Genomic DNA, 113,779 nt, shown 5'->3' with positions numbered 1-113,779 from the left:
GGCCTCGCCCCGAAGCAGGTGGCGCGGGTGTTGCGCTTCGAACGGGCCGGTCGACTGTTGCGGGCGGGTTCACCGGACCTGGCCTCGGTGGCCGTCGAGGCCGGCTACTACGACCAGGCGCACCTGTCGAACGAATGGCGGGCGTTGGCGGGGTGCTCACCGCGGACGTGGATCGCCGAGGAGCTCCCGTTCCTCCAAGACGACTCGGTGGCCCCGGAACCAGACTCGGGGGCATGACACCTCAACCGACAGTCTGGCCCGCCCTCCGCTACGACGACGCCCCCGCGGCCGTGCGCTTCCTCGTCGACGTCCTCGGCTTCGAGGAGACGCTGGTGGTTCCCGGCGGCGCCGAGCGCGCCATCGCCCACGCCGAGCTCCGCTGGCCCGAAGGTGGCGCCGTGATGCTCGGCAGCACCGGCGGCCCCGCCGACGACGTCCATGACGCCATGAAACCGGGCACCGGCGCGGTGTACCTGGTTTCGGATCGGGTGGACGCGATTCAGGCGCGGGTTGTCGCCGCCGGGGGTGAGGTGACATTGGGGCTGCACGACACGGACTACGGCTCGCACACGTTCAGCCTGCGTGACCCGGAGGGCAACAGCTGGACGATCGGCACTTACCGAGGTGCGTGACTGCTGGATCGGCTGTGGTTCTGCTTGCTTGCCTGAGTGTTTTCGGTCTGGTTGCTCGGTGCGGCTGCGCTGGGTCTGGCTGATTTCGGTCTGGTTGCTCTCGGCCCGGGTCGCTCGACCGGGCCCTCGACCGGGCCCTCGACCGGGCCCTCGACCGGGCCGAGTGGCGTGCCGCATTCGCGTCGGACCGAGGCTGCAGGCGTCGAGCGCGGCCGGAGTTGTCCACACCGCCGCCGAGTTGTGGACAACTCGGCCGGTTCGAGTCCAGGCCAGGGGTTTTGTCGGGGGCGGGCGATAGAATGGACGAGGGACGCCCCCTGGGGAGGGCGGGGGTTTGTCTGGCCGGCCCCGACTGGTTCGACAAGGATCCCCACCCCGCACCCACCGCAGCCGAGCCTGCGAGGTCTCGAGTGCGAGGCGCCCGTAGCCCCAACCTCGGCACCTAGCCACGGCCGGCCGCGCAAGCGCTTCCCCTCACCGCGGAAGGCCTACTGGACCGGTCGTTCGAACGTCACCAACAGCCCGTCCACCCCTCCAGGCCCCACCCGTCCCTTCACCTCCGCCGAGGTGATCGCCTTCAGCTGCCACCCATCCCGAGCCTCGTCGTTGAGAAGACGCTCCAGCTTGTCTCCGGACATTTTTCCGCCGAGCATCTTCTCGCGGAGTTCGACCACCTTGTAGGTGTAGCGCTGCATGTGTCCGATTGTGCCGTTCATCTGAGCGTGTCGGTGGGCTTGCGTTCCGTTCATCCGCGTCATCTGGCACCCTGGACACTGTGTTGCGGCTTGCAGGTGCACGGCTGCTCGACGATCGGGACTATCCAGCGGTGCGCGCCGCGCTGGCCGCCGACCCGGTGAGCAGCTGCATGGTCAGCGCCAGGGTCGAGGCCGCGGGCCTCGACCCTTGGCGGCTCGGTGGCGAGCTCTGGGCCGCCGACGGCCGCCCGGGGCGGTCCACGCGGTTCCAGGGGTTGTGCTTCGCCGGCCCGAACCTGATTCCGTTGCGCGGCAACGCTTCGGCGTTGCGGTCGTTCGCGGACCGGGCGTTGCGCAGGCAGCGCACGTGCTCGTCGCTCGTCGGGCCCGCCGAGCAGGTGCTGGGGCTGTGGGACGAGCTTTCGAGCGAGTGGGGGCCCGCGCGCGAAGTGCGGGGTGACCAGCCGCTGATGGCGCTCGACGGCAGCCCGCACGTCAAAGCCGACCCGCTCGTGCGCGCGGTGCGGCCCGACGAGCTGGACCGCTATCTGCCCGCCGCCGTCGCGATGTTCATCGAGGAGGTGGGCGTCGACCCGCGCAGTGGCGACGGCGGCGCGAGCTATCGCGCCCGCGTGAGCGAGCTGATCGCCACCGGACGGGCGTTCGCCCGGTTCGAAGACGGCGAGGTCGTGTTCAAGGCCGAGATCGGCGCGATGTCGGCCGGTGTCGGCCAGATCCAGGGCGTGTGGGTGCACCCGGCGCGCCGCAGCGGCGGCCTCGGCACCGCGGGCACGGCCGCGGTCGTCAACCGGCTCGTGCACGGCCTCGGCCGCACCGCGAGCCTCTACGTGAACGCGTTCAACACACCCGCGCTCGCCGCGTACCGCCGGATCGGGTTCCAGCAGGTCGGCCAGTACGCGACCGTCCTGTTCTGAACCCGATTCGCCCTTCCGGGTCGGCGTTTCGGCCCGGAACCCGCCCGCCGGGCTGGTTCGATCCGACGCATGGCACCTGGTCGGCACCCGCACCGTCGACACCGCGCAGCGGCCCTGACCGCCGCCGTCGCGACCGTCCTGCCGCTCGCCGGCTGCGGCCTGTTCTCCTCCGAAGGCCCGGAAGACACGCTCGCCGCCTTCCTCACTGCCGTCAGCTCCGGTGACGTCGCCGCGGCCGCCGCGCGCACCGACTCGCCCGACGCCGCGAAGATCCTGCTCACCCAAGTCCGCGCCGCGCTCAAGCCCGAGTCGATCGAGGCGACCGAGGAGACCGTGAAGCAGTCGGGCGACAACGCGACCGGCGGCTACCGCCTCACCTGGCACCTCCCCAAGGGCCGCAGCTGGACCTACACCTCCGACGCGCAGCTGCGCTCGGCCGAGGACGGCTGGCAGGTGCATTGGCAGCCCACCGTCGTGCACCCGCAGCTGGCACCGTCGCAGAGCATCGCGATCGTGGCCGATCCGGCCGAGCCCGCGCCGGTGCTCGACCGCGACGGTTTCCCCCTGCTGCGCCCGCAGACTGTGATCGGCGTCGTCGTGGACCCGGCGAAGACGGGCAACACCACGGCCGTCGCGAGCAAGCTCGGCTCGGCGCTGCACCGCTTCGAGCCGACGGTGACCGGCCGCTCCGTGCTCGATGGCATCAAGGCCACCAAACCCGGCTCCGCCTACCCCGTGCTTTCCTTGCGCGACACCGACTACGAGCAAGTCAAGCCCACCATCTACGACCTGCCCGGTGTCCGCTTCACGAGCCAGGAACGCCTCCTACCCGACGACCGCGACACCGGCCGCCAGATCCTGCCCGCCCTGCGCTCGATGGTCGAGCAGCAGGCCGCGGGCGGCGCGGGCTGGCGGATCGTCTCGCTCGACGTCACCGGCAGCGAAGCCAGCGAGCTCTACGCCGTGCCGCCCAAGGAGCCGCCTGCCGTCACGAGCACGCTCAGCACTCACGTCCAGAAGGCCGCCGAGCAGGCCCTCGCGCCGGTGAAGACCGCCGCCGCGATCGTGGCGCTGCAGCCGTCGACCGGGCAACTGCTGGCAGTCGCCCAGAACGAGCCCGCGGACGAGCAGGGACCGCTCGCGCTCACCGGCCGCTTCCCGCCGGGGTCGACGTTCAAGATCGTCACCGCGACGGCCGCGCTCACGGCCGGCCGCGTGAAAGTCGACACACCCGTCGCCTGCCCGGGTACGGTGACGTTCGCCGGCCGCGTGGTGCCCAACGAAGGCCGGTTCGACCTGGGCACGGTGCCGCTGGCGAAGGCGTTCGCGCAGTCGTGCAACACGACGTTCGCCCAGCTTTCGGCCGACCTCTCGCCGACTGCGCTCACCGACGCCGCGCGCTCGCTCGGCATCGGCGCCGACTTCGTGATCCCCGGCCTCACGACCGTCACCGGGTCTGCCCCGCAGGCCGATTCCGTGGTGCAGCGCGCGGAGAACGGGTTCGGGCAGGGGACCGTGGTCACGAGCCCCTTCGGGATGGCGCTCGCCGCGGCGGCCGTGCAGTCGGGAAAGGTCCCCTCGCCGTCGCTGGTGCGCGGCCGGGCCGCCAAGGTGAGCGGCCTCGGCCCGGCGCCGCGGCCGGACGTGCTCGACGCCGTGCGCTCGATGATGCGTGACGTCGTCACCACCGGCACGGCCACCGCCCTGCGCGACCTGCCCGACGTGCGCGGGAAGACCGGCACGGCCCAGTTCGGCGACGGCACGCACTCCCACGGCTGGTTCGTCGGCTACCAGGGCGACCTGGCGTTCGCGGTACTGCTCACCGACGCAGGCTCGTCGAAACCGGCCGTCGACGCCGCTCACCGGTTCCTCGCGGGCGTGACCGCGAAGTGACGTCGTAGTCTGGAGGGCATGTCCGTTCGTGCCCCGTTGAAGCCCGGCGTCCAGACTCCGCGCCGCGCCGTTCCCGCAGACATCGCCCGCCCCGAGTACGTCGACCGGCCGGCGCCGAAGCGGGACACCGGCAACGGCGTGCGCACGCCCGAGGTGATCGAGGCCATGCGCGTGGCGTCGAGGATCGCCGCGCAGGCGCTCGAGGAGGGCGGCAAGGCCGTCAAGCCCGGCGCGAGCACCGACGACATCGACAAGGTCGTGCACGAGTTCCTGCTCGACCACCACGCCTACCCGTCGACGCTGGGCTACCGCGCCTTCCCGAAGTCGTGCTGCACCTCGCTCAACGAGGTGATCTGCCACGGCATCCCCGACTCGACCGTGATCGAGGACGGCGACATCTGCAACATCGACGTCACCGCCTTCATCGGCGGCGTCCACGGCGACTGCAACGCCACCTTCCTCGCCGGCGACGTCTCCGAGGAGGCGAAGCTGCTCGTCGAGCGCACGCGCGAAGCCACGGCGCGCGCGATCAAGGCGGTGCGCCCCGGACGGCAGCTGAACGTGATCGGCCGCGTGATCGAGGCGTACGCCAAGCGCTTCGGCTACGGCGTGGTCCGCGACTTCACCGGCCACGGCGTCGGCCCGGCGTTCCACACCGCGCCGACGGTGCTGCACTACGAGGAGCCCTCGGTCCACACGCTGATCGAGGAGGGCATGACCTTCACGATCGAGCCGATGATCACCCTCGGCACCATCGACTACGACGTGTGGGACGACAACTGGACCGTCACCACGAAGGACAAGAAGTGGACGGCCCAGTTCGAGCACACCCTCGTGGTCACGGCCGACGGCGCGGAGATCCTCACGCTCCCGTGAGGTGCGCGGTCCGGGCCAGCTGAGCCGGGTCGGCCTTGCTGCGCGGAGCCGGTGCCTTGGTGTTCTTCGCGGCCACGCCGAGCGCCTGGGCGATCAGCTTCGCCTCGGCCTCCATCCCGGCGCGGAACGGGTGGTAGGCCACGGCTTCGAAGAGGTTCGTGCTCTGGCCGTTGACCCACGCTTTGCCGCCGGCGCACGCGTCGTGGCCGAGGCTGGGGCCGTAGGTGTCGACGAAGTGCACGCCTTCGCGCTGCGCGGCTCCTTCGACGGCGGCGTTGAGCTTCTGCTCGATGCTGTCCGCCCACGCGTAGTCGCCGTCGGCGAAGGGGATCACGCTCGGGCACGTGCCCGTGGGCGGCAGCAGGCGCGGGTAGCCGACGAGCACGATCGTCGCGGCGGGCGCGCGGTCCTTCACGCCTTGCACGACCTTCGCGACGTTGCGGCCGGTCGCCTGCACCGCGGCGGCCATGGTGTCCACGCCGTTCACGGTGTAGTGCGCCTGGCAGGGCGCGCCGGTCGGATCGTCGGCGCGAAGCGTCGGGCAGGTGCCGGTCAGGTCGCCGAAGACGCTGTCGTCGTTGCCGCCGATGCCGATGGTGACCAGGTCGGTGTCGGCGTGCAGCGCGTCGAACTGCGGCTGCTGCGTGGACAGCGGAACGCTCGGCGACGGCGTGACCTGCGGCTGCGTCATGTTCGACGTGTCGGCCGACGAGCAGCTGACATCGGTGAACGCGCCGTCCGTGTCGTAGATCCCCAGCCGCGTCGCGAGCCAGGACGGATAGTTGTTGTTCGACCGGAAGCACCAGCTGGCCTGCTGCCAGGGGATCAGCGGCCCGGCGGTGTACGAGTCGCCGAGCGCGACGTACTTGCGGAACGACGGAGCACTGGCGGCCGCGGCGGTGGCACCGGCGACGAGACTCACGATCACGAACAGCGCGGCGAGCGGGAAACGGCGCACGGGCCTGACCTCTCCGTCCGACGGGATGGTGATCAGACTTTCGCGTGGTCCGGACAAGTCCGCAACTTATGTGAGTAACTTTCACGTTCAAGAGTCTCGCGGGCGGGGGAGGCCCCTCGGCCGGGCCGTGAACCAGAGGTGACGCGGCGGTGACATCGGGGGAGCGGTGTCGAGAAATCCCTAGTCTGCCGTTTGTCCGCTTTCCTCGGCCCGCGCCAGGATTTCGTCGAGGAAGTCGCCGGCCGCCTGGGCCGCGCGGGCCGGGTCGCGGGCCTCGATGGCGTCGACGATGGCGCGGTGCTGGGCGATCTCGGCGTGGTCCGGGTGGTCGTAGGTGGACGCGACACTGGCGGTGATCGCCTCCATCAGGCCGCGGTAGAGCTCGAACAGCAGGCCGTTGTGTCCACATCGGACGATTTCGAGGTGGAACTCCGCGTCGGTGCGGGCGAAGTCGTCGACGCGGCCGTCGAGCTGGTCGGTGTCGCGCTGGTGCAGCAGCACGCGCAGACTCTCGACCTCGGTGTCGGTGCGGGCGGTGGCCGCCAGGCGCGCGCCTTCGACCTCCAGGGTGCGGCGGACCTGCAGCACCTCGCGCAGCTCGGTGCCGCACAGGCGCCTCAGGGCGCCGGAGACCTCACTGGTGGCGCGGACGTACGTGCCGTCGCCCTGGCGGACTTCGAGGATGCCGGTGTGCGCGAGCGCGCGGACGGCCTCGCGCACGGTGTTGCGCCCGACGCCGAGCTGGGCGACCAGCGCGGGCTCGGTGGGGATGCGCTGTCCGACCGGCCATTCCCCCTGTGCGATCGCGTCGCGCAGCTGGTCGATGACCTGGTCGACCAGGCCCGCGCGCCGGGTGGTGGCGAGAGGCACAGGATTAATCCCTTCATCCAATCATCCTACGTATGCGATAGTAGCGGACGTGCCCGTCAATTCCTGGGATCCCACCCCGCGCCCCGCCTCTTACTCCGACCGCCTCGAGCTCGAACTCGAAGGCGGCATCGAGGAAGAGACGCCCCGCGGCGTGCGCCGGCCCGGGGTGATCGCGGGTGGCGTGCTGCTCGCCGTCGCCGTGGTGCTCACGGCGCTGAACCTGCGCCCGGCCATCACGAGCGTCGGCCCGCTGCTCGCGGAGATGCGCGGCAGCCTCGGCGCGTCGGCGATCTGGGCGAGCGTGCTGACGACGTTGCCCGGCCTGTGTTTCGCCGGTGCGGGCCTCGCGGCGCCCCTGCTTTCGCGCCGGTTCGGCATCGGCTCGGCGATCGGGTTCGCGCTGGCGGTGCTCACGGCCGGGCTGGTGCTGCGCGTCGTCGACGGTCAGCTCGTGGTCCTCGGCGGCACCCTCGTCGCGACAGCCGGCATCGCGCTGATCAACGTCCTCATCCCCGTGGTGATCAAGGACTCCTTCCCGGCGCGCGTCGGCATGATGACCGGCGTCTACACGGCCGCGCTGCAAGGCGGCGGCGCTGCCGGGTCCGCCGGGAGCCCACCCCTGGAGACGGCGTTCGGCGGCTGGCGCCTGTCGCTCGGCTCGTGGGCGGTGCTGGCGGCCGCCGCGCTCGTCGTGTGGTTGATCGCCTCACGTGGCACCGGCCGGGCGCCGAAACCGGCCGCCAACGCCGCCGGCGCAAGGTCCCTGATGCGCAGCCCGCTCGCGTGGATCGTCACGATCTTCTTCGGCCTGCAGTCGTTCATCGCGTACGTGGTCATGGGCTGGCTCCCGCAGGTTTTCATCGACTCCGGCGTCAGCAAGGGCGACGCCGGCCTGCTGCTGGGCCTGATCTCCGTAATCGCCGTGCCGATCAGCCTCGTGATCCCGCCCGTCGCCGCGCGCCAAGGCAGCCAGAGCTGGTGGATCTTCGGCATGGGGGTGTGCGGCGTGGCCGGCATGCTCGGTCTGCTCGTGGCACCGGCGTTCTCGCCGCTGCTGTGGAGCGTGCTGATCGGCATCGGCATGAGCGTGTTCTCGCTCGCCCTCACCGTGATCGCCCTGCGCGCCCGCACCGGCGCCGAGACGGCCCGGCTTTCCGGCATGGCCCAGGGCTTCGGCTACCTGCTCGCCGCTGTGGGGCCCTTCGTCTTCGGCCTCCTCCACGACGCCACGGGCAGCTGGTCCGTCTCGCTGATCGTCCTCATCGCCGTGACCTGCGCGCAGATGGCCGTCGGTTTCCTCGCCGGGCGGCCGCGCTTCGTCTGAGCCGACACGACAAAGGGCCTCCCGCGGCGGGGAGGCCCTTTGTCGTCACCGGCTCAGTCCAGCGGCAGGTTCAGCAGTGCGTTCTCGATCAGCTCCGGCATCGCCGGGTGGATCCAGTACTGGCCGCGCGCCATCGTGCGGGCGTCGAGGCCGAAGCTCATGGCCTGGATGAGCGGCTGGATGACCGACGAGGCCTGCGGGCCGATGATGTGCGCGCCCAGCAGCCGGCCGGTGGCGGGGTCGGCGAGGAGCTTCGCAAAGCCCGTCGTGTCCTCCATGGCCCAGCCGTAGGCGATGCCGGAGTAGTCCTGTTTGGACACGACGTAGGACACGCCGCGAGCGCGCGCGTCCTGTTCGGTCAGGCCCACCGAGGCGATCTGCGGCGAGGTGAAGATCGCGTGCGGCACGAAGCGGTGGTCGGCCTTGATGCGGTCGTCCGGGTGCAGCAGGTTGTGTTGCACCACACGGCTTTCGTGGTTCGCGACGTGCTTGAGCTCGTACGGCGACGACATGTCCCCGAGCGCGTAGATGCCCGGCACCACCGTCTCCTGGTAGTCGTCCACGGCCACGTGGCCACTGGCCTTCGTGGTGACGCCGGTGGCCGCGACGTCGAGCACGTCGGAGTTCGGCGTGCGGCCGATGGCGACCAGGATGAGGTCGCTCTCCAGCGTCTCGGCGCCCTGCGGGCCTTCGAGCTCCAGCACGGCACCGGTGGCTTCGCGGTGCGCGCCCAGGATCTTGCGGTCACGGCGCAGGTCGAAGCGTTCCGCGGCCAGTTCGGTGAAGCGGGCGCTCACGTCCTCGTCCTCGCCGCGCAGCATCGCGCCCGAGCGAAGGACCACGCTCACGTCCACGCCGAACGAGGCGAACACGTGCGCGAACTCCGCCGCGATGTAGCCGCCGCCGAGGATGGTGATGCGGCGGGGCAGGGCGTCGAGCCGCATGATCGTGTCGGAGGTGTGGTAGCCGGTCTCGGCGAGGCCCGGGACGTCCGGCACGACCGGGCGCCCGCCCGCGGCGAGCACGAACCGGTCGGCCGTCAGCACCTCGTCGAGCCGCCCGTCGGTGAAGCTGACGCGCAGCTCCTTCATGCCGGTGAAGCGGCCTTCGCCCTGGTAGACGTCGACGTTCTTGTTGTCCTCGTGGTTCTTCCGGTACTCCGCGCCGCCAGCGGCGATCGGGTCGATGCGCCCGAAGACGCGGTCGCGGATCTCGGGCCAGCGCACGCCCTTGAGCTCCTCGTCCACGCCGTAGCGGGAGCTGTGCGAAGGCGTCGCGGCCACGTCCGCGGCGTAGACGAACATCTTGGTCGGGATGCAGCCCACGTTGAGGCAGGTGCCGCCGAACGTCCCCTTCTCGACGATCGCCGTCTTCAGGTCGGCGAAGCGCGGGTCGAGGATCGAGTTCCCCGATCCGGTCCCGACGATCACCAGGTCGTAGTGCGGCACAGTCTTCCTCCGAAAGCCGTAGAACGAGCGTTCCCAGTCTAGTGAACCGAAGCCCGGGACGCGGTGTTCCCGCGATCAGTGCCCCGTGGCTGTGAAGTGCATCCGGTCGACCGGCGAGGTCCACGCGCCGCCCCAGCTCCAGCCGACGGCGGCGAAGTCGCGCACGACCGGTCCGCCCGCGACGACCATGCCGGGCCGCACGCGCGAGCGGTCCAGATACGCCGACGCCAGCTCCGGCAGTACCAGCGGTCCCTTGGTGTACGGGTTGCAGAACGGGTTCACGTCCACGGCCAGCCCGTACGCGTGGGCGGACCAGTTCGTCGCGCCGCGGACGGGCCGGCAGACGAAGGCGCTCGTGTCGTTGCCGTCGCCGGTGGGTGGCGCGTCGAGCTCCCCGGGACTGGTCACGCGCATCTCTTCGAGGGGGAACCGCTCCGCGAAGAGCTTGCCGAACACGGTGGCGACGGCCTGCGCGCCGGTGCGGTTCACGAGCAGCTCGCCGGTGTGGGCGCGGCCGTCGAAGCCCCAGAAGGAGAGCGTGACGTAGCGCAGGTCCGTCGACCTCACCGGGCACGCGGCCTGCCAGGTGCTGCGGGCGAGCACGTCGGCGGGGACGGGGACGATCTTCGACGCGTAGGTGGTGCCGTCCGGCGGCGGCAGGAAGTCGCGCGTCGGCAGGGCGCGGTTCACCAGTTCGGGTGGAGTCGGGAGGATCTCGCCGAAGCCGTCGGAACGGCGGGGGAGCGGGCGTGCACCCACCTGCCAGGTGACGGGCGGAGTGCTCGTCGCTGTCCGGGTTGTCGGGAGTGCCGCGCTCGTCCGGCTCGTCGCGCTCGGTGACGGCGTTCCGGGCGGGACCGAGGGCGCCGACGGGGCCGGCGTGCTGCAGCCGACCAGCAGGAACGTGATCAGGGTGCCGGCTGCGGCCGTCGCTCTCCGTCGCATGGAACCAGCCAATCAGACGCGCTCCGTGAGCACTGAGTCCACCCGTTCCAGTGACACCATTTCGGGCCTGCTCCGTTTAGGGTAATCGCGGCTGCTCGTTCACGCGCCGCGATCCCGCTGCTCGCTCTTGCCGAATGTCCTTGCTTTTGCCGAATGTCTAGTTCGAGTGCTCTGCCGAAGGGGAATCCCATGCCCGCCAAGTTCCGCCGTCCGCTCCTTCTCGCGGCCGGGGCCCTGCTCGTGACCGCGGTGACGGTGCCGATCGCGGTCAGCACGGCGTCGGCACAGGACGCGCCGGCGCCGCCCTCCGGCGCGCAGCCGCGGATCGTCGGCGGAGACGAGGCGAGGCTGTCCGACCACCCGTACGCGGTGTACCTCGCCGACCAGAACGGGAACCAGTTCTGCGGCGCCGTGATCGTGAGCTCCACGGCGGTCGCGACGGCCGCACACTGCGCGAAAGCCTTGCCGCGCACCGATGTTCGCGTCGTCGCGGGCCGCCAGGACAAGCGCACGAGCGACGGCGTGGTGCTCACGGTGTCGCGCGAGTGGGTCGATCCGGACTTCTCCGACCCGACGAAGGGCGCCGACGTCGCTGTGCTGAGCGTGCGGGGCCAGCTGCCCTACCGGCCGGCGAAGATCGCGTCGGCGAGCGACCGCGCGGCCTACGACACGGGCACGCAGGCCACCGTCCTCGGCTGGGGCCGCGTCGCCGACGGCGGCGACCGCTCCGACTACCTGCGCAGCGCCGTCGTGCCGCTCGTCAGCGACTCCACGTGCAAGTCGGCGTACGACACGTACGACCCGTCGAGCATGGTCTGCGCCGGCTACCCGGACGGCGGCATCGACGCCTGCCAGGGTGACTCGGGCGGCCCCCTCGTGGTCGGCGACACCCTCATCGGCATCGTCTCCTTCGGCGACGGCTGCGCGAAGGCAGGCAAGCCTGGCGTGTACACCCGCGTGTCGACGTACGCGGACGACATCGCGGCGCAGTCGCAGGCGCGGATCCTGGGCTGAGCTGTGCCGTCCCCGCCGCGGGTCCTCGGCTGAGCTGTGTTAAGCAGGGGTCGTGACGACCCCGCACCACGCGACCGGCCCCGAACTCACCGCCGTTCAGCTCTACGCCATCCTCCGCCTGCGTGCCGACGTGTTCGTCGTCGAGCAGGAATGCGCCTACGGCGATGTTGACGGGCGTGACCTGCTCCCGTCGACGCGGCACCTGTGGTTCACGGACTCCGCCGGCGAGGTCACGGCGTACCTGCGCGTCCTCGCCGACCCGGATGGCGTCTCCCGCATCGGCCGCGTCGTCACGGCCGCTTCAGCCCGCGGTCGTGGCCTCGCGGCGTCGCTGATGGAGGCCGCGCTGGCCGGCGCGACGGGCGAGTTCGTCCTGGACGCGCAGACGTACGCTCAACGCCTGTACGCGCGCTTCGGCTTCGTGGCCGAAGGCGACGAATTCCTCGACGACGGCATCCCGCACATCACCATGCGCCGTGTCGCGAAGGACCCTGCCGACTCCTAAGAAGCCGCCCCTCGCGGTGCCGTCGCGGTGATGACCTTCACGGCGCGGTCCACGTCCGCCTCGGTGAGGTCGGCGCGGACGGTGAGGCGCAGGCGCGAGATGCCGTCCGGGACGGACGGCGGGCGGAAGCAGCCAACGCGGATGCCCTGGTCGGCACAGGACTCGGCCCACGTGACGGCGGCCTCGGCGGACGGGGCCTGCACCGAGATCACCGCGGCGTCCGGGAGGCTGGCGCGCAGGCCGGCCGCCTTGAGCTGCATGGCGATGTTCCCCGCGTTGTCGGTCACCTTCGCGGGCAGCGATGGGTCGGCCTTCAGCACGTTCAGCGCCGTCAGCGCGGCGGCGACGCTGGCAGGCGCGAGGGCGGTGTCGAAGATGAAGCTCCGCGCCGTGTCCACGAGGTGCTTGATCACGCGCCGCGGGCCGACGACGGCGCCGCCCTGGGCGCCGAGGGACTTGGACAGCGTCAGGGTGGTGACGACGTCCGGTGAGGCGGACAGGCCGGCCGCGTGGACCGCGCCGCGGCCGCCTTCGCCGAGGACGCCGAAGCCGTGGGCGTCGTCGACGAGCAGGGCGGCACCCGCGCCGCGGCAGATTTCCGCGAGCTCGCCGAGCGGCGCGAGGTCGCCGTCGACGGAGAACACCGAATCCGTGACCACGAGGGCGCGCGGCTTGCGGCGCGTGGACAGCGCGTGCTGGATCGCCGACGGCGTCGCGTGGGCCACGGCCGCCACGTCGGCGCGCGACAGGCGGCAGCCTTCGATGAGCGACGCGTGGATGTACTTGTCGGTCACGATCGCCGACTCGGCGCCGGACAGCGCCGTCACCGCGCCGAGGTTCGCGGCGAAGCCCGAGGAGAACACGAGCGCCGCCTGGGCGCCGCAGAAGCGCGCCAGCTCGAGCTCCAGCTCGGCGTGCAGCTCGGTCGAGCCCGTGACGAGCCGCGAGCCCGTGGCGCCCGCGCCCCAGCGCATGGCGGCGGCCGCGGCGGCGCCGACGACGCGCTTGTCGCGGGCCAGGCCGAGGTAGTCGTTGCCGGCCAGGTCGAGCTCGTCCGCCTGCGCGGGCCGCGCCCGCAGCCGCCGCACCAATCCCGCTTCCGCGCGCTTCTCGGCCTCGGTGTCGAGCCAGTCGAAGACGTTCTCGGGCGGCAGCTGCGGGATGGCATTCACGTCCCGCAGTGTCCCACCCGCGTCACACGCGAAACCGTGGGCCCTGCCACACAAAGAAAAAGCCCCGCACGAAGGCGGGGCTTTTTCTTCAACGGAAACTCAGCTGTCGTAACCACGGCGCTGCGGACGACCCGGGCGCTGCGGGCGGCCCGCACCGTTGCCGGACCGCTGCTGACGCCCACGGCCACCGAAGCTCGGGCGGCCTTCGCGCGAACCGTAACCACCGCGGTCGCGGTTCTCGCCGTAGCTGCGCTCACCGCGCTCGCGGCCACCGCCGAAGCCACGGCCACCACTGCGGCGCGGCGACTCGCGGCGACGCTCGATCACCGGCTCGCCGCTCGGCTCCTGCGCACCCGTGATGCGCGAGAGCTCCGCGTCGCCCGGGCGGACGACCGTGGTCTCGGCGCGCACGCCGGCCCGGTCGGTCATCCGGCGGACGGTGCGCTTCTGGTCGTGCGTGACCAGCGTGACGACGACACCCGACGCACCGGCGCGCGCCGTGCGGCCCGCGCGGTGCAGGTAGTCCTTGTGGTCCGCGGCCGGGTCCACGTGCAGCACCAGGGAGATGTCGTCCACGTGGATGCCGCGCGCGGCGACGTCCGTGGCGACCAGCACCGGGGTGTGGCCTTCCTTGAAGTCGGCCAGCACGCGGTTGCGCTGCCCCTGGGTCTTGCCGCCGTGCAGCGCCGCCGCGTGCACACCCTGCTCACGCAGCCGCTCGGTGAGGCGGTCGACGTGGTGCTTGGTGCGCACGAACATGATCGTGCGGCCCTCGCGGGCACCGATCTGCGTGACGATGTCCTGCTTGTCCTGGTGCGACACCTGGAGCACGTGGTGGTCCATGGTGTCCACGCTCGCGGTCGACGGCGCGACCGAGTGCGTGACCGGGTCGGCGAGGTACTGCTTCACCAGCTTGTTGACGTCACCGTCGAGCGTCGCCGAGAACAGCAGCCGCTGGCCGCGCGGCGGGGTGAGGTCGAGGATCTCCCGCACCTGCGGCATGAAGCCCATGTCGGCCATCTGGTCGGCCTCGTCGAGCGCGATGAAATTGCAGTCGCTCAGCGACGCGGTGCCCTGCCGGACGTGGTCCGACAACCGGCCCGGAGTGGCGATGAGCAGGTCGACACCACGCGAGAGCGCGTCGGCCTGACGGGTGAAGGCCATGCCGCCGACGGCCGTGCGGCACCACAGGCCGAGCGACTTGGCGAGCGGGGTCAGCGAGTCGGCCACCTGCATGGCCAGCTCGCGGGTCGGCACCAGCACGAGCGCGCGGGGGTGCTTCGGGCGGGCCTTGCCGCCGTTGAGCCGGGCCAGGATGGCCAGGCCGAACGCCAGCGTCTTGCCGGAACCGGTCTGGGCGCGGCCCAGCACGTCGCGGCCCGCGAGCGCGTCGGGAATCGTCGCCGACTGGATCGGGAACGGCGAGTTGATGCCCGCCTCCGCCAGCGCGCGCAGCAGCTCGTCGGGCAGGCCGAGCTGAGCGAAGGTCTTGGTGGCCACCGTCTCGACGGTGTCGTCGCGCAGGAAGTCCTCGCGAGCCGGGCGCTGCCGCGGCTTGCGGTCGGGACGGTCCCCGCGGCCCGGCCCCGAGTGGGACGACGCAGCGGAATGGCCGGAGTTGAACGTGACTGTCACTTATGCCTCTCGGACGCGGCACGTCGCAAGGAGGCCCGGGCTGCCCGCTCGCAGGCAGGGCAAGATGGTGTGCAATGGGCTTTCACAGGGACGGACCCGGCGCGCTCAGGAGTTCCCACCATCGAGCGCCGATGGAAATGCTTCGGATTTCACCGCGAGCCCGTCAGTGGGCTTTGGAGGCGACGGACACCAACTCATCCACGCCGCCGGTTGCGGTCTGTGTTGACTGTACCGGAGTCAGGGCTTCTGCTTCACACCCAGGTGTCCGGTTGTGGGCGGCGTCGCAGTCGTGTCCTGTGCCACATCCGAATGGCCCAGCGCCGCGACGCCACCCACCGCACAGCCGGCGGATCAGCCCACGCCTCCGGCGTAGGCCAGTTCCGCCACGAGATCCTCGACGTTCGTCACGCGTTGCGGCAGGCCACGGGCCTGGAACCAGCTCGCCAGGTTGCGCACGTCGCGCTCCAGGAACTCGCGGCCACGGGGGTTCGCGACGAGGTCGACGACCTGCGGGAGGTCGATCACCATCAGATGCCCTTCGTGCACCAGGAGGTTGTACGCGGACAAGTCGCCGTGCACGAGCCCTTGCGTGGCGAGCAGTTCCAGCGCCGACACGGCCTGTTCCCACAGTTCGGTCAGCTCGTCGTGCTCCGGGCGCTGCTGTGCCAGCCGCGGCGCTGCCGTGCCGTCGGGCTCGCCGAGGAACTCGAGCAGTAGCTCGGTCCCGTGGCGCTGCACGGGGTAGGGCACGGGTGCCCCGATCGTCCACAAGCGACTCAGCGCCGCGAACTCGGCGACCGCCCACTGCTCGGCGATCAGGTTGCGCCCGAAGGAGGTGCGGCCCGCCATGGCCCGAATCTCGCGTGAGCGCCGCATGCGCCGGCCTTCGAGGTACCCGGCGTCACGGTGGAACAGCCGGTGCTCATCGCTGCGGTAGCGCTTGGCGGCCAGCAGTACCCCGTCGGTGCCGGGCAGGTTGCGGCGAAGGAGGTGGACGTCGGCCTCCTTGCCCGTTTTGAGCACCCCGAGGTCGGTGTCGACTGCGGCGAGCTCCGTGACCACCCAGTCGGGCCTCGGGTGGGGGCCTTGGTCGGCGTCGTCCCAGGTGGTCCAGCGGTCGGCGCCGTCCGGGAGGTCGGTCTCGGTGTAGGCGTCGTCGCGCGCCTGGGCGAGGCGGAGACGGCGCCCTCGGTGAGCCGGCCCCGGCGGGTCGGCTCGGGTTCGTCGCTGAATCGCCGCCCACGACGGGGACGCTCGAAATCGGACGCGTGAAGGTCTTCGTAGTCGTGCTCGCGCACTGGTGGGTCTCCTCGATCGGGGTGCCCCACCGGGCGAGCGCGGAGGCTCTAGCCGCGAGGGGCGGACGGAAGTGACAAAGGCCAGGTCAGCGCCCGGACATTCGCCACAGCGTTGTTCTCCATCGGACACCTCCTTCGCTTCCGTCGGCCACCGGCACCCCGCCGGTTCGCGAGCAGCATGCCGGGGCCCGAGTGGCTCGCGCAACCGAATTAACGGGCTCCGCGAAATACCCCTAGCCTCGGCGGCATGAACGGTGGCGGGAATTACGACGCGGTGATCGCGGGCGGCGGCCACAACGGCCTGGTCGCGGCGGCCTACCTGGCCCGGGCCGGGTGCTCGGTGCTGGTGCTGGAACGGCGCGGCGAGATCGGGGGAGCGGCGGTGTCGTTCCGCGCATTCGACGGCGTTGACGTGCGCCTGTCGCGCTACTCCTACTTGGTGAGCCTGCTGCCGCGGAAGATCGCGGCCGACCTCGGCCTGGGCGTCGAGCTGCGCCGGCGCCGGATGTCGTCCTACACGCCGTCCGGCGACACGGGTCTCCTTGTCGACACGGCGGACGACGCGCGCACCGCGGCGGCCTTCCGCGCTGTCACCGGGTCCACAAAGGACTTCGACGCGTGGCGCGAGTTCTACGCGCAGGCCGGACGCGTGGCAGCGGCGACGTTCGACACGCTCACCGAACCGTTGCCCGGCCGAGAAGAGCTCAAAGCCCGCATCGGCGACGACGAAGCGTGGGCCACGTTGTTCGAGCGCCCGATCGCCGAGACGCTCACCGGGCTGTTCGGCGACGACACCGTGCGCGGCGTGGTGCTCACCGACGCGCTCATCGGCACCTTCGCCGGCGCCGGCGACGAGGACCTGCGCCAGAACCGATGCCTGCTCTACCACCTGATCGGCAACGGCACGGGCGACTGGGACGTGCCCGTCGGCGGGATGGGCGCGGTCACCCGCGCGCTCGCCGACGCCGCCCGCGGCGCCGGGGCCACGCTCGTGACCGGCGCCGAGGTGCTGTCTGTGTCGCCCGAGGGGGAGGTCCGCTACACGCTCGGCGGCACCGAACGCGTGGCCGCCGGCTCTCACGTACTGGCCAACGTCGCGCCCGACACGCTCGCGCGGCTGCTCGGCGAGGAACCCGGCCCGCGCCCGGAAGGCGCGCAGCTCAAGGTGAACATGGTCCTGTCGCGGCTGCCCCGCCTGCGCGACGCGGCCGTGGACCCACGCGACGCGTTCGGCGGCACCTTCCACGTCAACGAGACCTACTCGCAGCTCGAAACCGCGTACGCCGAGGCCGCGGCGGGCAAGATCCCGACGCTGCCGCCGTGCGAGATCTACTGCCACTCGCTCACCGACCCGTCGATCCTCGGCCCGGCCGAGCGCGCGGCGGGCGTGCAGACGCTGACGTTGTTCGGCCTGCACATGCCGGCGCGGCTGTTCGAGTCCGACAACGATCGCGCGCGGGCCGAAGCCCTGCGCGCCACGATCGCGTCGCTGGACAGCGTGCTCGCCGAGCCGATCGAGAGCTGCCTGCTGCGCGACGCGGCGGGCAACCCGTGCGTGGAGGCGAAGACGCCGCTGGACCTGGAGGCCGAGCTCGGGCTGCCGCGCGGGCACATCTTCCACCGCGACCTGTCCTGGCCCTACGCCGAAGATCAGGCCGACGTCGGGAAGTGGGGCGTCGAGACCGCGCACGAGCGCGTGTTGCTCTGTGGCGCCGGTGCCGTGCGCGGGGGTGGCGTGAGCGGGATCCCCGGGCACAACGCGGCGATGGCGGTGCTCGCTCGACGGCGCGGCGAGGAGCGGGCAGGGTGAAGACATGCGCGTGATCGTGATCGGCGGCGGGATCGCCGGAGCAGCCACGGCCTACCACCTCGTGAGCAGCGGGGCCGACGTCGTGGTGGTGGACGCCGGGCTGCCCGGCGTCGCGACGGAGGCCGGCGCGGGGATCGTGAGCTCCTGGACCTCGCGGTGGGACAGCGCGATCTACCCGCTCGCGGCCGCCGCCGGGGCGTACTACCCGGAGCTGGCGGCGGCGTTGCGCGAGCAGGGGCACGACGCGTCGTTCGAGGTCGTCGGCGGGATGGTCGTCTCGGCGGACCGGGCCGAGCTCGACGAGGCCTACGCGCGGCTGGTCGAGCGGGTCGCGGACGCTCCCGATGCGGGCGAGGTGCGGCGGCTGGATCCGGCGCAGGCACGCGAGCTGTTCCCGCCGCTGGCGCCCGAGCTGTCCGCCGTGCACTTGTCGGGCGCGGGCCGCGTCGACGGCCGGGTGATGCGGGCGGCGCTCGTGGCCGCCGCGGAGCAGCGGGGCGCGCGGTTCGTGTCGGCGGAGGCTTCGCTGCTGCCCGGCTCCCGCGTGCGCGCGGGCGACGAGGAGCTGACCGGCGACGCCGTGGTGCTCGCCGCGGGCGCGTGGTCGGCCGCGCTGGCCGCGCCGCTCGGGATCGTGGTGCCGGTGGCGCCGCAACGCGGGCAGATCAGCCACTTCGACCTGCCGGACACCGACACGTCGGCCTGGCCCGTGGTGCTGCCGCGGTCGAGCCACTACCTGCTGTCGTTCGCGGGCGGCCGCGTCGTGGCGGGCGCGACGCGCGAGACGGACTCCGGCTTCGACTACCGCGTCACAGCCGCCGGCCAGCGCGAAGTGCTCGACCAGGCGCTCGCCGTCGCACCGGGCCTGGCCGACGCGACGCTCGCCGAGACCCGCGTCGGCTTCCGGCCCGCGACGCCGGACACGCTGCCGCTGCTGGGCCAGGCCGCGCCGGGGTTGTTCCTGGCCACGGGCTTCGGGCCGGCCGGGCTGACGCTGGCGCCGTACGCGGGCAAGCTCATCGCCGCGCTCGTCCTCGGCGAAGACCTGCCGGCGGACCTGCTGACGGCGTGCTCGCCTTCGCGGTTCAGCTGAGGCTGCCGTACTCAGGCTCAGTACTCAGGCTCAGTCGTCGGTCAGCAGTTCCAAGGCGTGGTCGCCGGTGCGCTCCACCGTGAGGCCGGCCTTGGTGATCACCTTCACCAATTCGTCCACAGTGGACGGTTCGGTGCGCGTGGTCGCGAGCACCGCGGCGAGCCGGCCCTTGTAGGCCTTGTTGAAGTGGCTCACGGTGGTGCGGTTGCCGGCGGCGTCCTCCGTGACCACGCGCACGGTCACCGCGCCGGGGCGCAGCTTCGCGAACGCGGAGTACGTGCCCGAGCGCAGGTCGACGATGAGCCCTTCGATGTCCTGCAGCACCGGCTCCAGCGCGGGCTTCCACAGGCTGCGCACGGTGCCGAGCGCGGGCACGCTGTTGCCGCCCGAGAGGCGGTACGCGGGGATCGGGTCGGTGGCCGAGACCACCCCGAACAGCGAAGACGTGACAGCCAGGCGGCGGTGGGCCTTCTCCAGGCCGGCGCGGGTGAAGCTGCCGATGTCGAGGGCGTCGTAGAGCACGCCGGTGTAGCGGCGCAGCGCGGGCAGCGTCGGCGAGGTCCACAGGCTCCCGTTGCGCGCGACCTCGTGGCTCTGGCGCTCGGAGATGCCGAGCGCAGCGAGGCTCGCGGGGACGTCTTGCGCGAGCTCGACGAGCGCGTCGGCGAGCTTGGCCCGCACGGGGTTGAGCTCGGGGAAGGACAGCGTCTCGAGGTCGAGCGGCGCGCCCTTGCCGCCGTCGGCCTTCGTCTCGGAAGGAGGGAGGAGCACCAGCACACGACGAGGGTAATCGGGGTGCGCCGCTGTTCAGCGCCCGCCTACGCTGGCTCGGCGACGCGGAGCAGCTCGCGACCGTGTTCGCGGCCGCCGAGGAGGTGGACCGCACCGGCGAGCACTACACCGCCGCCGACCTGCGCGAGGAGATGCGGGGACCCGACCTCGACCTCGCGCTCGCCAGCACCGGCGCGTGGGCCGGCGACCGCCTGGTGAGCTACGCGGCCATCCGCCGCCGCGACGCCGCCGACCCGGTGCACATGCCGCGCGTCGAGGCGATGACGCACCCCGAGTTCCGCACGCCCGAAGTCGCCGCGCACCTCACCACCTGGTTCCTCGACGCCGGCAAACGCGTGCACGAGCGCGCCTTCCCCGACGCGCCGCTGGAGCTGCACGCGGGCGCGCACGAGAACGAGCACTGGTACCTCGACGCGCTGGCGCGGGCCGGGTTCCGGCGCGCGCGGTCGTTCGTCGAGATGCGCGCCGACCTGAGTGCGTTGCCGCCCGCGCGGCCGCTGCCGGCCGAGTACGAGGTGGTCGCGTTCGACGAGCGCTACGACGACCTCACCCGCGTGGCCCGCAACGCGACCTTCTCCGGCCACTGGGGCAGCGCCGAGCTGTCGACCGAAGCCTGGCGCCACCGCATCACGGGGGCAAAGGACTTCCGCGGCGACCTGTCGTTCCTGCTCCTGACCCCCGAGCACGACGCCGTGGTCGGGTTCGTGCTCAGCGCGTTCCACCCCGCCGACTTCGCGGGGACCGGCGTGCGCGAGCTGTACGTGGACTACGTCGGCACCCTGTCGGAGCTGCGCGGCCGCGGCGTGGCGACGGCGCTGCTGGGCCACACGCTGGCCCATGCCCGCGACGCCGGGTTCGAGCGCTCGGCCCTGTCCGTGGACACCGACAACGCCCACAGCGCCGTCGGCATCTACGAGCGGTGCGGCTACGAGGTCGCCGACACCTACTACGGCTACGTGCTGCCGATCTGAAGCTCTATTCGACGACGTTGAGCAGGGGTTTCCCGGCGACGAAGCGGCGCAGCTGCTCGGCCACGAGCTTCTTCGCGCGCGGGTAGAACGACGCCGAACCGCCCGCGACGTGCGGCGTGATCACCACGCCCGGCACCCTCCACAGTGGATGGTCGGCAGGCAGCGGCTCGGGGTCCACGACGTCGAGGGCGGCCCGCAACCGGCCGGTGGTCGTTTCGGCGAGCAGCGCGGCGGTGTCGATCGCGGAGCCGCGCCCGACGTTCACGACCAGCGCGCCCTCGGGCAGCAACGCGAGCTCCCGGGCACCCAGCAACCCCTTCGTGCCCTCGGTTTCGGGCAGGATCAAGACCACGATGTCGGCCGACCGCAGCAGCTCGGGCAGCTCGGCGATCCCGTGCACGCCTTCACGCGCATGGCTCGCCACGCGCGTGACCACGGCCTCCGCGGCCAGCAGCTGCCGCTCGATCGCCTGGCCGATGGAGCCGTAGCCCACGAGCAGCACGCGGCTGTCGGCGAGCGAACGCGTGTGCTCGCGCTCCCACGACCCGGTGGCCTGCTGGGCGAACCACCGCGGCAGGTCCCGCTGGGACGCGTGGATCAGCGCCAGCGCGTGCTCGGCCACGCTGAGGTCGTGCAGACCCCGGCCGTTGGCCAGCGCGACGCCCTTGGGCACCAGCGGCACCAGCGCCTCGACCCCGGCCGACAGCGCCTGCACCGCGCGCAGCGAAGGCAGCTTCCCGATCAGCTTGGGTGGCTCGCTCCCCGCGTCGTAGGGCAGCACGTAGAACTCCACGCCGGACAGGTCGTCTCCGGGCGGGTTCACGCCGTCGTAGTACGCGGCGGCCAGCCCCTCGGGCAGCTCGATGTCGGTCCAGGGCAGGAGAACTCGCGGGCTCATGCCCGCCAACCTAGCGCCGCCGGCTCAGTGCGCGCCCGCCTGCGCCACGCAGAACACGTTGCCCTCCGGATCGGCCAGCACCGTCCACTCGATGCCCGGCTGCGCGTGCCGCTCCTGCTCGCTCGCACCAAGCCCGACCAGGCGTTTCACCTCCGCCTCGCGGTCGGGCGCGGAGAAGTCGATGTGCACGCGGTTCTTGCCGGTGCGTGGCTCCGGGACCTGCTGGAACGCGAGTGCGGGCCCGCCGCCGCCGGCACGCGCGAGCATCACGAAGGGTCCGTAGTCCGCTTCGACCGCGACGCCGAGCGCCTGCGTCCAGAAGTCCGCGAGGACCCGGGGGTCCGCGCAGTCGATGGTGATCATGCCCAGTTCGAGTGCCATGCCGCCGACGCTAGCCCGGGGCACCGACAAAACCCCGACCGCGCGATAACCGGGTGGAGTGGGCGCGGGGCGGTTGACTACGCTGTGTCGGTCGAACCAGGCTCAGCGTCTCAGCCCGCTCGAAGTCTCAATTCTCTCAGTGCAGGGAGTCCGCAGTGATCACCAGGATGTCGTCGTTGTTCCTCCGCACCTTGCGCGAGGATCCGGCGGACGCCGAGGTACCCAGCCACCGGCTGCTGGTGCGCGCCGGCTACGTCCGCCGGGTCGCCCCGGGTGGTTACTCGTGGCTGCCGCTGGGCCTGCGGGTCCTCCGCCGCGTCGAGAACGTCGTGCGCGAAGAGATGAACGCGATCGGCGCGCAGGAGATCCAGTTCCCCGCGCTGCTGCCGCGCGAGCCCTACGAGGCCACCGGCCGCTGGACCGAATACGGCGACAATCTCTTCCGCCTCAAGGACCGCCGCGGCGCCGACTACCTGCTCGGCCCGACGCACGAGGAGCTGTTCGCGCTCACCGTGAAGGGCGAGTACAGCTCGTACAAGGACTACCCGGTCACGCTGTACCAGATCCAGACGAAGTACCGCGACGAAGCGCGCCCCCGCGCCGGCATCCTGCGCGGCCGCGAGTTCGTGATGAAGGACTCGTACTCCTTCGACCTCGACGACGAGGGCCTGGAGCGCTCCTACCAGGCGCACCGCGACGCCTACACGAAGCTCTTCGACCGCCTCGGCCTCGAGTACGTGGTGGTCGCCGCGACGTCGGGCGCCATGGGCGGTTCGGCGTCGGAGGAGTTCCTCGCCGTCGCCGAGACGGGTGAGGACACTTACGTGCGCAGCACGGAGTCCGGCTACGCGGCCAACGTCGAGGCCGTGGTCACGCCCGCGCCGGCCGAGCGCGCGATCGAGGGCCTGCCCGCCGCGCAGGTCCACGCCACGCCGAACACGCCGACCATCGAGTCGCTCGTGGCGTTCTTCAACGCCGCCGGCCTCGGCCGCGAGTTCACCGCGGCCGACACGCTCAAGAACGTGATGCTGAAGATCCGCCAGCCGGGCGCGAAGGAGTGGGAGCTCCTGGGCGTCGGCCTGCCGGGCGACCGCGAGGTCGACATGAAGCGCCTCGAAGCGTCGCTCGAGCCCGCCGAGGTCGAGCTGCTGGAGGAGGCGGACTTCGCGAAGAACCCGTTCCTAGTCAAGGGCTACATCGGCCCGAAGGCGCTCAAGGAGAACGGCGTCCGCTACCTCGTCGACCCGCGCGTGGTCACCGGCACCGCGTGGCTGACCGGCGCCGACCAGGACGGCCACCACGTGCTCGACCTCGTGGCGGGCCGCGACTTCACGCCCGACGGCACGATCGAGGCGGCCGAGGTCCGCGAGGGCGACGCGTCTCCCGACGGCCACGGCACCCTCGTCGCCGCGCGTGGCATCGAGATCGGCCACATCTTCCAGCTGGGCCGCAAGTACACCAACGCGTTCGAGCTCGACGCCCTCGGCCCCGACTCGAAGCCGATCCGCATCACGATGGGCTCCTACGGCGTCGGCGTCTCGCGCCTGGTCGCCGTGCTCGCCGAGCAGAACCACGACACGTCCGGCCTCGTGTGGCCGCGCGAGGTTTCGCCGTACGACGTGCACGTGGTCGCTGCGGGCAAGGACGAGACCATCGCGGCAGGTGCGGAGAAGCTCGTCGCCGAGCTCGACGCGGCCGGGGTGGACGTGCTGTTCGACGACCGCAAGGCCACCCCGGGCGTGAAGTTCGCCGACGCGGAGCTGGTGGGCGTGCCCACGATCCTCGTCGTCGGGCGCGGCCTGGCCAACGGGCTGGTCGAGGTCAAGGACCGCCGCACCGGCGAGCGCGAGGAGATCCCGGTCGACTCCGTGGTCGGCCACCTGGTCAAGCTCGTCCGCTCCTGACGGCACACGCCGGTGGGGCTCTTCGGCCGGTCCGGCCGTGAGGACGACGGCGGCTACGAGGACAACGCCACCCTCACTGGCGTCTTCGGGTACGAACCCGCTGACGCACCTGGCTTCCCGGCCGCCGGCTACGGCACGGGCTCCCCGGTCTCCGGGCAGCCCGCCGCCGAGCCGGCGGCCGAACCGGGACGCGGTCCGTGGCCGGCGCAACGCGAGAAATCCGGCGGAACTCCTGGGTACGCCGAGGATCCCGCCGTCACCGGGCACGCGCCGCGCGCGCGGCCCCAACGCATCCGGCCACCTGCGCGGTTGAAGCGGCGGCCGTCGCGGGCGCTGTGGATCCTCGTGGCCGTGATCGCCCTCGGCGTGGCCGCAATGAACTTCTTCAACGCCGCCCGTCACCACTCGGCGAGCCCGGCGACGCCCAGCCGCGGCCCGGTCACCTACCAGCCCGAGCCGCACCTCGTCGTGCCCGCGGTCGTCGACGGCTGGTCCTCGGTGGCCGCGCGCGACGGCAGCTTCGCCTACGACGTCCCGCCGACCTGGACACCGGAACCCGGCGTCGTCCACGGCTGGGACGGCACCGGGATTTCGCCGGGGATCACGCTCAGCACCACAGCGTCCGTCGGCCGCGGCTACTGCGGCAGCGACAGCCGCCACGGCGGGTCCGGAGTCACGACCGAAGACGGCGGCAACGCCGAAGCCGCCGCGCGCAAAGCCGTCGGCGACCTCATCGGCAGTGCCTACGACCCCGGCGCGAAGGTGACGTACGCGCCGGCGCAGGACGCGACCGTGCAGCTCGAGACCACAACCCGTCCGGCGCGGCTGGTGCTTGCCGACGTCACGCAGGGCGGCACCGACGCGTGCATCCAGAAGCACGTCACCGTCGGCGCGCTCGCCCTGGCCACCACGACCCAGTCCGTGGTCCTCGCCGTCTACACCGACGACACCACCAGCCGCGCCGACGTCGTCCGCTTGCTTCGCAGCTACCGCGGCGTGCCGGCCGCCGACCGGTCCACGACCACGCCGCCGCCGACCACGCGCTGACGCCGCAACGCCAGCTTCGCAAAGTCCTTCAGCCCGGCGCGCCCTGCGCGTATGCGCGTTCGAAGCCGCGCCGACGCCGTGCGGTTGCTGCAGAGCTACCGTGGCGTGCCGGCTGCCGAACGGCCGACGATTACGCCTACGCCGAGTACGCGTTGGCGTCGCAATGCCGGTTCCGCGAGGTTCTTCAGCCTGGTGCCGTGCAGGTATGCACGCCCGAAGCTGTGCCGACGTCGTCTGCTTGCTTCGCAGCTACCGCGGCGTGCCGGCCCCCGACCGGTCAACCACCACGCCGCCGCCGACCACGCGCTGACGCCGCAACGCCAGCTTCGCGAAGTCCTTCAACCCAGCCCCCTGCAGGTACGCGCGTCCGAGCGCGAGGCCGATGCGCGGCAGGTCGGCCTCGTCGCGGTAGGCCAGGTACAGCGGCTCGCGCCGCGGCTGGAACTTCGCCTTGAACGCGGGCAGCGAGCGGAACCCGTAGTACGGCTCCATCAGCGCGCCCACCGCGTCGAGCACCCGGTCCACCGCACGCGCCGGTGCGGTGTCGCGGCTGCGCACGAGCGGCGCGCCCGAAAGCGACACGAACCGCGCGCCCTCCTCACGCAACGCCAGGCACGCCGACGCGATCAGGAACTCCATCACCGGCCGGAACCCGCCCGGACGGCGGCGCATCACGTCGAGCGTCCACCCGCCGACCGTGCCAGAGCCCGTGTGCACCGGCAGCCACGACGTGATGCCACAGACCGTGCCCGTCGCGTCGATCGCGAGCCCCACGCGCGTCGTCGGGTCCATCGCCTCGGCGACACCGCCGAGCGTGAACCCCATCTCCGGCAGGCCTTTGTCGCCGATCCACTCCTCCGACAGCGCGCGCACCTGCTCGCGGATCGCGGGCGGCTGCTCGGCCAGGTGGAACTCGATGCCGTCCTTGCGGGCCTTGTTCAACGCCGAACGCACGTCCTGCCAGGCCTTTCCGCGGAACTGCAGGTTCTCGAGGTCCACCAGCGTGTCCTCCGCGACCTGCACGTGCTGCCAGCCCAGCTCCTGCGTCACGCCGACAGTGGCGGCCGTCGCGGAGAAAACGCATGGCACGAGCCCGGAGTTCTCGCACATCTCCCGGAACTCCGTGAGCGCGTGTGCCGCCGAGCCGCACGGCGCCACGGGATCGCCGAGCGCGATCGCGACCCCCGCGTGGCGCTGGTAAGCGAGGTAGGACGCGCCGTCGGAGGCGACGAAGTACGCGTTCTGCGGCCACGTCGTCATCCACGAGATCGTGCTGCCTCCGTTGCGCCCCAGCAGAAGCCGGGCAAGGCTGCCCTCCGGACCACCGCGCAGCAGCTTGCGGCGCCGCCGGCGTGAGGGCACGCGGAACGCCCCGCTCGCCGCGATCAGCAGCACCAGCTCGACCGTCCACAGGAGATTGTCCACGAAGAACAGCGAAAGCCCGTGGCTGTCGTACTCGGTGCGCACCAGCTTCGCCACGGCCGGGACCCCGCTCACCAGGAGCACCTGCGACACCGCGAACACGCACAACCCCACGGCCCAGCGCCACGCGACGCGCGAGCCGCGGCGCAGGCCGTTGAGCATCGGCACCACGAGCACACCCATGATGAGAATCTCTCGCGCCGACAGGGAAACCTCCGACGGGCCGAACGGTCCGTCTCCAGGGACGAGCCACATGACCACTTCGGCCACGGTGAGCAGCAGCAGTCCCGCGCACGCCAGCAGCCGCCACTCGCGCACGCTCGGCCGCACCGGTTCGGTGAGCCGTGCCTTGCCCGCGAGCCGATGGCCGAGCGGCAACGCCAGCACCAGTGCGAAGAAATGCACGAGATCCGCGAGCGTGCCGACGTACACGATCGCGACGCCCGCGTACACGCACAACCCGGCGCGCAGCCGCAGCCGCCACGGCGCGCGCAGCGTCGCGCTGGCCACGGCGATGGCCGCGAGCGTGCCGCCGGAGAAGCCGACGTCGAGCGTGGTCGCGATGTGCGCGGCCCACGTCCAGCCGGAATGGCGGCACAGCACGAGGAACTGGATCGCCGCCGCGGCCGCGGCCAGCTGCCCGCCGACGGTCACCAGGATCGTGCGCCGCGTGCCGAGCTGCCACTCCGCGAACCCTGTCAGCAGCGCGAAAGTGCCGGCCATCGGCAGGTAGAACAGCGGCCGCGGCGCGAAGAACGGGCCGGTCGCCAGCGTCCACCAGCGGCCGTGTTCCAGCGAGGGCAGGCCGTAGGCGTAGTAGGCGAACGACGGCTGGTGCTCGGCGGCTTGCCAGAGCGTGCGGCTCGCGACCCCGGCCACGAAGATCGCGAGCACGACGGTGGTGGTGAACGGCAAACGGCGCCAGAGCACGGCGAACCGCTCGCGTTTCGGCCTTCCGGCCGCCCGCCCGCGTCCCCCCGTGCCGGCACCGCTGGCGGTCCCCGCCGCCGGCGATGCGGTCGTCATGATCCGAGTCTTGCGCCTGGACCTAAAGCCGACATCCTTCGTGGGAGCGACTTGTCCCCCTAGGGGAGTGCTACCCCGGCGGGAGAAAACCCTGACCCGAAGGCGGTTGCGGGCTCAGGGAACAGCACTCGACCAGGGGCGAATCGCGCACGGCGGCCTCGGCGCGGGCGGCGAAACCGCCGTGCGGGGCGAAAACAGGGGTAAACCGCTCAGCCGAGCACTGCCTTGCGCACCGAGTCGAGGTCGGCGAGATCGGGCAGCACGGTGTGGGCGCCCGAGGCCGCGTGCTCTTCGGCGCTGTAGTGCCCGGTGGCGACGGCGACCGCGACGGCACCGTTGTCGAGGGCGGCCTTCACGTCGTTCGGGGTATCGCCGATCACCACGACGTCTCCGGGCGCGAACGCCGTGCCGTGCTTGGCGGCCGCCGCGGCCACGGCGTGAGGGACGAGGTCGGGCCGGTGCGCCGAGAGCGAGCCGTACCCGCCGATCTCCAGCTCCAGGTGCTCGTCGAGGCCGAACGCGGCGAGCTTGTGCACCGAGATCTCCGGCAGGTTGCCGGTGACGAGCGTCTGCACGGCGCCGTGGCCGGCCATCGCGGCCAGTGCCGCCGCCGCGCCGTCGAGCGCCCGGCCGGCTTGGTGCAGCGTGCCGCGGGCCTCGTCGGCCACGGCGATCAGCTCGCTCCACAGGCGCTGGATGTTCTCCTCGGTCGCCTCGATGCCGTGCGTGGTGAGGATGTCGGCGGTGATCGCGCGCTCGGTGCGCCCGCCGTAGTCGGGGTGGGTGCGCAACTCGGTGCCCATGGCCGTGAGAGCCGTGGCGTACCAGCTGCTGCCGACCCCCGTGAGGTCCACGAGCGTGTGGTCGATGTCCCAGAGCACCAGCCGGTGCGCGTGCGTCGTCACGGCCGTGAGGGTACCGGCGGAAGTATTCAACGTCCGTTGACTTTCCGGAGGACGCGACCTACTTTGTCGTAATTCAACATGTGAAGAATAACTGGGAGGCCGTGATGTCGGCTGCTCCTCGGCGCCCCGTGGGCGCGTTCGCCCTGGTCGCGGTGCTGGTGGGTGCGCTCGCCGCCGTGGTGCTGGGGTTCCTGACGTTCGGGGCGCAGGCCACCGCCGCGCCCGATCACGTTCCGGTCGCCGTTTCGGCGCCGCCCCCGCTGCAGGGGCTGGCGCGCCAGGTCGCTTCCCACGGCGGCACGCAGCTCGACTGGCGCGTCGCCAACCCGGCCGAGGCCCGGAACCTGTTGGCGGACAAGGAGGTCTACGGGGTCCTGGAGCTTCGTCCTGGCCCCGCCGCCACCGTCGTGCTCTCCGGCGCGGTGAACCCGGCGGGCACGCAGGTGGCGCAGCAGGTCCTCGCGGGCGCCGCTCAGGCGCTGCCCGGCGAGCCGCGGCTCGAGATGCTGCACCCGGCGAGCGCCGCGGCCCGGATCGTGCCCCTGGCCGCCAGCGCGCTCGCGTGGCTGGGCTCGCTCGTCGCCGGTGCCGTGCTGGTGCGGCTCAGTGCCGGCCGTCGCGTGAGCGTTCCGGTGCCCCTGGCGCAGGTGCTGGGCAGCGGCGTGCTGGTGACGGGCGTGCTGGTGGGCTTCGCCGCCCTGTGGGACTCGTCGTTGCCGCTGACCTGGGACGTGCTCGGCTTCCTGTTCCTCACGGTCACCGCGTTCGCCGCCCTGCAGGCCGGCCTCCTGCGCCTGCTCGGCCTGCGGGCGCTGGCCATCCTGGCGCCGCTGTACCTCGTGGCGCCCGCGGTGGCCGGGCAGGTGCCCGAACTGCTCAACCCGGCCTACCGCACGCTGCTGTGGTCGTGGACGCCCTTCCGCTTCTCGACCGAAGGCCTGCGCTGCCTGCTTCAGGGCGTGCCCGGCGCCCCGGACGTGACCACGGGCGCCTGGGTCCTCACCGGCCTACTCGCGGTGGGCCTAACCCTGACCCTCTGGCCAACCCGGTTGCCGCGCGACCTTCCCGAGGCTCAGCCCACGGAACGCCCCGTCGAGATCCCGGCCGGCTGAGCTCTACGCCGCCCACCCAACTCACCCCGCCAAGGCGACCATCCCGCGGGACTCATCCCGCCAAAGCGACCACAGCGCGGCCATCACCCCGCCAAGGCGATCGCCCCACCCAACTCACCTCGCCGAGGCGATCGCCCCGCGGGACTCATCCCGCCGAGGCAACTATCCCGCGAGACTCACCCCCGCCCAGGCGACCACAGCGCGAGATCGCGCCGGCTTCCGGATGGGGCGGTGCGATCGGCCCCCGGCCGATCCGACCGCCCCATCCGGAAGCCGGCTCAAAGGCGATCTCGCACGCCCCGGCGAAGCCGGGGCAGAAAACACAGCGATCTCGCACGCCTCGGCGGAGCCGAGGCCAAAGACACAGGGCAGAATTGGAGGATGCACGCCGCCGAACCGAGCACGCTCCCGTGACCGGGGGTTACCTGAAGGGCCGGATCCGCCGCGAGGACATCATTTCCGCGGCTGCGGTGGTATACGGCGAGGCCGGCTACCACGGTTCGTCGCTGCGGGAGATCGCGAAGCGCGTCGGCATCAGCCACGCCGGGCTGCTGTACTACTTCCCCACCAAGGAAGCGCTGCTCGCCGCCGTGCTCGAACGGCGTGACGCCGAGGACTCCGAGCGCGAGCAGTTGACCGTGCCTCCCGGGCTGGAGGTGCTGCGGCACTTCGTCGCGCTGGCCGAGCACAACGTGCGCCACCCGGGGATCGTCGACCTGTACTCGCGGCTGGCGGCCGAGGCCGTGGCGCCCGACCACCCGGCGCACGAGTACTTCGAGGAGCACTACCGCCAGGCGCGCGAAAGCGTGATCGGCTCGTTCCGGCTGCTGGCCACGACGGGAGAGCTGCGCAAGGGCGTGGACCCGGACTTCGCGGCGCTCACGTTCATCGCGCTCATGGACGGGCTGCAGGTCCAATGGCTCACCACCCCCGGCGACGTCGACCTCGTCGGCTCCTTGCGGTTCTACCTGCGCACCTTGCTGGCCGTGCCCCTCGAGGACTGACCACGGTCCGTGGAGGGCACCTCCCCCGAAGTGCCCTCCACGGACCGCCGGCACGCTAGAGCGTGCGCGCGCAGGGGTCCCAGCCGTCCGGCAGGGCGGGCGGGACGTCGACGGTGCTGGCCACCTCCACGGACCGGCCGCGGGTGATCGACTCGTCGATGGCGAGCATCGCGTCGAGCACGTGGTAGGCCAGCTCCCCCGACGCGCGTTCCGGCACCCCGGCCCGGATCGCGCGGGCGAGCTCCAGCGCGCCCGTGCCGCGCGAGGCGGCGTGTCCTTGCGGCGCAAGCTCTTCCGGCTCCGCCGCACCGAGCAGGTGCAGCTTCGTCGGGCCGTCGAAGCGGTTCGGGTCCGGCAGCACCGCGGTGCCGAGCGCGCCCGACACCTCGACGAAACCCGTGCGCGCCAAGGCGGAATCGAAACTCAGCACGACCTGCGCGCTGCCGCCGCGGGTGAACTCGACGAGCGCGGTCACCGTGGTGGGCACGGTCACCGCGAACTCCGTGCCGGCCCGCGGACCCGAGCCGATCACGCGCGTGTTCCGGGCGCGCCCGCCGGCGCCGGTCACCTTGCGGATCGGGCCGAACAGCTGCACGAGCTCCGTGAGGTAGTACGGCCCCATGTCCAGCAGCGGACCGCCGCCGTGCTGGAACAGGAACTCCGGCGCCGGGTGCCAGCTCTCCGGGCCCGGCGTCTGGAACAGCGCCAGCGCCGTGCGCGGTTCGCCGATGCGGCCGGCCTCGATCGCGCGCCGGGCCGTCTGCAGGCCGGCGCCGAGCACGGTGTCCGGTGCGCTCGCCACGCGCAAACCCTTCTCCCGTGCGCGATCCAGCAGTTTGCGGCCCGTCTGGCGGTCGAGCGCGAGCGGCTTTTCCGCCCAGACGCTCTTGCCCGCCTCCAGCGCCGCGAGGCCGACCTCGACGTGCGCGGCCGGGATCGTGAGGTTCACGACCAGCTCGATCTCCGGGTTCGCCAGCAGCTCCGCGACGGTTTCCCCATGCGGCACACCGTGTTTCGCCGCCTGCGCCTGTGCACGGGCCACATCCAGGTCGGCGACCGAGAGCACCCGCACGTCGGGAAAGCCCGTGAGGTTCTCGAGGTAGGTGTCGCTGATGACCCCCGCGCCGATCAAGCCGACGCCGACGGGGCCGCTGGTCACTTCGCACCCTCGGTGAGGTAGGCGAAGCTGGCGGCGATGCCTTCGAAGATGTCGCCGTCGTAGCGATCGAACTCCACCACTCGCAACGCGCCGGGCGCCGCGGCGAGAACCTCGGAGAGGGGGACGCTGCCCTGGCCCGCCGGGACCTGACCGGAGGCGTCGGTGGCGAGCGCGCCGTCCTTCACGTGGATGGCGTGCACGCGGGAGCCGAGCCGGGCGAGCAACTCGGGCGCGTTCGCCCCGCCCGCCGTGGCCCAGTAGGCGTCGACCTCCAACGCGACGGCAGGGTCGAGCTGGTCGGCGAACACCTCGAACGCGTGGCGGCCGTCGATCCGGGACTCCAGCTCCCACCAGTGGTTGTGGTAGCCGACCTGCACGCCGTGCTCCTCGGCGACCTTCGCGGCGGCGTTGAGCGCTTCCGCGGTGGCCGTGATGTCCGCGGCGTTCTGCCACTGCTCGGGCTTCACGAGCGGGTCGATGACCACGGCGATGCCGAGCTGCTTCGCCGCGGCGAACACGGCGTGCTGGTCCTCGCCGATGAGCTTCGCGTGGGCCGTCGGCGCGGTCAGCCCGTTGGCCGGCAGACCGGCGCCGAGCGCGGCCACGTTCTCGACGACGCCGTACGGCTCGACCTGGGTGAACCCGATCGCGGCGAGGCGCCGCAGGGTGTCCGCCGGGTCGGCCGCGAACGCGTCGCGGACCGAGTACAGCTGCACGGAAGGCTTGCCCATTCCAGCTCCTTGGCTTCGCGGTTCGGCGCCCGAGGCGCCGCGTCGCCTGAATTTCTACCAGGTGGTCGAAATTGACACCAGGCGTTTGCGCGAGGTCCACACGTTCGCCCGCCGTTTGAGGAGGGCCCTTGGCGGGCAGCAGTCATGAAGGGCCGAAACCACGGAAAGGGACGGCGATGATCCACCAGGGCATGGACGACTTGATGGTGAAGGGCGAAGAGGAGAGCTTCTCCGCGCTGAAGTCACGGCTCGTCGACGAGTACGGCAGCGCGCGCGAACCCGAGATCAACCGCACGATCACCGCCCAGCGCCGGCATTTCGACGACGCCGGCGTGCGCAGCTTCCTGCCCGTGCTCGTCGAGCGCCAGGTGCGCGACCGGCTCGGTGAGCCCCGAGGGCGCTGACGGGCCTTACGGGAGGATCGAGTCGACGTAGCCGCCATCGACGCGGAGGGCACCGCCGGTGGTGGCGGAGGCGAGCGGTGAGCTCAAGTACACCACGAGGTTCGCGATCTCCTCCGGCTCGATCAGCCGCTGCAGCAACGACTGGGGGCGGTGGGTCTTCATGAACTCCCGCTGCGCCTGCTCCCACGGCAGGTTCTCGTCCACGAGCTGGTAGACGAAGTCCTCGACGCCACCGGTGTGCGTGGGACCGGCGACCACCGAGTTGACCGTGACGCCCGTCCCCGCCGCCGCTTTGGCGAAGCCGCGCGACACACCCAGCAGCGCCGTCTTCGACATGCCGTAGTGGATCATCTCGGCGGGGATCACGACGGCCGAGTCGCTCGCGATGTTGAGCACGCGGCCCCAACCCTGCTCGGTCATCGCGGGCAGCGTCAGGCGCGTCAGCCGCACAGCCGCGAGCACGTTGACCTCGAAGTAGCGCCGCCACTCGTCGTCGGTGATCTCCAGCGGCTCCTGCGCGCCGAAGATGCCGAGGTTGTTCACGAGGACGTCGACGCGCCCCGCACTGTCGAGGACCTGGCGCGCGCCTTCGTCGGTGGTCACGTCGCCGGCCCCGGCCACGAACTCGCCGTCCGGCACCTGGCTCTCGAGCTCCCCGATCGCCTGCGCGACGCCCGCGTCGCCGCGCCCGTTCACCACCACGCGCGCACCCGCCTTCGCGAGCCCCGCGGCGATCGCCGCGCCGATCCCCTGCGTGGACCCGGTGACGAGCGCCGTCCTGCCGTCGAGGTCGAGCTTCATGGTTTCCCTTCCGGTGCCGATGATCTTGGTGTGCCATCATCCCGCGCCGGGCTCACGCCCGCTGAGCGTCGCTCGGCGTGACGCTCACACCAGCGGCACGTCGACGAGGTGCCCGACGTCCTGCGCCGCCGTTATCCGGAAGCCGCCGTCTTGGCCGCGTTCCCAGGCGCTGATCGACGCGTTGGGGATGTCGGTGCGGGCGGCCGCGGCCAGGAGGTCCGGCTCGGGCACGCCTTCCAGCACGTAGCGCAGCGCGAACACCGTCACCTCGTGCGCCACGAACAGCACGCGCAGGCCCGGCGTCTCGGCGCTCAGGTCCGCGAGCAGCGAGCGAAGGCGCAGCACGACGTCGGCCCAGGACTCGCCGCCGGGTGGGCGGTAGTAGAACTTGCCGAGGCGCTGTTTGCGGCGCAGTTCGTCCGGCCAGCGTTCGGCGACGCCGCGACTGGTGAGCATGTCGAGGACGCCCAGTTCGCGGTCGCGCAGGCGCTCGTCGGCACGCAGGCCGCCGGGGACCTCCACGCCTCGGGCGGCGGCCACGTCGAGGGCGACGCGGGCCGTGTCCACGGCGCGCCGGTAGGGCGAGGCCACCACGAGCTGCGGCGGCTCACCCGCGAGCCACTCCCCCGCCGCCTGCGCCTGGCGCAGGCCCAGCTCGCTCAGCGGCACGTCGGCGTCGCGCTCGGCGATGTCGATGACCTCGCGGCCCGCGGCCTCGGCGGCCTCGCGCGCGACGTTGCCGGTGCTCTGCCCGTGGCGCAGCAGGCCGACCCAGTCCAGTCGTGTCGTCACACGTCCTCAGTACCCCGGACGGACGCGTCGTCACACCCTCACAGCAACGACCGCATCCGGATCACCGCGCCCTCCGCCTCCGCGGGCGAGTGCCGTCCCAGGCCGCACGACGTGGCGACGTCCACCGGCGGCCCAGTGCCGTCTCGACGTGGTCGCGCACCGTCAGCTGGGCCCGCTCGTCCTGCCGCTCGTGGGCGATCCCCGCGACGACGACGGCGATCCCGGCCGCAGGGCGGCGCAGCCGCGCGTAGAACGCGGCGGAGGTCGGCGGCGGCTCATCACCGCCGAACATCGGCAGGTGCACGAAGTCCAGCGGACGGCCGGCGGGCCGGCGCCGCACCACCGCGTTGGCGAGAGCCACCATCGGCGCGGCAGAGCGAGGCTGTCGCAGCGCGCGGTGGCCGAGGTCGCCGAAGCACAGGTGCACGCCGAACCGCGTGCCCTCCGGCGCCCGGGCCGCCTGGCGGGTCACCAGGAACGCCATCAGCCCGGCGACCAGCCGGCGCAGTGGCGGGGGCGCGGTCGAGGTACCCCGGCACGCCCACCTGCAACGGCTCCTCCGCCGTCGCGGGCGTGCCGGAAGCACGCAACAGCTCGAATTCCGCCAGCGCGTCGTCCGCGATGTGCAACGGAATCTGCCCGGGCTCGAGCCGCCGGGCCACGAGGCGGTCGGTGTCGTCGTAGCCGGTCCAGTCGCCGTCCTTGACCACCCGCACTGCGCCGGAACTCTTGAGCTCCTTGACCACGGGCACGAACCACTGCAGGCGCTTGCCCGTCTCACCGCCGCTGATCCGGCGCAGCTGCCCCGCGAGCTCGCCGCGCTGCCACCGAAACGCCTCTTGCGCGTCCGCGAACCGCGGCAGCACCCCCACGAAGTGCAATCGACGATCCATGATCACCGGACGTTACGCACGCACCACATCCTCGCGTTCCCGCACCTAACGAGATGTGTCCGGAAGGCCACACACCGTGTCAGGGCCCGGCGGTCAGAGGTCCTTGCGGTAGACGAGGAAATCGCAGGGCGTCGCCAGCAGCGGCGCGAGGTGCGGGTAGGCCTCCTCGATCGTCGACTTCTCCTCGAGGCGGTAGCCCAGCCGCGTGTACCAGGCGGCGAGGAACTCCTTCGACGGGTGCGTGAACGACCGCGGCACCAGCAGCTCGAGCTGCATCCGCCGCCGGCCCAGCGCACGGCAGCGATCCTCGGCGAACCGCACCAGTTCACGCCCGATGCCCGCGCCCTGCAGCTGCGGCGCGGCGGCCAGCAGGCCGAACTCGCCCACGCCGTCGGCAACCGTCCGCACGCGCACGCAGCCGACCACGCGGCCCGCCTGGCGCGCCACGGCGATCTCGCCGGCCGCGACGAGCCCCGCCACCTCGGCCGCGCTCGTCCGGTCCGCGTCGCCCGCCCACAGACCGGCCTCGGCGGTCGCGTAGACGGCGTTCACCAGGGCGGCCACCTCGGCCGCCGGCACCTCGTCGGCCGCGGCGGACCGCGGCAGCATCTCGACCTCGACTGCGTCCAGGGCGCACCTCCTCGTGGGCCGCCCAGTCTACGAACCGATCAACGCCCGGTCGCACCGTCGATCAGTTCCCTCGGCGCCCGGTCTGGCCACCTCATCGCCGATCCGGCACGAAACCTTGCCGTTCCGGCAACGCGGAGAACCGCGCTACGAAGTCGTCGCCGCGGAATCGGCCTCGACCGGCCGCGCCTCGCCGAAGCCGCCGTAACGGCCGGCCTTCGCGCGCTTGCGCACCTCGTCGAAGTGCCGGTGCACGGCCTCCGCCGCGGCGTCGCCGTCGCGCGAGACCAGGGCGTCGACGATCACCTGGTGCCGCTTCGCCGTGCTCGCCGCCGAGGACACCGGCCCGCCGAGCTCGCCCTCGGCCGCGCGGTAGACGTCCCAGAACAGCCCCGTGAGCTCGCGCGCCAGGTCGAAGCCCGCTTCCGCGCAGATGAGGTCGTGGAACTCCCGGTCGGCGACCGCGGCATCCGGCCCCTTGCGGCGCATCCGCGCGACGCAGACCTCCAGTTCGGCGATCAGCTCGGGGCGGTGCTCCGACGCGACCCGCCGGGTCAGCTCCGTCTCGATCATCTCGCGGACCTCGAGCAGGTCGCGCAGGCGCCCGGCGTGTCTGGCGCCGCGGGTGCGCGTGCGGAACAGCAGCCACGTCTGCAGGGCCTCGGAGCCGGCCGAGCCGACGAAGGTGCCGTAGCCGTGGCGGATCTCGACGATGCCGAGCGCCTGCAGTGCCTTGATCGCCTCCCGGATCGAGTTGCGGCTCACCCCGATGTCTTCCATCAGGCTGAGTTCCGTGGGCATCGGCGCGCCCGGCGGGAGGTCGCGGTCGATGATCAGGTCGATGATCCGTTTGGTGATCTCTTCACTGCGTTGCGGGCGCGCCAAAACAGTCTCCCCGGATGTTTCTTTCGTTCGCTGGCACGTCGCCATCGGAGGACATCCTACGTCATACCTCGTCGAATCCCCGGCAGATCCCGGCCCGGTGGCGAAATCGCGCCGTCCCCTTGACCGGTACCCGGTGGAGTTCTAGGGTTCGGCGAAGTCATAGGACGTCCCACGTCCTACTTCTCATGACTTCTGGTGGGCGAAACACACAGTCAGGAGACATCGATGTCCCGAACCGCCATGGGGTCCGGCCCCACGTTCGACCGGCGCACGCTGCTGCGCTACGCGGGCCTCGTGGGCGCCACCGCCGCCTTCTCCTCGACGCTGGCCGCGTGCGGCGGCCCCGCGTCGACGAACAAGACGGGCAGCTCCACCGACTCCCTCACCGCAGTGATCGGCTACGGCAACAACCAGTCCTGGGACCCGTTGCAGACCGCCTCGGCGTTCTCCATGGCCGCCATCCTGCACAGCTACGAATCGCTCGTCGAAGGCGACCCCGTCACGCGCGCCCCGTTCCCCGGCCTGGCGAAGGCACTGCCGGCCGACGTGAGCGGCACCAGCATCAAGTTCGAGCTGCGAGACGGTGCCAAGTGGCACGACGGGCAGCCCGTGACCGCCGACGACGTGGTGTTCACCTACGCCCGCGCCCTGGACGCGAAGGAGAACGTGCTGATCCACAGCTTCTTCGCCCAGTGGCTGAAAGAAGTCAGGAAGGTCGACGACCACACCGTCGAGTTCGTGCTGAAGTTCCCCTTCCCGTACGCGCTGCAGCGGATCCAGATCTGCAAGATCCTCCCGAAGCACGTGTACGAGAACAACTGGCCGCTCGCCGTCGGCGGCAAGGTCGTGGGTTCCGGCCCGTACAAGGTCACCGAGCAGGCGCCGCTGTCGCACACCTCGTTCGAGAAGTTCGCCGACTACAACGGCCCCCGCCCCGCCGCGTATCAGAAGATGCTGTGGAAGTCCATTGTGGACTCCGCCCCGCGCGTGGCTGCGATCTCCGGCGCGAAGCCCGACGCGCAGATCGTGGAGAACATCCCCGCCGCCAACGCCGACCAGCTGCGCAAGGCCGGGCGCACCGTCGAGTTCGCCGACGGCGGCAACAACCTGTACCTGATGTTCAACACCGCCCACGCACCCTTCGGCGACAAGCGCGTGCGCCAGGCGCTGCACTACGCCATCGACAAGAAGAAGATGATCGACATCGGCCTGCGCGGCACCGGTACCGCGGGCACGTCGTTCATCAACCCGAAGCTGCCGCAGTCGCAGCCGGCGTCGCAGAGCTTCGCCTACGACCCGGCGAAGGCCAAGCAGCTGCTGGCCGAGGCCGGCGTCGGCAACCTGAAGATCTCCTTGTCCACCACCAACACCTCGCTCGTGCTCGACTGCGTGAAGGTGATCAAGGAGGGCTGGGACGCGATCGGCGTCGAGACCACTTTGGACTCCCAGGACACCAAGGCGCTGTTCTCCAAGCTGGACAACGGCAACGACTTCCAGGTCGTGTCCACCACGAACAACCCGATGCAGTTCGGCAACGACCCCGACCTGCTCATCCGCTACTACTACGACGCGCAGTCGCTGATGATGACGAAGTACGCGCGCTGGAACAACGCCGACACCGAGGCCCTGCTCGGGCTGCAGGACCAGGCGGCCGCGGAGCCGGACGAGACCAAGCGCAACGGGCTGTACAAGCAGCTGCTGGACCTGATCTCCGAGCAGGCCGTGATCTACCCGATCGTGTTCACCCAGCTCGGCACGGCGTGGGACCCGACGGCGATCACCGGCGTGCGCGCGCAGGGCTACCCCGGCATCTACCTCAACCAGGCCAAGCCGGTCTGACGCGGGAGGACCACCCACCGTGATCGTCGTCGTGCGGATGCTGGCCTCTCGCATCCTCGCCCTGATCCCGCTGCTGCTCGGCGTGATCCTGTTCGTGTTCATCGTGATGCAGTTCTCCCCCGTGGACCCGGCGCTCGCCGCCTTCAACGGGGCGAACGCGACCGAGGCGCAGCTCGACCAGTTCCGCCAGGCCAACGGGCTGCTCGATCCCCTGCCCCTGCAGTACGTGCACTTCGTGTGGCACCTGCTGCAAGGCGACTTCGGCACCAGTGTGATCACCAAGGAGCCGGTGGGCCAGACCATCGCCACCGCGCTCCCGCTCACCGTGCAGCTCACGCTGCTCGGACTGCTGATCGCGCTCGTGCTCTCGGTCGTGCTCGGCGTGACGTCGGCGCTGTTCCGCGGCCGCTGGCCCGACCACCTGATCCGGGTGGTCACGCTGGCGGGCGTCGCGGCACCGGCGTTCTGGATCGCGTTGCTGCTCGTGCAGTGGCTCGCCGTGGGCAAGGGCCTGTTCCCCACCAGCGGTTACGTGAGCCCGGCCGACTCGGTCTCGGGCTGGCTCAACTCGCTCACGCTGCCGGCGATCTCGCTGTCGCTGCCGGTCGCCGCGCAGCTCACGCGCGTGATCCGCACGTCGATGGTCGAGGAGCTGGACAAGGACTACGTGCGCACGGCCCGCGGCGGCGGCCTGCCGCCCGTGGTCGTGGTGGGCCGCAACGTGCTGCGCAACGCGCTGGTCAACCCGCTCACCGTGCTCGGCCTGCGCGTCGGCTACCTGCTCGGCGGCGCGGTGGTGATCGAGACGATGTTCGCGCTGCCCGGCATGGGCCAGAACATGATCCAGGCCGTGCAGGACGGCGACACGGCGAAGGTCCAGGGCTTCGTGATCACCATCGCCGTGGGCTTCGTGCTCGTGAACCTCATCGTCGACGTGCTCTACCTCATCGCCAACCCGAGACTGCGGAGCCACGCCTGATGCGCCCCGTCCTGCACGCGAACCTCACCGACCGGCTCTCGCGGCCCGGGGTGCGGTTCCGGAAACTCCCGCCCACGTCGTGGCTCGCGCTCGGCCTTCTCGTGGTGCTCGCGCTCGTCGCGATCTTCGGCACGCTGCTGGCCACGCACAATCCCGACGCACTCAGCACCGACACCGGCGGCCCGAGCGCCGAGCACTGGTTCGGCACCGACCAGTCGGGCCGCGACATCTTCTCGCGGCTGGTGGCCGGCACGCGCTGGTCGCTCGCGATCGGCCTCGGCGCCACGGTGCTCGCGCTCATCGCGGGCGTGGTGATCGGCTCGTTCGCCGCGACGTCCGGGCGCAGGACCGACGCCGTGGTGATGCGCGTGATGGACGTGATCATGGCGTTCCCCGGCATCGCGCTCGCCGCGGTGCTGGTGGCGGTGTTCGGCCGCGGCATCCTCGTGCTGATCCTCGCGATCGGGTTCCTCAACATGGCCCCGGTCGCGCGGATGGTGCGGGCCAACGTGCTGGCGCAGTACGGCGAGGACTACGTGGACGCCGAGCGCGTGATCGGCGCGAAACGGCTGTTCATCCTCGCCAGGCACGTCGCGGTCAACTGCGCGGCGCCGATCCTCGTGTACTGCACGGTGACGGTGGCCGACGCGATCGTGTTCGAGGCGTCGCTGTCGTTCATCGGCGCGGGCATCCAGCCGCCGAACCCGTCGTGGGGCTCAGTGCTCTCGGACGGCAAGGACCTCGTGCTGACGGGCGGCTGGTGGGCCACGTTGTTCCCCGGCCTGCTGATCCTGATCACGGTGCTGGCGCTCAACATCCTGTCCGAAGGCATCTCCGACGTGTGGGCCGCGCCTTCGGCCCGCAACGCGAAGGCCGGCGAGGTCGCCAAGAAGATCGAGGCGGAGAAGGCCGCGGAGAACACCGCGCCGGTGCTCCCGCTCGCGGGCCTGCTCGAGGCCGGGGAGCGACTGGCGGCGAAGGCACGTGATCTCACCGGGCGCAGGCCCGTGCTGGAGGTGAAGGACCTCGCGATCAGCTTCCCCGACCGGCACAACGGCGTGAACGTGGTCGACGGCGTGTCCTTCACCGTGCGTTCCGGCGAGGTGCTGGGGCTGATCGGCGAGTCGGGCTGCGGCAAGTCGCTCACCGCGCTGTCGATCATGGGCCTGCAGCCGGCGGGCGCGCGGCTCTCAGGCGAAGTCCTGTTCGAGGGCGAGGACCTGCTCACCATGAAGGCGGGCCCGCGCCGGCGCCACCTCGGCCACGACATCTCGATGATCTACCAGGACGCGCTGAGCTCCCTGAACCCGGCGATGACGATCCGCGCGCAGCTCAAGCAGTTCACCCGCCGTGGCGGCACGTGCACGCCGCAGGAGCTGCTGGAGCTGGTGAACCTGGATCCCGGCCGCACGCTGCGGTCCTACCCGCACGAGCTGTCTGGCGGGCAACGCCAGCGGGTGCTGATCGCCATGGCCCTGTCGCGCAGCCCCCAGCTGATCGTGGCCGACGAGCCGACCACGGCGCTCGACGTGACCGTGCAGGCGCAGATCATCAAGCTGTTGCTGCGCCTGCAGGAAGAGCTCGGCTTCGCGCTCATCCTGGTGTCGCACGACCTGGCGCTGGTCTCCGACGTCGCCGACCGCGTGGTCGTGATGTACGGCGGGCAGGTGGCCGAGACGGGCGCCACGGCCGACGTCGTGGGCTCGCCGCGGCACCACTACACGCGCGGGCTGCTGTCGGCCGTGCTGTCGCTGGAGGAGAACGAGGCCACGCTCACCCAGATCAAGGGCGTCGTGCCCGCCCCGGCGGACTTCCCGCCCGGGTGCCGGTTCGCCGACCGCTGCCCGGCCGCGCGCGGCCACTGCTTCGAGGTGGCCCCCGAGCCCGAGGGGAACGGCCACCTCGTCGCCTGCCACTACCCCGCCGAACGCACGACCCCGGCCGTCGTGGAAGGAGCGCAGGTATGACGCTGGTCGAAGTCGACGGCGTGCACGTGGTGCACCGCGTCCGCGCGGCGAGCCTGTTCGGGCGCGACAACGTCTACGCGCTCACCGACGCGAACCTGGAGATCGCCGCGGGCGAGACGGTGGGCGTGGTCGGCGAGTCCGGCTGCGGCAAGTCCACGCTCGCCAAGGTGCTCGTCGGGCTGCAGAAACCGACACACGGCACCGTCCGCTACGGCGGCAAACCGCTGTCGGGGATGCGCCCGGCCGAGCTCGGCCGGCAGGTCGGATTGGTCTTCCAGGACCCGGCCACAGCGCTCAACCGGCGCTTGCCCGTCGCGAAGATCCTGCGCGACCCGCTCGACGTGCACCACGTGGGCACGCCCGCCGAACGCGCCGAGCGCGTACGGGAGCTGATGGGCCTGGTCGGGCTGCCGAGCAGCGTCGCGGACGCGTTGCCGGCGCAGCTTTCGGGCGGCCAACGCCAGCGCGTGGCCATCGCGCGGGCGCTGGCCCTGCGGCCGGCGCTGCTCGTGGCCGACGAACCGACGTCCGCGCTCGACGTGTCGGTGCGCGCGCAGATCCTCAACCTCCTCATCGAACTGCGCGAGAAGCTCGGTCTCGCCATGGTTTTCGTGTCGCACGACATCCAGACCGTGCGGCGCATGAGCGACCGGATCGTGACGATGTACCTCGGGCGGATCGTCGAAGAAGCGGCCGCCGAGGACCTGCCGGGCGACGCGCGGCACCCGTACACCCGGGCGCTGTTCTCGGCGACGCCGAGCCTGCTGCACCCGGTCGAACCGATCGTCCTCAGTGGACCCGTGCCGTCGGCGACCGCGCCGCCGAGCGGCTGCGCGTTCCACACCCGCTGCCCTAAGGCCACCGACGTGTGCGCGCTCGCCCTGCCGCCGCTCACCGAGGCCGCGGGGCACAGCTACCGCTGTATCCACCCAGAGATCACCACCGGAGTGAACGCCTCATGACCGCGACGAAGTTCGCCGGCATCATCCCCCCGCTGTGCACGCCCTTCAACGACGACTTCACCGTGGACACCGAGTCGCTGCGGCGCCACGTCGAGTTCCAGCTCGACGCCGGCGTCCACGGCATCTTCGTGCTCGGCTCGTCGAGCGAAGTCGCCTTCCTGCCCGACGCGCAGCGCCGCGTGACGATCGAGACGGCCGTGGACCAGGTCGCCGGCCGCGTGCCGGTGCTGGCCGGCTGTATCGACATGACGACCTTGCGCGTGGCCGAACACGTGAAGACCGCCGAGGAGGCGGGCGCCGACGCCATCGTGGTCACCGCGCCGTATTACACGCGCACGCACGTGGCCGAGATCGACCGCCACTTCCGGCTCCTGCACGAGAAGACGGCGCTGCCGATCTTCGCCTACGACATCCCCGTGGCCGTGCACACGAAACTCGACCGCGAGCTCGTGCTGAGCCTCGCGGCCGACGGCGTGATCGCCGGTCTGAAGGACTCCAGCGGCGACGAGGCCGGCTTCCGCTTCGTGCTCAAGGAGCGCCGCGAACGCGGCCTCGACACCTTCGCCGTGTTCACCGGCTCGGAGCTGCTCGTGGACTCCGCGCTCGCGCTGGGCGCGGACGGCGCGGTGCCCGGGCTCGGCAACGTCGACCCGGTCGGCTACGTGCTGATCTACGACCACGTCCGCTCCGGCAACCCCCACGCGGCGCGGCGCGAGCAGGACCGCTTGCTCTCGTTGTTCACCATCACCGACGTCGCGCCGCCGAGCCGGATGGGGCGCGGCTCGGCGGCACTGGGTGCGTTCAAGGCGTCGATGAAGATGCGCGGGTTCATCGACAACGCCGTGATGGCGCCGCCGCAGCTGCCGCTCAACGGCGACGAACTGCTGCGCATCAAGGAGAAGCTGGCCGAAGCGGGGCTGCTCTAGATGGACCGCGTCTACTACGGCGGCGACTACAACCCGGAGCACTGGTCCCCCGAAGTGTGGGACGAGGACCTGTCGCTCATGGCCGAGGCGTCCGTCTCGATGGTCACGGTCGGGATCTTCTCGTGGGCGCAGGTGGAACCGCGGCCGGGCGAGTACGACTTCGGCTGGTTCGACACGGTGCTGGACAAGCTCGCGGCGGGTGGCGTGGACGCGTGCCTGGCCACCATGACGGCGTCACCGCCGCCGTGGCTCTCCCACCGGTATCCCGAAATCCTGCCCGTGCGCGTGGACGGGACGCGGCTTTCGGCGGGGGCGCGGCAGCAGTTCTGCCCGTCGAGCCCGGTGTACCGCGAACACGCGGCGCGGCTGGTGGAGCGGGTGGCCACGCGGTACGCCGGGCACCCGGCGCTGAAGATGTGGCACATCGGCAACGAGTTCGGCTGCCACATCCGCGCGTGCTACTGCGAGGTCTCGGCCGCCGCGTTCCGCGACTGGCTGCGCGAGCGGTACCAGAGCGTCGAGGCGCTCAACGCGGCCTGGAGCACCACGTTCTGGTCGCAGCGGTACGACGACTGGGCCGAGATCGAGCCGCCGCGCGTGGCGCCGACGTTCCCGAACCCCGCGCAGCAGCTGGACTACCACCGCTTCTCCTCCGACGCGTCGCTCGGCTGCTACCTCACCGAGCGCGAGGTGCTCTCGCGGGTGACGCCGGACGTGCCGGTGACGACGAACTTCGTCGGTCTGGTGCAGAAAGCGCTCGACTGGCATTCCTGGACGCCGCACGAGGACGTGGTGAGCCTCGACTCCTATCCCGACCCCTACGATCCGCGCGGGCACGTCGAAGCGGCGTTCGCGTACGACCTCGTGCGGTCCACCAAGGACGGACAGCCGTGGCTGCTGCTGGAGCAGGCGCCGAGCGCGGTGAACTGGCGCACGCGCAACGGCCCCAAGCCACCGGGCTCGATGCGGCTGGGCAGCTGGCAGGCCGTGGCCCGTGGCGCCGACGCCGTGCTGTTCTTCCAGTGGCGCCAGACAGCCGGCGGCGCCGAGAAGTTCCATTCCGCGATGGTGCCGCAGGGCGGGCGGGACACGCGCACGTACCGCGAGGTGGCCGACCTCGGCCGTGAACTGGCGTCGGTGCCGCAGCTCGCGGGCAGCCGGGTGAGGGCCGAAGTCGCGATCCTGCACGACTGGAACAGCTGGTGGGCCCTCGAGCTCGACTCGCACCCGTCGGACGACCTGCGACAGCTCGACGCGCACCTGGCCCACTACGCACCGCTCTTCGACGCCAACGTGACGTGTGACGTCGTGCGCCCGACCCGGGAACTGTCCGGGTACAAGCTCGTGGTGGTGCCGAACCTGTACCTGATGGACGCCGGCGTCGCGGAGAACCTTCGGTCCTATGTGGCCGGTGGCGGGCACCTGGTGGTGTCGTTCTTCTCCGGCATCGTCGACGAGAACGACCGCGCGTACCTGGGCGGGTACCCGGCGCCGTTGCGGGACGTGCTGGGCCTGAGGGTCGACGAGTTCTGGCCGCTGCCCGAGGGCGGCTCGATCGGGCTCTCGCTCGGCTGCGCTTCCCGCGAGAAGGCTTCCGCCACCATCTGGTCGGAGTGGGTGGAGACCGAGGGCGCGGCCGTGGTCGCGACCTTCGGCTCGGGGGAGCTCCCCGGCCGCCCGGCCGTGACGCGGAACTCCTTCGGCGAAGGGGTCGCCTGGTACCTCGCGACCCGGCCCGACGCGGCCACGATGAGCGCGTTGTTCGACCGGATCACCGCCGCGGCCGGGGTTGCGCCCGTGCTGCCCGGCCTGCCCGAGGGCGTGCAGGCCGTGGTCCGGCACGGTGCCGACGGCCAGTACCTGTTCCTGCTCAACCACGGCGCCGAGGCGGTCACGGTCACGCTGCCCTCGCCCGCGCCCGATCTGCTCACCGATCCCGGCCACCCGACGGAAGCGGTGCTCCTGGCCCCGCGTGGGGTGGCCGTTCTACTGGGGAGTTTCACTTAGCCGAAGGGAAGAACGGGACATGAGACCGATCATCCGCTGGGCACTCGCGTTCGCGGTGCTGGTGTCCGGCGTGTTCGTACCGGCAGCCGTACAGGCGGCGCCGGCGCCGGTTCCGCAGTTCGACCAGCAGGTACTCTTCAACCCGCACCAGGAGACGGGCTACGCCTGTTTCCGCATCTCCGCCACCGTCCGCAGCACGCACGGCACCCTGCTCGCCTTCGCCGAGGGCCGGCGCGACAATTGCGGCGACACCGGCGACATCGACCTCGTGCTCAAGCGTTCCACCGACGGCGGGCAGACGTGGTCACCGCTGCAGGTCGTGAACCCCGGCGGCGGCGACACGCACGGCAACCCGATGCCTATTGTGGACAGTCGGACGGGACGGATCGTGCTGGTCACCACGTACAACAAGGGCCGCGACGACGACAAGGCCTGCGACGTGCCGTGTCCGCGGACGCCGCACTCGCAGTACAGCGACGACGACGGCCTGACGTGGTCGGCGCCGGTGGACATCAGCGCGCAAGCGAAGCTGCCGGCGTGGGACTCGTGGTACGCCTCGGGTCCGGTGCACGGCATCCAGCTCACGAAGGGCCGCCACGCGGGCAGGCTGGTGTTCGGCGTGAACGCGGAACGCAGCGACGGCACCAATTCCATCGAAAACTACGCCGCCCTGATCTACAGCGACGACTCCGGGCGCAGCTGGCACGTCGGCGCCGTCGACAGCTACGCGCACCCGGTGGGCGCCACGTATGCGCAAAAGCCTTCGGAGGTCAGCGTCGTCGAGCTGCCGGACGGCACGATCTACGCCGGCGGCCGCGAGCAGGGCGGCACCGACGTCGGCAACCGCGACTACGCGCTGAGCCGCGACGGCGGCCAGACGTTCAGCAAGCGCTTCACCACCATCCCCGACCTGGTGACGCCAATGGTGCAGGGTTCCCTGCTTCGCCTGCAGCGTCCGGGCGGGGAGCGGATCCTGTTCGCCTCGCCGTCGGACACCGACCGGCGGCGCTGGATGATGATCCGCTCGTCCTACGACAACGGCCGCACGTGGGAGGACGCGGAGCAGGGCACCCGGGTGACCGGCGACTGGTCCGGCTACTCCGACCTCGTTCAGCTGAGCGGCCCGGCCGACCGCGACGCGAAGATCGGCCTGATGTACGAGGGCGGCGCGGTCGACGCCCGCGACGAGATCCGCTTCGCGCGCTTCGACGAGAACTACCTGGGGTGGCAGCGTCCCGCCGGCCCGACGACCCCGGACGTCTCCCGGCCGGGCGCCGTCGCCTACGTGCTCGGCGGCGCCGCGGTGTCCCACGGCGCGCTGCAGCTCGACGGCGTCGACGACTTCGTGCGGGTGCCGTTCTCGCCCGCGCAGCTGCCAGGGTCTGGTGATTTCACCTTCACGACGTCGTTCAACTACGGCGCTTCGAAGGACCCGCAGGCGTTGCTGTGGCTCGGCGGCATGGGCACCACGGCACCGCAGCTGTGGCTGCGCGGTGAACCCGCGTCGCACCGGCTCATCGCCATGATGACCACCGCGGCGGGCAGCAAGTCGGTGACCACCACCCAGGCTTACGACGACCGGCAGTGGCACCACATCGCGCTCGAACGCACCGGCGGCCGGCTCGAGATCTGGGTCGACGGCGTGCTCGCCGCGTCCGGCCCGGACTCGCCCGGTTCGGTCAGCGAGACCGTCTCGTTCCAGCTCCAGCTGGGCGAACGCCTCGACGGCGCCATGCACTTCGCCGGCTCCCTCGACGACGCGCGGCTTTACCGCCGGGCGCTGCCGGAGTCCGAAGTGGACGCTGTCGCGGCGGGCCGGACGGTGTGGCCGGGTCCGGTGGTGCAGCTGCCGTTCGACCGGGTGCGCTGAGTTTGTTCTCTCGGTTGAAGGGCACCTCGACGGACTTCTCTCAAAGTGCCCTTCAACCGTGCAGCACCAGGTAGGGCGCCACGGCCACCAACGCGACCACGAGCGCGATCCGCAGCCGTATCGTCGGCAACGCGTGCGCGATCTTCCAGCCGATGACCACCCCCGCCAGCTCCGGCACCCCGACGACGGCCGCCAGCCGCCAGTCGATGGAGCCGTGGAGGAGATACCCGGCCGCCCCGGCCGTCGCGATCACCACCGACTGCACCTGTGCCGCCGCGAGCGCCTCTAGCATCGGCAACCCCACCACCACGAGCACCGGCACGGTCAGCATCGGCCCACCCACCCCCACCAGCCCCGCCGCGACCGCCACCCCGGCCCCGATCGCGAGGATCGAGCCCGTCGCCGGCTCCCGCCCCACCACCGGCCGCCGCAACACCACCAACGCCGCCACCACGACGGCGAACACCCCGAGCACCACCCCGAACCACCGCGCGGACACCAGCGAATTCAGCAAAACCCCGACCGGCGTCCCCACGACCGCGACCCCCGCCAGCAGCCCGGCGACCCTCCTCGTATGCCGCTCCCGCAACTGCCCGGACCGCACATACGCCGCACTCCCGGCCACCCCCGTCGCCACATGCGTGACGATCGCCGTCCCCGCCACCTGCGCCGGCGCGAGCGGCGTCAACAGGAACAACGCGATCGTCGGCAGGACACCCCCGGGTCCGATCGCCGTGATGCCGATCCCGCCCACCAGGCCGAAAAGTGCGAGCAGAACATCGATGGTCACGCTCGTCATGTCTGCCTCCCGGCCTGGACCATGCCCCACGACGCCTGCGTCCGGGGCGCCGGCCGCACCCCACCACTCGCCGCCTCGGGGCTCGCGGCCAGTCGCGGCGAGCCGGGCCGAGCCGCGAAACGAAGCCCCGCGCGGCAGCCGATCGCCACGCTCGTCATGCCGGGCCTCGGTGCAGCGTCGCGCGCAAAGTGAGCCGGTCCGCGCGGATGTGGAGGGTTTCGGCGTCCACGGGGCGGCCGTCGTCGAGGTGTGTCAGGCGGTCGAGGGCGAAGACGGCCGTGCCGGGCGCGATGCCCAGCAACGCGGCGGTGTCTGGGCCGGCGGTCACGGCGTGGACCACGACGTCGGCCCGGCCGAGGCGGCGGCCGCTGGTTTCTTCGATGAGGGCGAACAGGTCGCGGCCCGCGAGGTCGTGGTCGAGCAGCGGGACGCCGATGTCGGCGGTCAGGTACGTGGTGTCCAGCGAGAGCGGCACTCCGCCGAGGCGGCGCAGGCGTTCCAGGTGGACGGCGGGCGCGCCGGGAATCAGCCCGAGCCGTTCGGCGATCGCCGGTGGGGGCGTGACGATGCCGACGGAACGGACCTCGTTCACGACGTCGCCGTAGCCGTCGAGGGCCTCGGCGAGGCCGGCGAGCCGGTCGAGGCCGTGGCCGTACTTCGGGTGCACCACGAGCGTTCCGACGCCCTGGCGCCGCTCCACGAGGCCTTCGGCGCGAAGCAGGCCGAGGGCCTCGCGCACGGCGTTGCGCGTGGCGCCGAGCTGGGTGCCGAGGGTGTGCTCGTCGGGCAGCGGGCCGTCGTCGAAGGCGCCCGCGGTGATGCGCTGGCGCAGGACGTCGGCGACCTGCCGGGCCCGCTCGCCCCGGGGCCGGGGCGACGAAGTTTCCACCTGCGCGACCGTACCCGGATCCGCATTACGCCAGGGTTACGCCACCTGCCGTGACCTGCGTAAACCCGGTGACCAGCGTCAAAGGCCCCGACTCGCCGGGTTCCGCCACCGCCGCCGGATCGCAACTCGGCGGGCCTTGCGAAAAAGATCTATCTGTGCTATTCTTGTACGATTGCGGGCTAGGGTCGTCCTTGTGATCGAACCCAGCTTCACGGCCCTCACCGCGGCCGCCGCTCGCGCCGCGCACCTCATCGTCGACGCCGAGCCCAGGATCTTCACCGACGAGCTCGCCGCACCCCTGCTCGGCGACTACGGCGACCAACTCCTCGCCTACCACCGCGACAACCGCGAAGACCCGATCCTCGCCGGCGGTCGCACCCAGGTGCTCTGCCGCAGCCGCTACGCCGAAGCACAGCGCGCGACCCAGAGCGTGGTCCTCGGCGCCGGCCTCGACACCTCCGCCTACCGCGCGCCGCACACCTACGTGTTCGAAGTGGACCTCCCGCAGACGCAGGAGTGGAAGCGCGCGCAGCTGACGAACGCGGACCTTCCCGACCCCGCGAACCGCACCTTCGTCCCACTGGACCTGGCGACCGGCGACCTCGTCGAAGCCCTCGTCAAGCACGGCTTCGACCTCGCCCGCCCGACGCTCGTCAGCTGGCTCGGCGTCACGATGTACCTCACCGAAGCCGCCATCACCCGCACGCTGCGCGCCGTCGCCGGCCTCGCGCCGGGCACGCAGCTCGTCGCCGACTACGTGCTCCCCGCACAGCTGCGGGACGACGCCGGCACGCACTACGCCGACGCCGTCTCCCAGGTCGCCGAGCGAGCCGGCGAACCCTGGCGCAGCTGCTTCTCCCCCGACGAGCTCACGGACCTGCTGCGGGACAACGGCTTCGGCACCGTCCGGCACGTCCACCAGCGCGACCACGACGTGTGGCCGCGCCCCGACGCCCTGCGTCCCGCGGAGCTGTTCGTGCTCGCCCACGCGACCGTCTAGCCGGACCTCAGCCGCAGATGCTGCCCAGGCTCGCGGTCCAGCCCCACCACATGCCGTACTCGGCGAGGTTGCCGGCGTCGTTGAGGTGGATGTTGTCCGAGGTCCACGGGCTGGGGTTGGGCAGGTTCGCCGAACCGGACGGCGGGATGTACTGGCGCAGGTCCACGAGCGCCGTGCCCTTCGCGACCGCCGTCTGGTAGATCACCGACGCGTACTGGTCCCAGGTGTACTTCTGGGTGTTGCCGCCGTACGGGTTCGGCGTCCACTTGAGCTGGGCGTAGATCGACATGAGGATGTCGACGCCCGGCCGCGCGGCGCGGATGCCGTCGATGACGTTGTTCAGGTCGGTCTGGAACTTGGCCGGGTCGTTCTGGGCCCACAGGTCGTTGCCGCCGAGGTCCACGAGGACCAGGTCCGGCTGCTTGGCCTGCATGTCGGCGATCGCGCCGGTGGTGCCCGCCCAGCGGCCGCCTGGCAGGTAGTCGGCCGCGAGCGCGCCGTTGTGCGAGTAGTTCTGGACGTTGGTCTGCCACTGCGAGTGGACGTCGTTGGCCAGCTTGGTGGTCCAGCCGTAGGTGGTGGGGAACCAGGTGTCCGTGGTGGACTGGTAGCCGGTGGTGCCGTAACCCGTGTCGGCCGAGGTGCCGACGATGGCGATGTTGTCCTTGCGGGTGCACCAGGTGCTTTCCTGGGCGGCGTCGGCGGAGGTGACCACCGTGGACATGCCGATACCGAGGCCGATCAGGGTGAGCACTGCGCCGAGTCTGGCGAAGGTGGCTTTGCGCATCTTCGAGGGGACCTTTCAGGGGAACGGGAGCGTCTGCGCCTGAATCGCTCCACACCGGACAGTTGTTACCCGATCCGGTGAGGTTCGGCTGCGGTCCGCGATCGTTCGGGCAGCCGCTGTGCCCGCGCGTTACCCGAACGAAGTGCACTAAACGTTTTCTTTCCGGGGTAACCCACGAGAACAACGGAGAGTTGCCGTGATCGACGACACGTCCGACGGTGGAGATCAGCAGCGGAAAACCGAGGGAGAAAGGACGTGAGTGCCGTGGCCGGCACCCTGCAACCCCAGCAGCTGATGGACAGCGCCGTGGTCGATCCGGACGGCAACAAGATCGGCAAGGTCGGCAACGTCTACCTGGCCGACGCCACCCGGGAACCCGAGTGGATCACCGTGAAAACCGGGTTGTTCGGCAGCAAAGAGAGCTTTGTACCGCTCTCGGGCGCGAACGTCGACAACGACGGGATCCACGTGAATGTCGCGAAGGACCAGGTCTCGGAGGCGCCGCGGATCGACGCCGACGGGCACCTGTCGTCCACGGAGAGCGCCGAGCTGTACCACCACTACGGCCTGCCGATGCCGCGCACGGCACCGGATGCGAACGCGGGACGGAACAAAATGGACACCACCGCCGGCCGTGGCAAGCATGGGATGGCGGCTGGCCGGGACAAAATGGACACTGCGGGCGGCCGTGGCATGCAGGACGCGGCAATGGCTCGTGAAGGGCGCTCGGCGGCCGACGCCGGCTCGGGCACCCGCGGCGAGGAGATGATCCGTTCCGAGGAGCGCCTGAACGTCGGCACCGAGCAGGTGGAGACCGGGCACGTGCGGCTGCGCAAGTACGTCGTCACCGAAGAGCAGCAGGTCACCGTCCCGGTGAGCCACGAAGAGGTCCGCCTCGAGCGCGAGCCCATCACCGACGCGCGCGGCGGGACCGGTCGCGCCGAGCTCGGCGAGCAGGAGCAGGACGTGGTGCTGCACGCCGAGAAACCGGTGATCAGCAAGGAAACCGTGCCCGTCGAGCGCGCGCGGCTGAACACCGAGACGGTCACCGACGAGCAGACCGTGAAGGGTGAGGTCCGCAAGGAGCAGTTCGACCTGCAGGACGAGGCCAAGAAGCGCAAGCACTGACGTACGGAATACCCGCCTCCCGCTCCCGGTTCAGTTGATGCATCAACTTCGGGAGCGGGAGGCGTTCATGCTCATCACCACCAACGACCCGGTGAAGCTCGCCGAGGAGTACGCGATGCTCCAGCACCTCGCCGACGGCCGCGTCGACCTCATGTGGGCCGCGGCAACACCGGGCCCGTCTACCCTGGTTCGGCAAGGACATCCGCGACGGGATCGCGCTCGCGGTGGAGAACTACGCCCTGCTGCGCCGGCTCTGGCGTGAGGAGCTGGTGGACACGGAAGGCAAGTTCCGCACCCCGCTGCAGGGCTTCACCTCCACCCCGCGCCCGCTCGACGGCGTGCCTCCGTTCGTCTGGCACGGCTCCATCCGCAGCCCGCAGATCGCCGAACAGGCCGCCTACTACGGCGACGGTTTCTTCCACAACAACATTTTCTGGCCCGCCGACCACACGCGGCGGATGATCGAGCTCTACCGCACCCGCTTCGAGCACTACGGCCACGGCACGGCCGCCGACGCCATCGTCGGCCTCGGGGGGCAAACCTTCATGCGCCCGAACTCCCAGGACGCGATCCGCGAGTTCCGCCCGTACTTCGACCACTCCCCCATCTACGGCGGCGGCCCGTCGCTCGAGGGCACGATGGACCAGACCGCTGTCGGTCGGCAGCCCGCAGCAGGTCATCGAGCGCACCCTCGCGTTCCGCGACTACGCCGGCGACTACCAGCGCCGGCTCTTCGCCGTCGACGGCATGGGCCTGCCGCACAAGGCGGTGCTGGAGCAGATCGACATCCTCGGTGAGCAAGTGGTTCCCGTGCTGCGCGCGGAGTTCGCTGAGAACCGCCCGGCGAACGTCCCGGGCGCCCCGACGCACCGGTCCCTGGTTGCTGCGGCGCGCCGGAGCTAGATCGCCGATTCTCCCTTGCCCAGCACCACGATCCCGCCCGAGCTCACGTGGTAGTGCTCGCGGTCGCGGGCCAGGTCGACGCCGATGTGGGCGCCCGGCGGGACGACCACGTTCTTGTCGAGGATCGCCCGGCGCACCACGGCGCCGCGGCCCACGCGGGCGCCGTCCAGGATCACCGAGCCTTGGACGACCGCGCCGTTTTCGACGACGACGTCCGGCGAGAGCACGGAGTCCACGACCTGCGCGCCGGAGATGATGCAGCCGTTGCTGATGATCGACTGCCCGGCGCTGCCGCCCTCCACGAACTTCGCCGCGGCGCGCTGGCCCGGGTGGGAGAGGATCGGCCACTTGCGGTTGTAGAGGTTGAAGATCGGATACGTCGAGATCAGGTCGGTGTGGGCGTCGTAGTAGCTGTCGATGGTCCCGACGTCGCGCCAGTACCCGTGGTCGCGTTCGCTCTCGCCGGGGACGACGTTGCCGCTGAAGTTGTAGACGGCCGCCTGGCCCTTGTCCACGAGCGCGGGGATGATGTCGCGGCCCATGTCGTGTTTGGACCCGACGTTCTTCGAGTCCGCGTGCAGCGCGTCGAGCATCACCTGCGTGGTGAACACGTAGTTGCCCATCGACACGTACGCCTCGTCGGGCGAGTCCGGGAGACCCGGCGGGTCCGCGGGCTTCTCGAGGAACGCGTCGATCCTCGTGCCGTCGCCGGTCTGGATCACGCCGAACGCGCTCGCCTCCGCGCGCGGCACGCGGATGCCCGCCACGGTCACGCCGGCGCCCGACGCGATGTGCTCGTCGATCATCTGGCGTGGATCCATGCGATAGATGTTGTCGGCGCCGAACACGGCGATGTAGGCGGGCGACTCGTCGTAGACCAGGTTGAGGCTCTGGTGAATCGCGTCGGCACTGCCCTGGAACCACCGCGGGCCCAGCCGCTGCTGCGCGGGCACCGGCGTCACGTACTCGCCGGTCAGCGACGAGAGCCGCCACGTGGTCGAGATGTGGCGGTCGAGCGAGTGCGACTTGTACTGCGTGAGCACGCAGATCCGCCGGATTCCGCCGTGGACGAGGTTCGAGAGCACGAAGTCGATCAGGCGGTGCACCCCGCCGAAGGGCACTGCGGGTTTGGCCCGGTCGGCCGTGAGCGGCATGAGCCGCTTGCCTTCGCCACCGGCCAGCACGATCCCCAGGACATCCGATCCGTCGATCACGAAACCCTCCCGCACGCCTCGTAGATCGCGACCGTCCTCGCGGCGATCGCCGCCCAGCCGAACTCTCCCACGGCGCGGTCGCGCCCGGCCAGACCCAGCGCGGCGGCCCGGGCGGGATCCGCGACCAGCTCGTTGATCCGCCGCGCCAGCCCCGCTTCGAACGCCGCGGTGTCGTTCTCGTCGTAGTGCACGAGCAGTCCCGTCGCGCCGTCGTCGACGACCTCGGGGATCCCGCCGACGTCGCTGGCCACCACCGCCGTGCCGCACGCCATCGCCTCGAGGTTCACGATGCCCAGCGGCTCGTAAACCGACGGGCAGACGAACACCGTCGCATGCGTCAGCAGCTGCACGACCTCGGGACGCGGCAGCATCTCGGGGATCCAGTGCACGCCGGTGCGCTTCTCCTGCAGCTCGGCGACGAGACCGCGGAACTCGGCGTCGAGCTCCGGGGTGTCGGCGCCCCCGGCGCAGAGCACCAGCTGCACGTCCTCGGCGAGCTCGGAGCCGGCGCGCACGAGGTGCGGCACGCCCTTCTGCCGCGTGATGCGCCCGACGAACAGCGCGTACGGCCGGTCCGGGTCGATGCCGTGCTTGGCCAGCACGTCGCGACCGGGGTCGGGCCGGTAGAGCGTGGTGTCGATCCCGTTGTGCACCACGTGCACCCGCGTGGGGTCGACCGCCGGGTACGCGGCGAGCACGTCTTCGCGCATGCCCGCACTGACGGCGATGATCGCGTCGGCCGCCTCGTACGCGTCCTTCTCGATCCACGACGACACGCGGTAGCCGCCGCCGAGCTGCTCGGCCTTCCACGGGCGCAGCGGTTCGAGCGAGTGCGCGGTGATCACGTGCGGCATGCCGTGGGCGAGCTTCGCGAGGTGGCCGCCGAGGTTCGCGTACCAGGTGTGGCTGTGGGCGAGATCGTGCCCGGCCAGCGCGTCGGCCATCGACACGGCGATGTCCATGGTCGCGAACGCGGTCTGCGCGTAGCCGTGGAGGTCGCGGTGGCCGTGGGCTCCGTCGTCTCGGTCCGGTCCCCAGCAGTGCACGTCGAGGTCGACCAGCGACCGCAGTTCGCGGGCGAGGAACTCGACGTGCACCCCCGCTCCGCCATAGACGTCCGGCGGGTACTCCCGAGTGAGCAGGCCGACCTTCATGCCCCGACCCTAAACGGCACGGGCCGGGAAGTGCAGTACGGGGAAGCGACCAATCCGTGTCGTGATCGACTCACCGAGCTCTCGTCCCGGTGACCGGGCCGACGCGTTCGACGGCGGGCAGTCGCAGGCCGTGGTGGGCGAGTTCGCGGGCGGCGAGGTCGGCGACGACGTCGGGATCGCGTTCGCGCCAGCCCGTGGTGAGGTCGCCGGCCCGGACCTTGCGCGGCAGGGGCCGCGTGACGAGTGCGCGCAGGGCGAGCAAGTCGAGTCCTTCGGCGCCCTGGCGGCGCAGCCGGGCCGCGGCCGTCGCGCCGCGCGTGAAGCGCCACCGCAGTGGCAGCCACGAAACCAGCAGGAACACCAGCGGCACGGAGACGACCAGCACCGCGAGCCACCACGCGAGGTCCTCGACGGCAGTGATCTGCCAACGGCCGGCGTCGGCGAGTTCGGTGCCCGCGGCCGAGCCGGACTGCAGCGCGTCGGCGAGCGGGTGGCCGATCAACGGCACCTGGCCGGCCTTGTCGGCGGCCGCGTCGAACGTGGCGCGCAGCCCGGAACCCGCGTCCACGAGCCCGTCGCCCGGCACGCGCAGGCGCATGACCTCGTCGTACACGCGCACGGCCAGCCACACCGCGAACGCGAGCAGCCCGAACGCGAACACGTCGCTGAGCACCTGCGCGGTGCGGCGGACCGGACGGTCGGCGTAGACCTTCATCGGGGCCCCTCACTCTCGCGGCCCCGGCCAACTACCCGGACCGCCGCTCGGCGAACCACGATTACTCCTTGTGCAGCAACGGCTTCCGCTCGCCGACGACCACCGTCGCCCCGAGGTCTTCCGACTCCTCGACCCACGCGCGCAGCCCCACCTGCGCCAACGCCGCGACGGCCGACTCCGCCTGCCGCTCGCTCGTCTCGAACAGCACACGCCCGCCGGGCGCCAGCCACTGTGGCGCCTCCGCGACCACGCGCCGCAGCACGTCGAGCCCGTCGGCTCCCCCGTCCAGCGCCACGAGCGGCTCGTGCTCCCGCGCCTCCGGCGGCAGCAGCTCGACCTCGCCACTCGGCACGTACGGCACGTTCGAAATCAGCACCTCGACGCGACCCCGCAACCGTTCGGGTACGGGTTCGAACAGGTCACCTTCGTAAACCGCACCGTCGATGTTCGAACGCGCACACCGCACCGCGACCGGATCGACGTCCGCTGCGTGGAGTTCCACACCGGGCACCTCGGCCGCCACCGTCGCCCCGAGCGCGCCGGACCCGCAGCACAGGTCGAGCACCACCCCGCCCGGCCGCGCGAACCCCGCCGCCAGCCGCACGAGCAGCTCCGTGCGGTGCCGCGGCACGAACACGCCCTCGGCCACCGCGAACCGGCGCCCGGCGAACTCCGCCCAGCCGACCACGTACTCCAGCGGCTCCCCCTCGACTCGCCTCCGCACCAACGCCTCCAGCGTCGCGGCGTCCCCCGCGGCCGCCTCGCCGAGCACGCGCGCCTCCTCCTCGGCGAACACACAACCCGCCGCCCTCAACCGCGCGACCACCGACTCGACATCCCCGGCCACAGACAACCAAAAGCCTTTCCACCGCACGAAGAACCCGACCGGGCCGCTCCCCATCCCGATCCGAAACCTCCACACTAGTGACCCTCGTCCGTTCCGCGTGGCGTCCCGCGCTATCGACCGCTCGGTCACATCTGTCCTCCCCCAGACGTCAACCTGACGAGGCACCACACCCGGAGGAGGATGCCGACCGTGAACGAGCTGGCCGAGCAGTTCGAAACCCACCGCACCCACCTCAGGGCCGTCGCCTACCGCATGCTCGGCTCCCTGGCCGAAGCCGACGACGCCGTCCAAGAGGCCTGGCTGCGGCTCAGCCGTGCCGACTCCTCCGCCGTGACCCATCTCGGCGGCTGGCTCACCACTGTCGTCAGCCGGGTCTGCCTCGACCTGCTGCGCTCCCGCCAGTCGCGTCGCGAGAAGCCCGCCGGCGAGCAGCTCCCGGACGGCGCCGACACCGCCGACCCCGAAACCGAGGCCGTGATGGCCGACTCGGTCGGCCTGGCGCTGCTCGTCGTCCTCGACACGCTCTCTCCCGCCGAGCGCCTGGCGTTCGTGCTGCACGACATCTTTTGGCTGTCGTTCGACGAGGTCGCCCCGATCGTCGACCGCGCCCCGGCGGCCGCGCGCCGGCTCGCGAGCCGGGCCCGCCGCCGCGTCCGCGGCAGTCCGGCAGGGGCCGAAGCGGACCTGGTCCGCAAGCGCGAGGTCGTCCACGCGTTCCTCGCGGCCTCGCGCGGCGGCGATTTCGCCGTGCTCGTGGCCCTGCTCGATCCGGACGCCGTGCTGCGGGCCGACGGCGACGTCGCCAAGCTCGTGCGCGGGGCCGAGAACATCGCCGCGGGCGCCAGCCGGTTCGCGGACCGCGCCGCCGTCTCGCGGCCCGCGCTCGTCGGCGGCCGGCCGGGCATCATCGCGGCGCCGCTGGGCCGGCTGCGGGTGGCGATGGCGTTCACGATCGAGGGCGGCGTGATCACCGAGGTCGACATCGTCACCGAGCCGGAGCGGCTGGCGGAACTGGAAATCTCGATGCTCTGAACCGCGCGGCGATCGATGCGAAACCGTTCGGGGAAGTTCAGGCAGGAAGCCTTGCGAGGAGAGCAACCGTTCTCCCCCGGGTCACGCACTCGGGCACCGTCAACCGGGTAATCTGACCAGACGCTTGTACCAGTTTTTCTCCCGGAAGGCGGTGATCCGCAGGTGGCGGCCACCCGGCCCACCGTCACGCGGCGGCGCGAACTGGCGCACACCAGTGCGCGTTCGCTGCTCATGACAGTGCTCGGCGAGTACGTGCTGCCTCGCCAGGAGCCGGTCTGGACGTCGTCGCTGGTCGACGCCCTCGCGTTGTTCAAGGTCGAGGAGAAGTCCGCCCGCCAGGCGCTCGCCCGCGCTTCCGGCGAGGGCTGGCTGAAGTCCGAACGCGCGGGCCGGCGCGTGCGCTGGCTGCTGACCCCGCCGGGACGCCGCCTGCTGAGCGAAGGCGCCGAGCGCATCTACGGCTTCGGCCGGCAGACCGGCGAGTGGGACCGCAGGTGGCTGGTGCTGCTGGTGTCGGTGCCCGAATCCCAGCGCGACCTGCGCCACCGCATGCGCACCCGGCTGAGCTGGGCGGGCTTCGGCTCGCCCGCGCCGGGCGTGTGGATCAGCCCGAACGTCGGCGCGGAACCCGAGGCCGCCCGCCTCGTCGCGGAGCTCACCGACGGCGGGCAGGCCATGTCGTTCGTCGCGAGCTACGCCGAGATCGGCGACGAACAGCAGATGGTCGCCCGCGCCTGGGACCTGCGCGAGCTCGAACACCACTACGAGCGCTTCATCGACGAGTTCACCGGCCTCGCGCCGCGCTCGGGCGAGGCCGTGCTCCTCGCCCAGACCCGCCTGGTGCACGAGTGGCGCCGATTCCCGTTCCTCGACCCCGACCTGCCGCGCAACCTCCTGCCCGACCGATGGAGCGGCACGCAGGCGGCCGAGCTGTTCCACACCCGCCACGCCGAATGGCGCGACGAGGCCCAGGGGCACTGGGACTCCTTCGTCGAGAGCGGCGGCTAGCTCAGCCGCGCGGGTCGTACTCCGCGACCAGCGCCGTGTCCGCGCCGGCCGGGCCGAAAGACATCGCGCCGCCGGGCTGGCCGATGGGCGCGTCGCGGCCGGGCAGGGCCTCGGTGAAAAAGCGGCGGTTGTCCTCGGCGAAGGCGGCGTACTCGTCGGGCACGTGCCGGTCCTGCGAGATCGCCTCGACCGGGCAGGCGGGTTCGCAGTTGCCGCAGTCGATGCACTCGTACGAGTTGATGTAGAGCTTGCGTTCGCCTTCGTAGATGCAGTCGACGGGGCACTCCTCCATGCAGGAGCGGTCGGTGATGTCGATGCAAGGCTCGGCGATGACGTACGGCATGTTCTTCTCTCCCAACGGTTTTTCAGATTCGAGCGGGTTCGTCGGTGGAATGGCCGGGGGACACCGGCGCGGCGGGGTCCAGGTGGTGGGCGGCGTTGTTCACGGCCGTCGCGGCTCCGCCGAAACCGACGGCGATGAGCCGCACTTTGCCGGGGTAGTCGATGATGTCGCCCGCGGCGAAGATGCCGGGGACGGAGGTGGTCATGGCCGCGTCGACCGGGATGTGGCGCCGGTTCTCGACGTCGAAGCCCCACCGCAACAGCGGCCCGAGGTTGGCGGTGAACCCCAGTGCGGCGATGATCCGCCCGCACCGCAGCGTCCGCGCGCCTTCACCGCCCTTGAGCTCGACGCCGGCGACTTCCGGCCCGCCGAGCACCCGCGAAACTTCCGCGTTGACGACCAGCTCCACACCCGGTTCCCGCACGGCCGCGACGGTCGCCGGATGTGCGCGAAAGGTTTCGCGCCGGTGCACGAGCTTCACGGACTTCGCGACCGGGTGCAGCGCGAGTGCCCAGTCGAACGCCGAGTCACCGCCGCCGGCGTAGTCGTCGAGGTGGCGCACGAAGTAGGCCAGGCCGTTGCCCTCGAACGCGGCCGCCGGGACGAGCGGGCGCGGGGTGAAGGTGCCGATGCCGCCGGTCACGATCACCGCGCGCGCCTCGATCCGCGTGCCGAGGTGCGTGGTCACGGCGAACGTGCCCAAACCGCGCTCCAGTACGTCGGCGCGGTGGCCGAGCAGGTAGCGCGGCCCGAACGGCGCGGCCTGCTCCAGCAGCCGCTCGACCAATTCGCGCCCGCGGACGGACGGGAACCCGGCGACGTCGAAGATCTGCTTCTCCGGGTACATCGCGGTGACCTGCCCGCTCGGCTCGGGCAGCGAGTCGACGACCGCGACCGACAGGCCGCGGAAGGCGGCGTAGAGGCCGGTGGGCCCGGCGCCGACCACGAGCACGTCGGCGCTGACGACCGGCGGAGTGTCCGGAGTGGACATTCTGCGCTCCCTCGGTGGGTGCCTCGGGGAAGGTGGACGTACTCGTACTCGAACGGCTGACCGTTGATCCCGTTGCCCGGCGGCGCGACCCAGCTCGCGATCTTGCCGCGCTCGTACACGGGGTGCCTGGTGCGCCGGGTGTCACCAGCGGCTGGATCTACCACGACGACAACAAGAACAGCACCCGGGACCCGGGTGAAGCCATCGCGGACACCGCCGTAAGCCTGGTCGACACCCTGTCCGGCCAGGCGACCGCGACGGGAACCACCGACGCCGACGGGCACGTCTCGTTCGGGCCCGTGCCCGCGGGGCGTTACGACCTAAAGGTGACCGACGGCTGGGTTCCGGCCGACGCGAGCATGTCCGGGATTCAGGCGGGCACGTGCCTGAGCTGCGGCTGGGAATGGTCGAAGGTCTACACGAGGAGCTAGCCTGCAACCGGGCCCGGGTCAGCCTTCTTGGTACCCCGGGCCCGGTTCGGGCGTCACGTTCGCCGTCGTGATTTCGTCGCCGCAGTGCGTGCACGTCAACTGCGGCGCGACGGGCTCACCGCAGGAATGGCGCAGGACCAAGGGCGGCCCGTCGGGCGTCGGCAGGTGCTCGTCGCCCCAGCGCATGAGGATCACCAGTGCCGGGAAGATCTCCTTGCCGGTCGGGGTGAGGCGGTATTCGTGGCGGTCCGGGTCGGTGGCGTAGACCACGCGGTCGAGCACGCCCTGTTCCACGAGCTGTTTGAGCCGCGCCGACAGCGTCGGGCGGGGGATGCCGAGGTTGCGGGCGAACTGGGCGTAGCGCCGGACGCCGAAGAACGCCTCGCGCAGGATCAGCAGCGTCCAGCGCTCGCCGAGCACGTCGAGGGCCCGGCCGACGGACTCGGCCGTGAAGCGGTGCGACCCGGCCGTCACGGGGCCAGCTCGCGCAGCAGTGTGCGGCCGGCCGGGTCTTCCGCCGTGGCCGGGACGAGGCCGACGTGGTCGGCGCCCGCCGCGTGGTAGGCCGCGATGCGTTCGCGCACCTGGGCGGCGGAACCGATCGCCCCGACGTCGGCGACCAGCGAAGGCGGCACCACCAGCGAGGCGCGCTTGGCGCCGGCACGCGCGGCGGCGACGAGCTCGCCGTACCCCAGCTCGGCGAACATCTCGCCGTAGCCGGGCGGGCTCAGGTACACGCCGGCCTGCGCCGCGAGCTGCCGCAGCGTCGCTTCCCCCGGGTTCAACGCGACGGGCACCCAGACGGCCAGCCGCGGCGGCGTGCGGCCCGCGGCGTGCGCCTGACCGTCGATCTCCTTGCGCACGCGCGAAACGTGCGAAGGCGGCACGAGATTCAGCACGACCTCGTCCGCGATCTCCGCGGCCGCCCGCGTCATCGCCGGGCCGAACGCGGCCACCGTGATCGGCACCGGCGCCGGCTCCCTCAGACGGAACCCGTTGCTGCGCACGTGTTTCCCGTGAACCGAGAGGCGCTGTCCCTCGAGGACGGTCCGGACCGCGGCCACGGTCTCCCGCATCCGCAGGGCCGCGTGGTCCCACGGCCGGTCGTGCCAGCCATTGACGATCGCCGGGCTCGACCCACCCAGCGCCAGCCCCACGGGCCTGCGCGCCAGCGCCGCGACCGACGCCACGCCGAGCCCCAGCGCCACCGGCGTCCGCACCCCGAGCGGCAACGGCCCGATCTTCACCCCGATCCGCTCCGTCCGCAGGCCGACGGCCGTCGCGAGCGCGAAAGCGTCGAACGTCGCCATCTCCCCGACCCACAACTCCCCGAACCCATTGCGGTCCGCTTCCACGGCGATGTCCACGGCCTCCGCCGCCGGCCGATCCAGCCAGAACGGCGTGACAACCCCGACCGCGCTCACCGCTGCACCACTCCACTCGCCAAGCCGAGCAACGCCGGCCCGACCCACTCGACCATCACCAGGCCAGCCGCAGCCGGGCAGCCCCGCGACAACGGCGTCACCACACCCACCGCGCTCACCACTGCACCGCCCTGGCGGCCGAACCGAAGAACAGCCCGACGGCCGCAGCGATGCCGACCACCGCAACCAGCCGCCGATCCAGCCAGAACGGCCTCGCCACAACACCCACGCTCACCGCTGCACCACTCCACTCGCCAAGCCGAGCAACGCCGGCCCGACCCACTCGACCATCACCAGGCCAGCCGCCGCCGGGTAGCCCCGCGACAACGGCGTGACAACCCCGATCGCGGTCACAGCTGGGCCGTTTCGGTGGGCAGGCCCAGCAGCAGGCGGCCGGTCAGCTCGAACGTCGCGGGATTCACCTGGAAGTGCGCCGTGGCGGTGTGGGCGTCGCGGAAGCGGCGTTGCAGGGGGGACGTTTCGTAGATCGCCGAGCCGCCGCCGAGGTCGTAAAGGGAGCGCGTGACGTCGGCCGAGGTGCGGACCGCGTGGGTGCACGCGAGGCGCAAGGCGAGGCGAAGGTCTTCCGGCACAACGGAATCAGACAAGGACGCCTGCCAAGCGTCGTCGATCGCGCGGTAGTAGAACTCGCGGGCGGCGCGCAACGAAGCCTCCGCCGAGGCGACCGCGCTCTGCGTTGCCGTGCGTTCGGCGAGGGAGCGACGGGAGCCGCTGGGGTGTTTGGCCGCGGCGAGCTCCACGAACTCCGTGATGGCGCCCCGCGCGTTGCCCAGGGCAGCGGCGGAAATCGACGCGGCGAAGAACCCGAACAGCGGGAACCGGTGCAGCTGTCCGGCACCAACCGGGGGTCCGTCCACAACGGACAGCAGACGGTGGTCGGGCACGAACACCGTGTCGGCGCTCGTGTCGTGGCTGCCGGTGCCGCGCAGGCCCGAGGTGTGCCACGTGTCATGGATTTCCAGCTCGGCCGTGGGAATCGCGGCCACCACGAGCTTCCCGTCGAGCACGACGCCGAGGAAGATCCAGTCCGCGTGCGTCACGCCGCTGCAGAACGACCAGCGTCCCGACACCGTGACCCCACCGTCCACGGCCACGGCCTTGCCGCGCGGCGCCCACACACCGGCGGCGACGGCATCGGGGTCACCGAAGACCTCCTGGCCGCCCTTCTCCGGCAGGTACGCGCCCAGCAGGCTGCTCGTGGCCGCGATCGACACGCACCAGCCCGCCGACGCGTCGGCCTCGGCCACGCGCTCGGCGGCCCCCAGGATCGCCGCCGCGGAAGGTTCCGCGCCACCCAAAGAAGCCGGCAGCCCCGCGCGGAACAGGCCCGAAGCCCGAGCCGCCGACACGACCTCGGGCGCCAGCGCGCGACGCCGTTCGGTTTCGCCGGCGTGCTCCACGGCCGCCGCGGCCACGGGTTGCGCCTTGTCGAGCAGGTCGTCGCGAGTGCCCACTGTCGTCCTCCGACCGGTTCAGGAAACTTACCGGTTCAGAATTTTTACCGACTCGCGAGCGCCTGTCAACGTCCGCTGGTCACGGCACCACGACCACGGGCCAGATCCCCGCGCGCACCAGCCGGTTGCCCACCGAGCCGACGAGCCGGTGCCCGCCCTGCTCCGACGCCCCGACCACGACCATGTCGGCACTCACCTCGAGCGCGGCGTCCTTCAGCTCTGGATAGGCCTCGCCGCGGCGCACCACGAACGTCACCGGCACCCCGAGCTCGTCCGCGCGGTCGTGCAGCCCGGACCGCAGCTCCGAGATCTCCTCGGTGAACGTCTGCTGCTCGACGTCGACCACGGCGGCCGCGGCCAGCCCGGCCCACATCGACGGCGCCGCGACGTACACGACCACCAGCCGCGCCCGCTGGCGCCGGGCCAGGCCCGCCGCGTACGAAGCCGCGCGCAACCCCGTCGGCGATGTGTCCGTGCCGACCAGGATCACGCGCGGTCCGTCAGTTCCCCGTTCGTACGGCCCGGATTCCCACCGCGGGCCGTACTCCTCGACCAGATCTTCCACGAGGCCCATTATGTCCGGAGCGGTCAGGCTTCCCCGGCCACGTTCTCCACCGAGCGGCCCGTGGTGCGCGGGCCGAGGATCGCGATGTCCAGCGCCACCAGCACGAGCGCCGCGCCGATCACCACGAACAGCGTGGTCGCGCCCGAGCTGTCGAGCAGCGGGACCAGCACGAACGGCATCAGGCCACTCGCCAGCCGCGAGATCGAGTACGTGCCGCTCGACGCCGTGGAGCGCAGCGCCGTCGGGAAGATCTCGGCCTGGTAGATGTGGTAGGAGTTCGAGAACACGTTGCTGATCGCCGTGTAGACGAAGCCGAACACGATGGCGAGGGCGATGGAGTTCGCGAGCCCGAACGCGAGGCCGAACACCGCCATCGCGAGCACCGAACCGATGACCAAGTGCTTGCGTTCCAAGCGTTCCACGAGCGGCAGCGACAACGCCGAGCCCACCGGGTAGCCCAGGAACGTCAGCGCGGTGAACAGCAGCGACTGCGAAACCGGGTAGCCCTTCGCGGCGAGCACGAGCGGGACCATCGTGCCGAAGCCGTAGTAGCCGATGGTCTGCAACACGTGGAAGACCGTCATCATGATCGTGCGACGGCGGTACGTCGGCCCGAACAGGTCACGGATCGGCGCGGCCTTGCGCACCGGCTTCTCGACCGACGCGGGTGCGGGCTCCGCGGCCGGGGTCTGACCCGCCTCGGCCTCGAGACCCCGGATCACGGTCTCCGCCTCCTGCGTGCGCCCCACCGAGTGCAGCCAGCGCGGCGACTCCGGCAGGCCGCGGCGCAGCAGGAACACGACGCCGGCGCCGAGCGCGCCGATCACGAACAGCCAGCGCCAGCCGGCGATGCCCAGGAACGACCCCTCCGTGAGCCCCTTCGCCAGGAAGCCGACGACCGGCACGCCGCAGAACGCGAGCGTGTACGCCCACGCGATCAGTTTGCCGCGCTTGCGGGCGGGCAGCAGATCGGTGAGGTAGGTGTCGGCCAGCGGCGGTTCGGCGCCGAGGCCCACGCCGGCGAAGAACCGGGTGATCAGCAGCATGATCGCGTTACCGCTGAACGCGCCGAGCAGCGAGAAGAACGAGTACAGCGCCAGGTTGAGCAGGAACGCGCCGCGCCGGCCGAAGCGGTCGGCCAGGCGGCCGAGCAGCAGCGCGCCGAAGAACATGCCGAGGAACGTCGAGGCCAACAGCGGCGGAAGCGCCGCCTTGCTGAGCTTGAACTCGCTGACCAGCACCGCGCTGATCGTCCCGGTCAGGAACACCTCGTAGAACTCGAAGAACAGACCGAGCCCGACGGCGACGGTCGCGCGCCGGTGGGTGCGGGTGACCGGCAGCCGGTCGAGCCGCGCCGCGACCGCGGCCGTCCCCGGCTCCGCCGTGTCGAGGGGGTTCGCCATCCGTCGTCTCCTTTGACAGTTCATGGCCGCGCGGATCAAGCGTGAGCCAGGATCCACTATGTGATTCGTGCCCCCATGATGTGGCGGTAGGCGCGCGGACGTCAAGAGTCGCGGAGCGTTGTGGATCAGCCTGAGGGGTCGACCGATCGGGACGGATCCGCCCCCGGCAGGCCGCTCACCAGCACGAAGGGTGGCGATCCGCGCGGCCGCATCGCATGACAAGAAATCTTCACTCCGCGACGAATCCGGCGAACCAGCCACAACGGACAGCGAGGCCACTCCCTCGCCCGCCGACCAGCGCAAACTCACCCCGGGGTAGCGCACTCGAGGGGATCAGAGTTCGTGAAGGCGACCTTCACGAATCAGGCAGCGGTAGCGCCAGCCGATGACGTTGCGGGCCATTCCCCCCGGGTATCCGCGCCCGCCCACCACGCAACAACCGATCGACCAGTGCCGCCGCCGCGATACATGTGCCGAAGACGAGGTCATCCCCTGCGCCCGAAGCCCCAGCCGGCGAGGTCGCAGGTCATCCCCTGCGCGGTACCCACGCTGGCCCAACGCCGCGGCCCGCACTCCACCCACCGCGACACTTCCTCTGAAGTCAACAGCTGCCGCGGCGGCCGGAAACTCAGCCTCATGACGTCGCGGCTCGTCCCCGCCGAGCACCCCGCGCTCCTCCCAGGCCGCAACAGCCGCTCCATCAGCACAGCCGACCCCGACAAATCCGCCGAAGACAACCGCCGCAGCGGCCGAAGTCAGCCGATGACGTCGCGGGCCATTCCCGCGCGGTATCCCAGCCGTTCCGACGCCGCGGCCGCCGCCTCGAGTACCAGCGGCGCCAGGCGTGGCACGTCGGCCGACGTCATGCGCTGCGTCGGCGCGCCGATGCCGATCACGGCGCTCAGCTCGCCCGTCAGGCCGAACACCGGTGCGCTCAGCGAGGCCGCGCCGAGGTCGCGTTCCTCGAAGCTGCTGGCGTAGCCGTCGGCGCGGACCTGGGCGAGCTGCTGGTTGAGCAGGTCGATGTCGACGATCGTGTGCTCGGTGAAGCGCGCCAGGCCATGGCCGACGGCGTCACGCAGCGCCAGCCGGTCCCACGCCAGGAAGACCTTCCCGGCCGAGCCGGCGTGCAGCGGCATCACCATGCCGACCACGAACAGCCGGATCACGGGGTGGCGCGACTCGGCCAGCGACACCACCGTGCGGAAAGCGCCGTCGCGCACGTACAGGCAGGCCGTCTCGCCCGAGTCGTCGCGCAGTTTGTGCAGCACGGGACGCACGAGCCGCACCAGATCCAGCCCGAAGGTGCCCGGCGCGGCCCAGCGCACGAGACCGAGCCCGACGCGGTAGGTGTCGTCGTACCGGTCGAGGAAGCCTTCGCGCACGAGGTTGTGCACCAGCCGCTGGCAGGTGCTCGCCGGCAGGCCGGTGGCGCGGGTGATCTGCTGCAGGGTCAGCTCGGGCTCCTCGATCGTGAACGACTCGAGGATCTGCTTGAACTTCCGCAGCACCAGCACCGGCGCGGTGCCGCCCCGCTCTTCCGCCATCGCCGCCCCGCTTCTGTGACCCACCCGACTGTTTCGCCGAGTGTAGTCAGCCTCGATCGTCTTGACGCCGACACGCGCACCCGTATTCTGGGTTTGCAACTCACTATGTGGTTGGAGCGTGATCATGAGCAATCGAGGCCCTCTCACCGGGGTGCGGGTGGTCGAACTGGGCAACTTCGTCGCCGCGCCCACCGCCGGCAGACTGCTGGCCGACTTCGGCGCCGACGTCGTGAAGGTCGAGCGCCCGGGCAGCGGCGACGAGCTGCGCCGCTGGCGCCTGCACGCGGGTGACACCTCCCTGCTCTTCCGCACGCTGGGCCGGAACAAGCGTTCCGTCACGCTCGACCTGCGCTCGCCGGAGGGCCAGGACGTCGCGCGCAAGCTCATCGCGAAGGCCGACGTCGTCCTCGAGAACTTCCGCCCCGGCACGCTCGAACGCTGGGGCCTGGGCCCGGACGAACTCAAGCAGCTCAACCCCGGCCTCGTCCTCGTGCGCGTGTCCGGCTACGGCCAGACCGGCCCGTACCGCGACCGGCCGGGCTTCGGCGGCGTCGCCGAAGCCGTCGGCGGCCTGCGCGCGCTCACCGGCTATCCGGACCGCCCGCCGACGCGCGTCGGCGTGAGCCTCGCCGATTCCGTCGCCGGTCTGTACGCCGTGATCGGCGCGCTGATGGGCCTGCTGCGCCGCGAACGCGAGGGTGGCGGGGGCGAGACCGTCGACGTCGCGCTGTACGAGGCCGTCTACTCGCTGATGGAATCGCTCGTCCCGGACTTCGACGCGTTCGGCGTGGTCCGCGAGCCCGCCGGCTCGGCGCTGCCCGGCATCGCGCCGTCGAACACCTACCGCTGCGGCGACGGCAAGTACATCGTCGTGAGCGGCAACGGCGACGCCATCTTCCGCCGCCTCGCCCACGCCATCGGCCGCCCCGATCTCGCCGACGACCCGGCGCTGGCCGACAACGCCGGCCGCGTCGCCAACTCCGCCCGCCTCGACCAGGTCATCGGCGACTGGGCGCAGGGCCGTTCGCAGGAAGCCGCCGAGACGACGCTGCGTGCCGCCGACGTGCCCTGCGGCCCCATCCTCACCGCCGAGGACATCACCAAGGACCCGCACTTCGAGGCCCGCGGCATGCACCAGCGCCGGACCGTGCGCATCGACGACAACGACGTCGAGGTCACCTTCCCCGGCGTCGTCCCCGCGCTCGGCGAGCACCCGGGCAGCGTGCGGACGCTCGGGCCGGAGCTCGGCGAGCACACCGAAGACGTGCTGGCCGAGCTCGGCTTCGACGACGAGGCCCGCGCGCGCCTGCGCGCCGGCGGCGTGATCTGACCCTTTCGCACAGACCGAGAACAAAGGAGACCCACCATGGACGAGGTCCTCATCACCGAGGTCGTGCTGCGCGACGGCCTGCAGGACGAAGCCCGCACCGTGCCCACCCCCGACAAGCTCCGCCTCGCCCGCGGCCTCATCGACGCCGGATTCCGCGCACTCGAGGTCGGCTCTTTCGTCTCGAAGCGCCGCGTGCCGCAGATGGCCGACACCGACGAACTCCTGCGCACGCTGGACCCCGCGACGAGCCCCGCCACCCTCCACACGCTGGTCTTCACCGAGCGCGGCGCCCAGCAGGCCGTGGAGGCCGGCGCCCGCTCCGTGCGGCTCGTGGTCTCCGCGAGCGACGGCCACAGCTCGGCCAACGCCGGCGTGCCCACCGAAGGCGCGCTGGCCCGGCTCGAGAGCTGCGCCGAGATCCTCACCGCCGCGGACGTCGCCATCGAGGCGACCATCGCGACCGCCTTCGTCTGCCCGTTCGACGGCGACACCGACCCCGCGCGCACCGCCGCAACCGCGGCGCGCCTGGCCAAGCTCGGCGCCGGCGTGCTGCACCTCGCCGACACCATCGGCGCGGCGAACCCGAGCCTGCTGCGCCGCGGGATCGAAGCCGTGCGCGACGCGGTGCCCGACCTGCCGCTCGGCCTGCACCTGCACGACACCTACGGCTTCGCCGCCGCCAACGCGTGGGAGGGCCTGCGGCTCGGCATCCGCCGCTTCGACTCGTCGCTCGGCGGGATCGGCGGCTGCCCCTTCGCGCCCGGGGCCTCGGGCAACATCGCCACCGACGACCTCGTGCACCTGCTTCACCGCGAAGGCATCGCCACCGGCCTCGACGTCGCGAAGCTGGCCAGCCTGCGTGACGAGGTCCGGCTCGCCGTCGGGCACGAGCTCGGCTCGGCGCTCTCGTCGGTTCCTGCCGCACCCGCCGCGCTCGTCTGAAAATTCCCGTCCCGCCGGATTCCTGGTCATTCGGAGTACCGGAGCTGAGCCGATTGCTGGTAGCGTGCCCGCACCTGAACGCGCGTCCGGTACCCACCGGGGAGCGCAACGCGCGCGGCGGTGAGGCGGATCGCAATGCGAGACGATGTGGTCGAGGCGAGCTCGACCGTCGGGCACCCGCCCGACGCGGTGTGGCAGATCGTCGGCTCTCCCGAGCTCTATCCGAGATTCCTGCCGGCGATCAGCTGGTGCGAGGTGACCGAGGCCCCGCTGCGCGCGCGTGGCCCGCGCTGCCTGATCAGGCTGGCTCCCGACCGGGAAACGTTGGTGGAAGGCACCATCCACGCGGTGGTGTACCGGCCCGGCGAACACGTGGTGTGGTGCGGGCTGCCCGACGAGCGCAACTGGGTCTCGTTCGAGCTGCGCGCGCTCGCGGGCGGGGCGACGGAGATCGTGCTGCGCCTGATGCTCCCGTCGCTGCCGCCCGAGCACCACGACCTGCTCTCCCGCTCGGCGGTCAAGGGCATGCTGAAGGAACTGACGCGGCGGATCGAGCTGCAGCTGTCCGGCGAAGCCGCCGAGCCGCCGGAGTACGACCGCGCGACGACGCTGCGCACGGCCAACACGCTGGTGCGCGCGGGCGTGCTCGTGGCGGGCCGGCCGGACAAGGTCGCGAAGCAGCTCAACTCGCTTTCGCAGTGGGGCGCCACGATCGCCGGCGGCTACCTCGCGGCGACCGCGCGCGGCGCCGACGACATCGCCGTGCACGACGAACGCAACAGCCGCTCCTTCCGCGACATCGACGAGCGCAGCAACCAGCTGGCCAACTCCCTGGCGAAGCTGGACGTGCGCCCGGGCCAGCGCGTGGCGCTGATGTGCCGCAACCACGCGGCGATGGTCGAGGCGTTCGTCGGCTGCAGCAAGCTCGGCGTGGACGTGGTGCTGCTCAACACCGGCCTGTCGCCCTCCGCGGTGGAAGACGTGCTCACCGAGCACCAGCCCGCCGCGGTGCTGGCCGACGACGAGTTCGCGCAGACGATCGCAGGAGTGCAGGGCGACTTTCCCCGCGTCAGCACGTGGGACGACGCCGAGCAGGGCTACCGCACCGTCGACGAGCTCATCCACGACGCCTCCGCCGCGCGGCCGAAGCCGGCCAAACGGCCGGGCCAGATCGTGGTGCTCACCTCCGGCACCACCGGCACCCCGAAGGGCGCACGCCGGCCGACTCCGAAGGGCCTGAGCACCGCGGCGAGCATCCTCGCGCGGATTCCCTTGCGGGCACGGGACAAGATCGCCGTCGCGGCACCGCTGTTCCACAGCTGGGGTCTGGCCGCGTTGCAGGTCGGGATGTCGGTGCGGGCGGAGCTGTCGCTGATCCGCCGGTTCGACGCGGAGCAGACGCTGCGGATGATCGCCGAGCACCGCTGCGACGCGCTGTTCGCCGTGCCGATCATGTTGCAGCGCATCCACGAGCTGCCCGAGCGCGTGCGCGGCCGCTACGATCTGTCGTCACTGCGGATCGTGGCCAGCAGCGGTTCGGCGATGTCGGGCTCGTTCGTCACGTCGTTCATGGACACCTACGGCGACATCCTCTACAACTTCTACGGCTCCACCGAGGTTTCCTGGGCCAGCATCGCCGACCCGGTCGACCTGCGCGCCGCGCCGACCACCGCCGGCCGCTGCCCGCCCGGCACCCGCATCGCCATCCTCGACGACGAGCGCCGCCCCGTGCCGCCCGGCGACGAGGGCCAGATCTTCGTCGGCAACGACATGCTCTTCGACGGCTACACCAACGGCTCCAGCGTGCCGCGCTCGAAGGACCTGATGGCCACCGGCGACGTCGGCTACCAGGACGCGGCCGGCCGGCTGTTCGTCACCGGCCGCGCCGACGAGATGATCGTGTCCGGCGGCGAGAACGTGTTCCCGCGCCCGGTGGAGGAGGCGCTGGTCGCGTTGCCCGGCGTCTACGAGGCGGCCGTGGTGGGCGTGCCGGACGAGGAGTTCGGCCAGCGCCTCGCGGCGTACGTCGTGCTCCGCCGCGGCGCGCGTATGCACGCCGAGGACGTGCGACACTACATCCACCAGAAGCTGGCGCGCTTCGCCGTGCCGCGCGATGTGTACTTCGTGCCGGAGCTCCCGCGCAACGCCACGGGCAAGATCCTCAAGCGGATGCTCAACGACGACCTTTGGCCGCTGCCGCAGGCTTGAGTTCTAGTCGTCGTCGCGCCCGCTGTACCGGCGGGCGATGATCGGCGGGAGGGTGAGCAGCAGCAAGGCGTAGTAGCCCAGTGCCGGCCGGATCGCGCCGATCACGAACGCGATCGCCAGCGCCGCGACGGACAGCACGTTGTTGGCCAGCCACCGATCCGACACGGCCCCCTCGCGGGTGGCGACGTTCGGATCCCGCCGGACGATCAGCACGAGCACCGTCTGGCATGCGCTGCTGACGAGGATCGTGCCGATGTAGAACAACGTGGTGAAGCGGTCCGTGCCGAACTGGCCGGTGAGCTCCGTCGGAAACGGCAGTACCGCGATGGTGAAGAGCCAGCAGAAGTTCGTGAGCGCGAGCGCCCCGCTGTAGGCGCGGACTTCCTCGAAGATGCGGTGGTGGCCCCACCACATCCGCGCGATCACCACGAAACTCAGCACAAAGCTGAAGATCTGGTTCCAGTGCTCCAGCACGGCATCGACGGCGTCCTTGTGCTCCGCCGCCATCTCGGGCACCAGATCGGTGAGCGGCAGCACGAGCAACGTCAACGCGATGGCCACCACGGCGTCGCTGAAGAACACGAGCCGCTCGGGTGATTTCGTCCTCTCCGCATTGCTCTCCACCCTGTGATCCAACCACTTCACGTCGGGTTCGTGAATCTGGGGCAAGGGTGTCTATTCAGGACAGTCACGTCCGCAGAGCGGTAGCCGCCGTGGCCGTGACCGCCTCCGCCAAAGCAGCCAGCGCGGGTGAGTCCAGCTTCCACTGTTGCCAGTACAGCGGCACATCCGCCGGCCGGTCGGGCGCCAGATCCACCAAAGCGTCCGCCGAAGAGGACCCCCGCGTCTGGAGTTCCGGCACCATCCCCCAGCCCAGGCCGGCGGTGACGGCGTCCGCGAAGGACTGCGACGAAGGCACGTAGTGGCGGGCGCCGCGCGGCAGCGAACGGCGGGTGAGGGTGCGCAGGAAGCGGTCCTGGAGGTCGTCCTTGCGGTCGAAGAGCACGGCGGGCGCCTCGGCCAGCGCGGAAGCCAGGGGGCGGTCCGCGAGCCAGCGTGCGACGAAAGCCGGGGAGGCCATGGCGCGGTAGCGCATCAGCCCCAGGCGCGTTGAAGTGCAGCCCTGCACCGGGTGGGGCGCGGACGTGACGGCGGCCATCACGAGGCCCTCACGCAGGAGGGTGGCGGTGTGGTCCTGGTCGTTGCTGCGGAGGTCGAAGGACACGCCGGGCACGGCGGCCAGCGCGGGGAGGAACCACGTGGCCAGGGAGTCGGCGTTGACGGCGATGGGGAGGTTCACCGGGCCCACGACGCCCACCAGGCCGAGTTCCGCGCGGGTGTCCTCCTCCAGGCGCGTGAGCTGGCGGGCGAACCGTACGACGACCTGGCCCGAGTCGGTGAGCCGCACGGGTTTCGTCCGCAGGATGAGCACGCGGCCCAGGCGTTGTTCGAGCGCCTTCACGCGCTGGCTGACGGCCGACGGCGTCACGCGCAGCACGGCGGCCGCGCGGTCGAAGGACTGCTCGTCGACCACAGCGAGGAGCGTCCGGACCTGGTCGAGAGGGAGATCTGAGATCACGGCATCTAATGTTACGTAAGAATCTTTAGCTGGCCTAACCTGAAGATCTCGCCTTACGGTCGAAGGCGTGGTTCCCGCACTCGCCGCCGGCTTCGGTACCGGTCTTTCGCTCATCGTCGCCATCGGGGCGCAGAACACGTTCGTGCTGCAGCAAGGGTTGCGCGGTGGGGCGGTCAAACGACTGATCGTGGTGTGCGCGCTGTCGGACGTCGTGCTGATCGCCGTGGGGGTGAGCGGGATCGGCGCCGTGTTGCAGCGCTGGCCGGCGGCGATCACGGCGATCGGGGTCGTCGGTGGGGCGTTCCTGGTGACGTACGGGTTCCTCGCGGCGCGGCGCGCGATGAAGCCCGGCACGCTGACGACAAGCGCACTCGAGCCCGTTTCCCCGCAGCGCACGGTGCTCACCGGCCTCGCGCTGACCTGGCTCAACCCCCACGTCTACCTCGACACCGTGCTCCTGCTCGGCTCGGTGGCGGCCGGCCAGGGCGGTGGTCGCTCGGTCTTCGGCGTCGGCGCGGCGCTGGCGAGCGCCGTCTGGTTCAGCGCGCTGGGCCTGGGCGCGCGCCGGCTCGCAGGGGTGTTCGCGCGGCCGGCCGCGTGGCGGATCCTCGACGGGCTGATCGCCGTGACGATGACCGCGCTCGGCGTCTCGATGGTGCTCAGCCGGCTCGCCTGAAATCGGCAAGAAGACCAACGCGCCCAAAACGTGAACAATAAGACCGATGAGACATTTGGCGTTGATAATAACTCTGACTCAGAGCTAACGTCGAAGGCATGACCCCACCTCCCGACCTCGCCGAGCGGCTGATGTCCGCCGTGCAGGGCATCCGCCGCGTCGTGCGGCGACGGGTGCGCGCCGAAGTGCCCGGCCCTCCCCTGCCCGGCGCGCAGGTCGAGCTGCTGCGAGTGGTCGACCGGCTGCCCGGCATCGGCGTCGCCGCCGCGGCGCGCGAGCTGAGCCTCGCCGGCAACTCCGTGAGCACGCTCGTGAACCTCCTCGTCGAAGCCGGGATGCTGCGCCGCGACGTGGACCCGGCCGACCGGCGCGCCGCGCAGCTGGAGGTGACCGAGGCCGCGCGCGAGCGCATGGCGACCTGGCGCAAGGCCCGGACCGGGCTGGTCTCGGCCGCGCTCACACAGCTGTCCGAAGAGGACACCGTGTCGATCACCGCGGCCCTGCCCGCGCTGGAGAAGCTGATGGACGCCCTGAAGGAGGAGGCATGAGCGCCCCGGAAACCGATCGCGAAGCCGGGCCCGAACCCGCCGTCAGGTGCACCGGCCTGTTCCACTCGTTCGGCACCACGAAGGCCGTCGACGGCGTCGACCTGGAGATCGTGCCGGGCGAGATCTTCGGCCTGCTCGGCCCGAACGGCGCCGGCAAGACCACCACCATCCGCATGATCACCACTCTGCTGCCGCTCGACGCGGGCGCCATCACCGTGTTCGGCGTCGACGTCACGCGCCGCCGCATGGCCGTGCGCCGCCTGATCGGGTACGTGCCCCAGCAGCTCTCGGCCGACGGCGCGCTCACCGGACGCGAGAACGTGTCGCTGTTCGCGCGGCTGTTCGACGTCCCCCGCTCCCGCCGCGCCGACGAGGTCCATCGCGCACTCGACCTGGTGGGCCTGCTGAATGAAGCCGAACGGCCCGCGGGCGGCTACTCCGGCGGCATGATCCGCCGGCTCGAGCTGGCGCAGGCGCTGGTGAGCTCACCCCGGCTGCTCGTGCTCGACGAGCCGACCGTGGGCCTCGACCCGGTGGCGCGCTCGGCGGTGTGGGACCGCATCACCGAGATCCGCGCGCGCACCGGCATGACCGTGCTCGTCACGACCCACTACATGGACGAGGCCGAGCAGTACTGCGACCGCGTCGCCCTGATGCACGCCGGCCGCGTCCGCGCGCTCGGCACCCCCGCCGAGCTCGAGGCGGAGCTCGGCCCGGACTCCACTTTGGACGACGTGTTCCGGTCGATGACCGGCGACGCGCTGCAGAGCGAAACAGGAGGGATGCGCAATGTCCGCGCCACTCGCCGCACCGCCCGCCGTCTCGGCTGACCCGGGACCGCTGGAACAACTGCGCATCCTGCTCTCCCGCATCGGCGCGATGTGCCTGGTGGAGCTGCAGAAGCTGCGCCGCGACCAGTCCGAGCTGATCACCCGCGCGATCCAGCCCGCGCTGTGGCTGCTGATCTTCGGCGAGACGTTCACGCGGATCCACGCGATCCCGACCGGCTCGATCCCGTACCTCGACTACCTCGCGCCCGGCATCCTCGCGCAGTCGGCGTTGTTCATCTCCATCTTCTACGGCATCCAGATCATCTGGGAACGCGACGCGGGCGTGCTCGCGAAGCTGCTCGTCACGCCGACGCCGCGGGCCGCGCTCGTGGCGGGCAAGGCGTTCGCGGCCGGGCTGCGCGCGCTCGTGCAGGCACTGATGGTGCTCGTGCTCTCGGCCATTCTCGGCGTGGGCCTCACCGCGAACCCGCTGCGGCTGCTGGGCATGGTCGTGATCGTGATCCTCGGTTCGGCGTTCTTCTGCTGCTTCTCCATCGTGATCGCCGGCATCGTGCTCTCCCGCGAGCGGCTGATGGGGATCGGGCAGGCCATCACCATGCCGTTGTTCTTCGGGTCCAACGCCCTCTACCCAGTGGAGCTGATGCCCGGCTGGCTGAAGGTGCTCAGCCACCTCAACCCGCTGAGCTACCAGGTCGACGCCCTTCGCGGACTTCTCATCGGCACTCCGGCCAACCTCGGGCTGGACTTCGGCGTCCTAGTGGGTGCGACCGCCCTGGCGATCGGCGTCGCATCGGCTCTGCTCGGGAGGTTGGCTCGATGACAAGTTCTGCTTTACCCACCGTATTCACACGAGCTCGGTCGTAGGTTGGGGACCGTGGGAAAAGGCAAGGGGGTAGCCCCGTTCCTCGGATTGTGCGTGCTCGCAGGCGTTCTCGTCGCGGGCACGATGGCACCGGTCGCCATCGGCGCGGGTGTTTTGTCCAATCAGGTCAGTGACTCCGTCGACGCGATCTCCGCGGGCCTGGAGCACGCGGACCCGCCACTCGTGACGACGGTGACGGACCGGAACGGCAGTACGATCGCGACTTTGTACGCGCAGTACCGCATTCCGGTCACCGCGGCGCAGATCTCACCGGCGATGAAGGCCGCGATCGTCGACATCGAGGACCGCCGCTTCTACACCGAAGGCGGTGTGGACCCGCAGGGCATGCTGCGGGCGGCGGTGAACGACAGCTCGGGTGGAGACCTACAGGGCGCGTCGACGATCACGCAGCAGTACGTGAAGAACTACCTCATCAACGTCGTCGATCGCAACGACAAGACGGCACAGGACAAGGACCGCGAAGACTCGTTGGCCCGCAAGCTGCGCGAGGCCAAGATGGCCGTGCAGATCAGCCAGACCGTGTCCAAGAACGACGTGCTCGCCGACTACCTGAACGTGGTGGAGTACACCGGCACCGTCTACGGCATCGGCGCGGCCGCGGAAGCGTATTTCGGGACCACAGCGGACAAACTGACCGTGCCGCAGGCCGCGCTGCTGGCGGGCATGGTGAACAACCCGAGCGTCTACAATCCGTACACGCATCCGGACAACGCGCTCAAGCGGCGCAACACCGTCATCGATTCCATGGTCACGGCCAAGTCCATCCCCGCTTCCTTCGCCGCCACCGCGAAAGCGACACCGCTCGGCGTGGTCGGCACGCGCCCGGCCGCGCCGTCGAGCACGTGCCTGGGCGCGGCACCCGACGCCGGGTTCTTCTGCGCGTACGCGGTGAATTACCTCAAGCAGGCCGGGTTCACCGTCGACCAGCTCGACACCGGCGGCTACGTCATCAAGACCACGATGGACCCGCACGTGAGCCAGGTCGTGAAGGACGCGGTGGACGCCAACGTGCCGACGACGCAGGACGGCGTGGCCAACACGTTCGCCGTGGTGCAGCCGGGCGCGAGCGGGCACCAGGTGCTCGCGATGGTCGCCAACCGCAACTACGGCACCGATCCGGCCCAGGGCGAGACGTCCACGAACATCGTGGCCGACGCGAGCAACAAGTTCGGCGCCGGTTCGTCGTTCAAGATCTTCACCTCGGCCGCCGCGATGGTGGCGGGCAAGGCGGGGCTGAACACGCCGCTGCCCAACCCGTTCAGCAACTGCTTCACCCCGCCGAACGCGAACAAGTACACGCCGTGTTACTCGGTGAGCAACGACGGCACCAGCTACCCCGACCCGATCTCGCTCGCCAGCGGCCTGGCGACGTCGCCGAACGTCGCGTTCGTGGGGCTCGAGTCGCAGGTCGGCATGCCCGCCGTGCTGGACATGGCCCGCAAGCTGGGGCTGCGCAACACCCTCGCCACCAACGACGCGGGCAACCCGCCGATCACCGACCCGTCGGACTCGCGGTCGAAGAACCCGCAGTACGACGAGCCGCAGTCGCAGTACTTCCAGAACCTGCTCTCGTTCACCCTCGGCAACAGCCCGGTGAGCCCGCTGGAGATGGCGAACGTCTCGGCGACGCTGATGAGCGGCGGCACGTGGTGCCCGCCCAACCCGATCCTGTCGGTGACCGACCGCAACGGCCAGGCTGTGCCCGTGAAGCAGCAGGGGTGCGAGCAGGTGATCCCGACGGGCGTCGCCAACACATTGGAGGCCGGGCTTTCGCAGGACACCACGGTGGGCACCTCGGCCGCCGCCGCGCACTCGGCCGGCTGGACGCGCCCGGACATCGGCAAGACGGGGACCACGCAGCTGTCGGAATCGGTCGCGTTCGTCGGCGGGGTGGACAACTTCGCCGTGTCGTCCATGGTCTTCGCCGACGGCCCGCACCCGGAGGAGATCTGCCCCGGCACCCCGGTGCACCTCGGCAACTGCGGCCACGGCGCGTTCGGTGGCACGGTGGCGGCCCCGCCGTACTTCCACGCGATGAGCACGCTGCTGGCGGGTGTCCCCGACACCCCGATCCCGCCGCCGGACCCGCAGTACCTCGACGCGCGGAACTGAACCCCCGCCGCACTCCCCCTGACGTCGGCTCGACCGGCTCGTTGACCCGGTTTCGCACGCCGTGTCACGATTCCGGTTCCGATGGCCGATTTCAGGGGGGAGTGAGGCCATGAAGGAATCCTCGGCGCACCGGCGAAGACCACCGGCCGAGCCGTCATGGCGAGAGATCGACCTCGCCCGGATGTGGCTGGCGCGGCACGGGATCGCCGTGTCCCTGCCGACCCGGCTGCTGAGCATCCGGATCGCCGCCCGCACTTCGCCCTCGGCGTGGCTGCGCACGTTCCCGGTGTACGCCGGGCTCGCGATCATCGGTGCCGTGGGATACCAGAGCCTGCAGTACCTGCCGGGCGTGCGAGGCGTCGAGATGACCGAGGCCACCACCCTCTTCCTGCTGTTCGCCGCGCTCCAGATCAGCCAGTGGCGCGCCCGGCGGCGCCGTGAGCGTTCCCTCGACCTGCTCGTGCCGCACCGCATCACCGGAGCCGCCCGGCCGATCGGCGTGATCGACGCCTGGTACACCGCGACAGCGGTCACGACCTTCGCGGGCGGGGCTCTGCTGGCACTGTCCATGTTCGTTGCCGCGGCCGGCGCACGGACGTACGCGTGGAGCTGGGTCGGCCTGCTCACCGCAGGAGCGCTCTGCACCACCGTCGTCGTGCAGCCGGGATCGCGCAGTGGCGGCGGAAACTGCCGCCCGGCTATTACGGTGCGCCGGAAATCGCAGACCCGACGGCCGCGGGCGACGGCGTGTGACAGTCCGTCGTCCGCGGCGGAGCCGGAACCTCAGCCGAACAGGGGCGGCGGCAGTTCCTCCGCCAGCACGATCGACTTCAGCTGCGTGTACATGTCCAGCGTTTCCTTGCAGTACTCCCGGCCGAGGCCGCTGCCCTTGTAGCCGCCGAAGGGCGAGCCGTCGACGAGGTTGAAGTACTGGTTGACCCACACGGAGCCGGCGTGGAGGCGGTCGGCCGTGCGCATCGCGTTCTTCAGGTTGGTGGTGTAGATGCCGGCGGCGAGGCCGTACTCGACGTCGTTGGCCTGGTCGATCAGCGCGTCGTAGTCCTTCCAGCGGATGACCGACAGCACCGGGCCGAAGATCTCCTCCTGCGCGATGCGGCTGGAGTTCTCGGTCTCGAACACGGTCGGCTCGATGAACCAGCCGTGCTCGCTGCCGGCCACCGTCGTGCGGCCGCCGCCGGTGACCAGGGACGAGTCGGAGCGGCCGGAGTCGATGTAGTCCAGCACGCGCCGGCCCTGCTTTCCCGACACGAGACAGCCGAGGCGCGTGGCGGGGTCGAGCGGGGAGCCGACGCGCACGCCCTGGAAGCTCGCGGAAAGCTTGCCCAGGAAGTCGTCGTATAGGTCGTCGTGCACGAACAGGCGGGTACCGGCGAGGCACGACTGGCCGTTGCAGTAGGTGGCGGCGAACGTCGCGTTGTCGATGACGCGGTCGAGGTCCTCGATGTCGGGGAACACGATGTTCGGGCTCTTGCCGCCCAGCTCCAGCGACACCGGCACGAGCCGCTCGGCGCCGGCGTGCGCGACGAGCCGCCCGACCTCCGCGGAGCCGGTGAAGGCGAGCTTGTCCACGTCCGGGTGTGCCGTGAGCGCGGCGCCGGCCTCGTCGCCGAAGCCCGGCACGACGTTCACCACGCCGGGTGGGAAAAGTTCGGCGAGCTTCGTGCACAGTTCCAATGTGGACAGTGACGCGTTCTCGTCCGGCTTGAGCACCACCGTGTTCCCGGCCGCGAGCGCCGGGGCGAGCTTGAACGCGGTCATGATCGCGGGCACGTTCCACGGGATGATCTGCCCGACGACGCCGATCGGTTCGCGCTTGGCGATGGCCCAGCCGCCGGCGACGGGGTGGTTCCAGCCGTCGTGCGTGACGGCGGCCGAGGCGAAGAACCGGTACTGCCCCACCGCGATCCGGTGGTCCAGCGGCGTTTCGAAGATCGTGCGGCCGATGTCCATCGTGTCGATGGCGGCCAGGCGCTCGGCGTTGGCCTCGATCCAGTCGGCGAGGCGGTGCAGCAGCAGCGACCGCTCCTCGGGGCGAGTGGCGGCCCACTTCGGGAACGCCGCGCGGGCGGCGGCCACGGCGGCGTCGACGTCGGCCGCGCCGCCGCGGGTGATCGTCGCGAGCTGCGCGCCGGTCGCGGCGTCCACCGCCGGGAAGGTCTCGGTGGAGAGCGAGCGGAACTCACCGTTGATCAGTGGTTCGTAGTGGGAAGCGAGCGCCGGTTCGAGCTGTTCGACAGTCACAGGTGCCCTCCTCCGACAGTGACGTGGCTTACATCTCCTGCGGAGTATTCGGCACCGCGACGGTGAGTCAACGCGGCGTGCGTTCCCCGGCCCCCGCCGTGCGCGAACCGGCTTTCCACAACGGGGGACGCGGCTATCCGTTGCCGCGCAAGGTGTCCGACGGGCCACAGCCGTAGAGACGCCGGTGCTCGGCGCTGAACCGCCCGGCGTTGCCGAAGCCCCACCGCGCCGCGACGGATGCCACCGTCGTCTCTTCCGGCGACCGCTCACGCAGCTCCGCGTGCGCCCGGCGCAGCCGTGTCTCCCGCAGGTACGCCACCGGCGAAGGCCGCCCCGCCCGGCTGAACGCGGCCTGCAGCCCACGCACGCTCAGCCGCGCCGCGGCCGCGATCTCGAGCAGCCCGATGTCCTCCGCGGCGTTCAGTTCGATGAATGCCTCGGCCCGCCGCACGGCCGCGGGTGACACCTGGCCCGTCGGCTCGGCCTCCGCTTCGCCGAACGTGCTCGGATACGCCTCCAGCAACGCGGTCGCCGCGAGCCGGAAGAGCTGGGCGGCGAGCAGCGGGCTGCCCGCCATCCCGTCCGCCGACCGCGTTTCCTCCAGCAGCAGCCGGGTCGCGGTATCCCACCGGCGGGCGGCGGCGGCCGACGCGGGCGCGCCGAGCACGAAGCGCACCGGCCGCGGTTCGTCCCACCCGCGCAGCTCGGCGGCGATCCGTTCGAGCCCGTCGCGGTCCAGCACGGTGTTGAGCACCTCGGCGCTGTCGTACCACCGCAGCTGGTACGAGCCGTACGCGTCCATCACGAGCGCGCCCGGCCCGGCGCCGACCAGACCGTCGGCGGTCGAGCGGACGGCGAAGCGGCCCTTGAGCGGACGCGTGACGAGCACGAAGTCGTCGAACGGCACCGGGTCCACGCGCACCTCGGGCCCGCCGTACACGAGGTCGAACAGCCGCACCTTGGCGAACCCGCGCGAGCTCTGCCGGCAGACGAACCCGCGCTCGCCGCCGACGAGGTCGAGCCGGTGCGGGCAGTAGACGTCGCTGAGCCGCGACCGCGCCTCGTCCGGATCGCGGGTGTCGACCTCGGGTTTCACGACCGCAGCCATGACTCGGCCCCCTTCGGCCGCTCTAGCGCCTTCCTGACGATCGTAAATTGTATTACAGTGGCGTTCTCTTGACGGCCGCCACGGGAAATGAGGTCAGCCGTGCAGCTCACGCCCAGTGCCCACTCGGATACGTTCTGCCGGGACAACTTGCCTCCCTTCGACCAGTGGCCGCACCTGCTCTTCGAGCTTCCCGAACTGCACTACCCCGATCGGCTCAACGCCGCAACCCGCCTGCTCGACGGAGCCGTCGAGCAATGGGGCCCCGACCGGCCCGCGGTGCTCTCGCCGACGAGCACCTGGACCTATGGCGAACTGCTCGTCCGCGCCAACCAGATCGCGGGCACGCTGGTGAGCCTCGGTGTGGTGCCGGGCAACCGCGTGCTGCTGCGCGGCCCGAACACGCCGTGGCTCGCCGCGTGCTGGCTCGGCGTGCTCAAGGCCGGCGCGGTCGCCGTGACCACCATGCCGATGCTGCGCACGCACGAGCTGACGAAGATCGTCGACGCGTCCTCCCCCACGCTCGCTCTCGCCGACCACCGCTACACCGAGGACCTGCTGCCGTTCGCCCTGCCGCTGCTCGCCTTCGGCGGCGACTCCCCCGACGACCTCTCGGCCCGGTGCGCGACGCAGCCCGAGACGTTCGCCGACGTCGAGACGGCCGCCGACGACGTGGCGATCCTGGCCTTCACCTCCGGCACCACCGGGCGACCCAAGGCCACCATGCACTTCCACCGCGACCTCATCGCCATCGCGGACACGTTCTCGCGCCACGTCGTGAAGCCCGAGCCCACCGACCTGTTCACGGGCACGCCGCCGCTCGCCTTCACGTTCGGCCTCGGCGGGCTGCTCGTGTTCCCGCTGCACGCGGGCGCGGCCACGCTGCTGGTCGAGCGCGCGACGCCGCCGGAGCTGGCCGACCTCGCGGCGGCCCATGGCGTCACGGTGCTGTTCACCGCCCCCACGGCCTACCGCGCGATCCTCGCCTCCGACCGAAGAGCCGCGCTGTCGGCGCTGCGCCGCGCGGTCTCGGCGGGCGAGGCGCTGCCCGAGAGCGTCGCCGTCGACTTCCACGAGGCCACCGGCCGCTGGCTCATCGACGGCATCGGCAGCACGGAGATGCTGCACGTGTTCATCTCCGCCGCCGACGAGGAAACCCGCCCGGGTTCCACCGGGCGCGCCGTGCCGGGGTTCCGCGCGCGGATCGTCGACGACGAGGGCCGCCCGGTGCCCGACGGCACGCCCGGCCGGCTCGCCGTGCAGGGCCCCACGGGCTGCCGCTACCTGGCCGACGACCGCCAGACCGTGTTCGTCGAAGACGGCTGGAACCTCACCGGCGACACGTATGTGCGCGACGCCGACGGCTACTTCCACTACCGCGCCCGCAGCGACGACATGATCGTGTCCTCGGGTTACAACATCGCCGGCCCCGAGGTCGAGGAAGTCCTCATGGCGCACCCCGACGTGCTGGAGTGCGCGGTGGTCGCCGCGCCGGACGAGGCGCGCGGGTCGATCGTCGCGGCGTACGTGGTGCTGCGCGAAGGCGCGGACAGCGACGCCGCGATGGTCAAACAACTGCAGGACTTCGCGAAATCCGTTGCGGCGCCGTACAAGTACCCGCGACGGGTGGAGTTCGTGACCGAGCTGCCCCGCAACCCCAGCGGCAAGGTGCAACGGTTCCTCCTGCGCCGCCGAGCGGCCGGCCAGTCCGCGGAACCGCAGCCCGTCAACCCCTGAGCGGGGCCGAGCCCGTCAGTGCGACCGCGCGGGCATCAGGTTCCAGCCGAGGGTGACCACGGTGCCGTCCACGCCGGGCGTGATGTCGGCGTGGTCGGCGCTCGCGCGCAGCAGCAGAAGCCCCCGGCCGCGCAGCGACACGGGGTTCGGGTCGTCGACCGGCGCGCGCCAGTGCCCGTGGTCGGTGATCACGACCTCGACGCGGTCCCGCCGCACCACGGCTTCGAGGTCGAGCAGACCCCGCCCGTCGCCTCCGTACGCGTGGTCGGCGACGTTGGCCAGCGCTTCGTAACTGGCGAGCACGATGTCCTGCGCCCGATCCTCGGGCACGCCCGCCGCGCGCACCCACGCCGTGAGCCGGTGGCGCAGCGCGCGCAGGGCACCCGGCTCGGCCACGACGTCGCGGCAGCTCAGCGGGGTCCCGCCCGGCTGGATTTCCTGGGGAAGATTGTCTTCGGGCAGGGCCACGATCACGCCTCCGTTCCCGAAGCGAGCGCCTCGTCGACGGTGGTGAACAGGCCGATCCACGTGTCGAGCCCGGTGCTGGTGAGCGGCCGCGTCGTGACGTGGGTCGTCGAGACCACGCGCAGCCCTCGCTCACCCAGCCGCTGGTGCGCCGCGGCCAGCACCTGGAGCCCGGCCGAGCTGAGGAAGGTGACCTTGCGCAGGTCGACCACGAGCACCTCGGGACTCTCGTCGACCACACCGGTCACGATGTCGTCGAGCTCGGGCGCGGTGACCAGGTCGATCTCGCCCGCGACGGTCACCACGGCGGCCCGCTCGTGCCACCGCACCGTGACCAGCAGATCGCCGGTCTCGGGCACATCCCGGGGAGAAGACGTCACGAGATCCCATCGTGCAGGATCGCCGCCGCGCGCGCCACTGCCGGCGCTCAGCGCGGCAGCTTCACGACAGTGACGAAGAAGTCGTCGATCTGGCGCACGACCTCCACGAACCGGTCGAAGTCCACGGGCTTGGTCACATACGCGTTGGCGTGCAGGTCGTAGCTGCGCAGGATGTCCTCCTCCGCCTCCGACGTCGTCAGCACGACGACCGGGATGCTGCGCAGCTCCGGCGTCGCCTTGACCTCGGCGAGCACCTCGCGCCCGTCCTTGCGGGGCAGGTTGAGGTCCAGCAGGATCAGGCCCGGGCGCGGCGCGTCGGCGTACCGGTCCTCGCGGCGCAGGAACTGCAGGGCCTCCACCCCGTCGGCCACCACGTAAAGCGCGTTGCGGATCTTGTGGTGCTCGAACGCCTCCTGCGTCATCAGCACGTCGCCCGGGTCGTCCTCGACGAGCAGGATGTCGATGGGGGCCATGGTTTCGGTCATGCGTCCTCGTTCCCGGTTCGGGTCTCGAGCAGGGGCTCGGTGTGCTCGGTGTGCTCGGTCCGCGCTGGTTCCGGCTCGGGGGCCGGATCGGGCGCGGGCAAGGTGAAGCGGAAGCGGCTGCCTTCGGTCACCTCGGTGTCGAGCCAGATGCGGCCGCCGTGGAACTCCACGATCTTGCGGCACATCGCGAGCCCGATCCCGGTCCCACCGTAGGCCGACTTGCTGTGTAGCCGCTGGAAGATGACGAAGATCCGCTCGGCGTACTGCTTCTCGATGCCGATCCCGTTGTCGGACACGGAGAACAGCCACTCGTCGCCCTGGCGCTCGGCGCTCACGCGGACGACGGGCGGGACTTCGCTGTGGAACTTCAGCGCGTTGTTGACCAGGTTCTGCAGCACGGCGGTGAGCAGCGGCCCTTCGCCCCGGACCCGGGGCAGCTCATCGCGCTCGATCCGCGCGCCGGTTTCTTCTATCACGGGCTCGAGGTTGCCGAGCGCGTCGTCGAGCAGCTTCCCGGTGTCCACCACGGTCATCTCGCCCGCGCGGCGGCCCACGCGGGAGAAGGAAAGCAGGTCGTTGATGAGGTTCTGCATGCGCTTCGCGCCGTCGACGGCGAAGGCGATGTACTGCTCGCCGCGTTCGTCGAGCTGGCCTTTGTAGCGACGTTCGAGCAGCTGGCAGAAGCTCGCCACCTTGCGCAGTGGCTCCTGCAGGTCGTGCGAGGCCACGTAGGCGAACTGCTCGAGGTCCGAATTGGACCGTTCGAGCTCCTGCGTGCGGGTGTCGAGCAGCTCGTGCGCCTGCTTCAGCTCGCTCACCTCGCTCACGATCCGCAGGCGCATCGCGTCGACGTCGGCGCCGAGTTCCACGAGCTCACGCGGACCGGTGCCGTGCACGGGCCGGTGGATGTCGTCGGTGTCGGACACCCCGCGGACCTCGGCGGCCAGCCGCATGATCGGCACCGTGATCACGCGCCGCAGCAAGACCCACAGCAGCACGAACAGGATCACCACGAGCCCGGCGATCACGAGCAGCAGCACGGTGAGCTGGGTGGCGGCGCCGTTGAGGTCGGCCCGGCCGGTGTCGCGCGCGGCCGAGAGATGCGCCGACAGCGTGTCGAGGGTGGCTCGGACGCGGTCGAACAGGTTCTTTCCGGCGTCCGCCGCGCCGACCCCGGGTGGCGGCGCGCCGGTCGACGCGGGCTTCGTGACGGCATCCTGCCACGCACCCGCCGCCCGCAGCACGGCCTCGAGGTCGTCACCGGTCCGGGTGCCGGGCACCGCGCCGAGGCGGCGCAGCTCCGCCGCGGCGATGGACTGCTGCGAACGGCCGGCCAGGTAGGGGTCGAGGAACTCGCGCCGGCCGGTGAGCAGAAACCCGCGGATGCCGGTCTCCTGGTTCAGCAGCGCCTGCGAAAGCGCGTTGGCCTGCAACAGCTGCGGGCCGCTCTGGTCGAGCAGACGGCTGCGGGCGTCGTTGAGGTTGCCCACCGCGAGGACCCCGCCGGCGACCGCCGCCAGCAGGAGCACCGCCTCGACGAGGCCGACCATCGAGACCCAGCGCCGGATCGGCCAGTGCCGCTGCGCTCGGACGTACCGGCTCACTCCGCGGCCTCCTCCCGATCTTCGAGGTGTGTGAGCATGGTGAGGGCGACGTCGTCGTCGAGCGGGCCGGCGTTGAGCTCCTCGACGCGGGTGATGAGCCGGTCGAGCACCACGCCGTGGCCGGTGTCCGGGCCGGCCTCGCCGAGGAGCTCGACGAGCAACCGCGCCATCTCCTCGTGGCCGAGACGCTCCGCTCCGCCGCCGACGCGGCCCTCGAAGATGCCATCGGTGTAGAGCACGAGCGACCAGCCGGGTTCGAGGTCGACGTCCAGCGGGTCCCAGCGCGCGTCCGGGACGACGCCGAGCGGCACGCCCAGCTTTTCGCCGGACAGCAGGCGGCCGGTGCCGTCGCGGCCGATCAGCAGCGGGGGCGGGTGGCCGGCGAGGCTCATCCGCGCCGATCGGCGGTCGGGGGCGACGACGACCGTGCACAGCGTCGCGAACAGCGGGCGGATCCGCTCGTGCACGAGGACGCGCTCGACCGTCGCGAGCACGTCGGCCATCGGCATGCCGGCCAGCACCAGCGCACGCCACGCGATGCGCAGCGCGACGCCGAGGGCGGCTTCGTCCGGGCCGTGGCCGCAGACGTCGCCGATCACCAGGTGCACGGTGCCGTCGGTGAGCTCCACGGCGTCGTAGAAGTCGCCGCCCAGCAGTGAGCCGTTGCGGCCCGGGCGGTACTTCGACGCCAGCTCCAGGCGCGGGTCGGCGAGCAGCGGGGAGGGCAGCAGGCCACGTTCCAGGCGCGAGTTCTCGCTGGCCAGCAGCTGTTGCTGCAGCAGCTGCTGCTCCACCTGCTCGGTGCGCTTGCGTTCCCACGCGTAGCGCAGCGCCTTGCCCAGCAGCGGGCCGTCGACCTGGTTCTTGCCGAGGTAGTCCTGGGCGCCCGCGGCGACGGCGGCGACCCCGGTGGTCTCGTCGTTCTGCCCGGTCAGCACCACCACGGCGGTGCCGGGCGCGTGCTGGCGCAGCCGCGTGAGCCCGGTGAGGCCCATGGCGTCGGGGAGCTGGAGGTCGAGCAGGATGCAGTCGGCGACGACCGGGCCGGCGAGGGCTTCGGCCAGCGTCCGCGCGCGGGCGAGGGTGGCCGGCACCGCGGCGTCGGCGAGCAGCTCTTCCACGATCAGGGCGTCGCCGTCGTCGTCCTCGATCAGGAGGACGCGCAACCGCGAACCCGACGTGGCCGGAACAGCCGGCGGGAGCACCGGTGAGGTGTCCCGCTCCATGGTGTCCGGCAAATCCGTGTTCGACAGAGCAACCAGCCTTTCGAGAACCGTGCTGTCCCGATACCACCCGCGCGCGATTCGAGGCGACACGAAGGAGAGCCCGGGCGCGGACGAATCCACACCGGGGCTCGAAGGCTGCCTTTTCAACCTCCGCTCACCCTAGCCCGACCGCATCGTGCGGCCTATGCCGGACATGCCGGAGGGTCCCGCTACACGGTGAACCGGTCGGGGTCCGCGGCCTTCCAGTCGACGGCCCACTCCTCGGGTGGCTCGGCGAGCAGCTGCCCCGGCTCCAGCCAGTCGTACAGCTCGGCGTAGGAGCGCACCACGTGCGGGTCGAGGCGGCGGCGCAGCTGGTGCGGCGCGAGGTGGGCCGGGTCGGACACACCCATCGCGGCCATGATCTGCAGGGCCCCGGCGACCGTCGAGTGTTGGTAGCGCTGCACCCGCTGCGACTTGTCCCCGACGTCGAGCGCGCGCCCGCGCCGCGGGTCCTGTGTGGCGACGCCGACCGGGCACTTGTTGGTGTGGCAGCGCTGCGACTGGATGCACCCGACGGCGAACATCATCGCCCGCGCGGCGTTGGTGTAGTCGGCGCCTTGAACCAGGCGCTTCACCAGATCGGCGCCCGTGGCGACCTTTCCGCTGGCGCCCAGGCGGATGCGGTCGCGCAGGCCGGTGCCGACGAGTGCGTTGTGGACGGTGATGAGCCCTTCGGTGAGCGGCGTGCCGAGGTGGTCGGCGAACTCCAGCGGCGCGGCGCCCGTGCCGCCCTCGGAACCGTCGACGACGATGAAGTCGGGCGTGACCTCTTCGTCCGCCATCGCCTTGCACAGCGCCAGCACCTGCCGCCGCGAGCCGACGCACAGCTTGAAGCCGGTGGGCTTGCCGTCCGCGAGCTCGCGCATGCGCGCGACGAAGTGCACCAGCTCACGCGGGGTGGAGAAAACGCGGTGGTACGGCGGGGAAATCACGGTCTGCCCGATCGGGACGTCGCGCACCCGGGCGATCTCGGCGTTGACCTTCGAGCCGGGCAGCACCCCGCCGATCCCGGGCTTCGCGCCCTGGGAAAGCTTGAGCGACACGCACTTCACGGCGTCGTGCTGCGCCTTGTCGGAGAACTCGGCGGCGTCGAAGTCGCCGTCGGAGGTGCGGCAGCCGAAGTAGCCGGTGCCGACCTCCCAGATCAGGTCTCCCCCGCCCTTGAGGTGGTACTCCGACAGGCCGCCCTCGCCCGTGTCGTGCGCGAACCCGCCGAGCGCGGCGCCCTTGTTGAGCGCGAGGATCGCGTTGGCAGACAGGCTGCCGAAGCTCATCGCGGAGACGTTCAGCAACGCCATGTCGTAGGGCTTCGTGCAGTCCGGCCCGCCGATCCGCACGCGCGGCGGCGTCTCCGCCTGCTTGACCGGAGCCATGGAGGGCACGAGGAACTCGTAGCCGTCGGCGTACACGTCGCGCTCGGTGCCGAACGGCTCCTCCGCGTCGGTGCCCTTCGCGCGCTGGTAGACGATGCTGCGCACGTTGCGGTCGTACGGGCGCCCGTCGAAGTTGCGCTCGATGAAGTACTGCTGCAGCTCCGGGCGGATGGCCTCCAGCAGGAACCGAGCGTGGCCGAGCACGGGGTAGTTGCGCAGCACGGAATGCTTCGTCTGCAGCAGGTCGTACACGCCGACCAGCGCCGGCACCAGCAGCGGCCCGGCAAGGAACCACCACCAGGCGTTGCCGGCCGCCAGTACCACCCCACCCGCGGCCACCACCACGAGCAGCGCCACCGCGCCGAACCTCACCGCACTCAATCCACGCACGGGGAGAACGTAGCCGCAGCACCGCCTTTGCGCAGGTCCGGGCGGCCTTTCGGGCCGCTGGGCCAGGTCGTTTCGTCCCGTTCGTGCCCGATCGACTACCGGAACCGGACACAGCCGACGTGGTGTGACCCACGCCGGCCGTGCTTCCGGGTCAGTACGCCAGGTTCGGCCGCAGCCAGCGCTCCACCTCGCCCAGGTCCAGGCCACGCCGGCGGGCGTAATCCTCGACCTGGTCGCGGCCGAGGCGCCCGACGGTGAAGTAGCGGGACTCGGGGTGCGCGAAGATCAGACCGCTGACGGCGGCGGCCGGGGTCATCGCGTACGACTCGGTGAGGTCGATGCCGAGCTCGCGGGCGCCGAGCAGGTCGAAGAGGTCCTTCTTCTCGCTGTGGTCGGGGCTCGCGGGGTAGCCCAGCGCCGGGCGGATGCCGCGGAAGCGTTCGGCGTGCAGGTCCTCCAGCTTGGGCTGCGCGTCGGGCTCGAACCAGCGGCGGCGGGCCTCCAGGTGGATGAACTCGGCGAACGCCTCGGCCAGGCGGTCGGCCAGGGCCTTGACCATGATGGCGCGGTAGTCGTCGTGCTCGGCTTCGTAGTGGTGCGCCAGATCCTCGGCTCCGTGGATGGCCACGGCGAAGCCGCCGAGGTGGTCGCCGGACGGCGCGATGTAGTCGGCCAGGCAGCGGTTGGCGCGACCTTCGGGCTTCTTCGTCTGCTGGCGCAGCATCGGGAAACCGCGGCCGGCGTACTCGCCGTCGAGCAGGATGTCGTCACCCTCGGAGTGCGCGGGCCAGTAGCCGTACGAGCCGCGGGCGGTGAAGGAGCCGTTGACGATGATCTCGTCGAGCAGCGTGTTCGCGTCGTCGAAGAGCTCACGCGCGACGGGCTGCTCCAGGATCGCCGGGTACTTGCCCTTGAGCTCCCAGGCCAGGAACAGGAACTGCCAGTCGACCATCTCGCGCAGCTCGGCGATCGTCGGCTCGACCACGCGCACGCCCGTGAACTCCGGCACGGGCACGTCGTCGAACGACACGTGCTCGCGATTGGCCCGGGCCTGCTCGACGGTGAGCAACGGCGTCGCGTGGCGGTTCTCGTGCTGTTCGCGCAGGCGCTGCTGCTCCGCGCGGTTGGCGACGTTTAGCACGTCGGAGCGGTCCGTGTCGAGCAGGTCGGACACCACGCCGACCACGCGCGACGCATCGAGCACGTGCAGGGTGGAGTGGTCGTAGACCGGCGCGATCTTCACGGCCGTGTGCTGCTTCGACGTGGTGGCGCCGCCGATGAGCAGCGGCAGCTTCAGCCCGCGCCGCTGCATTTCCGTGGCCACGCTGACCATCTCGTCGAGCGAGGGCGTGATCAGCCCCGACAGCCCGATCACGTCGGCACTCTCGGCCACCGCCGTGTCGAGGATCTGCGCGGCGGGGACCATCACGCCGAGGTCGATCACCTCGTAGTTGTTGCAGCCCAGCACCACGCCGACGATGTTCTTGCCGATGTCGTGCACGTCGCCCTTCACCGTGGCGAGCACGACCTTGCCCTGGCCGCGGGAGGTGTCGATGCGGCCTTCGAGGCGCATCTTCTCCTTCTCCGCCTCCATGTACGGCTCGAGGTAGGCCACCGACCGCTTCATCACGCGGGCGCTCTTCACGACCTGCGGCAGGAACATCTTGCCGGAGCCGAACAGGTCGCCGACGATCTTCATGCCGTCCATCAGCGGGCCCTCGATCACCTCCAGCGGCCGGTCGAACTGCTGACGCGCCTCTTCGGTGTCGGCTTCGATGAAGTCGACGATGCCGTGCACGAGCGCGTGCGACAGCCGCGCGCCGACCGGGCCCTCACGCCAAGACAGGTCGACAGTTCGCTTGGTACCGCTGCCCTTCACCGTCTCGGCGAACTCGACGAGCCGGTCGGTCGCGTCCTCGCGCCGGTCGAAGAGCACGTCCTCGACGAGCTCCAGCAGGTCCTTCGGGATGTCCTCGTAGACGGCGAGCTGGCCCGCGTTGACGATGCCCATGTCGAGCCCCGCGCGCACGGCGTGGAACAGGAACGCCGAGTGCATCGCCTCGCGCACCACGTCGTTGCCGCGGAAGGAGAACGACAGGTTCGAGATGCCGCCGGACGTGTGCGCGCCGGGACAGCGCTCCTTGATCCTGGGCAGGGCCTCGATGAAGGCCTTGGCGTAGCCGTTGTGCTCGCTGATGCCGGTGGCGACGGCCAGCACGTTCGGGTCGAAGATGATGTCCTCGCCCGCGAAGCCCGCCTGCTGCGTGAGCAGGTCGTAGGCGCGGGCGCAGATGTCCACCTTGCGCTGCGCGGTGTCGGCCTGGCCTTTCTCGTCGAACGCCATCACGACGACACCGGCGCCGTAGTCGCGGATGCGGCGGGCCTGCTCCAGGAACGGGCCCTCGCCCTCCTTGAGGCTGATGGAGTTGACCACGCCCTTGCCCTGCACGCACCGCAGGCCGGCTTCGAGCACGCTCCAGCGTGAGCTGTCGATCATCACCGGGATGCGCGCGACCTCGGGCTCGGTGGCGATGAGGTTGAGGAACGTGGTCATCGCCTGCACGGAGTCGAGCAGGTCGGCGTCCATGTTCACGTCGAGCAGGTTGGCGCCGCCTCGCACCTGCTCCAGCGCGACGTCCACGGCCGCCTGGTGGTTGTCGCCCTCGATGAGGCGGCGGAACTTCGCGGACCCCGTGACGTTGGTGCGCTCGCCGATCATCACGAAGCCGGTGTCCTCGCCGATCGTGAACGGCTCCAGCCCGCTGAAGCGCGAGCGGTGCGCCGGCTCGGGCACCTCGCGCGGTGCCAGGCCCTGCACGGCTTCGGCGATCTTCGCGATGTGCGCGGGCGTGGTGCCGCAGCAGCCGCCGACGATGTTGACCATGCCCTCGCCCGCGAACTCGCCGAGCATGCCGCCGGTCTCGCCGGGCGTCTGGTCGTAGCCGCCGAACGCGTTGGGCAGGCCGGCGTTGGGGTGGCATGCGGTGTAGGTGCCCGCGATCTTCGCCAGCTCCTCCACGTGCGGGCGCATCTCCGCGGCACCCAGCGAGCAGTTCACGCCGACGACCAGCGGTTCCGCGTGGGCGACGGAGCTCCAGAACGCCTCCACCGTCTGCCCGGACAGCGTGCGGCCCGACAGGTCCACGATCGTCACGGAGATCCACAGCGGCAAGTGCGGCGCGACCTCGCGCGCGGCCGTGATGGCGGCCTTGGCGTTGAGGGTGTCGAAGATCGTCTCGATGAGCAGCAGGTCGACGCCGCCGTCGGCGAGTGCCTGGATCTGCTCGGCGTAGGAGGCCTTGACCTCCTCGAAGGTCACCGCGCGAAACGCCGGGTCCTCGACGCGCGGCGAGAGGGAGAGCGTGACGTTGAGCGGGCCGATGGAGCCGGCCACGAAGCGGCCACCGAACTCGTCGGCCGCCTGGCGCGCCAGCGCGGCCGCGCGCAGGTTCATCTCCCGCACGTGGTCCTGCAGGCCGTAGTCGGCCTGGCCGATGCTGGTGGCGGTGAAGGTGTTGGTGGTCGTGATGTCCGCGCCCGCGGCCAGGTACTGGCGGTGGACGTCGAGGATCACGTCGGGCCGGGTCAGGTTCAGCAGGTCCGGGTCGCCGGTTACGTCCTTGGGGTGTCCCTCGAGCCACTCGTCGCGGTAGTCCTCGGGGGTCAGACCGGCGCCCTGCAGCATCGTGCCCCACGCGCCGTCGAGCACGGCGATGCGCTGGTCAAGCAGGTCCCGCAGGCTTTCGGTCCTGCACTGCTGAGTCCTGAGCTGCTGGGTCATGCCACCTCCGTCGTAGTCACGGAGGCGCCCTTCGGTTCACAGTGGAGCCGGCCGAGCGTGGCGGACTCACATGGTCCGTTGCAGCGCCTCTCGACCTTGGTAGTCGAGACTACCGGATCCCTTTGTCACCGGCAGCCACCGTTCACACTCCGGGACGGTCAGTCACCGAGCGGCGCACCCCGCCACTTCCACTCCGTCCGCCGTGACCTGCCCGGCAACGCGATCCGGCCCGCGCACCAGCGGAGGCCGTCCCACGGATCGGACGCCGGGGCCTCGCCCGGGAACAGCCGCGCGACGACGTTCGCGCAGACTTCACGAGGCGGGTCGAGCTCGGTGCCGAGGCCGGCGGCGAGGTCCTCGCCGTGCAGCAGGAGCTCGGCGCAGCCCATGGCGGCGAAGCCGGCGGGGTCGGCTCGGCCGGTGGGGTGGTAGGCCCGGGTGTCTTCCGCGCTCGTGCTGACGGCCGCTTGAAGGAGGCGGGCGCCGGTGAGGGCAAGCTCCAGGAGTTCCTGGGGCGTGGCGCCTTCATCGGCCTTCGCGAGGAAGCGCACGTAGTGGTCTTGCGGCGCGCTGACCACCTGGGCGGCGTACGACATCAGCACGTCCCCGACGTGCTCCGCGGTCTGGCGGCAGTCCCAGTCGAGCTCGCCGGCTGTGCGGGTCCAGTCCTGGGTGACCGTGGGGCGAAGCGTGTTTTCGACGCTTTCCAGCGCTCGGCCGAGGTCCGCGGCGGTGACGGTCATGGGGTCATGGTGCCTCAGCCGGGGTTGAGCTCCTTGCGCAACCGGGTGAGCGCCCGGTGCTGCTGCACGCGGACAGCGCCCGCGGTGAGGCCCAGCGCCTCGGCGGTCTCCTCGGCGGACAGGCCGATGATCACGCGCAGGACGAGGATCTCGCGCTGCCGGTCGGGCAGGACCCGCATGAGGTCGGTCATGCGCTCGTCCAGCGCCTGCCGCTCGACGACCAGCCTGGCACCGCGGCGCGCGTCGGCGACCTTCTGCTGGGCGATTCCGTACACGAGAGCGAGAAACGGCAAATCATCGACGCGGTGACCGGGCAGCGCCCTGAGTATTTCGAGACAGACCTCCTGCGCGAGGTCGTCCGCACGCGCGAATCCGCCGTGCTGCCACCCGATCCGGGCCCGGCAATACCGCACGACCAGCGGCCGCACGGTCAGCAGGAGCTGGACGATCGCCTCACGGTCGCCCTTCGCGGCCTCGGCGACGACGTCGAGGCCCGCGGGCACGATGCGGGCCGAGGTGGAGTCGGAGGCCAGGTCCTGGCTCATCACCCGGTTCTTGACCTGAGCCAGCATCTTGTCGAGTTCCAGCTCCTCCCGCAGGGCGCCGGTGAAGGCGCTGTCCGCGGCGGCCAGCCAGCCGGGTACGTACTTCCGGTCAGTCATCGTGGTCTCCTCCTTCCGTTTCCCGCAGTTGCGCGTGGAGGTGGTCGAGCCGCTTGCGCGCGTGGCGCAGGTTGGACCGGACCGTGCTCACCCGCGTGGACAGCAGCGCGGCGATCTCCTCGGTCGAGTAGCCGTCGATGTACCAGGCCAGCACTTCGCGCTGCCGCGACGGGAGCCGGCTCAGCGCCTGCACGATCAGCTCGCGCTCCTCGTACCCGGCCGAGCCGTTCGCAGCGGCAGCCGGATCTTCTTGCGGGGTCCAGTCCTCTCGCTCCTGCCGCCGGCGGTGCTCGTTGGCGATCCGCAAGCCGGCCTTGCGCACCCAGGCTTTCCGGTGCGTGATGCCGTCCCACGAAGACAACGCCTTCGTCATGGCCTCCTGGGCGGCGTCCTCGGCGGTGGCCCGGTCGTGGCCCTGCTTGCGCAGGAAGCCGACGAGGAGCGGGAAGTCAGCGCGGAAGAAGTCGTCGAAATCGGCACGATCGCTCACCCGGCATCGCTCTCCCTCCCCTGCGCAAGCCGTTCGACAGTAGGAGCGCGACACGGGGCCGAACGTGCAACGACACCGGAAAACACCCGCGCGTCGCAGAGCAGATGCGTCAGGGAGTCACGGGGTGTTCCGATGCCAGAACGTGCAGTGGTGGTCGGCGGCGAAGCCGGGGTCCGGGTGGAGACCGTCGGCCGCGAGCGAGACGACCGAGCCGGCCGGCCAAGACGACAGCGGGCTGCCGTGGACAAAGGCCGCCCAAGCGTCGACCATCTGGTCGGACAGGGACTTCTGCGCCGGGGTGAGGGCGGCCGGGTGGCCGTCGAGGTCGAACAGGTACGGGAGTTCGAACGTGTGCGCCGCGCCGAGCGGGAAGGGGGCCGGGACGCCGGTGGCGGCCGGGGAGGTGGCGTCGGTGAAGTCGTAGCGCCAGACCGACGGCAGGGAGCGCGACAGCTGGTCGGCCACACAGGAGAAGGACGAGTCCGTGACGGCCGCCGCGTAGGCGCGGGAAGCGTTGCCGCCGAAGGAGGACGGTGGGTATTCGGCCGCAACGGCCGTCGCGTCGGGGAAGTAGCGCGCGAGGGCGGCGGGGTAGCCGGCCGGGGTGATGGGCGGGGCACCGGCCGCGAGCTGCTGGGCGAGGAAGTAGGTGAACTCGTCGTGGGTCGTGCCCATGAGCACCGGCACGGGGGCGGCGGAGCCGTGCCGGACGGCTGTGACCGGGTCGGCCGGCAGGGCCGTGCCGCCGGTGACCGGGCCGGGAATCTCGATGCCGGCCAGCGAGTAGTAGACGGGGGCGGTGGCCAACTTCGCCACCGGCAGCGCGCGCAGGCAGGCGGCGGCCGTGGCGCGGTCCGGGCAGCCGTGGGCCGTCGAATAGTCCACACTGGACTTTCCGGCCGCCGCGAGGGTGGCCTGCGCCTGGCACGGGGCGCTTTGGACGATCGCCGCGCGGAAGAGGCCGCGGGAACCGGGGGCGACGAGGTGGTCGCACACCGACATGCCGCCCGCGGACTCGCCGGCGATGGTCACGGCGTCGGGGTCGCCGCCGAAGGCCGCGATGTTGTCGTGGACCCAGCGCAGGACCTGTTGCTGGTCGAGGAAACCGTAGTTGCCGGGCTGCGCGCCCAGTGCCGGGTCGGCGAGGAAACCCAGCGCTCCCAAGCGGTAGTTGATCGTGACGACGACCGCGCCGCCGCGCACGACCAGCCGGGTGGCGTCGTAGCCGTCACCGCCGCCGTCGAGGAAGGCGCCGCCGTGGATCCACACGAGCACGGGGCGTTTCGCCGTCGAAACGGGCGGCGTCCAGACGTTGAGGTACAGGCAGTCCTCGTTCGTGCCGGCCGCGGTGCCCTGCGGGCAGCGTGGACCGGGGGCCGTGGCGTCGCGCTCGGCGGTCCAGGACGCGGGCGGGGCCGGTGGCTGCCAGCGGCGCTCGCCGACCGGTGGCGCCGCGTACGGAATCCCTTGGAACACACGGTGATCCGGAGTCACCGTGCCGCGGACCGGGCCCGACGCCGTGCGCACGACCTCGCCCAGCCGCCCGATCGCCGCGTCCGAAGCCGCGCAGGCCGACGCGGCCACCGCGAGCACGAGGAGCACCACCGCGAACCCGCGCCGCCGCACCAGAGCCTCCGCCACCGCGCGGACGATACCGGGCACCAAGATTTTTTCACAGTCCGGGATCCCCTCGCCGGAGCCGCGAATCGTGTCGGCCCTGGTCCCGACGTCGGCCACCCGGCCAAAGTAGCTCACCACTAAGCAACTTCGACAGATCGCTGACGTACCTCACGGCTAAGCCACCCATTAGGCTGACGTCATGGCCGACCACGTGGACTCCGTGCTCGCGCAGTGGGCTGCGCAGCGCCCGGACCTCGACGTGTCCCCGATGGCCGTGATCGGCCGTCTGAAGCGGGTGTCACGCCTGATCGACACCGAACTGGCCCGCACGTTCGCCAAGCACCGCCTCGACGCGGCGTCGTTCGACGTGCTCGCCACGCTGCGCCGCAGCGACCCGCCCCACCGCTTGACGCCGACCGAGCTCATGCGCACGGCCATGGTCACCTCCGGCGCCGTGACGCAACGGCTCGACCGGCTCGAAGACCGCGGCCTGATCGCCCGCAGCCGCAGCGAAACCGACGGCCGCGGCATCGTCGTCGCCCTCACCGTCGAGGGCCGGGATCTGATCGACCGCGCCCTGCCCGACCACCTCGACACGGAGCACCGGGTGCTCGACGCCCTCGACCCGCCCGCGCAGGCCGCCCTCGCCGACGCCCTGCGCGTGCTCCTCGAATCCTTCGGCGACCGCACCGGCTGACTCCGGAGGCGCCGCGTGAGCTCCGACGACCTGGACCCCTTCCTCGGCGAGTGGACGGTCAGCGTCCGGTTCCCCCACGCGCCCGCGGACCAGCCCCCACCCGTCGCCCGGTGTGTCTTCGAACGGATCCTCGACGGCCGCTACCTCACGCAGCGCACCGAAGTCCCCCTGCCCGAGGCCCCGGACAGCTACTCCGTCGTGGCCGCCCACGAGGACGGCACGTTCACCCAGCACTACTACGACGCCCGCGGCGTCAGCCGCCTCTACGCGATGACCTTCCGCGACGGCGTGTGGACGCTGCTGCGCGAAGCCGCCGACTTCTCGCCCCTGAACTTCCGCCAGCGCTTCACCGGCACCTTCAGCGCGGACGGCAACCGCATCGACGGCGCGTGGGAGATGGCAATGCCGGACGAGGACTGGAAGCACGACTTCGAAATGCACTACACGCGGATCACCTGAGCCCGGCCCGTTCACTCCAGGCCGTTCACTCCAAGCCCGCTCACTCCAAACCGTAGCGCCGCAGCTTGCGGTACAGCGTCGCGCGGCCGATCCCGAGCAGCGCGGCCGCCCGCATGCGATTGCCGTTCGCGGTGCGCAACGCGTCGGAGATGGCCAGGCGTTCGGCTTTCTCCAGCTCCGTCAGGCGCGGGTGCGCCGGTGCGGAGCGCAGGCGCCCCGGCAGATGGCGTGCGCTGACGGTCGGCCCGGCGGCCTCCGCTTGCGCCGCCGCGACCACGGCCTTCAGCTCGACGAGGTTGCCGGGCCAGTCGTGGCGCTGCAGCGTCGACCGCGCGTCCTGGGTGAAGTGCGTGCCGCGGCCGAACCGCTGCGCGAGCTCCGGGATGTCCGCCGTTCGCTCGCGCAGGCTGGGCACCAGGATCTCGATCGGCGACCATTCGGTGCGCAGCACGTCCGAGTTGTCCGGCCCGGTGCCGGTCGTGAGTGTCGCGATCACCCGCGCGGGATGCCCGGCGGTCAGGAGGGCGGCGAGGCGCGCGGCCCGGCTCGACGGCAGGCGCTCGACGTGGCGCAGCAGCACTGCCGGCGCCGCCAGCGCGTCCGCGACTTCCGCCAGCCAGCCCTCGTCGTCGGCGGCCTCGAGGACGACGGGATCACCGAGCGCCGCTCGCGCAACGACGGTCTTGCCCACACCCGGCTCGCCCAGCAGGAGCACCGGCCGGGTGGCCGCCCGCGCCACCGACCGCTCGAGCGAACGCCAGGCCGGCGAGGTACCCGCCAGCCCGGCGTCGGCGAAGAGGGAAAGCCGGGCGCGCCGGCGTCCCGGCCGCGGCCGCGGTGGCTCGACGACCACGAGCAAACCCCGGCTGTCGTCCGGCAGTGCGGGCCGGAGCCGGACCTTCACACCGTCGTCGAGGATCAGTTCGGTCGTGGTCGGCCCGCCGTCGCGCGCCGCCTCGACCGCACAGGACTCCAGCGTTTCGATGTCGCGGGCTCGCAGCAGCGCGGCGGCGCCGTCGCTGACGAGCCTGGTGCGGCCGTCCAGCACAGCGATCGGGTACCGGCCGGGACCGGCCCGCAGGTAGGCCTCGAGCAGACGGTGTTCGTGCGCCGACGCGGCGTGCAGCAGCTCCCGCTCGATCGCGCCGGTCGCCGTGGTCGCGAGCGCGTGCAGCACCCGCAACGGCACGTCGAGCTCGCACACCACCGCCACCGCGCCGCTGACCTTCCGCGTGACCGGGTCGGTCACCGGGGCGCCGACGCACACCGTGCTCTGGTACAGCTCGAAAATGTGCTCCGGTCCCCCGACCACGACCGGTCCGCCCGTGTCCAGGACGTGGCTGATCCCGTTGGTCCCGGTGGAGCGCTCCGACAGGTCCGCACCCAGCCGGGTGTCGATGCGGGCGAGGTGGGCGCCCACCGCCTCCTCGTCGGCCCAGCAGCCGACGACCCGCGCGTGGCCGTCGCTGAGCACCACCGCGGCGCCGAGCCCGACGAGGTCACCGGCCAATTTGGACAGAACCGGGGTCGCGGCGCGGACCAACGGGGTCTCCAGCGACACCGGCACTTCCGGCACGTAGGCACGCGTGACGTCGAGCTCGGCGAAACTCGAGCGGCGCCAGGCGGCGGACAACCAGGCGGGCAGGTCTTCCGGCAGCCGCCGCTCGGTCAGGAAGACTTCCCTGGCGTGGCGCAGGCGGGCCAGCCCGTCGCGTGTGTCGATCTCGTAGCCCATCCGTTGTCACTCCATTGTGTTCACGGACCGAAACCCCCGGCGCACCCATCATGGGCCACCGGCCGGGCGCCACGGCTGTCTCATTGTGAGACACCCGCGCCGCGCGGGGAAACCGCAAGGTGTGTGCATGACGAAGGATTCAGTCGCCCCGCGAGAGAGCGCCCGGCCCGCGACCCTCACGTCCGCGGACGTCGAAGCCGACGTGGTCGTGGTCGGCGGCGGAGGCGCCGGCCTGCCCACCGCGCTGTTCAGCCGGTGGCTGGGCAACGAGGTGGTCCTGCTGGAGAAGGCGCCGGAACTCGGCGGCACGGTCAAGAAGGCCGCCTTCTGGTACTGGGTGCCGAACAACGAGCCGATGCGCGCGCTCGGCATCGAGGACCGGTTCGAGGACTTCCTCCGCTACGTCGCGCGCCTGTCCCAGCCGACCCGGTTCGACCCGGCGAGCCCGACGGCCGGCCTCACCGACTGGGAAGCCTCGATGGCCCGCGCGTTCTACGACAGCGCCGGCCCCGCCGCCGAGCTGCTGGCCGAGCGCGGCGCGCTCACCTACCGGCATTGCCCGGACGTGCCGGACTACTGGTCGGAACTGCCGGAGGACAAGGCTCCGAAGGGGCGCGTGCTGGTGCCGGAAGGCGCCCGGGAATCGATGTCCGACGGCGGCGAAGTGGCGGTCGGGCAGATGTCCGCGGCCGCCGAGCGCGACGGTGTGGACGTGCGCACGGGACACCGGGTCCAACGGCTCGTCGTGGACGGTGTCCGCGTCGCCGGTGTCGAGGCCACGACCGCCGCCGGGCAGACGGTGCGGGTGCTGGCGCGCAAGGGCGTCGTGTTCGCCACCGGCGGCTTCTCCCACGACGACGAGCTGCGCCGCGACTACCTCGGTGTCCCCGCCTACCCGGGCTGCGCGGCGGTGACCAACGAGGGCGACTTCGTACGCATCTCCTCGGCGATGGGCCCGCAGTTCGCCACCATGAACCACGCCTGGATGTGCCCGGTGCCGCTGGAGAAGACCGGGCGGCCCGACCTGGTCGGCATGTTCTCGGTGGCCGGCGACTCGATGATCCTCGTGAACCGGCGGGGCGAGCGCGTGGCCAACGAGAAGCTGCCCTACAACGAGTCCGCACGGACGTTCTTCCGATGGGACCCGGCCACCGGCGAGTACCCGAACCTGGTGCTCGTCCAGGTGTGGGATCAGCGCAGCCAGGACCATTCCGCCAGCGACGAATACGGCCGTTTGATCGTCCCGCCGGGCAGCGACGACTCCCACGTCGTCAAGGCGCGGACGCTCGACGAGCTCACCGTGAAGATCCGCGAGCGGCTCGCGGCCCACGCCACCGAGACCGGTGGTTTCACCCTCGCCGACGACTTCGCCGAGAACCTGCCCCGGACGATCGACCGGTTCAACCACTTCGCCGCGAACGGCAAGGACGGAGATTTCGCCCGCGGCGAGACCGCGATCCAGCTGGTGTTCAACGGTCCGGTCAAGGAGGAGCCCGACCGCGAGAACCCGACGATGTGGCCGATCAGCGACACCGGTCCGTACTACGCCGCGCTCGTCACCGGCGGCGTCCTCGACACCAAGGGCGGCCCGCGGACCGACCCGGACGGCCGGGTGCTGGACGACCTCGGTGCGCCCATCCCGGGCTTGTTCGGGGTCGGCAATTGCGTGGCGTCGGCTTCGGGCCGCGCTTACTGGGCCGGCGGCGCTACGCTCGGCCCGATCATCGCGTTCGCGTACCGGGCCTCAGGCGCCGTGGACCGCGCCTGGCGACCCGCCTGAGGGCAGGAGCCGAAATGGCGTTGAGCACCCAGATCATGACCGATGAGCCGGCACGCTGAAGGCCATCAAGCACCACTACTCCGAGCTGAACTGGATCTTCTCCGGCAGCGACCTCGTCGTCGTCGAAGGCACCAGCCACGGTGAGCACCGCGACGGCCCGTGGCGCGCCGGCGTGCCCGACTGGGCGGCCGGCCGGTGGTGCGACGTGTTCGAGATCCGGGACTGGAAGATCCACCGCTGCTTCATCTACCTCGACCCGGACTACGCCGGGCAGGACACGGCCCGCTACTCGTTGCTGGCCGAGGAGAACTGACGCGGCAGGCGGGCGCCCGAGGACGTGGCGCCCGCCTGCCCCGCGCTCAGCCCATGCTCTTCGCGCCGTCGAGCGACTCGCGGATGATGTCGGCGTGGCCGGAGTGCTGCGCGGTCTCGGCGATGATGTGCATGAACACGCGCCGCGCCGACCAGCTCGCGTTCTCCTCGAACCACGGCGCCTTCGGCAACGGCTGGGTCTCGCCCAGGTCGGGCAGCGTGGCGACGAGCTCGTCGGTCTTGGCGGCCACGTCGGCGTAGACGGCCAGCACGCCTTCCAGCGTCTCGCCGGGCAGCAGGGTGAAGTCGTCGGCGCGCTCGGCGAAGTCGGCTTCGGTCATCTCCGAGAAGTCCGGCATGGCCGCAGGACCCTGCACGATGAACTCCGCCCAGCCGCGCTCCACCGACGTCACGTGCTTGATGAGGCCGCCGAGGCACAGCTCGCTGGCCGTGGTCCGCAGGCGGGCCTGCTCATCGGTGAGGTCGCGCGTCGTGAACCGCAGGAAGTGGCGGTGCTTTCCCAGCATCGCCAGCAGGTCGGCGCGCTCGCCCGTGGTCACCTCGGTCGTCAGGGTCTCGTTCACGGCTTCGTCCTCTCGTCGGTGTCTGTGTCCAAACGTAAGGTAAAACCCATTCCGGCCACTTTGTGACCTCAATAGGAGAGAATCCGGATTCATGGCCAACACGAGCTCGCGAACCCTGCGGTTGCTGTCGCTGCTGCAGACGCACCGGTACTGGCCCGGCCAGGAGCTGGCCGGGCGCCTGGAGGTGTCGATCCGCACGCTGCGCCGCGACGTCGACCGGCTTCGTGAGCTGGGATATCCCGTCGAGGCGCAGCGCGGCGTCGACGGCGGCTACCAGCTCGCGCCGGGCGCGACGCTGCCGCCGCTGGTGGTCGACGACGAGGAGGCCGTGGCGCTGGCGGTCGGCCTGCAGGCCGCCGCGCAGGGTTCGGTCGAGGGCATCGCGGAGTCGTCGCTGCGCGTACTGGCGAAGGTGGTGCAGGTGATGCCGGCCCGGCTGCGGCGGCGCGTCGACGCGTTGCGCGCGATGACCGTGCCACTCGGCTGGAACGGCGCGCCCGGCCCCAGCGTCGACCCCGGCGTGCTCACGGCCATCGCGCTCGCCTGCCGCGACAGCGAACGGCTGCGGTTCTCCTACACCGCCGCTGGCGGCCGGCAGACCGAGCGGCACGTCGAGCCGCTTCGCCTCGTGCCGGTGGGCCGCCGCTGGTACCTCGTCGCGTACGACCTCACCCGGCACGACTGGCGCAGCTTCCGCGTCGACCGCCTCAGCGACCCGCACGCCACCGGCGCCCCGTTCCGCCCGCGCGAGCTGCCCGCGGCCGACGCCGCCGAGTTCGTCCGCGCCGGACTGGACAACGTCGCGCGGCCGTACCGGGTGGAGGTCGTGGTGGAGGCCCCGGCCGCCGGCGTGCGCGAGCGGATCGGCCAGTGGAGCACGGTGGAGGAGCTTTCTTCGGGCCGCTGCCAGGTGCTGATGACCGCCGACTCGCTGGACTGGCCGACCCTGGCGCTGGGCGTCGTCGGCGCTGAGTTCCAGGTGGTGTCGCCCCCGGAACTGCTGGACCGCGTGCACGAATGGGGCGCGCGCTTCAGCCGGGCGTAGGTATCGTGAGGACTTCGGGAGGCTGCCATGGCCACAGTCAGCGTGCGTTACTTCGTGGACGACGTCGACGCCGCGATCGCGTTCTACCGCGACCACCTCGGATTCAGCGAGGTGATGCACCCCGCCCCGGCCTTCGCGATGCTCGCCCGCGGTGATCTGCGGCTGCTGCTCAGCGCGCCGGGCGGCGGGTCCGGCGGCGGCCAGGCCCTGCCGGACGGCCGGGTGCCCGAGCCGGGCGGCTGGAACCGCTTCGCGCTGCAGGTCGAGGATCTCGACGCCGAGGTCGCGCGGCTGCGCACGGCCGGGGTGGCGTTCCGCGGCCCGGTCGTCGACGGGGTCGGCGGACGGCAGGTGCTGATCGAAGATCCGTCCGCCAACCCGGTCGAGCTGTTCCAGCCCACCCGCGCCGAAGCTCGCCTCGACGCGGACTGAGCCGGTCAGCGCAGGTGGAGCCGAGTCCACCCGCGCCGAGGCGTGCGTCGGCCCGGATGAGCCGCTCAGCGCCACCGGACCAGGTCGGTCCGCACCACAGTCGGGCAATGCGCCCGCGCCGTCACGGATGGTGCCAGGACTGGGCTTTCAACCAGGTCAGGTAACCGTCGAAGATCGCTGCGGTCCCACCGGGCAGGTCGCGCTTGTCGAGGAAATCGGCCAGCAGCGAGAAGAGCAGGTCCACCGCCGTCTGCCGGCCCTCGCCGGCGGCCTCGTCGCGCCAACCCGAGGTGCGGCCGGGGAAGGCGAGGTGCAGCACCAGGGTGACCCAGGTCAGGTTGTTGCGGGTGCCGACCCGCGGAACCAGTGATTCCCTGAATCCGGTCAGCAGCCCGCCGTCGTTCGTGTCCGGCGCGTCGGTCAAGTACTTTTGTCAGGTGAATTTTGCCTAGCAAGATTATCCTGCGAGCGGCCACAGCGGTACCGCATCGGAAAAGGGGTGATCGTCAGGCGGCCGAGTGCGCGGGCATCCGAGCCTGCGCAGGCACCGGAGTACGCGTCGGCAACGCGGTCGGTGCGGCCGGACGGCGGCGCAGCGAGCCGAGCCACTGGACCAGCAGCACAGCGCCACCGGGAGCCGTGGACACCAGCCCCAGCAACCCGTAGACGACGGCGACCGTCACCCCCTGCTGGGCGCCCAGCCCCGCAGCGGCGAACGCCAGCGCGGCGACACCTTCGCGCGGCCCGAATCCGCCGACGTTGATCGGCAGCCCCATCGCCAGCAGCGCGAGCACGAGCAGCGGCAGCAGCGTCATCAGCGAAGCGGTGGCACCGGCCGCGTGCGCCGCGACCACGAAGAGCGTGAGGTGCCCGGCCAGCGCCACCAGCGACAACGCCGTGACCCGCGGCCAGGTGCGCAGCCCTAGCAGCCCCGCGCGAACGTCCGCCATCGACTCGGCGAACCCCCGCCGCCACTTCGACGCGCTGTGCAGCGGTCGCTCGCCCGTGCCGCACGCGACCGTGAGCACCACGATCGCGACGAAAAGAACCCCGGCACCTGCGACAGTCAGCACATCGTGTGCAACCCCCGGCAACACCGCAGGTCGGAAAATCAACACGGCGAGTCCGGCCGCCACCACCACGACCTGTCCGGCTGTGCGTTCGAGCACAACAGCTCGCACACCCCTCGCCACGTCGCCGGCCTGCCGACCGTGCTCGACCGCCCGGTGCACGTCGCCGAGGATTCCGGCGGGCAGCACACCGTTCAGGAACTGCGCGCGGTAGTAATCCGCCACGGCCTGGCGCAGCGGCAGCCGCAGGCCCAGCCGCGAAGCGACCACGCGCCAGCGCCAAGCGCTCACGACGGTGGTGAGCAGCCCGATCGCCAGCGCGGCCAGTACCGGCATCAGGCCGATCACGCGCAGGCCGTCGAGAAAGGCATCGGTGCCGAGGCGCCACGCCAGCACCCCGATGATCGCGAACCCGGCGAGGATTCGGAACCACGACCAGAACGTACGCATCAAGCCACCTTGATCGGGATGGAACGCCAGCGGGAAAGGACTTCGGTGAGCCGGCGGGCCGCGCCGTCCCATTCTTCGAGGGCGCTGCCGCGGCCGAGCGCCGCCGTGCGCAGGGCGCGCCGCAGCTCGGCGTTCGTCACCCAGCTGCGCAGCGCGGAAGCGAGGGCGCCCGGGTCGCCGGGTCGCACGAGCAGGCCGGGCACGGCGCCGTCCGACGAGCGGCCGAGCGCGTCCGGCACCCCGCCGACGTCGCTGGCCACCACGGGGATGCCGCGCGCCAGGGCTTCGGTGATGACCATGCCGTAGGTCTCCGCGTGCGAGGGCAGCAGCACCAGGTCGGCGCGGTCGTACGCCGCGTCGAGTTCGGCGCCGGCCTTCGGGCCACTGAAGGTGACGCGGTCGGCGAGGCCGAGGCGGTCGACGGACCACCGCAGCTCGTCGACGTACTCCGGCGCGCGCGTCAGCGAGCCGACGAAGTCGACGGTGAGATCGAGGTCAGGCAGCTGAGCCAGCGCTTCGACGAGCACGTCCTGGCCCTTGCGCGGGGTCACCGCCGCCACGCACAGCAGCCGCGAAACCCCGTCGGTCCCCGACGCCAGCGGCGCCAGGTCCACGCCCGGCTCCACCACGGCGACCGTCGACGGCCCGAGGCCGTGGCGGCGGATCAGTGTGCGCGCGGCCGTCGGGCTGGTGGCCACGACCTGGCGCACCACCCGCAACGTCTCGCGCTCGCACGCGTCGAGCTCGGCGGCGTGCACAGGGTCCAGGCCGGTCTCGTCGGCCAGCGGCAGGTGCACGAGCACGCCCAGGCGCAGCCGCCGCGCGTGCGGCACCACCACGTCGGGCACCCCGCACGCCACCAGGCCGTCGATCAGCACGGTCGTGTGGTCCGGCAGCGCCGCGAGCGCCCGCGCCAGCCGCGCGCGCCCCGTCGGCCCCGGCTCGGGCCACGACCCGGGCACGGCGACCTGCAGCACGGGCATCCCCGCGCCCGGCAGGCTCTCGCACATCCGCCGGTCGTAGGTGTTGCCCCCGCTGGGCTCCGTGACGTCGTCCACGTTGCCCGGCAGCACGAACGCGACCACGTCCCCGGCCCGTTGACTCCGCACGTTGCCTCCTCACGCCGCTCTCACCCAGCAACACGGACGACACGGGCCGGCGGTTCAATCACGCCCGGAATTCCCACCTCACGAACGGGCGATGGCCGGACACCGAGGCACCTCGCCCCGGCACCCGGCCGCCGTTCGTGGTCACCTCGCCGCGCGGCCTACAGCCAGTTCGGCGCGTCTCCCTTTTCCAGCTGCTTCCACCGGCTCACGAACTCCCGCTGCATCCCGGCCCGCACTCCCCCACCGGTCCCGTACAGCACGCCGAACGTGAAACCGACTCCTTCATCGCGGCCATCGACGCCGAGGCGGTACACGACCGGCCCCGCGACCACCCAGTCCTGGTGATCGCCCAGCAGCTGCTGCACGTTCTTCACGTTCTTGCGCCACACCCGCACCTTGCCGCCGAACACGGGCCGCACCACGTCCGCCGCGTAGCGGGCGCGCTTGGCCTTCTTGCGCACGTCGTGCAGTGCGTGCTCCAGCTCCCGGCCGGACAGCCCGTGCGCCGCCTTCTCCGCCTTCCGCAGCTTCCCCGCGGCCTTGCGCACCGGCTTGCGCAACACCTTCTTCGCAGGTCCGGCATCGGTCGGCACACCCGACACCACGGCGTCCAGCTCCTGCACCAGAGCCAGGTATCGCTTACCGCGCAACGCTTCCAGCGCCTTCTTGCGCGCGTCCACGGCCTCGCGGGAGAACCGCCGCGTCAGGAACTGGTCGACCGGCCCGACCACGAGCTCGGCCGACGCGCCGTCCAGCCACTCGCGCACGAGCGCCTCGACGACCTCGCCGTCGCGGGCCGGGCCCAGCTCGCCGCCCAGCCACTTCAGCTCGCTCGTCACGCCCGGAACCCGGTCGTCGTCCACAATGGACGAGAACGTCCGCAGCGCGCTCCGCAGCTTCCTCGACGCCACGCGAAGCTGGTGCACGGAGTCCTCGACGTCGCGCCGCACCCCGACGTCGGCGCGCTGCAGGGCCGCGAACTGCTCCCGCAGGTAGGCCCCGACGACCTCGCCGGCGTCGGGCCGCTTGCCCACCACCTGCCCGTCGGGCACGCGGTCGCCGATCAGCCGCCGCAGCTTCGAAGGCCACTGCGACGTCCGGGCGCCCGCGTCGACCAGCGTGCTCTCCAGCTCGTCGAGCAGGTCCGGCGCGGCGTCACCCTTCAGTTCCACTTCGAACTCGCGCCACCGGTCCAGCCGCGCGGTCTTGCCGCCGACCTCGCCGGTCACGTGGTCGTCGGTCACCGTCGCCACGATCTGGCCCGACGCGTCGGTGAGGCGATGCTCGAACCGGTCGGTCTTGAGGTGCGCGATCGGCAGCAGCTTGCGCCCCAGGGTGTGGGCGCGCAGCAGCTGGTTCAGCTCGTGGGGCACTCTGCCGTCGTCAGCGCCGAGCGGGACCTGCAGCTCCTCGCGCTCGTCGGGCCCGACCGGCAGCTTCAGGTGCCACCCGGCGTCGTGCCCGCCCACGCGGCGGCGCAGAGTGATCCCGGCGCGCACGAGGGAAAAGCCGGCGGTGTCGTAGTACGTCGCGTCGAGCTGCTCCTCCGCCGGAGCGTCCTGGCCCTGCACCGTCCCGCAGCCGACGAACTCGGGGACCACCAAGTCCTGCGCGACCTCGTACTTGCGCTCGCGTTCGATTTCGACCACGGGTCTGTTCATTCCGTCACTCCTCAGGTTCGTTCACGAAAGTCTGAGGCATGAAGGGCATTCACGGCGCGCGATGCTCCAGCGGTGGGCTCACGTCCGGGTAGCTCGCCTCCTGGGTCGGCACGGCCGTGGTCACCGCCGTTCCGCGCTGCTCGGCCTCCCGGCGCGAGATCCTGCGGTTCACCACGGCCTCGCCCACCTGCTCGCCGCGGATGCGGCCCAGCACGGTGAGCGTGATGGCGTGCACGGTCGCCAGCACCAGCAGCAGCACGCCGACGCGGCCCACCACGCCGGGCAGATCGCTGTCGCCCAGCGGAATCGTGGACAGCAACGCCAGCAGTCCCAGCGTCACCAGGTGGAACAGCACCGTCACCAACCGGGTCATCGACGCGCCGGCGGCCGGGTCACCATAGGAATTCTCCAGGTACCCGCGTCCGCTGCGGTAGATGACCTGCCCGTCGATCAGCACGAGCACCACACCGATGGCGAGGAACGAGACGTACGCTTCTGTGCTCATCCCGGCACACTCCTTCCGGCCTCTTCCGAAGAACTACCCCTCGACCAGCGGGGGAAAACCCGCAGCGACGGTTCAGCCGCGGAATGTGTCGGGATGCGGGCCCGTGCGGTGGTCGGCGTCGAGCTTGCCGATCGCTTCCAGGTCCTCGTCGGCGAGTTCGAAATCGAACACGTCGATGTTCTCGCGGATGCGCGAGGGCGTGGCCGACTTCGGGAACACGATGTTGCCCAGCTGCAGGTGCCAGCGCAGCACCACCTGAGCCGCGGTCTTGCCGTGCTTGTCCGCCAGTCCGGTCAGCACCGGGTCGGACAGCACGGCCGCCTGCGCGAGGGGGCTCCACGCCTCGGTCGCGATGCCGTGCGCGCGGTGGTAGGCGCGAAGTTCGGTCTGCTGCAACGCGGGGTGCAGCTCGATCTGGTTCACCGCCGGCACCGTGCCGGTCTGGCGGGCGAGCTCTTCGAGGTGCTCCACCTGGAAGTTCGACACGCCGATCGAGCGCGCCTTCCCGGCGCGCAGCAGCTCTTCGAAGCCTTCCCAGGTGCGCACGAACTTGTCCTGGTGCGGCAACGGCCAGTGGATCAGGTACAGGTCCACGTATTCGAGCCCGAGCCGGCGCAGGCTGCCTTCGAGCGCGTTGATCGCGTTGTCGTGGCCCTGGGCGTCGTTGGCGAGCTTCGTGGTGACGAAGACTTCTTCACGAGGCACACCCGACTTCTCGATGCCCTCGCCGACACCGGCTTCGTTGCGGTACATCTGCGCGGTGTCGATGTGGCGGTAGCCCGCCTCGAGCGCGGTCCGCACGGCGTCGGCGGTGTCGTCCTCCGGGATCTGGAACACGCCGAACCCGAACTGCGGGATGCGCACGCCGTTGTTCAGCTCGAGGTCCGGGACGTTCGTCGTGTGAGCAGTCATGATCTCGGCCTACCCGAGGCCCCGGGCCCCGAAACTCGCTCAGGACACGACGGCTCAGGACACGACCGCGGCCGCGAGCGCTTCGGTGAGCGTCGTGTGCACGGCCAGCGTGTCGGACGCGCCGGTCAAGTCGAGGCAGCGGCGCACGCTGCGCACACCGTCACACACCACGGTGAACGAAACAGCCCGATCGTGCGCGGCGAACAACGCGCGGATTCCGGCGCAGCCGAGGAACTCGACGCGGGAGAGATCCGCCACCACGGGCCCGCCGAGCCGCGCGGCATCCGCGAGTGCTTCGGCGAAATCGTGGGCGGTGGCGGAGTCGAGGTCGCCCACCGGGGTGAGCACGCGAGTGCCCTCGTGGTCGGTGGTCGTGATGGTGAGCTCCGCCGGTATCGAAACCGCGGAAAACGGGGTGTTCATGGAGCGCTCCTCTCGCAGGAACCTGCAGGGGCGCTGACCGGAGCACGTGTCTGAACAACAGCCAACACCTCCGACCGTACGCCGGTGTGCTGTGAGGTCAACCCTCGTCGAACACACGTTTCAGTACGGCGAGCCCGGCCGCGATCTTCTCCGGGGCCACGGCGCCGTACCCCAGGGCCAGCCCCGACGGCGCGGGTTCCCCGCAGAGCCCGGCCAGTGTCTGCACACCGAAACCGGCCTGGTGCGCCCGCGCCGCAACGGGTTCCACGTCCACTTCGGACAGCGCACACAGGTGCAACCCGGCGGCCGAGGGCACCGGCGTGAGCTGTTCCGCGAACTCCTCGTGCAGCAGCGTCGTGATGTGCTCGTGGCGCGCGGCGTATTCGCGCGTCGCTTTGCGGATGTGGCGGGCGAACAGGCCCTCGTCCAGAAACCGGGCGAGGGCGGCCTGCGCGTAGTGGTCGCCGTGCCAGTCGGCCAGCTGCCGGGAGTGGAGCAGCGCGTCGCGCAACGAGCGTGGCGCGATCAGGAAACCGAGGCGCAGCACGGGAAGCAGCGTCTTGGCGAACGAGCCGACGTAGGCGACGCAGCCGGCGGGGTCGAGGCTCTGCAACGGTTCGAGCGGCCGGTCGGAGAAGCGGAACTCGCTGTCGTAGTCGTCCTCGATCACGAGCGCGCCGGCGCGCTCGGCCCAGCCGAGCAACGCGGTGCGGCGCGCGAGCGACATCGGCGTACCCAACGGGAACTGGTGCGACGGCGTCACGTACACCAGGCGCGTGCGCGCGGGCAGCGCCGAAACCTGCAACCCTTCGCTGTCCACGGGTACGCCGACGATTTCGGCGCCGTGCGAACGGAACAGCAGCCGCGCCATGCGGTAACCGGGTTCTTCCATCGCGACCCGGTCGCCGGGTTCGAGCAGCACGCGGCACAGCAGGTCGAGCGCCTGCTGAGCGCCTTGCGTCACGAGGACGTCGTCGGCGTCGGCGCGCACGGACCGCGAAACGCCGACGTGGCGCGCGATCGCCGCCCGCAGCCCGGCGTGGCCCGCGGGGTCGCCGTACTGCGCGAAACCGGTTCCCCGCAGCTCCGCCGACAGCAGCCGGCGCCAGGTCTGCATCGGGAAGAGCCGCGCGTCGGGGATGCCGACGCGGAAGTCGTACTCCGGATCGGCGCGCGTCGGCTCGAGCGGGGGCAGCGTCCGCCACACCTCACGCGGGCGCAGGGCCGCACCGGCGGGTGCGTGTCTCGTCCGGGCGGCGGGCAGCTCGGCGGACACGTAGGTGCCGGAGCCGACGCGGCCGGAAAGGAACCCGTCGGCGGTGAGCCGGTCGTAGGCCACGGCGACGGTGTTTCGGGAGACCGACAGGCGCTTCGCCAGCTCACGGGTGGGTGGGAGGCGTTCGCCGGAGCGCAGCCGGCCGTCGAGGATCGCGTCGCGCAGCTCGCGGTAGATGCGTGTGCCGAGGTCGCCGCGCCCGGCGAGCGTCACGTGGAAGTCCACCTCCGGGAGCCTACATTGGCCCGGTCTGGCTGCGTGGAATTGGATCTGGTGCAGGGCCAAATGCTCTTCTACCGTCGCGGCATGACGACGATCGAGCGCCTCGCCTCCGTGACCAGTTCGCGGCCCGGCCGCCTGCTCGCGGGCGCGCAGCTCGCCGCCTCACTGGGCGATGGTGCGTTTCTCACGTGCTCGGTGCTGTATTTCACGCGTGTTGTCGGATTGACACCAGGCCAGGTGGGGCTCGGTCTCACGCTGGGCTGGGCGGTCGGCACGGTCGCCGGCGTGCCGCTCGGGCACGCGGCCGACCGCCGGGGTGCGCGGAGCGCGGCGGTGCTGCTGTCGGTGGCGACCGGGCTGGCGATCACGGCGTTCCTGTTCGCGGGTTCGGCGTGGACGTTCACGCTCGCCGCTTGTTGTTATGCCACCGGTCAATGCGGCGTCGGCGCCGTGCGGCAGGCCCTGCTGGCCGCGGTGGCGGAACCGCAGCAGCGCACGCGGATCCGCGCGTACCTGCAGTCGGCCGGCAACGCGGGGCTGGCCGTCGGCGCGGGACTCGGCGGGCTCGCGCTGCTGGCCGACACGCGCGGCGCTTACGTCGCCGCGTTCTCCCTCGACGCGGCCGCGTTCGTGGTGTCCGCCGTGCTGCTGCGCCTGCTACCGGCCGTCGCGCCGGTGCCGCGGGTCAAGGGCGAGCCGGCGCTGGCCGTACTGCGCGACCGGCCCTACGCGTTCGTCACACTGCTGAACGCCATCCTGTTGCTGCGCATGCCGTTGCTGAGCGTCGCGATTCCACTGTGGATCGTCTCGCGGACTGCCGCTCCCGAGTGGACGGTGTCGGCCCTGTTCGTGCTGAACACGATCGTGGTGGTGCTGGGCCAGGTGCGCGTGGCGACGCGGGTGACCGGCCTGCGTTCGGCGACACGGCTGGTGCGGCACTCCGGGGTGCTGCTGGCCGCATCCTGCGTGACGTTCGCACTGTCGGCGGCGGGCTCGTCGGCAACAGTGGCCGTCGCGGTGCTCGTGGCCGGAGCGCTCCTGCAGGTACTCGGGGAGATGCTGCAGTCGGCCGGTACCTGGGAAATCGGCTTCGACCTGGCGCCCGCCGCGCGGCAGGGCCAGTACCAGGGGTTCTTCGGGACCGGCACGTCCGTGGCCCGGATGGCGGGCCCGGCGCTGCTGAGCACGGTGGTGGTGCAGTGGGGCACCCCCGGCTGGCTGCTGGTGGGCGCGGTGTTCGTGGCCGCCGGGTGGGCGATGGGTCCCGCCGTCCGGTGGGCCGGACAGCGGCGCTGAGAACCCGGCGGCGCGGCGGCTTCGGTGCCGCCAAGGCCCCGGTGGTGCGGGGCCTCGGTGCCACTGACGCCCCGGCGATGCGGAGAAGTGCGAGGGCCTCGGCGAAGCTCGGTGATGCGGCCGACCGGTGGTGCAGACGGCTCAGTGGTACGAGCCAATCGGCGGCACCGAGCTTCGATAAAGCGCAGCCTCGATCAAGCGGAGTCCCCGATGGTGCCGGGGAGCTCAGTCCCGCAGAGCCAGCTTCGCGAGCTCCTGATCGAAGTCGAACCACAGGGCCTCGTCGCCGGCCGGCACCTCGTCGTAGGTGCGGTCGAGGAAGTCGGCCAGCTCGTCGGCCGGCGCTTCCAGCACGGCGGAGCCGTCGGGGGCGTTGAGCTCGACGACCACTCGGGCGTCGTCGGCGGCCGGGCGCACTCGCACATCGCCGTCTCCGGCGGGGGCGATGAGGCCGTCGGCGAGCAGGTCGCGGCCGAAGAGCCAGCGGACGACACCGGGGCCGGCGTGGTAGCCGACGGAAATGGCGTACGGGTCCGACGGGTCGTACTCGAGGTCAGCGCGCACCGGCAGCGGAACGCTCCCGAACGTGCGCAGCCCGAAGACGATCGTCGCGTGGACGACGGGGGGCTCGGTGCCCATGGCGGTACCTCCTTCATCTCGTTCTTGGCTCGAAGCAACTCACGGCTCAACGTGAATGTTCCTCTATGAGTAACGCCCCGTAAGAGTACGAGCTGCCCGACAACCGATCTTTCACCCCTTTGGTGGAGACGGACGTCTCATGCGCTCACTCATCGGTATGAAGAGCGTCCCCGATCGATGTCCGGAAGCTGCCGAGGGCCCCCGCGGGCCGTGCTCCCCCGTCGTCGTGAGCCGCCCGAGCCCGGGCAGGACCGACGATGACCATGGGCCTGGTGAGGGTGACGATCGACGCGCCGGCCCGCCGCATGGACCTGGCGATGCCGCGCCGCTCGCCGGTCGCGGAGCTGCTGCCCGGCCTGGTGCGCCGCGCCGGCGCCGCGCTCGCCGACGAGGCCGCGCACGACTGCGGCTGGATGCCGCGCCGCCCCGACGGCACCCCCGTGACGGAGGCGAGCACGCTGGGCGCCCAGCGCGTGCGCGACGGTGAGGTGCTTCACCTTGTGCCGAGGGGCACAGATCGGCCGGAACCGGAGTACGACGACCTTACGGCCACGGTCGGCGCCGCGCGCACCGGCCGGCTGTGGGCTTCGCGGCACACGCGGGCGCTGGGCCTGGCGGGGGCGGGCCCGGCCGTGGGCTTCGCGGCACACGCGTGCGCTGGGCCTGGGGGGCGGGC

At 71.4% G+C, this 113,779-nt stretch carries 108 protein-coding genes and 2 pseudogenes (1 of these 110 cut by a window edge); 47 read left to right on the top strand and 63 right to left on the bottom strand.

From position 1 onward, the window contains the following. Nucleotides 1-237, top strand: partial view of an AraC family transcriptional regulator gene (locus AB0M56_RS38380; protein ID WP_364185502.1) — the final stretch only. 588 nt of this gene lie to the left of the window's left edge; only the last 237 of its 825 coding nucleotides appear in the window; its start codon lies beyond the left edge, outside the window; its stop codon occupies nt 235-237. Continuing rightward, nucleotides 234-632: a VOC family protein gene (locus AB0M56_RS38375; protein WP_364185500.1), complete on the top strand. Its 399-nt coding sequence runs from the start codon at nt 234-236 to the stop codon at nt 630-632. The genes AB0M56_RS38380 and AB0M56_RS38375 overlap by 4 nt, the downstream gene beginning before the upstream one ends. Before the next feature lie 488 nt (nt 633-1,120). Here the strand turns inward: AB0M56_RS38375 and AB0M56_RS38370 are convergent, their stop codons facing one another. Next, nucleotides 1,121-1,327 carry a DUF4177 domain-containing protein gene (locus AB0M56_RS38370; RefSeq protein WP_364185498.1) on the bottom strand — a complete coding sequence of 69 codons (207 nt, stop codon included), beginning with the start codon at nt 1,325-1,327 and terminating at the stop codon, nt 1,121-1,123. Nucleotides 1,328-1,407: 80 nt separating this feature from the next. On the opposite strand from AB0M56_RS38370, the gene AB0M56_RS38365 reads away from it, so the two are divergent. The 3 genes from AB0M56_RS38365 to map all read left to right on the top strand — a co-directional run bounded on the left by AB0M56_RS38365 (nt 1,408) and on the right by map (nt 5,031). Next, nucleotides 1,408-2,262: a GNAT family N-acetyltransferase gene (locus AB0M56_RS38365; RefSeq protein WP_364185496.1), complete on the top strand. Its 855-nt coding sequence runs from the start codon at nt 1,408-1,410 to the stop codon at nt 2,260-2,262. Between the two features lie 69 nt (nt 2,263-2,331). Continuing rightward, nucleotides 2,332-4,155: a penicillin-binding transpeptidase domain-containing protein gene (locus AB0M56_RS38360; RefSeq protein ID WP_364185495.1), complete on the top strand. Its 1,824-nt coding sequence runs from the start codon at nt 2,332-2,334 to the stop codon at nt 4,153-4,155. An 18-nt stretch (nt 4,156-4,173) separates the two neighbouring features. Next, nucleotides 4,174-5,031, top strand: coding sequence for a type I methionyl aminopeptidase (gene map / locus AB0M56_RS38355; RefSeq protein WP_285969430.1), 858 nt, complete (start codon nt 4,174-4,176; stop codon nt 5,029-5,031). Here map and AB0M56_RS38350 read toward each other — a convergent pair. Together AB0M56_RS38350 and AB0M56_RS38345 are read right to left on the bottom strand one after the other, a co-directional pair. Beyond that, nucleotides 5,018-5,989 carry an SGNH/GDSL hydrolase family protein gene (locus AB0M56_RS38350; RefSeq protein ID WP_364185492.1) on the bottom strand — a complete coding sequence of 324 codons (972 nt, stop codon included), beginning with the start codon at nt 5,987-5,989 and terminating at the stop codon, nt 5,018-5,020. The two genes, map and AB0M56_RS38350, sit on opposite strands and share 14 nt — an antisense overlap. Before the next feature lie 180 nt (nt 5,990-6,169). Further along, nucleotides 6,170-6,859: a FadR/GntR family transcriptional regulator gene (locus AB0M56_RS38345; protein WP_364185490.1), complete on the bottom strand. Its 690-nt coding sequence runs from the start codon at nt 6,857-6,859 to the stop codon at nt 6,170-6,172. Between the two features lie 49 nt (nt 6,860-6,908). On the opposite strand from AB0M56_RS38345, the gene AB0M56_RS38340 reads away from it, so the two are divergent. Further along, nucleotides 6,909-8,183 (top strand): MFS transporter, encoded by a 1,275-nt coding sequence (locus tag AB0M56_RS38340; protein ID WP_364185488.1) that lies wholly within the window; start codon nt 6,909-6,911, stop codon nt 8,181-8,183. Between the two features lie 53 nt (nt 8,184-8,236). On the opposite strand, the gene AB0M56_RS38335 is transcribed toward AB0M56_RS38340, so the two are convergent. Both AB0M56_RS38335 and AB0M56_RS38330 read right to left on the bottom strand, forming a co-directional pair. Further along, nucleotides 8,237-9,631, bottom strand: a complete 1,395-nt coding sequence (locus tag AB0M56_RS38335; RefSeq protein ID WP_364185486.1) for a mycothione reductase — start codon at nt 9,629-9,631, stop codon at nt 8,237-8,239. Nucleotides 9,632-9,706: 75 nt separating this feature from the next. Next, on the bottom strand, nt 9,707-10,576 hold the full coding sequence (locus AB0M56_RS38330; protein ID WP_364185484.1) for a M15 family metallopeptidase: 870 nt from the start codon (nt 10,574-10,576) through the stop codon (nt 9,707-9,709). A gap of 189 nt (nt 10,577-10,765) precedes the next feature. On the opposite strand from AB0M56_RS38330, the gene AB0M56_RS38325 reads away from it, so the two are divergent. Both AB0M56_RS38325 and AB0M56_RS38320 read left to right on the top strand, forming a co-directional pair. Beyond that, the gene (locus AB0M56_RS38325; RefSeq protein WP_364185482.1) at nt 10,766-11,590 is read left to right on the top strand and encodes a serine protease; all 825 of its coding nucleotides are present in this window, start codon (nt 10,766-10,768) and stop codon (nt 11,588-11,590) included. 52 nt (nt 11,591-11,642) lie between these two features. Next, entirely contained in the window at nt 11,643-12,095 is a 453-nt protein-coding gene (locus AB0M56_RS38320; protein WP_364185480.1) for a GNAT family N-acetyltransferase, read from the top strand. Here AB0M56_RS38320 and AB0M56_RS38315 read toward each other — a convergent pair. From AB0M56_RS38315 to AB0M56_RS38305, 3 genes and pseudogenes are all read right to left on the bottom strand, one after another. Continuing rightward, on the bottom strand, nt 12,092-13,267 hold the full coding sequence (locus tag AB0M56_RS38315; RefSeq protein ID WP_364185478.1) for an 8-amino-7-oxononanoate synthase: 1,176 nt from the start codon (nt 13,265-13,267) through the stop codon (nt 12,092-12,094). The genes AB0M56_RS38320 and AB0M56_RS38315 overlap by 4 nt on opposite strands. Nucleotides 13,268-13,366: 99 nt before the next feature. Then, complete coding sequence (locus AB0M56_RS38310; protein WP_364185476.1) at nt 13,367-14,902, bottom strand: DEAD/DEAH box helicase; 1,536 nt, start codon at nt 14,900-14,902, stop codon at nt 13,367-13,369. A 351-nt stretch (nt 14,903-15,253) separates the two neighbouring features. Continuing rightward, nucleotides 15,254-16,200: pseudogene (locus AB0M56_RS38305) on the bottom strand (RIO1 family regulatory kinase/ATPase). A 247-nt stretch (nt 16,201-16,447) separates the two neighbouring features. Between AB0M56_RS38305 and AB0M56_RS38300 the strand changes: the two are divergent. Further along, complete coding sequence (locus AB0M56_RS38300; RefSeq protein WP_364185474.1) at nt 16,448-18,010, top strand: NAD(P)/FAD-dependent oxidoreductase; 1,563 nt, start codon at nt 16,448-16,450, stop codon at nt 18,008-18,010. 4 nt (nt 18,011-18,014) lie between these two features. Then, a complete protein-coding gene (locus tag AB0M56_RS38295; RefSeq protein WP_364185472.1) occupies nt 18,015-19,103 on the top strand; it encodes an FAD-dependent oxidoreductase in 1,089 nt (362 codons plus the stop codon). 30 nt (nt 19,104-19,133) lie between these two features. Here AB0M56_RS38295 and yaaA read toward each other — a convergent pair whose 3' ends face one another. After that, nucleotides 19,134-19,880: a peroxide stress protein YaaA gene (gene yaaA, locus AB0M56_RS38290; RefSeq protein ID WP_364185471.1), complete on the bottom strand. Its 747-nt coding sequence runs from the start codon at nt 19,878-19,880 to the stop codon at nt 19,134-19,136. 77 nt (nt 19,881-19,957) lie between these two features. Between yaaA and AB0M56_RS38285 the strand changes: the two genes are divergently transcribed. After that, a complete protein-coding gene (locus AB0M56_RS38285; RefSeq protein WP_364185469.1) occupies nt 19,958-20,866 on the top strand; it encodes a GNAT family N-acetyltransferase in 909 nt (302 codons plus the stop codon). 4 nt (nt 20,867-20,870) lie between these two features. On the opposite strand, the gene AB0M56_RS38280 is transcribed toward AB0M56_RS38285, so the two are convergent. Together AB0M56_RS38280 and AB0M56_RS38275 are read right to left on the bottom strand one after the other, a co-directional pair. Continuing rightward, nucleotides 20,871-21,764: a 2-hydroxyacid dehydrogenase gene (locus tag AB0M56_RS38280; RefSeq protein ID WP_364185467.1), complete on the bottom strand. Its 894-nt coding sequence runs from the start codon at nt 21,762-21,764 to the stop codon at nt 20,871-20,873. A 24-nt stretch (nt 21,765-21,788) separates the two neighbouring features. Further along, a complete protein-coding gene (locus AB0M56_RS38275) occupies nt 21,789-22,145 on the bottom strand; it encodes a VOC family protein (protein WP_364185465.1) in 357 nt (118 codons plus the stop codon). A 155-nt stretch (nt 22,146-22,300) separates the two neighbouring features. Between AB0M56_RS38275 and AB0M56_RS38270 the strand changes: the two genes are divergently transcribed. Together AB0M56_RS38270 and AB0M56_RS38265 are read left to right on the top strand one after the other, a co-directional pair. After that, a complete protein-coding gene (locus AB0M56_RS38270; RefSeq protein WP_364185463.1) occupies nt 22,301-24,049 on the top strand; it encodes a proline--tRNA ligase in 1,749 nt (582 codons plus the stop codon). 12 nt (nt 24,050-24,061) lie between these two features. Then, nucleotides 24,062-25,096: a hypothetical protein gene (locus tag AB0M56_RS38265; protein WP_364185462.1), complete on the top strand. Its 1,035-nt coding sequence runs from the start codon at nt 24,062-24,064 to the stop codon at nt 25,094-25,096. A gap of 249 nt (nt 25,097-25,345) precedes the next feature. On the opposite strand, the gene AB0M56_RS38260 is transcribed toward AB0M56_RS38265, so the two are convergent. Next, nucleotides 25,346-27,544 (bottom strand): DUF2156 domain-containing protein, encoded by a 2,199-nt coding sequence (locus tag AB0M56_RS38260; protein ID WP_364185460.1) that lies wholly within the window; start codon nt 27,542-27,544, stop codon nt 25,346-25,348. A 209-nt stretch (nt 27,545-27,753) separates the two neighbouring features. Next, a complete protein-coding gene (locus AB0M56_RS38255) occupies nt 27,754-28,449 on the bottom strand; it encodes a haloacid dehalogenase-like hydrolase (protein WP_364185458.1) in 696 nt (231 codons plus the stop codon). A gap of 104 nt (nt 28,450-28,553) precedes the next feature. Between AB0M56_RS38255 and AB0M56_RS38250 the strand changes: the two genes are divergently transcribed. Beyond that, the gene (locus tag AB0M56_RS38250; RefSeq protein ID WP_364185456.1) at nt 28,554-29,561 is read left to right on the top strand and encodes an ABC transporter permease; all 1,008 of its coding nucleotides are present in this window, start codon (nt 28,554-28,556) and stop codon (nt 29,559-29,561) included. A gap of 410 nt (nt 29,562-29,971) precedes the next feature. Then, nucleotides 29,972-30,565 carry a TetR/AcrR family transcriptional regulator gene (locus tag AB0M56_RS38245; RefSeq protein WP_364185454.1) on the top strand — a complete coding sequence of 198 codons (594 nt, stop codon included), beginning with the start codon at nt 29,972-29,974 and terminating at the stop codon, nt 30,563-30,565. Between the two features lie 55 nt (nt 30,566-30,620). Here AB0M56_RS38245 and AB0M56_RS38240 read toward each other — a convergent pair whose 3' ends face one another. Further along, nucleotides 30,621-31,724: a Gfo/Idh/MocA family oxidoreductase gene (locus AB0M56_RS38240; RefSeq protein WP_364185452.1), complete on the bottom strand. Its 1,104-nt coding sequence runs from the start codon at nt 31,722-31,724 to the stop codon at nt 30,621-30,623. Further along, a complete protein-coding gene (locus AB0M56_RS38235; protein ID WP_364185451.1) occupies nt 31,721-32,455 on the bottom strand; it encodes a TIM barrel protein in 735 nt (244 codons plus the stop codon). Before AB0M56_RS38235 ends, AB0M56_RS38240 begins: the two co-directional genes overlap by 4 nt. Before the next feature lie 176 nt (nt 32,456-32,631). Here AB0M56_RS38235 and AB0M56_RS38230 point away from each other — a divergent pair, with 176 nt between their 5' ends. Then, nucleotides 32,632-32,859: a three-helix bundle dimerization domain-containing protein gene (locus AB0M56_RS38230; protein ID WP_364185449.1), complete on the top strand. Its 228-nt coding sequence runs from the start codon at nt 32,632-32,634 to the stop codon at nt 32,857-32,859. A 6-nt stretch (nt 32,860-32,865) separates the two neighbouring features. Here the strand turns inward: AB0M56_RS38230 and AB0M56_RS38225 are convergent, their stop codons facing one another. The 5 genes from AB0M56_RS38225 to AB0M56_RS38205 form a co-directional block, all read right to left on the bottom strand. After that, entirely contained in the window at nt 32,866-33,660 is a 795-nt protein-coding gene (locus AB0M56_RS38225) for an SDR family oxidoreductase (RefSeq protein ID WP_364185447.1), read from the bottom strand. 84 nt (nt 33,661-33,744) lie between these two features. Continuing rightward, nucleotides 33,745-34,452, bottom strand: coding sequence for a histidine phosphatase family protein (locus AB0M56_RS38220; protein WP_364185446.1), 708 nt, complete (start codon nt 34,450-34,452; stop codon nt 33,745-33,747). Between the two features lie 61 nt (nt 34,453-34,513). After that, nucleotides 34,514-34,936 carry a hypothetical protein gene (locus tag AB0M56_RS38215; protein ID WP_364185444.1) on the bottom strand — a complete coding sequence of 141 codons (423 nt, stop codon included), beginning with the start codon at nt 34,934-34,936 and terminating at the stop codon, nt 34,514-34,516. A 502-nt stretch (nt 34,937-35,438) separates the two neighbouring features. Beyond that, entirely contained in the window at nt 35,439-35,954 is a 516-nt protein-coding gene (locus tag AB0M56_RS38210; RefSeq protein WP_364185442.1) for a GNAT family N-acetyltransferase, read from the bottom strand. A 165-nt stretch (nt 35,955-36,119) separates the two neighbouring features. Beyond that, the gene (locus tag AB0M56_RS38205; protein ID WP_364185441.1) at nt 36,120-36,857 is read right to left on the bottom strand and encodes a FadR/GntR family transcriptional regulator; all 738 of its coding nucleotides are present in this window, start codon (nt 36,855-36,857) and stop codon (nt 36,120-36,122) included. Between the two features lie 225 nt (nt 36,858-37,082). Here AB0M56_RS38205 and AB0M56_RS38200 point away from each other — a divergent pair, with 225 nt between their 5' ends. From AB0M56_RS38200 to AB0M56_RS38170, 7 genes are read left to right on the top strand one after another with little or no spacing between them, the layout of a single operon-like run. Next, a complete protein-coding gene (locus AB0M56_RS38200; RefSeq protein WP_364185439.1) occupies nt 37,083-38,696 on the top strand; it encodes an ABC transporter substrate-binding protein in 1,614 nt (537 codons plus the stop codon). Nucleotides 38,697-38,715: 19 nt separating this feature from the next. Beyond that, on the top strand, nt 38,716-39,675 hold the full coding sequence (locus AB0M56_RS38195; RefSeq protein ID WP_364185437.1) for an ABC transporter permease: 960 nt from the start codon (nt 38,716-38,718) through the stop codon (nt 39,673-39,675). Beyond that, nucleotides 39,675-41,642, top strand: coding sequence for a dipeptide/oligopeptide/nickel ABC transporter permease/ATP-binding protein (locus tag AB0M56_RS38190; RefSeq protein WP_364185435.1), 1,968 nt, complete (start codon nt 39,675-39,677; stop codon nt 41,640-41,642). The genes AB0M56_RS38195 and AB0M56_RS38190 overlap by 1 nt, the downstream gene beginning before the upstream one ends. Continuing rightward, nucleotides 41,639-42,604, top strand: a complete 966-nt coding sequence (locus tag AB0M56_RS38185) for an ABC transporter ATP-binding protein (RefSeq protein ID WP_364185434.1) — start codon at nt 41,639-41,641, stop codon at nt 42,602-42,604. The genes AB0M56_RS38190 and AB0M56_RS38185 overlap by 4 nt, the downstream gene beginning before the upstream one ends. Continuing rightward, nucleotides 42,601-43,530 (top strand): dihydrodipicolinate synthase family protein, encoded by a 930-nt coding sequence (locus tag AB0M56_RS38180; protein WP_364185433.1) that lies wholly within the window; start codon nt 42,601-42,603, stop codon nt 43,528-43,530. Before AB0M56_RS38185 ends, AB0M56_RS38180 begins: the two co-directional genes overlap by 4 nt. Continuing rightward, complete coding sequence (locus AB0M56_RS38175) at nt 43,531-45,537, top strand: beta-galactosidase (RefSeq protein ID WP_364185432.1); 2,007 nt, start codon at nt 43,531-43,533, stop codon at nt 45,535-45,537. It abuts the gene before it with no gap. A gap of 19 nt (nt 45,538-45,556) precedes the next feature. Further along, the gene (locus AB0M56_RS38170; protein WP_364185431.1) at nt 45,557-47,407 is read left to right on the top strand and encodes a sialidase family protein; all 1,851 of its coding nucleotides are present in this window, start codon (nt 45,557-45,559) and stop codon (nt 47,405-47,407) included. 52 nt (nt 47,408-47,459) lie between these two features. Here AB0M56_RS38170 and AB0M56_RS38165 read toward each other — a convergent pair whose 3' ends face one another. After that, nucleotides 47,460-48,206 carry a sulfite exporter TauE/SafE family protein gene (locus AB0M56_RS38165; protein WP_364185429.1) on the bottom strand — a complete coding sequence of 249 codons (747 nt, stop codon included), beginning with the start codon at nt 48,204-48,206 and terminating at the stop codon, nt 47,460-47,462. A gap of 154 nt (nt 48,207-48,360) precedes the next feature. Further along, complete coding sequence (locus AB0M56_RS38160) at nt 48,361-49,095, bottom strand: GntR family transcriptional regulator (protein WP_364185427.1); 735 nt, start codon at nt 49,093-49,095, stop codon at nt 48,361-48,363. Nucleotides 49,096-49,288: 193 nt separating this feature from the next. On the opposite strand from AB0M56_RS38160, the gene AB0M56_RS38155 reads away from it, so the two are divergent. After that, the gene (locus tag AB0M56_RS38155) at nt 49,289-50,095 is read left to right on the top strand and encodes an SAM-dependent methyltransferase (RefSeq protein ID WP_364185425.1); all 807 of its coding nucleotides are present in this window, start codon (nt 49,289-49,291) and stop codon (nt 50,093-50,095) included. 7 nt (nt 50,096-50,102) lie between these two features. On the opposite strand, the gene AB0M56_RS38150 is transcribed toward AB0M56_RS38155, so the two are convergent. After that, the gene (locus tag AB0M56_RS38150) at nt 50,103-50,882 is read right to left on the bottom strand and encodes an SGNH/GDSL hydrolase family protein (RefSeq protein ID WP_364185423.1); all 780 of its coding nucleotides are present in this window, start codon (nt 50,880-50,882) and stop codon (nt 50,103-50,105) included. A 264-nt stretch (nt 50,883-51,146) separates the two neighbouring features. Between AB0M56_RS38150 and AB0M56_RS38145 the strand changes: the two genes are divergently transcribed. After that, a complete protein-coding gene (locus AB0M56_RS38145) occupies nt 51,147-52,010 on the top strand; it encodes a PRC and DUF2382 domain-containing protein (RefSeq protein WP_364185552.1) in 864 nt (287 codons plus the stop codon). Nucleotides 52,011-52,080: 70 nt separating this feature from the next. Further along, nucleotides 52,081-52,913: pseudogene (locus AB0M56_RS38140) on the top strand (CE1758 family FMN-dependent luciferase-like monooxygenase); the annotation flags it as partial. On the opposite strand, the gene glgC reads toward AB0M56_RS38140, so the two are convergent. The 4 genes from glgC to AB0M56_RS38120 form a co-directional block, all read right to left on the bottom strand. Then, nucleotides 52,910-54,127, bottom strand: coding sequence for a glucose-1-phosphate adenylyltransferase (glgC, locus tag AB0M56_RS38135; RefSeq protein WP_364185421.1), 1,218 nt, complete (start codon nt 54,125-54,127; stop codon nt 52,910-52,912). The pseudogene AB0M56_RS38140 and the gene glgC overlap by 4 nt on opposite strands. Further along, nucleotides 54,124-55,281 carry a glycogen synthase gene (glgA, locus tag AB0M56_RS38130; protein ID WP_364185420.1) on the bottom strand — a complete coding sequence of 386 codons (1,158 nt, stop codon included), beginning with the start codon at nt 55,279-55,281 and terminating at the stop codon, nt 54,124-54,126. The genes glgC and glgA overlap by 4 nt, the downstream gene beginning before the upstream one ends. Nucleotides 55,282-55,351: 70 nt before the next feature. Further along, nucleotides 55,352-55,996, bottom strand: a complete 645-nt coding sequence (locus AB0M56_RS38125) for a hypothetical protein (RefSeq protein ID WP_364185418.1) — start codon at nt 55,994-55,996, stop codon at nt 55,352-55,354. A 61-nt stretch (nt 55,997-56,057) separates the two neighbouring features. Beyond that, the gene (locus AB0M56_RS38120) at nt 56,058-56,843 is read right to left on the bottom strand and encodes a putative protein N(5)-glutamine methyltransferase (RefSeq protein WP_364185550.1); all 786 of its coding nucleotides are present in this window, start codon (nt 56,841-56,843) and stop codon (nt 56,058-56,060) included. Between the two features lie 180 nt (nt 56,844-57,023). Here AB0M56_RS38120 and AB0M56_RS38115 point away from each other — a divergent pair, with 180 nt between their 5' ends. Then, the gene (locus AB0M56_RS38115; RefSeq protein WP_364185416.1) at nt 57,024-57,875 is read left to right on the top strand and encodes a sigma-70 family RNA polymerase sigma factor; all 852 of its coding nucleotides are present in this window, start codon (nt 57,024-57,026) and stop codon (nt 57,873-57,875) included. A gap of 201 nt (nt 57,876-58,076) precedes the next feature. Beyond that, nucleotides 58,077-58,883 (top strand): PaaX family transcriptional regulator C-terminal domain-containing protein, encoded by an 807-nt coding sequence (locus tag AB0M56_RS38110; RefSeq protein ID WP_364185548.1) that lies wholly within the window; start codon nt 58,077-58,079, stop codon nt 58,881-58,883. Between the two features lies 1 nt (nt 58,884). Here AB0M56_RS38110 and fdxA read toward each other — a convergent pair whose 3' ends face one another. Continuing rightward, nucleotides 58,885-59,226: a ferredoxin gene (gene fdxA / locus AB0M56_RS38105; protein ID WP_364185414.1), complete on the bottom strand. Its 342-nt coding sequence runs from the start codon at nt 59,224-59,226 to the stop codon at nt 58,885-58,887. 22 nt (nt 59,227-59,248) lie between these two features. Continuing rightward, nucleotides 59,249-60,217, bottom strand: a complete 969-nt coding sequence (locus AB0M56_RS38100; protein ID WP_364185413.1) for an NAD(P)/FAD-dependent oxidoreductase — start codon at nt 60,215-60,217, stop codon at nt 59,249-59,251. Nucleotides 60,218-60,339: 122 nt separating this feature from the next. Here AB0M56_RS38100 and AB0M56_RS38095 point away from each other — a divergent pair, with 122 nt between their 5' ends. Beyond that, nucleotides 60,340-60,648, top strand: a complete 309-nt coding sequence (locus AB0M56_RS38095; protein WP_364185546.1) for an SdrD B-like domain-containing protein — start codon at nt 60,340-60,342, stop codon at nt 60,646-60,648. Between the two features lie 18 nt (nt 60,649-60,666). Here the strand turns inward: AB0M56_RS38095 and AB0M56_RS38090 are convergent, their stop codons facing one another. The 8 genes from AB0M56_RS38090 to AB0M56_RS38055 all read right to left on the bottom strand — a co-directional run bounded on the left by AB0M56_RS38090 (nt 60,667) and on the right by AB0M56_RS38055 (nt 67,062). After that, entirely contained in the window at nt 60,667-61,122 is a 456-nt protein-coding gene (locus AB0M56_RS38090; protein WP_364185411.1) for a helix-turn-helix domain-containing protein, read from the bottom strand. After that, the gene (locus AB0M56_RS38085) at nt 61,119-62,072 is read right to left on the bottom strand and encodes an LLM class F420-dependent oxidoreductase (RefSeq protein ID WP_364185410.1); all 954 of its coding nucleotides are present in this window, start codon (nt 62,070-62,072) and stop codon (nt 61,119-61,121) included. The genes AB0M56_RS38090 and AB0M56_RS38085 overlap by 4 nt, the downstream gene beginning before the upstream one ends. Continuing rightward, nucleotides 62,069-62,191 carry a hypothetical protein gene (locus AB0M56_RS38080; protein ID WP_364185408.1) on the bottom strand — a complete coding sequence of 41 codons (123 nt, stop codon included), beginning with the start codon at nt 62,189-62,191 and terminating at the stop codon, nt 62,069-62,071. Before AB0M56_RS38080 ends, AB0M56_RS38085 begins: the two co-directional genes overlap by 4 nt. 112 nt (nt 62,192-62,303) lie before the next feature. Further along, on the bottom strand, nt 62,304-62,426 hold the full coding sequence (locus AB0M56_RS38075) for a hypothetical protein (RefSeq protein WP_364185407.1): 123 nt from the start codon (nt 62,424-62,426) through the stop codon (nt 62,304-62,306). After that, nucleotides 62,423-63,547 carry an acyl-CoA dehydrogenase family protein gene (locus tag AB0M56_RS38070; RefSeq protein ID WP_364185405.1) on the bottom strand — a complete coding sequence of 375 codons (1,125 nt, stop codon included), beginning with the start codon at nt 63,545-63,547 and terminating at the stop codon, nt 62,423-62,425. Before AB0M56_RS38070 ends, AB0M56_RS38075 begins: the two co-directional genes overlap by 4 nt. Nucleotides 63,548-63,626: 79 nt before the next feature. Next, nucleotides 63,627-64,121: a universal stress protein gene (locus tag AB0M56_RS38065; protein ID WP_364185403.1), complete on the bottom strand. Its 495-nt coding sequence runs from the start codon at nt 64,119-64,121 to the stop codon at nt 63,627-63,629. A 14-nt stretch (nt 64,122-64,135) separates the two neighbouring features. Next, nucleotides 64,136-65,515 carry an MFS transporter gene (locus AB0M56_RS38060; protein WP_364185401.1) on the bottom strand — a complete coding sequence of 460 codons (1,380 nt, stop codon included), beginning with the start codon at nt 65,513-65,515 and terminating at the stop codon, nt 64,136-64,138. 755 nt (nt 65,516-66,270) lie between these two features. Next, the gene (locus AB0M56_RS38055; protein ID WP_364185399.1) at nt 66,271-67,062 is read right to left on the bottom strand and encodes an IclR family transcriptional regulator; all 792 of its coding nucleotides are present in this window, start codon (nt 67,060-67,062) and stop codon (nt 66,271-66,273) included. A 124-nt stretch (nt 67,063-67,186) separates the two neighbouring features. Here AB0M56_RS38055 and AB0M56_RS38050 point away from each other — a divergent pair, with 124 nt between their 5' ends. The 3 genes from AB0M56_RS38050 to AB0M56_RS38040 all read left to right on the top strand — a co-directional run bounded on the left by AB0M56_RS38050 (nt 67,187) and on the right by AB0M56_RS38040 (nt 71,542). Next, the gene (locus tag AB0M56_RS38050; protein WP_220238964.1) at nt 67,187-68,392 is read left to right on the top strand and encodes a CaiB/BaiF CoA-transferase family protein; all 1,206 of its coding nucleotides are present in this window, start codon (nt 67,187-67,189) and stop codon (nt 68,390-68,392) included. 36 nt (nt 68,393-68,428) lie between these two features. Then, nucleotides 68,429-69,334 carry a hydroxymethylglutaryl-CoA lyase gene (locus AB0M56_RS38045; protein ID WP_364185398.1) on the top strand — a complete coding sequence of 302 codons (906 nt, stop codon included), beginning with the start codon at nt 68,429-68,431 and terminating at the stop codon, nt 69,332-69,334. A 135-nt stretch (nt 69,335-69,469) separates the two neighbouring features. Beyond that, nucleotides 69,470-71,542, top strand: a complete 2,073-nt coding sequence (locus AB0M56_RS38040; protein ID WP_364185396.1) for an AMP-binding protein — start codon at nt 69,470-69,472, stop codon at nt 71,540-71,542. 3 nt (nt 71,543-71,545) lie between these two features. Here the strand turns inward: AB0M56_RS38040 and AB0M56_RS38035 are convergent, their stop codons facing one another. Together AB0M56_RS38035 and AB0M56_RS38030 are read right to left on the bottom strand one after the other, a co-directional pair. Beyond that, complete coding sequence (locus AB0M56_RS38035) at nt 71,546-72,166, bottom strand: TMEM175 family protein (RefSeq protein ID WP_364185394.1); 621 nt, start codon at nt 72,164-72,166, stop codon at nt 71,546-71,548. Between the two features lie 64 nt (nt 72,167-72,230). Beyond that, nucleotides 72,231-73,121 (bottom strand): LysR family transcriptional regulator ArgP, encoded by an 891-nt coding sequence (locus AB0M56_RS38030; RefSeq protein ID WP_364185392.1) that lies wholly within the window; start codon nt 73,119-73,121, stop codon nt 72,231-72,233. A 67-nt stretch (nt 73,122-73,188) separates the two neighbouring features. Here AB0M56_RS38030 and AB0M56_RS38025 point away from each other — a divergent pair, with 67 nt between their 5' ends. From AB0M56_RS38025 to AB0M56_RS38000, 6 genes are all read left to right on the top strand, one after another. Beyond that, complete coding sequence (locus AB0M56_RS38025; RefSeq protein WP_364185391.1) at nt 73,189-73,797, top strand: LysE family transporter; 609 nt, start codon at nt 73,189-73,191, stop codon at nt 73,795-73,797. Nucleotides 73,798-73,895: 98 nt separating this feature from the next. Further along, nucleotides 73,896-74,345, top strand: coding sequence for a MarR family winged helix-turn-helix transcriptional regulator (locus AB0M56_RS38020; RefSeq protein ID WP_364185389.1), 450 nt, complete (start codon nt 73,896-73,898; stop codon nt 74,343-74,345). Then, a complete protein-coding gene (locus AB0M56_RS38015) occupies nt 74,342-75,175 on the top strand; it encodes an ATP-binding cassette domain-containing protein (RefSeq protein WP_364185388.1) in 834 nt (277 codons plus the stop codon). The genes AB0M56_RS38020 and AB0M56_RS38015 overlap by 4 nt, the downstream gene beginning before the upstream one ends. Further along, on the top strand, nt 75,135-75,956 hold the full coding sequence (locus tag AB0M56_RS38010) for an ABC transporter permease (protein WP_364185386.1): 822 nt from the start codon (nt 75,135-75,137) through the stop codon (nt 75,954-75,956). The genes AB0M56_RS38015 and AB0M56_RS38010 overlap by 41 nt, the downstream gene beginning before the upstream one ends. Nucleotides 75,957-76,082: 126 nt before the next feature. Continuing rightward, nucleotides 76,083-78,131, top strand: coding sequence for a transglycosylase domain-containing protein (locus AB0M56_RS38005; protein WP_364185544.1), 2,049 nt, complete (start codon nt 76,083-76,085; stop codon nt 78,129-78,131). Between the two features lie 109 nt (nt 78,132-78,240). Further along, nucleotides 78,241-79,026, top strand: a complete 786-nt coding sequence (locus AB0M56_RS38000; RefSeq protein ID WP_364185384.1) for a hypothetical protein — start codon at nt 78,241-78,243, stop codon at nt 79,024-79,026. Here AB0M56_RS38000 and AB0M56_RS37995 read toward each other — a convergent pair. Together AB0M56_RS37995 and AB0M56_RS37990 are read right to left on the bottom strand one after the other, a co-directional pair. Beyond that, nucleotides 78,915-80,393, bottom strand: a complete 1,479-nt coding sequence (locus tag AB0M56_RS37995) for an aldehyde dehydrogenase family protein (protein ID WP_364185383.1) — start codon at nt 80,391-80,393, stop codon at nt 78,915-78,917. The two genes, AB0M56_RS38000 and AB0M56_RS37995, sit on opposite strands and share 112 nt — an antisense overlap. 133 nt (nt 80,394-80,526) lie before the next feature. Next, the gene (locus tag AB0M56_RS37990; protein ID WP_364185381.1) at nt 80,527-81,501 is read right to left on the bottom strand and encodes an AraC family transcriptional regulator; all 975 of its coding nucleotides are present in this window, start codon (nt 81,499-81,501) and stop codon (nt 80,527-80,529) included. Nucleotides 81,502-81,600: 99 nt separating this feature from the next. Between AB0M56_RS37990 and AB0M56_RS37985 the strand changes: the two genes are divergently transcribed. Further along, nucleotides 81,601-83,235: an AMP-binding protein gene (locus tag AB0M56_RS37985; RefSeq protein ID WP_364185379.1), complete on the top strand. Its 1,635-nt coding sequence runs from the start codon at nt 81,601-81,603 to the stop codon at nt 83,233-83,235. A gap of 15 nt (nt 83,236-83,250) precedes the next feature. Here the strand turns inward: AB0M56_RS37985 and AB0M56_RS37980 are convergent, their stop codons facing one another. The 11 genes from AB0M56_RS37980 to AB0M56_RS37930 form a co-directional block, all read right to left on the bottom strand. Beyond that, nucleotides 83,251-83,703: an ATP-binding protein gene (locus tag AB0M56_RS37980; RefSeq protein ID WP_364185377.1), complete on the bottom strand. Its 453-nt coding sequence runs from the start codon at nt 83,701-83,703 to the stop codon at nt 83,251-83,253. 2 nt (nt 83,704-83,705) lie between these two features. After that, on the bottom strand, nt 83,706-84,080 hold the full coding sequence (locus tag AB0M56_RS37975; protein WP_364185375.1) for an STAS domain-containing protein: 375 nt from the start codon (nt 84,078-84,080) through the stop codon (nt 83,706-83,708). A 47-nt stretch (nt 84,081-84,127) separates the two neighbouring features. After that, on the bottom strand, nt 84,128-84,565 hold the full coding sequence (locus tag AB0M56_RS37970; RefSeq protein ID WP_220238953.1) for a response regulator: 438 nt from the start codon (nt 84,563-84,565) through the stop codon (nt 84,128-84,130). Further along, nucleotides 84,562-86,115, bottom strand: a complete 1,554-nt coding sequence (locus AB0M56_RS37965; RefSeq protein WP_364185542.1) for an ATP-binding protein — start codon at nt 86,113-86,115, stop codon at nt 84,562-84,564. Before AB0M56_RS37965 ends, AB0M56_RS37970 begins: the two co-directional genes overlap by 4 nt. 50 nt (nt 86,116-86,165) lie before the next feature. Then, entirely contained in the window at nt 86,166-87,395 is a 1,230-nt protein-coding gene (locus tag AB0M56_RS37960) for a SpoIIE family protein phosphatase (protein ID WP_364185373.1), read from the bottom strand. A gap of 209 nt (nt 87,396-87,604) precedes the next feature. Then, a complete protein-coding gene (locus tag AB0M56_RS37955) occupies nt 87,605-89,200 on the bottom strand; it encodes an FMN-binding glutamate synthase family protein (protein WP_364185371.1) in 1,596 nt (531 codons plus the stop codon). A 151-nt stretch (nt 89,201-89,351) separates the two neighbouring features. Then, the gene (gene metH / locus AB0M56_RS37950) at nt 89,352-92,981 is read right to left on the bottom strand and encodes a methionine synthase (protein ID WP_364185369.1); all 3,630 of its coding nucleotides are present in this window, start codon (nt 92,979-92,981) and stop codon (nt 89,352-89,354) included. A 158-nt stretch (nt 92,982-93,139) separates the two neighbouring features. After that, entirely contained in the window at nt 93,140-93,724 is a 585-nt protein-coding gene (locus AB0M56_RS37945; RefSeq protein ID WP_364185367.1) for a hypothetical protein, read from the bottom strand. A gap of 14 nt (nt 93,725-93,738) precedes the next feature. After that, on the bottom strand, nt 93,739-94,269 hold the full coding sequence (locus AB0M56_RS37940; protein ID WP_364185540.1) for a sigma-70 family RNA polymerase sigma factor: 531 nt from the start codon (nt 94,267-94,269) through the stop codon (nt 93,739-93,741). 109 nt (nt 94,270-94,378) lie between these two features. Then, nucleotides 94,379-94,876 carry a sigma-70 family RNA polymerase sigma factor gene (locus AB0M56_RS37935; protein WP_364185365.1) on the bottom strand — a complete coding sequence of 166 codons (498 nt, stop codon included), beginning with the start codon at nt 94,874-94,876 and terminating at the stop codon, nt 94,379-94,381. Between the two features lie 117 nt (nt 94,877-94,993). Continuing rightward, on the bottom strand, nt 94,994-96,517 hold the full coding sequence (locus AB0M56_RS37930) for a carboxylesterase family protein (protein WP_364185363.1): 1,524 nt from the start codon (nt 96,515-96,517) through the stop codon (nt 94,994-94,996). Between the two features lie 178 nt (nt 96,518-96,695). Here AB0M56_RS37930 and AB0M56_RS37925 point away from each other — a divergent pair, with 178 nt between their 5' ends. After that, on the top strand, nt 96,696-97,193 hold the full coding sequence (locus AB0M56_RS37925; RefSeq protein WP_364185362.1) for a MarR family transcriptional regulator: 498 nt from the start codon (nt 96,696-96,698) through the stop codon (nt 97,191-97,193). Between the two features lie 15 nt (nt 97,194-97,208). Next, nucleotides 97,209-97,652 (top strand): hypothetical protein, encoded by a 444-nt coding sequence (locus AB0M56_RS37920; RefSeq protein ID WP_364185360.1) that lies wholly within the window; start codon nt 97,209-97,211, stop codon nt 97,650-97,652. Nucleotides 97,653-97,692: 40 nt separating this feature from the next. Here the strand turns inward: AB0M56_RS37920 and AB0M56_RS37915 are convergent, their stop codons facing one another. Further along, nucleotides 97,693-99,387 carry a helix-turn-helix domain-containing protein gene (locus AB0M56_RS37915; protein WP_364185358.1) on the bottom strand — a complete coding sequence of 565 codons (1,695 nt, stop codon included), beginning with the start codon at nt 99,385-99,387 and terminating at the stop codon, nt 97,693-97,695. A gap of 127 nt (nt 99,388-99,514) precedes the next feature. Here AB0M56_RS37915 and AB0M56_RS37910 point away from each other — a divergent pair, with 127 nt between their 5' ends. Both AB0M56_RS37910 and AB0M56_RS37905 read left to right on the top strand, forming a co-directional pair. Beyond that, a complete protein-coding gene (locus tag AB0M56_RS37910) occupies nt 99,515-101,167 on the top strand; it encodes an FAD-dependent oxidoreductase (RefSeq protein ID WP_364185357.1) in 1,653 nt (550 codons plus the stop codon). 172 nt (nt 101,168-101,339) lie between these two features. Next, nucleotides 101,340-101,480 (top strand): hypothetical protein, encoded by a 141-nt coding sequence (locus AB0M56_RS37905; RefSeq protein ID WP_364185355.1) that lies wholly within the window; start codon nt 101,340-101,342, stop codon nt 101,478-101,480. A 46-nt stretch (nt 101,481-101,526) separates the two neighbouring features. Here AB0M56_RS37905 and AB0M56_RS37900 read toward each other — a convergent pair whose 3' ends face one another. Beyond that, nucleotides 101,527-102,006 carry a DinB family protein gene (locus AB0M56_RS37900; protein ID WP_364185538.1) on the bottom strand — a complete coding sequence of 160 codons (480 nt, stop codon included), beginning with the start codon at nt 102,004-102,006 and terminating at the stop codon, nt 101,527-101,529. Nucleotides 102,007-102,154: 148 nt separating this feature from the next. Here AB0M56_RS37900 and AB0M56_RS37895 point away from each other — a divergent pair, with 148 nt between their 5' ends. Both AB0M56_RS37895 and AB0M56_RS37890 read left to right on the top strand, forming a co-directional pair. Then, nucleotides 102,155-103,108 carry a YafY family protein gene (locus tag AB0M56_RS37895; RefSeq protein ID WP_364185353.1) on the top strand — a complete coding sequence of 318 codons (954 nt, stop codon included), beginning with the start codon at nt 102,155-102,157 and terminating at the stop codon, nt 103,106-103,108. A gap of 27 nt (nt 103,109-103,135) precedes the next feature. Then, nucleotides 103,136-103,540: a VOC family protein gene (locus tag AB0M56_RS37890; RefSeq protein WP_364185351.1), complete on the top strand. Its 405-nt coding sequence runs from the start codon at nt 103,136-103,138 to the stop codon at nt 103,538-103,540. Nucleotides 103,541-103,661: 121 nt separating this feature from the next. On the opposite strand, the gene AB0M56_RS37885 is transcribed toward AB0M56_RS37890, so the two are convergent. The 8 genes from AB0M56_RS37885 to AB0M56_RS37850 form a co-directional block, all read right to left on the bottom strand. Beyond that, nucleotides 103,662-103,964, bottom strand: a complete 303-nt coding sequence (locus AB0M56_RS37885) for a hypothetical protein (protein WP_364185349.1) — start codon at nt 103,962-103,964, stop codon at nt 103,662-103,664. Between the two features lie 82 nt (nt 103,965-104,046). Then, nucleotides 104,047-105,060, bottom strand: coding sequence for a lysylphosphatidylglycerol synthase transmembrane domain-containing protein (locus AB0M56_RS37880; RefSeq protein WP_364185347.1), 1,014 nt, complete (start codon nt 105,058-105,060; stop codon nt 104,047-104,049). Next, complete coding sequence (locus AB0M56_RS37875; protein ID WP_364185345.1) at nt 105,060-106,169, bottom strand: glycosyltransferase family 4 protein; 1,110 nt, start codon at nt 106,167-106,169, stop codon at nt 105,060-105,062. Before AB0M56_RS37875 ends, AB0M56_RS37880 begins: the two co-directional genes overlap by 1 nt. A 158-nt stretch (nt 106,170-106,327) precedes the next feature. After that, nucleotides 106,328-107,830 carry a CYTH and CHAD domain-containing protein gene (locus AB0M56_RS37870; protein ID WP_364185343.1) on the bottom strand — a complete coding sequence of 501 codons (1,503 nt, stop codon included), beginning with the start codon at nt 107,828-107,830 and terminating at the stop codon, nt 106,328-106,330. A gap of 49 nt (nt 107,831-107,879) precedes the next feature. Next, nucleotides 107,880-108,335 (bottom strand): hypothetical protein, encoded by a 456-nt coding sequence (locus tag AB0M56_RS37865; protein WP_364185341.1) that lies wholly within the window; start codon nt 108,333-108,335, stop codon nt 107,880-107,882. Nucleotides 108,336-108,407: 72 nt separating this feature from the next. Beyond that, nucleotides 108,408-109,247 (bottom strand): aldo/keto reductase, encoded by an 840-nt coding sequence (locus tag AB0M56_RS37860; protein WP_364185339.1) that lies wholly within the window; start codon nt 109,245-109,247, stop codon nt 108,408-108,410. 54 nt (nt 109,248-109,301) lie between these two features. Next, a complete protein-coding gene (locus AB0M56_RS37855; RefSeq protein WP_364185337.1) occupies nt 109,302-109,670 on the bottom strand; it encodes an STAS domain-containing protein in 369 nt (122 codons plus the stop codon). A 97-nt stretch (nt 109,671-109,767) separates the two neighbouring features. Continuing rightward, on the bottom strand, nt 109,768-111,171 hold the full coding sequence (locus tag AB0M56_RS37850; protein WP_364185335.1) for a PLP-dependent aminotransferase family protein: 1,404 nt from the start codon (nt 111,169-111,171) through the stop codon (nt 109,768-109,770). Between the two features lie 81 nt (nt 111,172-111,252). On the opposite strand from AB0M56_RS37850, the gene AB0M56_RS37845 reads away from it, so the two are divergent. Beyond that, entirely contained in the window at nt 111,253-112,464 is a 1,212-nt protein-coding gene (locus AB0M56_RS37845) for an MFS transporter (RefSeq protein ID WP_364185333.1), read from the top strand. 225 nt (nt 112,465-112,689) lie between these two features. On the opposite strand, the gene AB0M56_RS37840 is transcribed toward AB0M56_RS37845, so the two are convergent. Next, nucleotides 112,690-113,103, bottom strand: a complete 414-nt coding sequence (locus AB0M56_RS37840; RefSeq protein ID WP_220238926.1) for an SsgA family sporulation/cell division regulator — start codon at nt 113,101-113,103, stop codon at nt 112,690-112,692. 257 nt (nt 113,104-113,360) lie between these two features. Between AB0M56_RS37840 and AB0M56_RS37835 the strand changes: the two genes are divergently transcribed. Further along, on the top strand, nt 113,361-113,779 hold a 419-nt coding region (locus AB0M56_RS37835; RefSeq protein WP_364185331.1), incomplete at its 3' end, for an EsaB/YukD family protein.

The organism is Amycolatopsis sp. NPDC051372 (genome assembly GCF_040682095.1).
GTDB lineage: Bacteria > Actinomycetota > Actinomycetes > Mycobacteriales > Pseudonocardiaceae > Amycolatopsis.
This window is presented reverse-complemented; position numbering and strand designations above follow the sequence as displayed.

Coding starts and splice junctions, on each gene's coding strand:
- AB0M56_RS38375 (WP_364185500.1), top strand. CDS start 234: ATGACACCTCAACCGACAGTCTGGCCCGCCCTCCGCTACGACGACGCC.
- AB0M56_RS38370 (WP_364185498.1), bottom strand. CDS start 1,327: ATGCAGCGCTACACCTACAAGGTGGTCGAACTCCGCGAGAAGATGCTC.
- AB0M56_RS38360 (WP_364185495.1), top strand. CDS start 2,332: ATGGCACCTGGTCGGCACCCGCACCGTCGACACCGCGCAGCGGCCCTG.
- map (WP_285969430.1), top strand. CDS start 4,174: ATGTCCGTTCGTGCCCCGTTGAAGCCCGGCGTCCAGACTCCGCGCCGC.
- AB0M56_RS38330 (WP_364185484.1), bottom strand. CDS start 10,576: ATGCGACGGAGAGCGACGGCCGCAGCCGGCACCCTGATCACGTTCCTG.
- AB0M56_RS38325 (WP_364185482.1), top strand. CDS start 10,766: ATGCCCGCCAAGTTCCGCCGTCCGCTCCTTCTCGCGGCCGGGGCCCTG.
- AB0M56_RS38300 (WP_364185474.1), top strand. CDS start 16,448: ATGAACGGTGGCGGGAATTACGACGCGGTGATCGCGGGCGGCGGCCAC.
- AB0M56_RS38295 (WP_364185472.1), top strand. CDS start 18,015: ATGCGCGTGATCGTGATCGGCGGCGGGATCGCCGGAGCAGCCACGGCC.
- AB0M56_RS38280 (WP_364185467.1), bottom strand. CDS start 21,764: ATGAGCCCGCGAGTTCTCCTGCCCTGGACCGACATCGAGCTGCCCGAG.
- AB0M56_RS38275 (WP_364185465.1), bottom strand. CDS start 22,145: ATGGCACTCGAACTGGGCATGATCACCATCGACTGCGCGGACCCCCGG.
- AB0M56_RS38260 (WP_364185460.1), bottom strand. CDS start 27,544: ATGACGACCGCATCGCCGGCGGCGGGGACCGCCAGCGGTGCCGGCACG.
- AB0M56_RS38250 (WP_364185456.1), top strand. CDS start 28,554: ATGTCGGCTGCTCCTCGGCGCCCCGTGGGCGCGTTCGCCCTGGTCGCG.
- AB0M56_RS38235 (WP_364185451.1), bottom strand. CDS start 32,455: ATGGGCAAGCCTTCCGTGCAGCTGTACTCGGTCCGCGACGCGTTCGCG.
- AB0M56_RS38230 (WP_364185449.1), top strand. CDS start 32,632: ATGATCCACCAGGGCATGGACGACTTGATGGTGAAGGGCGAAGAGGAG.
- AB0M56_RS38225 (WP_364185447.1), bottom strand. CDS start 33,660: ATGAAGCTCGACCTCGACGGCAGGACGGCGCTCGTCACCGGGTCCACG.
- AB0M56_RS38215 (WP_364185444.1), bottom strand. CDS start 34,936: ATGGCGTTCCTGGTGACCCGCCAGGCGGCCCGGGCGCCGGAGGGCACG.
- AB0M56_RS38210 (WP_364185442.1), bottom strand. CDS start 35,954: ATGCTGCCGCGGTCCGCCGCGGCCGACGAGGTGCCGGCGGCCGAGGTG.
- AB0M56_RS38200 (WP_364185439.1), top strand. CDS start 37,083: ATGTCCCGAACCGCCATGGGGTCCGGCCCCACGTTCGACCGGCGCACG.
- AB0M56_RS38190 (WP_364185435.1), top strand. CDS start 39,675: ATGCGCCCCGTCCTGCACGCGAACCTCACCGACCGGCTCTCGCGGCCC.
- AB0M56_RS38185 (WP_364185434.1), top strand. CDS start 41,639: ATGACGCTGGTCGAAGTCGACGGCGTGCACGTGGTGCACCGCGTCCGC.
- AB0M56_RS38180 (WP_364185433.1), top strand. CDS start 42,601: ATGACCGCGACGAAGTTCGCCGGCATCATCCCCCCGCTGTGCACGCCC.
- AB0M56_RS38175 (WP_364185432.1), top strand. CDS start 43,531: ATGGACCGCGTCTACTACGGCGGCGACTACAACCCGGAGCACTGGTCC.
- AB0M56_RS38170 (WP_364185431.1), top strand. CDS start 45,557: ATGAGACCGATCATCCGCTGGGCACTCGCGTTCGCGGTGCTGGTGTCC.
- AB0M56_RS38165 (WP_364185429.1), bottom strand. CDS start 48,206: ATGACGAGCGTGACCATCGATGTTCTGCTCGCACTTTTCGGCCTGGTG.
- AB0M56_RS38150 (WP_364185423.1), bottom strand. CDS start 50,882: ATGCGCAAAGCCACCTTCGCCAGACTCGGCGCAGTGCTCACCCTGATC.
- glgA (WP_364185420.1), bottom strand. CDS start 55,281: ATGAAGGTCGGCCTGCTCACTCGGGAGTACCCGCCGGACGTCTATGGC.
- AB0M56_RS38125 (WP_364185418.1), bottom strand. CDS start 55,996: ATGAAGGTCTACGCCGACCGTCCGGTCCGCCGCACCGCGCAGGTGCTC.
- AB0M56_RS38115 (WP_364185416.1), top strand. CDS start 57,024: ATGCCGACCGTGAACGAGCTGGCCGAGCAGTTCGAAACCCACCGCACC.
- fdxA (WP_364185414.1), bottom strand. CDS start 59,226: ATGCCGTACGTCATCGCCGAGCCTTGCATCGACATCACCGACCGCTCC.
- AB0M56_RS38100 (WP_364185413.1), bottom strand. CDS start 60,217: ATGTCCACTCCGGACACTCCGCCGGTCGTCAGCGCCGACGTGCTCGTG.
- AB0M56_RS38065 (WP_364185403.1), bottom strand. CDS start 64,121: ATGGGCCTCGTGGAAGATCTGGTCGAGGAGTACGGCCCGCGGTGGGAA.
- AB0M56_RS38060 (WP_364185401.1), bottom strand. CDS start 65,515: ATGGCGAACCCCCTCGACACGGCGGAGCCGGGGACGGCCGCGGTCGCG.
- AB0M56_RS38055 (WP_364185399.1), bottom strand. CDS start 67,062: ATGGCGGAAGAGCGGGGCGGCACCGCGCCGGTGCTGGTGCTGCGGAAG.
- AB0M56_RS38050 (WP_220238964.1), top strand. CDS start 67,187: ATGAGCAATCGAGGCCCTCTCACCGGGGTGCGGGTGGTCGAACTGGGC.
- AB0M56_RS38045 (WP_364185398.1), top strand. CDS start 68,429: ATGGACGAGGTCCTCATCACCGAGGTCGTGCTGCGCGACGGCCTGCAG.
- AB0M56_RS38040 (WP_364185396.1), top strand. CDS start 69,470: ATGCGAGACGATGTGGTCGAGGCGAGCTCGACCGTCGGGCACCCGCCC.
- AB0M56_RS38020 (WP_364185389.1), top strand. CDS start 73,896: ATGACCCCACCTCCCGACCTCGCCGAGCGGCTGATGTCCGCCGTGCAG.
- AB0M56_RS38015 (WP_364185388.1), top strand. CDS start 74,342: ATGAGCGCCCCGGAAACCGATCGCGAAGCCGGGCCCGAACCCGCCGTC.
- AB0M56_RS38010 (WP_364185386.1), top strand. CDS start 75,135: ATGTCCGCGCCACTCGCCGCACCGCCCGCCGTCTCGGCTGACCCGGGA.
- AB0M56_RS38005 (WP_364185544.1), top strand. CDS start 76,083: ATGGCACCGGTCGCCATCGGCGCGGGTGTTTTGTCCAATCAGGTCAGT.
- AB0M56_RS38000 (WP_364185384.1), top strand. CDS start 78,241: ATGAAGGAATCCTCGGCGCACCGGCGAAGACCACCGGCCGAGCCGTCA.
- AB0M56_RS37990 (WP_364185381.1), bottom strand. CDS start 81,501: ATGGCTGCGGTCGTGAAACCCGAGGTCGACACCCGCGATCCGGACGAG.
- AB0M56_RS37970 (WP_220238953.1), bottom strand. CDS start 84,565: ATGACCGAAACCATGGCCCCCATCGACATCCTGCTCGTCGAGGACGAC.
- AB0M56_RS37965 (WP_364185542.1), bottom strand. CDS start 86,115: ATGGTCGGCCTCGTCGAGGCGGTGCTCCTGCTGGCGGCGGTCGCCGGC.
- AB0M56_RS37960 (WP_364185373.1), bottom strand. CDS start 87,395: ATGGAGCGGGACACCTCACCGGTGCTCCCGCCGGCTGTTCCGGCCACG.
- metH (WP_364185369.1), bottom strand. CDS start 92,981: ATGACCCAGCAGCTCAGGACTCAGCAGTGCAGGACCGAAAGCCTGCGG.
- AB0M56_RS37945 (WP_364185367.1), bottom strand. CDS start 93,724: ATGACCGTCACCGCCGCGGACCTCGGCCGAGCGCTGGAAAGCGTCGAA.
- AB0M56_RS37940 (WP_364185540.1), bottom strand. CDS start 94,269: ATGAGCCAGGACCTGGCCTCCGACTCCACCTCGGCCCGCATCGTGCCC.
- AB0M56_RS37925 (WP_364185362.1), top strand. CDS start 96,696: ATGGCCGACCACGTGGACTCCGTGCTCGCGCAGTGGGCTGCGCAGCGC.
- AB0M56_RS37915 (WP_364185358.1), bottom strand. CDS start 99,387: ATGGGCTACGAGATCGACACACGCGACGGGCTGGCCCGCCTGCGCCAC.
- AB0M56_RS37910 (WP_364185357.1), top strand. CDS start 99,515: ATGACGAAGGATTCAGTCGCCCCGCGAGAGAGCGCCCGGCCCGCGACC.
- AB0M56_RS37900 (WP_364185538.1), bottom strand. CDS start 102,006: ATGCTGGGAAAGCACCGCCACTTCCTGCGGTTCACGACGCGCGACCTC.
- AB0M56_RS37895 (WP_364185353.1), top strand. CDS start 102,155: ATGGCCAACACGAGCTCGCGAACCCTGCGGTTGCTGTCGCTGCTGCAG.
- AB0M56_RS37890 (WP_364185351.1), top strand. CDS start 103,136: ATGGCCACAGTCAGCGTGCGTTACTTCGTGGACGACGTCGACGCCGCG.
- AB0M56_RS37880 (WP_364185347.1), bottom strand. CDS start 105,060: ATGCGTACGTTCTGGTCGTGGTTCCGAATCCTCGCCGGGTTCGCGATC.
- AB0M56_RS37870 (WP_364185343.1), bottom strand. CDS start 107,830: ATGAACAGACCCGTGGTCGAAATCGAACGCGAGCGCAAGTACGAGGTC.
- AB0M56_RS37865 (WP_364185341.1), bottom strand. CDS start 108,335: ATGAGCACAGAAGCGTACGTCTCGTTCCTCGCCATCGGTGTGGTGCTC.
- AB0M56_RS37860 (WP_364185339.1), bottom strand. CDS start 109,247: ATGACTGCTCACACGACGAACGTCCCGGACCTCGAGCTGAACAACGGC.
- AB0M56_RS37855 (WP_364185337.1), bottom strand. CDS start 109,670: ATGAACACCCCGTTTTCCGCGGTTTCGATACCGGCGGAGCTCACCATC.
- AB0M56_RS37845 (WP_364185333.1), top strand. CDS start 111,253: ATGACGACGATCGAGCGCCTCGCCTCCGTGACCAGTTCGCGGCCCGGC.
- AB0M56_RS37840 (WP_220238926.1), bottom strand. CDS start 113,103: ATGGGCACCGAGCCCCCCGTCGTCCACGCGACGATCGTCTTCGGGCTG.